94 protein-coding genes and 1 pseudogene (1 of these 95 cut by a window edge) are annotated in these 114,118 nt (G+C 66.9%); 43 read left to right on the top strand and 52 right to left on the bottom strand.

Annotated features, from left to right (window positions below; all coding sequences use genetic code 11):
• Window positions 1–155: 155 nt before the first annotated feature.
• Both ACODTJ_RS07105 and ACODTJ_RS07100 read right to left on the bottom strand, forming a co-directional pair.
• Complete coding sequence (locus ACODTJ_RS07105) at window positions 156–614, bottom strand: GNAT family N-acetyltransferase (protein WP_454657273.1); 459 nt, start codon at window positions 612–614, stop codon at window positions 156–158.
• Window positions 614–1,405 carry a creatininase family protein gene (locus tag ACODTJ_RS07100; protein WP_454657272.1) on the bottom strand — a complete coding sequence of 264 codons (792 nt, stop codon included), beginning with the start codon at window positions 1,403–1,405 and terminating at the stop codon, window positions 614–616. Before ACODTJ_RS07100 ends, ACODTJ_RS07105 begins: the two co-directional genes overlap by 1 nt.
• A gap of 108 nt (window positions 1,406–1,513) precedes the next feature.
• Between ACODTJ_RS07100 and pdxR the strand changes: the two genes are divergently transcribed.
• Window positions 1,514–3,031, top strand: a complete 1,518-nt coding sequence (pdxR, locus tag ACODTJ_RS07095; protein WP_454657271.1) for a MocR-like pyridoxine biosynthesis transcription factor PdxR — start codon at window positions 1,514–1,516, stop codon at window positions 3,029–3,031.
• An 80-nt stretch (window positions 3,032–3,111) separates the two neighbouring features.
• On the opposite strand, the pseudogene ACODTJ_RS07090 reads toward pdxR, so the two are convergent.
• The 9 genes and pseudogenes from ACODTJ_RS07090 to ACODTJ_RS07050 all read right to left on the bottom strand — a co-directional run.
• Window positions 3,112–3,615: pseudogene (locus tag ACODTJ_RS07090) on the bottom strand (IS630 family transposase); the annotation flags it as partial.
• Window positions 3,616–4,062: 447 nt separating this feature from the next.
• Window positions 4,063–4,809 (bottom strand): SDR family NAD(P)-dependent oxidoreductase, encoded by a 747-nt coding sequence (locus tag ACODTJ_RS07085; RefSeq protein ID WP_454657270.1) that lies wholly within the window; start codon window positions 4,807–4,809, stop codon window positions 4,063–4,065.
• A 47-nt stretch (window positions 4,810–4,856) separates the two neighbouring features.
• Window positions 4,857–5,813, bottom strand: coding sequence for a carbohydrate kinase family protein (locus tag ACODTJ_RS07080; protein WP_454657269.1), 957 nt, complete (start codon window positions 5,811–5,813; stop codon window positions 4,857–4,859).
• 63 nt (window positions 5,814–5,876) lie between these two features.
• Window positions 5,877–6,566: an L-fuculose-phosphate aldolase gene (locus ACODTJ_RS07075; RefSeq protein ID WP_454657268.1), complete on the bottom strand. Its 690-nt coding sequence runs from the start codon at window positions 6,564–6,566 to the stop codon at window positions 5,877–5,879.
• Between the two features lie 88 nt (window positions 6,567–6,654).
• A complete protein-coding gene (locus tag ACODTJ_RS07070; protein WP_454657267.1) occupies window positions 6,655–7,650 on the bottom strand; it encodes an MDR family oxidoreductase in 996 nt (331 codons plus the stop codon).
• A 70-nt stretch (window positions 7,651–7,720) separates the two neighbouring features.
• Window positions 7,721–8,476, bottom strand: a complete 756-nt coding sequence (locus ACODTJ_RS07065; RefSeq protein WP_454657266.1) for an IclR family transcriptional regulator — start codon at window positions 8,474–8,476, stop codon at window positions 7,721–7,723.
• A gap of 96 nt (window positions 8,477–8,572) precedes the next feature.
• Window positions 8,573–9,664 carry an extracellular solute-binding protein gene (locus ACODTJ_RS07060; protein ID WP_454657265.1) on the bottom strand — a complete coding sequence of 364 codons (1,092 nt, stop codon included), beginning with the start codon at window positions 9,662–9,664 and terminating at the stop codon, window positions 8,573–8,575.
• Between the two features lie 33 nt (window positions 9,665–9,697).
• Window positions 9,698–11,485, bottom strand: coding sequence for an ABC transporter permease subunit (locus ACODTJ_RS07055; protein WP_454657264.1), 1,788 nt, complete (start codon window positions 11,483–11,485; stop codon window positions 9,698–9,700).
• Complete coding sequence (locus ACODTJ_RS07050) at window positions 11,482–12,576, bottom strand: ABC transporter ATP-binding protein (RefSeq protein WP_454659004.1); 1,095 nt, start codon at window positions 12,574–12,576, stop codon at window positions 11,482–11,484. Before ACODTJ_RS07050 ends, ACODTJ_RS07055 begins: the two co-directional genes overlap by 4 nt.
• Window positions 12,577–12,880: 304 nt before the next feature.
• Between ACODTJ_RS07050 and ACODTJ_RS07045 the strand changes: the two genes are divergently transcribed.
• The 5 genes from ACODTJ_RS07045 to ACODTJ_RS07025 all read left to right on the top strand — a co-directional run bounded on the left by ACODTJ_RS07045 (window position 12,881) and on the right by ACODTJ_RS07025 (window position 18,677).
• The gene (locus ACODTJ_RS07045; protein ID WP_454657263.1) at window positions 12,881–13,696 is read left to right on the top strand and encodes a CoA transferase subunit A; all 816 of its coding nucleotides are present in this window, start codon (window positions 12,881–12,883) and stop codon (window positions 13,694–13,696) included.
• A complete protein-coding gene (locus ACODTJ_RS07040) occupies window positions 13,693–14,442 on the top strand; it encodes a CoA-transferase (RefSeq protein WP_454657262.1) in 750 nt (249 codons plus the stop codon). Before ACODTJ_RS07045 ends, ACODTJ_RS07040 begins: the two co-directional genes overlap by 4 nt.
• A gap of 37 nt (window positions 14,443–14,479) precedes the next feature.
• Entirely contained in the window at window positions 14,480–15,721 is a 1,242-nt protein-coding gene (locus tag ACODTJ_RS07035; protein WP_454657261.1) for a CaiB/BaiF CoA transferase family protein, read from the top strand.
• Window positions 15,718–18,030, top strand: coding sequence for a molybdopterin-dependent oxidoreductase (locus ACODTJ_RS07030; protein ID WP_454657260.1), 2,313 nt, complete (start codon window positions 15,718–15,720; stop codon window positions 18,028–18,030). The genes ACODTJ_RS07035 and ACODTJ_RS07030 overlap by 4 nt, the downstream gene beginning before the upstream one ends.
• 77 nt (window positions 18,031–18,107) lie before the next feature.
• Window positions 18,108–18,677 carry a peroxidase-related enzyme gene (locus tag ACODTJ_RS07025; protein ID WP_454657259.1) on the top strand — a complete coding sequence of 190 codons (570 nt, stop codon included), beginning with the start codon at window positions 18,108–18,110 and terminating at the stop codon, window positions 18,675–18,677.
• 89 nt (window positions 18,678–18,766) lie between these two features.
• Here the strand turns inward: ACODTJ_RS07025 and ACODTJ_RS07020 are convergent, their stop codons facing one another.
• From ACODTJ_RS07020 to ACODTJ_RS06990, 7 genes are all read right to left on the bottom strand, one after another.
• A complete protein-coding gene (locus tag ACODTJ_RS07020; RefSeq protein WP_454657258.1) occupies window positions 18,767–19,597 on the bottom strand; it encodes an inositol monophosphatase family protein in 831 nt (276 codons plus the stop codon).
• A gap of 4 nt (window positions 19,598–19,601) precedes the next feature.
• On the bottom strand, window positions 19,602–20,381 hold the full coding sequence (locus ACODTJ_RS07015) for a phosphodiesterase (protein ID WP_454657257.1): 780 nt from the start codon (window positions 20,379–20,381) through the stop codon (window positions 19,602–19,604).
• Window positions 20,382–20,397: 16 nt separating this feature from the next.
• The gene (locus ACODTJ_RS07010) at window positions 20,398–21,222 is read right to left on the bottom strand and encodes a carbohydrate ABC transporter permease (RefSeq protein ID WP_454657256.1); all 825 of its coding nucleotides are present in this window, start codon (window positions 21,220–21,222) and stop codon (window positions 20,398–20,400) included.
• The gene (locus ACODTJ_RS07005) at window positions 21,219–22,094 is read right to left on the bottom strand and encodes a carbohydrate ABC transporter permease (protein WP_454657255.1); all 876 of its coding nucleotides are present in this window, start codon (window positions 22,092–22,094) and stop codon (window positions 21,219–21,221) included. The genes ACODTJ_RS07010 and ACODTJ_RS07005 overlap by 4 nt, the downstream gene beginning before the upstream one ends.
• 73 nt (window positions 22,095–22,167) lie before the next feature.
• The gene (locus ACODTJ_RS07000; RefSeq protein WP_454657254.1) at window positions 22,168–23,469 is read right to left on the bottom strand and encodes an ABC transporter substrate-binding protein; all 1,302 of its coding nucleotides are present in this window, start codon (window positions 23,467–23,469) and stop codon (window positions 22,168–22,170) included.
• A 68-nt stretch (window positions 23,470–23,537) separates the two neighbouring features.
• Window positions 23,538–24,551: an ABC transporter ATP-binding protein gene (locus tag ACODTJ_RS06995; protein ID WP_454657253.1), complete on the bottom strand. Its 1,014-nt coding sequence runs from the start codon at window positions 24,549–24,551 to the stop codon at window positions 23,538–23,540.
• Window positions 24,552–24,561: 10 nt separating this feature from the next.
• Window positions 24,562–25,344, bottom strand: coding sequence for a DeoR/GlpR family DNA-binding transcription regulator (locus ACODTJ_RS06990; protein ID WP_454657252.1), 783 nt, complete (start codon window positions 25,342–25,344; stop codon window positions 24,562–24,564).
• A 106-nt stretch (window positions 25,345–25,450) separates the two neighbouring features.
• Here ACODTJ_RS06990 and ACODTJ_RS06985 point away from each other — a divergent pair, with 106 nt between their 5' ends.
• Window positions 25,451–25,894 (top strand): SIS domain-containing protein, encoded by a 444-nt coding sequence (locus ACODTJ_RS06985; protein WP_454657251.1) that lies wholly within the window; start codon window positions 25,451–25,453, stop codon window positions 25,892–25,894.
• A gap of 114 nt (window positions 25,895–26,008) precedes the next feature.
• Here the strand turns inward: ACODTJ_RS06985 and ACODTJ_RS06980 are convergent, their stop codons facing one another.
• Entirely contained in the window at window positions 26,009–26,584 is a 576-nt protein-coding gene (locus ACODTJ_RS06980) for a hypothetical protein (protein ID WP_454657250.1), read from the bottom strand.
• A gap of 403 nt (window positions 26,585–26,987) precedes the next feature.
• Here ACODTJ_RS06980 and ACODTJ_RS06975 point away from each other — a divergent pair, with 403 nt between their 5' ends.
• From ACODTJ_RS06975 to ACODTJ_RS06945, 7 genes are all read left to right on the top strand, one after another.
• Window positions 26,988–27,116: a hypothetical protein gene (locus ACODTJ_RS06975; protein ID WP_454657249.1), complete on the top strand. Its 129-nt coding sequence runs from the start codon at window positions 26,988–26,990 to the stop codon at window positions 27,114–27,116.
• 547 nt (window positions 27,117–27,663) lie between these two features.
• Window positions 27,664–28,629: an alpha/beta hydrolase gene (locus ACODTJ_RS06970; protein WP_488847963.1), complete on the top strand. Its 966-nt coding sequence runs from the start codon at window positions 27,664–27,666 to the stop codon at window positions 28,627–28,629.
• 589 nt (window positions 28,630–29,218) lie between these two features.
• Complete coding sequence (locus ACODTJ_RS06965; protein WP_454657247.1) at window positions 29,219–30,697, top strand: CHASE2 domain-containing protein; 1,479 nt, start codon at window positions 29,219–29,221, stop codon at window positions 30,695–30,697.
• A complete protein-coding gene (locus ACODTJ_RS06960) occupies window positions 30,694–31,584 on the top strand; it encodes a hypothetical protein (protein WP_488847961.1) in 891 nt (296 codons plus the stop codon). Before ACODTJ_RS06965 ends, ACODTJ_RS06960 begins: the two co-directional genes overlap by 4 nt.
• Complete coding sequence (locus tag ACODTJ_RS06955; RefSeq protein ID WP_454657245.1) at window positions 31,581–35,414, top strand: CHAT domain-containing protein; 3,834 nt, start codon at window positions 31,581–31,583, stop codon at window positions 35,412–35,414. The genes ACODTJ_RS06960 and ACODTJ_RS06955 overlap by 4 nt, the downstream gene beginning before the upstream one ends.
• A 109-nt stretch (window positions 35,415–35,523) precedes the next feature.
• Window positions 35,524–39,465 (top strand): CHAT domain-containing protein, encoded by a 3,942-nt coding sequence (locus ACODTJ_RS06950; RefSeq protein ID WP_488847957.1) that lies wholly within the window; start codon window positions 35,524–35,526, stop codon window positions 39,463–39,465.
• Between the two features lie 166 nt (window positions 39,466–39,631).
• On the top strand, window positions 39,632–41,182 hold the full coding sequence (locus tag ACODTJ_RS06945) for an ABC transporter substrate-binding protein (RefSeq protein WP_454657243.1): 1,551 nt from the start codon (window positions 39,632–39,634) through the stop codon (window positions 41,180–41,182).
• 138 nt (window positions 41,183–41,320) lie between these two features.
• Here the strand turns inward: ACODTJ_RS06945 and ACODTJ_RS06940 are convergent, their stop codons facing one another.
• Window positions 41,321–42,238 carry a LysR substrate-binding domain-containing protein gene (locus tag ACODTJ_RS06940; RefSeq protein ID WP_454657242.1) on the bottom strand — a complete coding sequence of 306 codons (918 nt, stop codon included), beginning with the start codon at window positions 42,236–42,238 and terminating at the stop codon, window positions 41,321–41,323.
• A 92-nt stretch (window positions 42,239–42,330) separates the two neighbouring features.
• On the opposite strand from ACODTJ_RS06940, the gene ACODTJ_RS06935 reads away from it, so the two are divergent.
• The 8 genes from ACODTJ_RS06935 (at window position 42,331) to mdtI (ending at window position 49,222) form a co-directional block, all read left to right on the top strand.
• Window positions 42,331–43,449, top strand: a complete 1,119-nt coding sequence (locus ACODTJ_RS06935) for an NAD(P)/FAD-dependent oxidoreductase (RefSeq protein WP_454657241.1) — start codon at window positions 42,331–42,333, stop codon at window positions 43,447–43,449.
• The gene (locus ACODTJ_RS06930) at window positions 43,430–43,726 is read left to right on the top strand and encodes a (2Fe-2S)-binding protein (RefSeq protein ID WP_454657240.1); all 297 of its coding nucleotides are present in this window, start codon (window positions 43,430–43,432) and stop codon (window positions 43,724–43,726) included. Before ACODTJ_RS06935 ends, ACODTJ_RS06930 begins: the two co-directional genes overlap by 20 nt.
• Entirely contained in the window at window positions 43,723–45,141 is a 1,419-nt protein-coding gene (locus ACODTJ_RS06925) for an FAD/NAD(P)-dependent oxidoreductase (RefSeq protein ID WP_454657239.1), read from the top strand. Before ACODTJ_RS06930 ends, ACODTJ_RS06925 begins: the two co-directional genes overlap by 4 nt.
• Window positions 45,138–46,268, top strand: a complete 1,131-nt coding sequence (locus ACODTJ_RS06920) for an NAD(P)/FAD-dependent oxidoreductase (RefSeq protein WP_454657238.1) — start codon at window positions 45,138–45,140, stop codon at window positions 46,266–46,268. The genes ACODTJ_RS06925 and ACODTJ_RS06920 overlap by 4 nt, the downstream gene beginning before the upstream one ends.
• On the top strand, window positions 46,265–47,209 hold the full coding sequence (locus ACODTJ_RS06915) for an ABC transporter permease (protein WP_454657237.1): 945 nt from the start codon (window positions 46,265–46,267) through the stop codon (window positions 47,207–47,209). The genes ACODTJ_RS06920 and ACODTJ_RS06915 overlap by 4 nt, the downstream gene beginning before the upstream one ends.
• Entirely contained in the window at window positions 47,206–48,075 is an 870-nt protein-coding gene (locus ACODTJ_RS06910) for an ABC transporter permease (RefSeq protein ID WP_454657236.1), read from the top strand. Before ACODTJ_RS06915 ends, ACODTJ_RS06910 begins: the two co-directional genes overlap by 4 nt.
• 476 nt (window positions 48,076–48,551) lie before the next feature.
• On the top strand, window positions 48,552–48,890 hold the full coding sequence (locus ACODTJ_RS06905; protein ID WP_454657235.1) for a DMT family transporter: 339 nt from the start codon (window positions 48,552–48,554) through the stop codon (window positions 48,888–48,890).
• Window positions 48,891–48,892: 2 nt separating this feature from the next.
• The gene (mdtI, locus tag ACODTJ_RS06900; protein WP_454657234.1) at window positions 48,893–49,222 is read left to right on the top strand and encodes a multidrug/spermidine efflux SMR transporter subunit MdtI; all 330 of its coding nucleotides are present in this window, start codon (window positions 48,893–48,895) and stop codon (window positions 49,220–49,222) included.
• 38 nt (window positions 49,223–49,260) lie between these two features.
• Here the strand turns inward: mdtI and ACODTJ_RS06895 are convergent, their stop codons facing one another.
• Window positions 49,261–50,139 (bottom strand): LysR substrate-binding domain-containing protein, encoded by an 879-nt coding sequence (locus ACODTJ_RS06895; RefSeq protein WP_454657233.1) that lies wholly within the window; start codon window positions 50,137–50,139, stop codon window positions 49,261–49,263.
• A gap of 106 nt (window positions 50,140–50,245) precedes the next feature.
• Between ACODTJ_RS06895 and ACODTJ_RS06890 the strand changes: the two genes are divergently transcribed.
• The 7 genes from ACODTJ_RS06890 to ACODTJ_RS06860 all read left to right on the top strand — a co-directional run bounded on the left by ACODTJ_RS06890 (window position 50,246) and on the right by ACODTJ_RS06860 (window position 58,969).
• Window positions 50,246–51,391: a 2-aminoethylphosphonate--pyruvate transaminase gene (locus ACODTJ_RS06890; RefSeq protein WP_454657232.1), complete on the top strand. Its 1,146-nt coding sequence runs from the start codon at window positions 50,246–50,248 to the stop codon at window positions 51,389–51,391.
• Window positions 51,392–51,408: 17 nt separating this feature from the next.
• Window positions 51,409–52,656, top strand: coding sequence for a phosphonoacetate hydrolase (phnA, locus tag ACODTJ_RS06885; protein WP_454659003.1), 1,248 nt, complete (start codon window positions 51,409–51,411; stop codon window positions 52,654–52,656).
• 1 nt (window position 52,657) lies between these two features.
• On the top strand, window positions 52,658–54,109 hold the full coding sequence (gene phnY, locus ACODTJ_RS06880) for a phosphonoacetaldehyde dehydrogenase (protein WP_454657231.1): 1,452 nt from the start codon (window positions 52,658–52,660) through the stop codon (window positions 54,107–54,109).
• A 108-nt stretch (window positions 54,110–54,217) separates the two neighbouring features.
• Window positions 54,218–55,237, top strand: a complete 1,020-nt coding sequence (locus ACODTJ_RS06875) for a putative 2-aminoethylphosphonate ABC transporter substrate-binding protein (RefSeq protein ID WP_454657230.1) — start codon at window positions 54,218–54,220, stop codon at window positions 55,235–55,237.
• A 123-nt stretch (window positions 55,238–55,360) separates the two neighbouring features.
• A complete protein-coding gene (locus tag ACODTJ_RS06870) occupies window positions 55,361–56,443 on the top strand; it encodes a putative 2-aminoethylphosphonate ABC transporter ATP-binding protein (RefSeq protein WP_454657229.1) in 1,083 nt (360 codons plus the stop codon).
• Window positions 56,440–58,155: a putative 2-aminoethylphosphonate ABC transporter permease subunit gene (locus tag ACODTJ_RS06865; protein WP_488847948.1), complete on the top strand. Its 1,716-nt coding sequence runs from the start codon at window positions 56,440–56,442 to the stop codon at window positions 58,153–58,155. Before ACODTJ_RS06870 ends, ACODTJ_RS06865 begins: the two co-directional genes overlap by 4 nt.
• A gap of 82 nt (window positions 58,156–58,237) precedes the next feature.
• The gene (locus ACODTJ_RS06860) at window positions 58,238–58,969 is read left to right on the top strand and encodes a metallophosphoesterase family protein (protein ID WP_454657227.1); all 732 of its coding nucleotides are present in this window, start codon (window positions 58,238–58,240) and stop codon (window positions 58,967–58,969) included.
• Here the strand turns inward: ACODTJ_RS06860 and ACODTJ_RS06855 are convergent.
• A complete protein-coding gene (locus ACODTJ_RS06855) occupies window positions 58,961–59,848 on the bottom strand; it encodes a LysR substrate-binding domain-containing protein (protein ID WP_488847946.1) in 888 nt (295 codons plus the stop codon). The two genes, ACODTJ_RS06860 and ACODTJ_RS06855, sit on opposite strands and share 9 nt — an antisense overlap.
• A gap of 299 nt (window positions 59,849–60,147) precedes the next feature.
• Here ACODTJ_RS06855 and pbfA point away from each other — a divergent pair, with 299 nt between their 5' ends.
• Together pbfA and ACODTJ_RS06845 are read left to right on the top strand one after the other, a co-directional pair.
• Window positions 60,148–61,509, top strand: coding sequence for a (R)-1-hydroxy-2-aminoethylphosphonate ammonia-lyase (gene pbfA, locus ACODTJ_RS06850; RefSeq protein WP_454657225.1), 1,362 nt, complete (start codon window positions 60,148–60,150; stop codon window positions 61,507–61,509).
• 7 nt (window positions 61,510–61,516) lie between these two features.
• Window positions 61,517–62,530 carry an NAD(P)-dependent oxidoreductase gene (locus tag ACODTJ_RS06845; protein ID WP_454657224.1) on the top strand — a complete coding sequence of 338 codons (1,014 nt, stop codon included), beginning with the start codon at window positions 61,517–61,519 and terminating at the stop codon, window positions 62,528–62,530.
• 2 nt (window positions 62,531–62,532) lie between these two features.
• On the opposite strand, the gene purU is transcribed toward ACODTJ_RS06845, so the two are convergent.
• From purU to ACODTJ_RS06825, 4 genes are all read right to left on the bottom strand, one after another.
• Window positions 62,533–63,438 (bottom strand): formyltetrahydrofolate deformylase, encoded by a 906-nt coding sequence (gene purU, locus ACODTJ_RS06840; RefSeq protein WP_454657223.1) that lies wholly within the window; start codon window positions 63,436–63,438, stop codon window positions 62,533–62,535.
• 115 nt (window positions 63,439–63,553) lie between these two features.
• A complete protein-coding gene (locus ACODTJ_RS06835; RefSeq protein ID WP_454657222.1) occupies window positions 63,554–65,974 on the bottom strand; it encodes a GcvT family protein in 2,421 nt (806 codons plus the stop codon).
• Window positions 65,975–66,048: 74 nt separating this feature from the next.
• On the bottom strand, window positions 66,049–66,819 hold the full coding sequence (locus ACODTJ_RS06830) for a DeoR/GlpR family DNA-binding transcription regulator (protein ID WP_454657221.1): 771 nt from the start codon (window positions 66,817–66,819) through the stop codon (window positions 66,049–66,051).
• 14 nt (window positions 66,820–66,833) lie between these two features.
• A complete protein-coding gene (locus tag ACODTJ_RS06825) occupies window positions 66,834–68,300 on the bottom strand; it encodes an NAD-dependent succinate-semialdehyde dehydrogenase (protein WP_454657220.1) in 1,467 nt (488 codons plus the stop codon).
• A gap of 235 nt (window positions 68,301–68,535) precedes the next feature.
• On the opposite strand from ACODTJ_RS06825, the gene ACODTJ_RS06820 reads away from it, so the two are divergent.
• Window positions 68,536–69,846: an amidase family protein gene (locus ACODTJ_RS06820; protein WP_454657219.1), complete on the top strand. Its 1,311-nt coding sequence runs from the start codon at window positions 68,536–68,538 to the stop codon at window positions 69,844–69,846.
• Between the two features lie 84 nt (window positions 69,847–69,930).
• Here ACODTJ_RS06820 and ACODTJ_RS06815 read toward each other — a convergent pair whose 3' ends face one another.
• Window positions 69,931–70,512: a hypothetical protein gene (locus ACODTJ_RS06815; RefSeq protein WP_454657218.1), complete on the bottom strand. Its 582-nt coding sequence runs from the start codon at window positions 70,510–70,512 to the stop codon at window positions 69,931–69,933.
• Window positions 70,513–70,556: 44 nt separating this feature from the next.
• Between ACODTJ_RS06815 and ACODTJ_RS06810 the strand changes: the two genes are divergently transcribed.
• Entirely contained in the window at window positions 70,557–71,018 is a 462-nt protein-coding gene (locus ACODTJ_RS06810; RefSeq protein ID WP_454657217.1) for a hypothetical protein, read from the top strand.
• A 55-nt stretch (window positions 71,019–71,073) separates the two neighbouring features.
• Here the strand turns inward: ACODTJ_RS06810 and ACODTJ_RS06805 are convergent, their stop codons facing one another.
• Entirely contained in the window at window positions 71,074–71,769 is a 696-nt protein-coding gene (locus tag ACODTJ_RS06805; protein ID WP_454657216.1) for a transposase, read from the bottom strand.
• A gap of 581 nt (window positions 71,770–72,350) precedes the next feature.
• Here ACODTJ_RS06805 and ACODTJ_RS06800 point away from each other — a divergent pair.
• From ACODTJ_RS06800 to ACODTJ_RS06785, 4 genes are all read left to right on the top strand, one after another.
• Complete coding sequence (locus ACODTJ_RS06800; RefSeq protein ID WP_454657215.1) at window positions 72,351–73,139, top strand: hypothetical protein; 789 nt, start codon at window positions 72,351–72,353, stop codon at window positions 73,137–73,139.
• A gap of 131 nt (window positions 73,140–73,270) precedes the next feature.
• Window positions 73,271–75,256, top strand: a complete 1,986-nt coding sequence (locus tag ACODTJ_RS06795; RefSeq protein ID WP_454657214.1) for a hypothetical protein — start codon at window positions 73,271–73,273, stop codon at window positions 75,254–75,256.
• Between the two features lie 28 nt (window positions 75,257–75,284).
• Window positions 75,285–77,363: a type I secretion system permease/ATPase gene (locus tag ACODTJ_RS06790; protein WP_454657213.1), complete on the top strand. Its 2,079-nt coding sequence runs from the start codon at window positions 75,285–75,287 to the stop codon at window positions 77,361–77,363.
• A 22-nt stretch (window positions 77,364–77,385) separates the two neighbouring features.
• On the top strand, window positions 77,386–78,726 hold the full coding sequence (locus tag ACODTJ_RS06785; RefSeq protein WP_454657212.1) for an HlyD family type I secretion periplasmic adaptor subunit: 1,341 nt from the start codon (window positions 77,386–77,388) through the stop codon (window positions 78,724–78,726).
• Window positions 78,727–78,850: 124 nt separating this feature from the next.
• Here the strand turns inward: ACODTJ_RS06785 and ACODTJ_RS06780 are convergent, their stop codons facing one another.
• The 11 genes from ACODTJ_RS06780 to ACODTJ_RS06730 all read right to left on the bottom strand — a co-directional run bounded on the left by ACODTJ_RS06780 (window position 78,851) and on the right by ACODTJ_RS06730 (window position 89,408).
• Window positions 78,851–79,693 (bottom strand): IclR family transcriptional regulator, encoded by an 843-nt coding sequence (locus ACODTJ_RS06780; RefSeq protein WP_454657211.1) that lies wholly within the window; start codon window positions 79,691–79,693, stop codon window positions 78,851–78,853.
• 95 nt (window positions 79,694–79,788) lie between these two features.
• Window positions 79,789–80,994 carry an amidohydrolase/deacetylase family metallohydrolase gene (locus ACODTJ_RS06775; RefSeq protein ID WP_454657210.1) on the bottom strand — a complete coding sequence of 402 codons (1,206 nt, stop codon included), beginning with the start codon at window positions 80,992–80,994 and terminating at the stop codon, window positions 79,789–79,791.
• A 1-nt stretch (window position 80,995) separates the two neighbouring features.
• Entirely contained in the window at window positions 80,996–81,868 is an 873-nt protein-coding gene (locus tag ACODTJ_RS06770) for an ABC transporter permease (protein ID WP_454657209.1), read from the bottom strand.
• Window positions 81,868–82,809, bottom strand: a complete 942-nt coding sequence (locus ACODTJ_RS06765; protein WP_488847940.1) for an ABC transporter permease — start codon at window positions 82,807–82,809, stop codon at window positions 81,868–81,870. The genes ACODTJ_RS06770 and ACODTJ_RS06765 overlap by 1 nt, the downstream gene beginning before the upstream one ends.
• Window positions 82,810–82,871: 62 nt before the next feature.
• Window positions 82,872–84,395, bottom strand: coding sequence for an ABC transporter substrate-binding protein (locus tag ACODTJ_RS06760; protein WP_454657207.1), 1,524 nt, complete (start codon window positions 84,393–84,395; stop codon window positions 82,872–82,874).
• 82 nt (window positions 84,396–84,477) lie between these two features.
• A complete protein-coding gene (locus ACODTJ_RS06755; RefSeq protein ID WP_454657206.1) occupies window positions 84,478–85,677 on the bottom strand; it encodes an aminotransferase class V-fold PLP-dependent enzyme in 1,200 nt (399 codons plus the stop codon).
• A gap of 63 nt (window positions 85,678–85,740) precedes the next feature.
• On the bottom strand, window positions 85,741–86,229 hold the full coding sequence (locus ACODTJ_RS06750) for a RidA family protein (protein WP_454657205.1): 489 nt from the start codon (window positions 86,227–86,229) through the stop codon (window positions 85,741–85,743).
• Window positions 86,230–86,236: 7 nt separating this feature from the next.
• Window positions 86,237–87,049 carry an amino acid ABC transporter ATP-binding protein gene (locus tag ACODTJ_RS06745; RefSeq protein WP_454657204.1) on the bottom strand — a complete coding sequence of 271 codons (813 nt, stop codon included), beginning with the start codon at window positions 87,047–87,049 and terminating at the stop codon, window positions 86,237–86,239.
• A gap of 12 nt (window positions 87,050–87,061) precedes the next feature.
• Entirely contained in the window at window positions 87,062–87,697 is a 636-nt protein-coding gene (locus tag ACODTJ_RS06740) for an amino acid ABC transporter permease (RefSeq protein WP_454657203.1), read from the bottom strand.
• A gap of 4 nt (window positions 87,698–87,701) precedes the next feature.
• A complete protein-coding gene (locus ACODTJ_RS06735) occupies window positions 87,702–88,370 on the bottom strand; it encodes an amino acid ABC transporter permease (protein ID WP_454657202.1) in 669 nt (222 codons plus the stop codon).
• 165 nt (window positions 88,371–88,535) lie between these two features.
• On the bottom strand, window positions 88,536–89,408 hold the full coding sequence (locus ACODTJ_RS06730; protein WP_454657201.1) for a transporter substrate-binding domain-containing protein: 873 nt from the start codon (window positions 89,406–89,408) through the stop codon (window positions 88,536–88,538).
• A gap of 401 nt (window positions 89,409–89,809) precedes the next feature.
• Between ACODTJ_RS06730 and ACODTJ_RS06725 the strand changes: the two genes are divergently transcribed.
• Window positions 89,810–91,336, top strand: a complete 1,527-nt coding sequence (locus tag ACODTJ_RS06725) for an ABC transporter substrate-binding protein (RefSeq protein WP_488847935.1) — start codon at window positions 89,810–89,812, stop codon at window positions 91,334–91,336.
• Between the two features lie 67 nt (window positions 91,337–91,403).
• Here the strand turns inward: ACODTJ_RS06725 and ACODTJ_RS06720 are convergent, their stop codons facing one another.
• Complete coding sequence (locus ACODTJ_RS06720; protein ID WP_488847933.1) at window positions 91,404–92,729, bottom strand: NAD(P)/FAD-dependent oxidoreductase; 1,326 nt, start codon at window positions 92,727–92,729, stop codon at window positions 91,404–91,406.
• Window positions 92,730–92,783: 54 nt separating this feature from the next.
• A complete protein-coding gene (locus ACODTJ_RS06715) occupies window positions 92,784–93,659 on the bottom strand; it encodes a GntR family transcriptional regulator (RefSeq protein ID WP_454657198.1) in 876 nt (291 codons plus the stop codon).
• Between the two features lie 86 nt (window positions 93,660–93,745).
• Between ACODTJ_RS06715 and ACODTJ_RS06710 the strand changes: the two genes are divergently transcribed.
• From ACODTJ_RS06710 to ACODTJ_RS06695, 4 genes are read left to right on the top strand one after another with little or no spacing between them, the layout of a single operon-like run.
• Window positions 93,746–94,759, top strand: a complete 1,014-nt coding sequence (locus tag ACODTJ_RS06710) for an SIS domain-containing protein (protein WP_454657197.1) — start codon at window positions 93,746–93,748, stop codon at window positions 94,757–94,759.
• Window positions 94,760–94,777: 18 nt separating this feature from the next.
• The gene (locus ACODTJ_RS06705; protein ID WP_454657196.1) at window positions 94,778–95,614 is read left to right on the top strand and encodes a PfkB family carbohydrate kinase; all 837 of its coding nucleotides are present in this window, start codon (window positions 94,778–94,780) and stop codon (window positions 95,612–95,614) included.
• A gap of 15 nt (window positions 95,615–95,629) precedes the next feature.
• Window positions 95,630–97,681: a hydantoinase/oxoprolinase family protein gene (locus ACODTJ_RS06700; protein WP_454657195.1), complete on the top strand. Its 2,052-nt coding sequence runs from the start codon at window positions 95,630–95,632 to the stop codon at window positions 97,679–97,681.
• Window positions 97,681–99,285 carry a hydantoinase B/oxoprolinase family protein gene (locus tag ACODTJ_RS06695; protein ID WP_454657194.1) on the top strand — a complete coding sequence of 535 codons (1,605 nt, stop codon included), beginning with the start codon at window positions 97,681–97,683 and terminating at the stop codon, window positions 99,283–99,285. Before ACODTJ_RS06700 ends, ACODTJ_RS06695 begins: the two co-directional genes overlap by 1 nt.
• A gap of 178 nt (window positions 99,286–99,463) precedes the next feature.
• Here the strand turns inward: ACODTJ_RS06695 and ACODTJ_RS06690 are convergent, their stop codons facing one another.
• The 6 genes from ACODTJ_RS06690 to ACODTJ_RS06665 all read right to left on the bottom strand — a co-directional run bounded on the left by ACODTJ_RS06690 (window position 99,464) and on the right by ACODTJ_RS06665 (window position 108,929).
• The gene (locus ACODTJ_RS06690) at window positions 99,464–100,561 is read right to left on the bottom strand and encodes an ABC transporter ATP-binding protein (protein WP_454657193.1); all 1,098 of its coding nucleotides are present in this window, start codon (window positions 100,559–100,561) and stop codon (window positions 99,464–99,466) included.
• Window positions 100,562–100,563: 2 nt separating this feature from the next.
• Window positions 100,564–102,279, bottom strand: coding sequence for an ABC transporter permease (locus ACODTJ_RS06685; protein WP_454657192.1), 1,716 nt, complete (start codon window positions 102,277–102,279; stop codon window positions 100,564–100,566).
• A 175-nt stretch (window positions 102,280–102,454) separates the two neighbouring features.
• A complete protein-coding gene (locus ACODTJ_RS06680; protein ID WP_298921774.1) occupies window positions 102,455–103,792 on the bottom strand; it encodes an ABC transporter substrate-binding protein in 1,338 nt (445 codons plus the stop codon).
• A 468-nt stretch (window positions 103,793–104,260) separates the two neighbouring features.
• On the bottom strand, window positions 104,261–105,616 hold the full coding sequence (locus ACODTJ_RS06675; protein WP_488847928.1) for a sigma-54-dependent transcriptional regulator: 1,356 nt from the start codon (window positions 105,614–105,616) through the stop codon (window positions 104,261–104,263).
• Complete coding sequence (locus tag ACODTJ_RS06670; RefSeq protein WP_454657190.1) at window positions 105,613–107,556, bottom strand: ATP-binding protein; 1,944 nt, start codon at window positions 107,554–107,556, stop codon at window positions 105,613–105,615. Before ACODTJ_RS06670 ends, ACODTJ_RS06675 begins: the two co-directional genes overlap by 4 nt.
• Window positions 107,553–108,929, bottom strand: a complete 1,377-nt coding sequence (locus tag ACODTJ_RS06665) for an ABC transporter substrate-binding protein (RefSeq protein ID WP_454657189.1) — start codon at window positions 108,927–108,929, stop codon at window positions 107,553–107,555. The genes ACODTJ_RS06670 and ACODTJ_RS06665 overlap by 4 nt, the downstream gene beginning before the upstream one ends.
• 141 nt (window positions 108,930–109,070) lie before the next feature.
• Between ACODTJ_RS06665 and ACODTJ_RS06660 the strand changes: the two genes are divergently transcribed.
• On the top strand, window positions 109,071–109,817 hold the full coding sequence (locus ACODTJ_RS06660) for a hypothetical protein (RefSeq protein ID WP_454657188.1): 747 nt from the start codon (window positions 109,071–109,073) through the stop codon (window positions 109,815–109,817).
• Window positions 109,818–109,845: 28 nt separating this feature from the next.
• Here the strand turns inward: ACODTJ_RS06660 and ACODTJ_RS06655 are convergent, their stop codons facing one another.
• The 5 genes in view from ACODTJ_RS06655 to ACODTJ_RS06635 are tightly spaced (at most 17 nt apart) and all read right to left on the bottom strand, a layout consistent with a single transcriptional unit that may run on beyond the window.
• Window positions 109,846–110,751: an RDD family protein gene (locus tag ACODTJ_RS06655; protein WP_454657187.1), complete on the bottom strand. Its 906-nt coding sequence runs from the start codon at window positions 110,749–110,751 to the stop codon at window positions 109,846–109,848.
• Window positions 110,735–111,772 carry a stage II sporulation protein M gene (locus tag ACODTJ_RS06650; protein ID WP_454657186.1) on the bottom strand — a complete coding sequence of 346 codons (1,038 nt, stop codon included), beginning with the start codon at window positions 111,770–111,772 and terminating at the stop codon, window positions 110,735–110,737. Before ACODTJ_RS06650 ends, ACODTJ_RS06655 begins: the two co-directional genes overlap by 17 nt.
• Window positions 111,773–111,789: 17 nt before the next feature.
• Window positions 111,790–113,103: a DUF58 domain-containing protein gene (locus ACODTJ_RS06645; RefSeq protein ID WP_454657185.1), complete on the bottom strand. Its 1,314-nt coding sequence runs from the start codon at window positions 113,101–113,103 to the stop codon at window positions 111,790–111,792.
• Entirely contained in the window at window positions 113,100–114,056 is a 957-nt protein-coding gene (locus ACODTJ_RS06640) for an AAA family ATPase (protein WP_454657184.1), read from the bottom strand. The genes ACODTJ_RS06645 and ACODTJ_RS06640 overlap by 4 nt, the downstream gene beginning before the upstream one ends.
• A protein-coding gene (locus tag ACODTJ_RS06635) for a DUF4350 domain-containing protein (RefSeq protein ID WP_454657183.1) crosses the window boundary here: on the bottom strand, window positions 114,025–114,118 show its final stretch. Its footprint extends 1,142 nt past the window's final position; only the last 94 of its 1,236 coding nucleotides appear in the window; its start codon lies beyond the right edge, outside the window; its stop codon occupies window positions 114,025–114,027. Before ACODTJ_RS06635 ends, ACODTJ_RS06640 begins: the two co-directional genes overlap by 32 nt.

Genomic DNA, 114,118 nt, shown 5'->3' with positions numbered 1-114,118 from the left:
AGCTGCGCGCTTCCCGTTTCGTTTTGGAGCCCCTGACGGCCCCGATTTCGAGCGGGGCGCGCGAACTCTCGCCCATCGAGCGCCGCACGGCGCAGTTTCGAGAGCGCGCGCACCGATCGGATTGCGCTCTCCCAGGCGGGTCGATTGCGCCGGAATCAGGCCAAATCCTTGCGATAGACGATGAAGCCGGACCGCAAGGCGACATCGTCATAGAGCCTGCGCGCGGTCGCGTTGGTTTCATGCGTGTGCCAATAGACGCGCCCGGCCCCGGCATGGCCCGCATGCTCGTAGACGCCAGCGATCAACATCCGGCCGACGCCCTTGCCCCTTGCGACCTCCCGCGTGAACAGGTCCTGCAGATAGCAGGTCGGCCCGATCATCGTGGTGCTGCGATGGAAGATGTAGTGCGTGAGGCCGACGAGCTCGCCGGCACATTCCGCGACCAAACCGTGGACCGGCTCGTAGGCGTCGAAGAAGCGTGCCCAGGTGGTCTGCGTGATGTCGCCCGGCAGCGCAGTCTGGCCGGCTCGACCATAGAAGCGGTTATAGCCGTCCCACAGCGTCCGCCATTGCGCGAAATCGCGGCGCTCGACGGTTCTGATTGCAATATCCATCACGCAGCCCCCACCTGCCTGTTCCACGGTTCGCCGGCGATGAGCTTCGTGGCCAGCAGCTCCGCCGCAATCGCGAGGATGCGTTCGCCCTTTTCCACCGAAGCGCGACGGGCGTCGCCGCGAACGCCGCTGGGGCAGAAATCCTTGAAGGAGCTCCAGAGCAGCAGGGGATCGCTCAGCGGTGACGCATCGCCCTTGCTGTATCCGGGTTGAAAAGCTTCCCCCAACCGATCGACCCGAACCAGATCGGGGCGCGCGGCCATCATCATGGAGGTTTCGGCCTCACAGGCATGCTGCAGGATCAGCTGGTCTTCGAGGATCGCCTCCAGAGCGCTCTGCTGATTCGGCAACAGTGTGTAGGTCGTGCTCGCCACCGCCAGCCCTGTCTCCTGCGTCAAGGCATCCGTCAGCACATGCAGTGCCGAGATATTGCCGCCATGCCCGTTCACGAGCAGGAGCCTGCGGAAGCCGGCGACCCTGATCGACGTGACGATGTCGCGGAGCAAGGCGTGATAGGTCGCCATGGAGACGCTGAAGCTGCCGCCGAATGCGATGTGATGCTGGGCGAGCCCGATCCAGACCGTCGGGGCGATGAGGATCGGCCGATGCGGCGAGACGAGACGGGCCATGCGCTCCACGACAGCCTCGGTCAGGATGGTGTCGCAGCCGGTCGGCAAATGCGGGCCGTGCTGCTCGGTGGAGCTCAACGGCAACACCACGATGGCGTCGCGTCGCGCAAGGTCATTGAGATCTTCGGCCGTTCGCGCGGCCCAATGGAGATCGGATAGCATGGCAGCCTTTCGTCGGGATGACAGGCGCTGCGGTTCCGGTATTGCCGCGCGCCAGGGCTATTTCCATAGGGCCGAACTGACCCGGCGAGCTCAGCCAATTCAGGCAGCATGACCAAGCCACTTTCACCATCGCGATCGACGGCCGAGATCCTGCTCACGCTGCTGGAAACAGCTGCTCCGGCTGCCACCTTGGCGGCACGGTTGCAGCAGGCCGTGCGGCGCCTCGTGCTGGACGGACATGCCTCGGGTGGCGCGCGCCTGCCGTCGAGCCGGGCACTGGCAAGGCAAGCCCGCATTGCCCGCGAAACCGTCGATACCGCCTATCATCAGCTTGAGCTCGAAGGATTTGTCGTGCGGAGGCACGGCAGCGGCACCTTTGTCGCACCACGCGATGCCGTCCTCGCCGGCTCCGATCGCCGAGCGTGCGCATCGAGCCGCGGGATTGCGGGACTGTCCGAGCGCGGACTATCCCTGACCGCCGGCGGAGGTGTCATTGATCGTGGAAGGCCAGTGCCTTTCACCTTGCTTCCGGATGTCGAAGCCTTTCCGCTGCAAATCTGGCAGCGCATTGCGGCGCGCGCCGCCCGTGGGCGCTCGCGCGCGGAGCTGCTCTATGCCGAGGCGCAAGGGTATCTGCCGCTACGCGAGGAGATCGCGCACTACCTGGCGGCCTCCCGCGGGATCGCCGCTAGCCCCGGGCAGATTCTCGTCCTCAGCAGTTCCCAGCAGGCCCTCGGCCTGATCGCCAAACTCGTCGCCTCGGCCGGCGATCAGATCGCCATCGAAGATCCCGGCTACCACGGTGCACAGATGGCGTTCCGGGGCGCCGGCACCACGCTGCTACCCATATCCGTCGATCAGGATGGGCTTGTGGTCGAACGCCTCGTTAAAGCGGAAGGACAGGTCCGCGCCGTCTACGTCACGCCGTCGAACCAGTATCCGCTTGGCGTCACCATGTCGCTCGACAGGCGGTTGGCGCTACTCGATTGGTCGGAGAGGAGCGGTTCCTGGATCATCGAAGACGATTACGACAGCGAATTCCGTTACGATGGCAGGCCTATCGCCGCGCTGCAGAGCCTGAATGCCGGCGGGAACGTCCTCTATGTCGGCACCATGACCAAGGTGCTGTTTCCGGGGCTGCGCATTGCTTACCTCGTCGTGCCCGAGCCTCTGGTCTCAGCCTTCGTCGCCGGGCGCTCGCTGATCGACGGCTCCGCCGCCAAGTTCAATCAGGTGGTGCTGGCCGAATTCATGCGCGAGGGGCATTTTGCCGCCCATACCCGGCGGATGCGGCAGATATACCAGGCGCGCCGCGATCTCTTTATCGCGGCCTTTGAGCGGCATCTGGGCGACTTCGCCACGTGCAACGTGCCGCGGGCGGGCCTCCACGTCACTGCGCGGTTGAAGAGCCCATATGACGAGGCAGAAACGCTTGCCGTCGCGGATCATGCGGGCCTCGCCCTGCGCGGCCTTGACCGGCTGACACTCGGTCCCAGTTCGGCGCGAGGCTGGCTGATGGGCTTCGCCTCGCGACCACCACAAGACATGGAGAATGCATTGCGGCATCTCGCGAGCGCTCTGCGGGAGGGATCCGACGCCCCCGCCGATCTGAACGTCCGGAACTGACGCGATCTTCGCCGTTCGAGATCGCCGGTCGCTGTGAGATTCCTGGTCCGCTTTCCGGCGCCCCTTAGAGCATTTTCCGATCAGGTTGCATCATATCCTGCCGCAGCGAAGTAGTTGCGACATTCTTCTGGCTCGAAGATGCCGATAAGCGTCCCGATGGCGTTCCAGAGGCCATCGACGGTTCGTTCGGCGGCTTTTCGGAGCAGGGCCTTGAGCTTGGAGAAAGCCATCTCGATCGGATTGAAGTCTGGGCTGTAGGGCGGCAGGTGGCGGAGTTCGGCGCCGATGGCCTCGGTCAGCTCGCGCACTTTCGGGCCTTTGTGGCTGGAGAGATTGTCCATCACGACAACGTCGCCGGAGCGCAGCTCGGGCACGAGCACTTTGGCGACATAGGTCTCGAAGGCATCGCGATTGATCGGCCCGTCCAGCACCCAGGGCGCGATGAAGCCGCGAAGGGTCAACGCCCCGACAAAGGTCGTCGTTTTCCAGTGACCATGCGGTGTCGCCATCCGCAGGCGCTCGCCACGCGGAGAACGGCCGTAGCGGTGGGCCATGTTGGTCGAGGTCCAGGTCTCGTCGATGAAACCGCTCACCAGCCTGGCGATGCGTCAGACCCTCCGCGACAGCCGCCAGAACTCGAACCCGAAGATCGACCGACAAAGCTTTCGACATGCATGCCAGCCTCCATCCGGCACACAGTCTGAATCAGCTCAAACCTGATTTGGGAATCCCAATCCGATCCAATCAGATCGAAATCGGCTCTAGTCGACGCTGGCCGGGATCGACGACACCTGCGACGTCCAAGCGTTCATGGGGCCTGGGACATGCCGCGCCAGGTCCCGCGTGATGGGGAGCTGGCTCGCCGCGCGACAGGCGCACGGCGAGCACCGCCAGACCGACGAGTCGGGAAGCGCGCGAAAAGCGGAGACAAGCTGGTCTCCAAGCAGTTCCTCCCCGAGCAAGGTGTCGAAGGCACGGATGCCGTTGCTCTCGCGGTGTTCGATCCACCAGGAGGTCACATCGCGAACGCTCTAGCTGTAGAAGATGCCGCCATCCACATTGAGAGCCTGTCCGGTCACGAAGGCCGCGTCGTCCGAGGCGAAGAAGGCGACCGGCCCGACCACGTCTTCCGGATTGCCGAGCCGGTGCAGGTCGGTGACCTTCTCGAAATAGGCGACGCGCTCGGGATCGCGCAGGTTGTTCATCCCCATCTCGGTCTGGATGATGCCGGGGCAGACGGCATTCACGGTGATGCCGTGCTGGCCGAGCTCCATAGACGAGACGCGGGTGAAACCGACCACCGCTGATTTCGATGCGGCGTAATGGGACTGGCCCGGCCCGCCGGTGCGCGCGGCCAGCGAGGCGATGTTGACGATGCGGCCGTAGCGCCGCTCGCGCATATGCGGGATCAGCGCCTGCGTCATCTGGAACACGCCGCGCGCATTGACGGCGAAGGTGGTGTCCCAGATCTCGGGCGTCAGCTCCTCGATCGAAGCGAGCTTCAGGATGCCGGCATTGTTGACGAGGGCATCGACATGGCCGAGCCCGCGCACGGCCTCGTCGGCCGAGCGGCGGCAATCCTCGGGGTTGCTGACATCGGCCATGATGGTGACGCAGCGCCGGCCCCTCTCGGCAATCTCGCCCGCGACCGCTGCGAGAGCGGCCTGCTGCGGGCCGATATCGGTGAGCGCGAGATCATAGCCGCGCTCGGCAAGTCCAAGGGCGATGGCCCGGCCGATGCCGCGGCTGGCGCCCGTGACGATGGCGTGTCTGGTCATGTCGGTTCTCGCTTCGGATGGGAAAGAGGTCACAGGGTCCAGCGCTCTCAGGCGGCCTTGCGGACCGGCAGGCTGTTCATCGCCCGCACGGTCTCGTCGAAGGAAACGAGGTTGGCGCCGGAACCCAGGCCGGTGGCGACGAGCGCCGCCGTCGCCGTCGCGAGCCTGGCGCATTCGGTCAGTTCCCAGCCGCGGACGAGCCCGGCGATGAAGCCGCCGGAATAGGCATCGCCGCAGCCGGTCGTGTCGCGCACCGGGACTTCGAAGGCCGGCATCGTGAAGTGCCGGCCATCCCGCGTCATCACGAAGGAACCTTCGCCGCCGAGCGAGATCGCGCAGGCGCCCGCGCCCCGCTCGATGAAGAAGCGGGCGCAGGCGGCCGGATCATGCGTCCCGACCATCACGGCCGTCTCGTCGATGCTCGGCATGAAGAAGTCGACCTCGGGCAGGAGCGGCTCCAGCAGCGCCAGGGTCTCCGGGCGGGCCGAGATCAGGTCGAGGGTCGTCGTGCGGCCAGCCTTGCGCGCATCGGCGAGCAGCGCCCGCGAAGGCTCGCCATCCATCGCCAGCAGCGAGCCGACGCCGCCGAGATGGACGATGCGTCCCTCGCAGGCGCGGGCCTGCGCGGCGGCCGAGATGCGCCAGCGGGCGGAGGCGCCGCGGGCGTGAAGCGCCGGGCGCGACCCGTCCGGCCGGATCGGCAGGATCGTGGCCGAGGTCGGGCTGCCGGCCATGCGCTCCATCATCGAGACGTCGATGCCGTCGCGCCGCAACGCATCGAGCACCCAATCGGCCTTCTCGTCCGCGCCGACGGCGCCGACCGCGAGCGCCTTCAGGCCGAGCCGCGCGCAGGGAACGACGGTTCCGCCCGCCGTGCCCGCGACGGTGAGGCGGATTTCGTCGATCAGGTAGCGCGTCCCGCCGGGCGGAATATCGCTCACCGGCACGCCGAGGATATCGAGGATGTAGGAGCCGCAGACGCTGACATCATGGGTGGGCGACATGGCAGGTTTCTCGGACGATGGAAGCGGGAGGAGGGGGGCGCAGACCGGCGCGACGACGTCGCGTCAGCCCGCGGCGGCCGGTGAGGGAGCGTGCGGCTTCCGCTCGCGCAGGCCGTACTGGCCCCAGCGCTTGAGGATGCTGTCGATCTCCTCGTCCGGCAGCAGCGGCGGCGTGCCGATCTGGAGGCAGCCGTGATACTGCCGCGCCAGGGTCTCGACCTCGACCGCGAGCCAAAGCGCCTTGCGCAGGCTGACCCCGGTCGCGATCAGGCCGTGATGGGCGAGCAGGCAGGCGCGCCGGTCGGCCAGCGCCTCCAGCGCGAGCCGCGAAAGCTCGGCCGTGCCGTACTGGGCATAGGGCGCGCAGGGGATGTCGTTTCCGCCGGCGGCGGCGATCATGTAGTGGATCGCGGGGATGCTGCGATGCATGATCGCCAGGGTCGTGCAGTAGGTCGGGTGGGCGTGGACCACCGCGTTTGCCTCCGGCTTCGCCTTGAGGATGTCGAGGTGGAAACGCCACTCCGTGGAGGGGACGTTGCCCTCCCGCGCCGTCCAGCCGCCGTCCCAGTCCATGAAGACGATGTCATCGGGCGTCATCTGGTCATAGGCCAGCCCGGACGGCGTCAGCAGGATCCCGTCATCGACGCGAACGCTGATATTGCCCGACGTGCCCTGGTTGATGCCCGCGGCGGTCATCTCGCGGCAGGCCATGACGATGGATTGCCGCAACTCGCGGTCGTCCCGGCTGGTCATTGCATCGTGTTCCCTATGTCAGAACAGCATTCCATGACTGCGGCGAGACGCGCCTCGTCTGTGCCGAGGCGCGCGCCGGACCTTCCGATCAGCGGCTGACGTCGATGACCACGCGGCCGCGGATCCTGCCGGCGACGATCTCTTCCGCCAGCGCCGGCAGGGCCGACATCGGCTCGACGCGGGCGATGCGGCCGAGCTGCGCCTTGTCGAGATGCGCGGCCAGCGTCTTCCAGGCGCGCTCGCGCTTGCCGGCCGGTGCCATCACGCTGTCGATGCCGAGCAGGCTGACGCTCCGCAGGATATGCGGCGCGACGGTCGCCGGAAGATCCATGCCGCCCGCAAGCCCGCAGGCCGCGACCGCCCCGCCATAGGCCGTCTGCGCCAGCACATTGGCCAGGGTGGTCGAGCCGACGGAATCGACCGCGCCGCCCCAGCGCTCCTTCTGCAGCGCGCCGCCCTTCTCCGCGAGAGCGGCCCGGTCGACGAAGCCGGTGGCGCCGAGCTCCGACAGATAGGCATGGGTTTCCGGCCTGCCGGTCGCCGCGGTGACCGTGTAGCCCTTGCGGGCGAGCAGGCTGATCGCGGTCGAGCCGACCCCGCCGGCAGCGCCCGTCACCAGCACCTCGCGCCCGCCGGGTGCGATCGCGCCCCAGTCCTCGAGCGCATCGACGCAGAGCGCCGCCGTATAGCCGGCGGTCCCGATGCCCATGGCCTCCTCGAAGCTGAAGGCGTCGGGCAGCCGCGTCAGCCATTGCGGCTTCAGCTTCTGGAAGCGCGCATAGCCGCCCCATTCCGTCTCGGACAGGCCCCAGCCATTGACCAGGACCTTGTCGCCCGGCTTCCAGTCGGGCGAGCGGCTTTCGACCACCGTTCCGGCGAGGTCGATCCCCGCCACCATCGGCAGCCGTCGCGCGATCCGGCCCTTGCCGCTGATCGCCAGGCCGTCCTTGTAATTCAGCGTCGAGAAGGAGATTTCCACGAGCACGTCGTGGTCGGGCAGGTCCGCCACTGTGAGATCGCGGAACTCCGCGCGCGGGCGCCCGTCGTGATCGACGATCATCATGGCCCGGAAACTATCGTTCATGGTTCGACCCTGTCGCTGTTGCGATGATTTCGTTTCGCGGATGCGCCGGCTCGCGGCACATCGGCTGTTCTCACTGCCCCGGCAGATGGCCGAGCGCCGCGCTGATCGAGCGCGCTGCCTCTCGGACGTCTTCCGAAAACTGCTTCAATTCCTTGCGCTTCAGCCGCGAGTCCGGGCCCGAGATGCCGATCGCGCCGGCAACCTCGCCGGCCCGGCCGAGGACCGCGCAGGCGCAGGCGGCGATCCCGTCGCGCCACTCTCCTTGCAGGACCATGGCGTAGCCCTGCTGCCGGATCTGCCGGATATCGGCCATGAGCTCCTCGGGTGTCACCCGCGTCGTTGCGGTGAAGCGCTTGAAGAGCGGCCGGAAACGATCGAGCGCCTCATCGGGTTCGTGTGCCAGCATGGCCTTGCCGGTCGCCATCGCGAAGGCCGGCGCGCGCATGCCGACGCTGGTATGGGCCCTGATCTGATGCTTGCTCTCGATCTTGTCGACATAGACCACGTCGGTGTCGTCGAGCACCGAGAGGTGGACCGTCTCCCCGGTGGCCTGGGCCAGGCGTTCCATCGCCGGGCGGGCGATCGAGACCAGGTCCAGGCGCCGGACGACGTTGTTTCCGAGCTCCCATATCTTCAGCGTCAGCTCATAGGTGCTGTTCGGCGGCGTCTGCCGGACGAAGCCCTGGGCCTGCAGGGTCGCCAGCAGGCGGTGCACGTTGCTCTTCGTGAATGCGAGCTCCTTCGCGAGATCGGTGATCCCGCGAGGCTTGTTGCTGCGCGCCAGAACCTCGAGGAGCCGTAGCCCCTTCGTGAACGCCTTGTCCATCGTGTAAACCCGGTCTCCTGAACCTGGTTATCTCTATGCCCGGCCGCGCTCCGCGGGAAGACGGCCGCCTTGGCGGCGGCCGTTTCCGGGGGGCGGCTACTTCGCCAGCAGCGCGTTGAGCTTTTCCTGCCCGTGCTCCTCATTGGTCGAACGGCCGTCCGGCGAGGGCGCGCCCCAGTAGTCCGGGCTCCATTCGATCGCCTGGGCGAGGTTCTTCGGGTTGTTCGCCCAATAGATGCTGACCTTCGGATCGGCCGCGTCGAAGACCACGGAAGAGGGCAGCGCGACCGGGAAGTTGGAGGTGAGCGCGGCCGCTCGCTTGGGGTCGAGCCGCCAGGACAGGACCTTCAGCGCATTCTCGTAGTTCGGCGCGCCCTTCGGGATCGAGAAGAAGTCGTAATAGACGAAGCCCTGGTTCCAGGTGATCGCGACCGGCGCGCCCTCGAGCGCGAATTTGCTCATCGAGCCGGTATAGGCCATGCACATGTCGGCCTCGCCATCGAGCAGGAGCTGCGGCGGCTGTGCGGCGGTGGTCCACCACTTGGTCACATGGGGCTTGATCTCGGCGAGCTTCTTCAACGCCCGGTCCATGTCGATCGGATAGAGCTTGTCCTTCGCCACGCCGTCCGCCATCAGCGCGGCCTCGAAGGTGAAGCGGGACCAGGCCGGCATGCAGCGCCGCCCCGGGAATTTCTTCACGTCCCAGAAATCGGCCCAGCTCTGAGGCTCGCTGCCGGCCTTGTACTTGTCCTTGTTCCAGGCGAGGCCGACGCCGATGACCTGAAGCGCGACGCCCTTGGGCCGCTTGAGATTGTCCGGCATCACCGCGAGCGTCTTCTGCGCGGGCTCGGACAGCTTCTTGTAGTCGATGTCCGCCAGGCAGCAATCGCCGAGGATCTTGGTCTCCTGGTCGAAGATGAAGGCGAGGTCCCAGGCTGCCTTCCCGGCTTCGGCCTGAGCCTTCAGCCGCGGGCCGCTTCGCGCCTCCTGGACGGTCACCACCTTGATGCCCGTCTCCTTCTCGAACGGTCCGTACATGATCTTGCGCAGGGCTTCGCCATAGGCGCCGCCCGGGTCCTGCACGATCACCTCCTTGCTCTGGGCCGATGCGCCCTGAGCCAGGCCGAGCGGCAGCGCCATCGCCGCCAGGGCGGGGAGCATCCGCCAGAACTTCATACGTTGCACCATGTCTTTCCTCCCTCTTCTTTTGTTGAGTGCGTATCAGGCGCCGGCGCGGGTTCGCGCCAGCACCGGGCCCGCGAGCGCGAGCCCGATCACGACCAGCAGGACCTCGAGCGAGGAGACCACCGCCAGGACCGGGTTGAGCTGGTAGTTGATGTCGGCCCAGAGCATCAGCGGCAGCGTCTTGAGCTGTGCGCTCGACAGGAACAGCGACAGCACCAACTCGTCGAACGAGTGCAGAAAGGCGAAGAAGGTCGCGGCCGCCAGACCGGGCGCGATCGCCGGCAGCGTCACCGTGCGGAAGACGGTGAGCGGGGACGCGCCATGCAGGGCGGCCGCCTGTTCGAGGCGCCTGTCGACGCTCTGGAGCGCGGCCGAGACGATGATCACGACGAGCGGAATGCCGCCGATCGCATGCGCTGAGGCCAGGCCCCAGATCGACCCCACCAGATCGAAGCGCAGGAACAGGCTGTAGAGCGAAAGGCCGAGTACCACCGGCGGCACGATCACCGGGCTGACGAGCAGCAGCATGATGATCGACTTGCCACGGATCTCACTGCGTACGATCCCCATCGCGGCGGAGGCGCCGAGCACCACCGAGATCCCGGCCGACGCGGCGGCGATCACTGCGGAATGCCAGAAGGCGTCCATCCAGTTCGGGTCGGAGAAGAATTTCTCGTACCAGCGCAGCGAGAAGCCCGGCGGCGGGAAGGTGAGGAAGGAGGCGCTGCTGAACGAGATCACCATCACCACGAGAATCGGCAGGATCAGCGTGGCGATCACCGCCCCGGCCAGAATGAAGACGGTCCAGCTTCCCCAGGCGGGGCTGAGCCGGCTCAGCAGCCGCAGGATGGGCCAGCCGATCCGGTCGGCGATGCCGCTGAGGAGGCTCCGCCGCGGGGCGCCCTCGCTCGCGCGAGCGGCCGCTGCATGCGCTGCCCCGCCTTCTGCTTTGCTGCCGCCCCAGATGAACTCGAAGCCGAGGAAATGGCCGGCGACGCCGACGAAGAGCAGGGTGATGACCAGGAGCACGACGGCGAGCGCCTGGAGGAAGCCTTCGCTGTTGATGAAGTCGGCCTGCTGCACGATGTGCATGGCGAACATCTGGTCGCCCGGCCCGCCGAGCAGGGTCGGCGTGATGAAGAAGCCGAGCGCGGCCACGAAGACGAGCAGAAAGCCCGCCCCCATTCCCGGCAGGGTGAGCGGCAGGAGGATGCGCCAGAAGGTGGCGATCGGCCCGGCGCCGGAAGCCTGCGCGGCGCGCGGCAGCGCCGCATCGAGGCGCGACACGCTGGAATAGATGCTGAGCACCATGATCGGCAGCAGTACCGCTGTCATGCCGAGCAGGACCGTGCCGCGGTTGAACAGAAGCTGGGCAGGCTCGCTCAGAACGCCCAGCCCGGTCAGCAGCTTGTTCACCGGGCCGTTGCGGCCGAGCAGGACCATCCAGGCATAGGTGCGGATCAGGATCGCGATAAAATAGGGCAGGATCACCGCCGCCGTGATCAGGATCTGGGTGATGCCGGAGGTGCGCCGGATGAGAAGCGCGGTGGGATAGCCGAGCAGCAGGCACAGGGTCGCGACGGTCAGGGATATCTGCATCGTCCGGACGAGCGAATCCCAGTAGAGCGGCACCGAGAACACGCGTTCGAAGAAGACCGACCATGTCGGCCCGCTGACGCTGAGGCGGAAGAGGTCGATGACCGGCAGCAGATAGATGAAGCCGAGGAAGAGCCCCGCCGGCAGCAGGAGCAGCGCCGGGTTGGAGAGTCTGCCGAGGAGGCTCCTGCGCCTGTCTCCGGCGAAGGTGGTTGCGGCGACGCTCACGCGAGCACCCAGCAATCAGCCGCGCCCCAGCTCACATGGAGCCGTTCTCCGGCCGCGGGCAAGCTCCGCCCGGCCGCATCCATGCAGCGGATCAGCAGCGTCTCTCCACTGTCGGCCCGCGCCTCGATCCGCAGGATCTCGCCGAGGAACAGCGCCGAGGTCACTGTGACCGGCATCGCGTGCGGCCCGGGGCCGTCGGCGATGGCGATCCGTTCCGGCCGCACGAGCACCGTCGCGCGCCCGACCTCGATGCCGTGCCCCGCGTCGGCCTCGAAGACGTAGCCGGCACGGTTGCGCAGCGCCATCGTCGCGCCGCGGCGCTGGACGATCTCGGCCTCGATCAGGTTGCTCTCGCCGACGAAGGAGGCGACGAAGCGGTTCTGCGGATGCCGGTAGATGTCGACCGGCGTGCCGATCTGCACGATCCGCCCGGCATCCATCACGGCGATGCGGTCGCTCATCGTCAGTGCCTCGCCCTGATCATGGGTGACGAACAGGATGGTGCTGCCGATCGCGCGATGCAGCTCGCGGATCTCGATCTGGATGGATTCCCTGAGCCGCCGGTCGAGCGCGCTGAGCGGCTCGTCCATGAGGACGATCCGCGGGCGCCGGACGATGGCGCGGGCGATGGCGACACGCTGCTGCTGGCCGCCGGACATCTGCGAGGGCGTCTTCTGCGCATGCTCGGAAAGCCGCATGATCTCGAGCGTCTCGGCGACGCGGCGTTCCGCGGTGGTGCGGTCGACGCCGGCCATGCGCAGCGGGAACGCCACGTTCTGCGCCACCGTCATGGTCGGAAAGAGCGCATAGCTCTGGAAGACCATGCCGAAGCCGCGCTTATGCGTCGGGACATGATCGATCGGCGCGCCGTCGACATGCATCTCCCCGCTGTCGAGCTTCTGGAAGCCGGCGATGAGGTTGAGCAGCGTCGTCTTCCCGCTCCCCGAGGGGCCGAGCAGGGTGATGAACTCACCCGGCTGGATGTCGAGGGAGATGCAGTCGGCTGCGCGGAAATCGCCGTAGGTCTTGACCACGTTGCGCAGGACGATGCCCGCGCCGATCGAGCTCTGCGCCCGGGCCGCCCCCGACATCCCGGCACCCGCCGACGGCTCGGCGAGAGACGCCAGTTCAGTCGCCATCACGTTTCCTCCGGTGTTCTGAAATATAGAACGCTATTCTGTTTTCTTTCAATAATCAGCTTGATCGCGACGCTGTCAAGCTGTCTCATCAAGGTCGGGCGATGCTTGGGGGACGATCGGCGACGGCAGCGTCCAAGGCCGTATTGACAGCGCGGCGAGCAGGCCGTTACGCTATTTTCAGAATATCGTTCTATAATTCAGAACAATGCGGCGCCGCATCCAGATACCGGCTTCGCAGGCGGAACGGAGGAACGCGATGGACCTGCAGGGCATGGCGCGCCGTGTCGAGGCGGGGATGCAGCTGGCTTTGCCGGTCGACTATGCCGGGGTCTCGATGGCGATGACCCGGGCCCTGATCGAGCATGGCGCCGGCGATCTCGATCTCTTCTGCGTCCCCACCGGTGGCTTGCAGGTCGACCAGCTGGTCGGCGCCGGGCTCGTCCGCTCGGTCGAGACCAGCGCGGTCTCGCTCGGCGAGGCGGGTGGCGCACCCCGCTTCAACCAGGCGATTGCGCAAGGCCGGGTCGTGGTCAGGGACGCGACCTGTCCGGCGATCCATGCCGCGCTGATGGCCGCACAGAAGGGCAATCCCTTTCAGCCCCTGCGCGGCATCATCGGTAGCGACATCCTCCGCTTCCGGCCGGATTGGCGGGTGATCGACAATCCCTTCGCCGAAGACGGCGACCCGATCGTCCTGATCCCCGCCGCGCGGCCGGATATCGCGATCTTCCATGCGCCGATGGCGGACCGCCATGGCAATGTCTGGATCGGGCGGCGGCGCGAGCTCGCCGCGATGGCCTATGCTGCGGACCAGACGCTGGTGACGGTCGAGCGCATCGTCGAGGAGAACCTGCTCGGCAACGAGATGAGCGCCGCCGGAACCCTGCCGGCGCTCTATGTGACGGAGATCGCGGTCGCTCCCCGCGGGGCTTGGCCCTATGGCCTCTGGGGCGAGTACGCGACCGACACGGCCGAAATCCTGCGCTACGCCAAGGCCGCGCGCACGCCGGAGGGTTTCGCCGAATACATGGCCGCGGCGCCGGCCGGGCAGATGCAGGACGCCGCCCGATGACGGATATCCACCCCCGTGAGATTTTGATCACCACGATCGCGCGCCTGCTCGACGGCGTCCGCCATGTCGCGGTCGGCGCTTCCTCGCCGATCCCCGCCGCCGGCGCCATGCTGCTGCGCGCCTTGAAAAAGCGCGCCGGCGCGCCGCCGGTCAGGATCTCGATCCTCGGCTCCGTCGAGCATAATTTCTTCACGAACGGCTCGGCCGAACTGTTCGATTGTGCCGGGCAGGGGCGGATCGACGCCTTCTTCCTCGGCGGCGGCCAGATCGACGGGCACGGCAACATCAACCTCGTCGGTATCGGCGATTATCCGGCCTCGGCGCCGCGCTGGCCCGGCTCCTTCGGCTCGGCCTATCTCTATTTCGTCGTCCCCCGCGTCATCCTCTTCCGCGAGGAGCACAGCCCGCGCGTCTTCGTCGAGAAGGTCGATTTCACCAGCGCGCCCGGCGTCAGCGAACCCGGCATCTACCGGACGGGCGGGCCGATGGCGCTGCTGACCGGCAAGGCCCTGTTCAGCTTCGACAAGGCCCGCCCCGGCTTCACCCTGGAGAGCCTCCATCCCGGCCATGAGCTGGCGGAGGTCCGGGAGGCGACGGGCTTCAGGTTCGAACATGCCGACCGGCCGCCGCAGACCGAATTGCCAGACCGCGCGACGCTCGATCTCCTGCGCGGGCAGGTCATGGACGAGCTCGCCGAAACCTACCCCGAATTCGCAAGCCAGATGCGGCGCGAGATCCATGCGTGACGCCCGGATCCGCCCGAGACAGCCAGCAGGACAGGACATGACTTCTCGCACCGGCTCCCTCGCCGACATCAAGGTGATCGACGCCAGCCGCGTTCTCGGCGGGCCCTATGCCGGCCAGATCCTCGGCGACCACGGCGCCGACGTCATCAAGATCGAGCCGCCCGCGGGCGACGAGACGCGCGGCTGGGGGCCCCCCTTCCTCGATGGCGCAGCGAGCTATTTCCTCGGCCTCAACCGCAACAAGCGCGGCATGGCCCTCGACCTGACGCAGGAAGCCGGACGCGAACTGCTGCTGCGCCTGTTGGAGACGGCCGACGTTTTCATCGAAAACTTCAAGACCGGCACGCTTGAGCGCTGGGGCCTTGGCCGCGAGGAGCTGGAGCGTCGCTTCCCGCGCCTCGTCCATTGCCGCATCTCGGGCTTCGGCGCGGATGGGCCGCTCGGCGGGCTGCCCGGCTACGACGCCGCGATCCAGGCCTCGGCCGGCATCATGAGCGTCAATGGCGAGCTCGGCGGGGAGCCGCTGCGGGTGGGGCTGCCCGTGGTCGACATGGTGACGGGCCTCAATGCCGTGATTGGCATCCTGATGGCGCTGCAGGAGCGCGCATCGAGCGGCAAGGGGCAGTTCGTCGAGGCGACGCTCTATGATTGCGGGGTCTCGCTGCTCCATCCGCATCTGCCGAACTATTATCTTTCGGGGAAGGTCGCGGGGCGTTCCGGCAATGCTCACCCCAACATCACCCCCTACGACGTCTTCGCCACGCGCGATGCGCCGCTCTTCCTCGCCGTCGGCAACAACCGGCAATTCGCCACGCTCTGCGAGGTCGTCGGCCGGCCGGAGCTGGCGCAGGATGCGCGCTACGCGACCAACAAGGATCGCAACATCAACCGCGACGCGCTCAAGGCCGATCTGGAGGCTGCGATGGCCGGCTTCGACTGCGGCCCGCTGGCCGAGCGCCTGGTCAAGTCCGGCGTGCCCTGCGGCGCCGTCCGCAATATCGACGAGGTGATGGCCGATCCGCATACGCATCACCGCGGCATGGTGGTCGATATCGGGGCCTATCGCGGCACCGGCAGCCCGATCAAGCTGTCGCGGACCCCGGCCACCTACCGCATGGCGCCGCCACGCTTTGGCGAGCATACCGCCGCGATCCTCGACGAGGCCGGCGTGCAGGGCGAGCTCTTCGCCGATGCCTTGCCGGGCTTCGCCCCGGCGGAGGAGGCGCAAGGCCCCGAAACGGGAGCGGTGGCGACCGGGCGGCAGAAGGTGCACGGATGAGCACGATCCAGCGCTTCCCGCATTGCAGCCACTGGGGCGCCTACACGATCCTCGTAGAGGATGGCCGGATCGCCGGGATCGAGCCCTTCGAGCATGATCCCTCGCCATCGCCGATCAACCAGTCGGTGCGTGACTGGGCGAGCACGGAGCGCCGCGTCCTGACGCCGCTGGTCCGCGCGGGCTGGCTGGAAAATCGCGAGAACAGCGACCGCCGCGGCCGGGGAAGCGACCGTTTCGTACCGGTGAGCTGGGACGAGGCGACCACGCTCGTCGCTGGCGAGATCAGGCGTGTCTCTGAGAGCTTTGGCAACGCCTCGATCTTCGCCGGCTCCTATGGCTGGACGAGCTGCGGGCGGTTCCACCACGCGCCGTCGCAATTGAAGCGCATGCTGAATCTCGTCGGCGGCTATACCGGCCATGTCGACACCTATTCGATCGCCGCCGGCCCGGTGATCCTGCGCCATACGCTGGGTGACGACGGCGCCTGCGGCGGCCAGGCCAATACCCTCGACACCGTCGCCGAGCATACCGAGACGCTCGTCGTCTTCGGCGCGCTCTCGCCGCGGACCGCCCAGAACGAGGCCGGCGGCATCGCGAGCCACACGCTCGAGACGCATCTACGCAAGATCGCCGAGCGAGGCGTGAAGGTCATCCTGGTTTCGCCGCTGCGCGACGATATCCCGGACTGGGTCCAGGCCGAATGGTGGCCGATCCGGCCGAACACCGACACGGCCCTGATGCTCGGGCTCGCAGGCGAGATCCTGAAGCGGGGCCGGCACGACCGCGCCTTCCTCGAACGCTGCACCAGCGGCTCGGAGCGGCTGATCGCGTATCTCGACGGCAGCCGGGACGGAGCGGTCAAGGATGCGGCCTGGGCGGCCGATGTCACCGGGCTCGATGCCGGCTGGATCGCCGATCTGGCGCAGCGGCTGGTCGAGACCCGCTCCATGCTGACCGTGAGCTGGAGCCTGCAGCGGGCCCATCATGGCGAGCAGCCTTTCTGGGCGGCGCTGGCGCTCGCGGCGATGACCGGCCAGATCGGCCTTCCCGGCGGCGGCGTCGGCTATGGCTACGCCTCGCTCGGCGGTGTCGGGGCGCCGATCAACCTGGCCAAGTCGCCGGCGCTCCCACAGTTGCGCAAGCCGCTGGAGAGCTTCATTCCCGTCGCGCGGATCAGCGACATGCTGCTCAATCCCGGTGGCGAATACAGCTACGAGGGCGAAACCCGGACCTATCCGGATGCGCGGCTGGTCTACTGGGCCGGCGGCAACCCCTATCACCACCATCAGGACCTCAATCGCCTCGCCGAGGCCTGGACGCGGCCGGAGACGATCATCGTCCAGGACCCGATGTTCACGGCCACCGCGCAGCGCGCCGACATCGTGCTGCCGGCCAACACCTCGATCGAGCGCAATGACATCGCCGGGAACAGGCGCTCGGATTTCGTCATCGCCATGCACAAGGCGATCGCGTCGGTCGGCGTTTCCCGCTCCGACTTCGATATCTTTCGCGCTATCGCCGAAAAGCTCGGCGTCGGACCGGCCTTCGACGAGGGGCGCGACGAGATGGGCTGGCTGCGCCATCTCTACGAGGCGACCCGGACGGACGCTGCCGCGCGCCTCGGTTTCGCGATGCCCGATTTCGATGCCTTCTGGGCCCAGGGCTACGCCCGCTGCCCGACGGAGGCTGAGCACTCCTATCTGTCGGAGTTCCGCGAGCGGCCCGAGGACCACGCGCTCGAAACCGAGAGCGGGCGCATCGTCCTCGGCAGCCAGACCCTCGACGCGCTCGGCTATGACGATTGCCCGGCCCACCCGGCCTGGATCGAGCCCGTCGAATGGCTCGGCGCTGCCGATGCGATGGATCAATTCCACCTGATCTCGCATCAGCCGGAAGGGCGGCTGCACAGCCAGCTCGAAACGAGCCCGGCCAGCATGGCTGCCAAGCGCGGCGGCCGCGAGCAGGCGCGCCTCCACCCTGAGGACGCCGCAGAGCTTGGCATCGCCGACGGTCAGGCGATCCGGCTCTGGAACGAGCGCGGTGCCTGCCTCGCGACGGCCCGGCTCACCGACGATGTCCGGCGCAGGGTCGTCGTCCTGCCGACGGGGGCCTGGTTCACGCCGACCGGCAACAGCGGCCTCGACATCGCCGGCAACCCGAACGTCCTGACGGTCGACATCGGCACATCCCGCTTCGGCCAGGGCTGCTCGGCCCATACCTGTCTGGTCAGGGTCGAGCCCTATGAGGGCGAGGCCCGCGATGCGATCGAACAGTATCGCGAGCAGATGGAGCGACTGGTGGCCGTCTAGCTCCGCACTTCGCCAGAGGGGAGGAGCCGCGCTCCCTGCTGGCCGCCCAAATCCGCGCAAGATGAGGAATCGATGACATGACGCAGCCCGCCATCAGCCGCTTTCCGGTCCCCGCGCTCGACGCGCTGCCGGACGATATCCGCGAACGCATCCTCGCGGTGCAGGAGAAGTCCGGCTTCGTGCCGAATGTCTTCCTGACCCTGGCGCATCGCCCCGACGAGTTCCGCGCCTTCTTCGCCTATCACGATGCCCTGATGAACAAGGCGGAGGGCCTGACCAAGGCTGAGCGCGAGATGATCGTGGTCGCGACCAGCAATGCCAACCAGTGCCAGTATTGCGTCGTCGCCCATGGCGCGATCCTTCGCGTGCGGGCCAAGAACCCGCTGATCGCCGACCAGGTGGCGGTCAACTACCGCAAGGCCGACATCACGCCCCGGCAGAAGGCGATGCTCGACTTCGCCATGAAGGTCTCGGCGCGTGCCTACGAGGTTGGGGACGACGACGTCGCCGATCTGCAGAAGCACGGCTTCAGTGAGGACGACATCTGGGACATCGCCGCCATCGCGGCCTTCTTCGGGATGTCGAACCGCCTTGCCAACGTGACCAGCATGCGGCCGAACGACGAGTTCTACGCGATGGGCCGGTAGAGCGCGGCCGCCTAACGACTTGGCAGGGCGAAAATCCGGGATTCCGGTTTGCCGGGGGGCCCGATCTTCTTTGTCGAAACGGGTTTTTGCTACGCTCCGCAATTCGGCTGCGTGCCGGCAGAAGGGGGCGTGTGGTGGCGCTGGATGACCGGAGCCATCGCCTGCAGGAACGCCTCCGTGCCGCAGGCAAAGCCGATCTTGTCGGTCAAGGCGATGCGTGACCAGTCGAGCGAGCAGGCATGGCCGAGGCTCTCGAGGATCGGCAGGGCCGCCATCACGTCCCAGCTCGCGATGCCGTCGCAGACATAGCCGTCGAGCTGGCCCGTTGCCATGTCCATCAGCGTGATCGTCGAGGCGCCGCAGGTGCGGAAGTCGAGCCGCATCGCACCGATGATATGGCGGATCGTGGCGAGGCGCTTCTCCACCGAAGTCGCCGGGTGCAGGCTGATGCCGATCAGCGCCCGCGACGGGTCGAGCGGCTGGGCGAAGGGCAGGGCGATGCCGTTGAGCGTCGCCGGCTGGCCGGGGCCGCCGCGAAAAGTCTGGCCACGGACCGGCGCGTGGATCACGCCGAAGCGTGGATGCCCGCCCTCGAACAGGCCGATCGAGACCGCCCATTGATCGTTGCCGCGCACGAAATTGGCGGTGCCATCGATCGGGTCGACGACCCAGAGCCGCCCGCTGCGGCTGTCCTGGCCACTGCCTTCCTCGCCGAGGACACCGTCCTCCGGGAAGAGTTGGCGCAATTCGGAGGCGATGAAGCGTTCGACGGCCTGGTCGGCCTCGGTGACGAGGTCGAGATGCCCTTTCATCGTCACCGGCAGGCTCGCCACCCGCGCGAAATGGTCGAGCGCGATCGCGCCGGCCTCGCGGGCGAGCGTTTCGACGGCATCCTGGGCGGCGGCGGAGGGCAGGCTCATGCGATCAGATCTGGACGTAGCGGGTGTGGATGGCGACATCGCCGCGATCGTCGAAGCGATGGATGAAATAGACATAGGGTTCGCCGACGAGGCCGGGTTCCTCGGCCTGGCCGCTGAGATCGAGCCCGATCTGGAAGGCGGGGCTGCCTCCGATCGCTGCGAAGCGGCCGTTCCAGCTGGCTTGTACCGGGCGGTGGACATGGCCGCAGAGGATGCGGATGTCGGAGGACGCATCGCGGACCATGCGGCCGAGCGCCTCGGCGCCTTCGACCAGCGTCGCGGTGTCTAGGGCGGTGATCCCGGTCGGGAACGGGGGATGATGCATCGCGACGAGGGTCGGGCCGTCATGCGGCTCGGCCAGGCGCGCCGCTGCCCAAGCTTGCCGCTCCGCGCAGAGCCGGCCCTCGCCGCGGCCTTCGACCAATGTGTCGAGCGCGAGGATGCGGAGATGGCCGAGCCTCGCTTCGTAATGGAGGAAGCCCTCGGGTGCGAAGGGCAGGCGGTCGCCGAAGGCGGCGCGCAGGGTGACGCGCTTGTCGTGATTGCCCGGCACGACGAAGACAGGGCAGGCGAGCGGCGCCAGGATGTCCTTGAGCAGGGCGTAGTCGGCGTCCGAGCCGCCATCGGTCAGGTCGCCGGTCAGGACGACGCCATCGAGCCCCGGCCGGAAGGCGGCGAGATCGGCCACGACCTTGCGGGCCGCGGCTTCCGCATCGTCGCGGACCAGACGGGTTTCCTTCCGGTCGGCGAAGACGTGGAAGTCCGAAACATGGGCGATCAGCATGGTCATCCCTCCCGGCTCAGCGGATGCCGGCCCGCATGAAGCTCTGCACGAACTGGCGCTGGAAGATCAGGAAGGCACAGAGCAGCGGCGCGACCGAGAGCAACGTCGCCGCCGTCACCAGGCTCCAGTCGACGCCCTGCTCGACCGTGGCGAAGACCTGCAGACCGACCGTGATCGGCCGCGTCTCGACCGAGTTCGAGACCACCAGCGGCCAGAGGAAGTTGTTCCAGTGATAGCTCACCGTCACCAGGCCGAAGGCGATCAGCGTCGGCCGGGCGACGGGGATGAAGACGCGCCAGAGGATCTGGAACGGATTGGCGCCCTCGAGCCGCGCCGCCTCCTCCAGCTCCTTCGGGACGCCCTTGAAGGTCTGGCGGATCAGGAAGATGCCGAAGGCCGAGGCGAGATAGGGCATGCCCATGCCGACCAGCGTGTTGAGCAGGCCGAGCTCGCCAAGCGTGCGATAGTTCTCGATCAGCAGCGCCTCGGGCATGATCATCAACTGGATCAGCACGAGCAGGAACAGCAGGTTCGAGCCGCGGAAGGGAAAGCAGACGAAGGCATAGGCTGCGAGCGTGCAGATGACGAGCTGGCTGATCAGGATGAACGTCACCAGCAGGAAGGTGTTCAGGAAATAGCGCGCGAAGGGCGCAGCCTGCCAGACGCGCTCGAAATTCTCCAGCGTCCAGGGCGCCGCGAGATCGAAGCGCGCCGCGTAGGCCGGCGGATGGAACGCCGTCCAGAAGGCGTAGAGCAGCGGTGCGACCCAGATCAGGGCGAGCAGCCAGGCGGAGAGATTGGCCAGCGCGAGGCCCGGCCGGATGCGCGAAAAGGCGCTCATCGATAGTGCACCCGCTTGTCGGCATAGCCGAACTGGAACAGAGCGATCGCGGCCAGGAAGGCGAGCAGCACGACCGTGATGGCAGCGGCGTAGTTGGTGTCCCAGAAGCTGAAGCCGACCTGGTAGAGATAGTAGAGCAGCAGCATCGTCGCGTTGTCCGGGCCGCCCTTGGTCATCGCCACGACATGGTCGACGAGACGGAAGGCGCCGATCACGGCGTTGATGGCGATGAACAGAGTCGTCGGCATCAGCAGCGGGATCACCACCCGGCGCAGGCGCTGCCAGTAGCTCGCGCCTTCGAGATCGGCGGCTTCGAGCAGGGTCGGCGAAATCTGCTGCAGGCCGGCGAGGTAGAAGATCATGAAGAACCCTGCCTCCTTCCAGACCGTGATGGCGATCAGCGCCCAGAGCGCGGTGTCGCGATTGCCGAGCCAGTTATTGCCGCCGAGCCCGAACAGGGAGAGGAACTGGTCGATCAGTCCGTAATCCGGCGCGTAGAAGAACAGCCAGATATTGGCGACCGCGACCATCGGCAGCACGGTCGGCGTGAAGAAGGCCATGCGCGTCAGTGTCGTGCCGCGCACGCTGCCCTGCACCAGCAGGGCCATGGCCAGCGCCAGCACGATCGAGAGCGGGATCGTCACGCCCGCATAGAGCAGGTTGTTGGTCAGCGCCTTCCAGAACACCGGATCGGCGACCATCGTCGTGTAGTTGTCGAGGCCGACGAAGCGGGAGGGCCGCCGGCCGCGCGGCGTCGAGTAGAAGCTGTTGACGATGGTGGCCAGGATCGGCTGGTAGGTGAAGACCCAAAGCAACACCGTCGCCGGCAGCAGCAGCAGGCTTCCGTAGAGGGCGTTGCGCGAGAGCTTCATCGGGCCGATCCTGTCGATAGCATCGGACCGAAAAGTGGAATCCACTTTTCGGAAAGATCCGATGCGATACCAATTACTTGCGGTAGGGCTTGAGGATGCGGTCGATCTCGGCCTGTGCATCGGTCAGCGCCGCCTGCGGAGCCTTGGCCCCGGTTAGCGCCGCGCCGAGCGCGTCGTTCAGAACCTTGGTGGTGCGGGCGTTCTCATAGGTCGAGAATTCCGGCACCGACGAGGCGATCTGCTTGCGGGCGACGGTCGCGGCCGGCATCTCCTCGACATATTTCTTCAGCGTCGGGGTCTCCCAGGCGTTGTCGCGCGGCGCGACATAGCCGGTCTGGACGCTCCAGTCGGCGAGCAGCTCGTCCGAGGTCATGAACTTCACGAAACGGAAGGCCGCTTCCTTCTCCGCCGCCGAGGCCTTGGAGAAGATGTAGAAATTGCCGCCGCCGAGCACCGAGGCCGGGCGAACCTTGCCCGGATAGGGCGCGACGCCGAAATCGAAGCCGGCGCTGCGCTTGATGTTGGTGAGGTTGCCGGTCGTGGTCCAGATCATCGCGATCCGGCCTTCCAGGAAGTCGGCCGGGGTGGTGCCCCATTCCTGGATGCCGGGCGGATGGATACCGTGAACCTTGCTGAGGTCGACCCAGAACTGCAGGGCTTCCACGACCTTGGGATCGGACAGGAAGGTCTGGGTGCCGTCCTCCTTGAACAGCGAGGCGCCGTTCTGGGCCGCGAGCGCGCCGAACAGCCATTGCGACGAGCCGACATTGCCGGGAATGCCGACACCCCAGCGCGTGACCTTGCCGGAGGCGTCCTTGCGTAGCACCGCCTTGCCATAGGCGACCATCTCGTCCCAGGTCGTCGGGTATTTCTCAGGGTCGAGCCCGCCCTCGGCGAAGGCTTTCTTGTTCCAGTAGAGCACGGCGGTCGAGCGCTGGAACGGGGCGCTCCAGAGCTTGCCGTCGACCTGTGCGCTCTTCAGGAAGGCCGGCATGAAGCCGGCGACCCATTTGCGATCCTCGTCGGTCTTGATGAAGCTGTCGAACGGCTCGATCACGCCCTCGTCGAGGAAGGTGTAGATGTCGGTGGCGAGCAGCACCGCGACCGTCGGCGGCGTGCCGCTCTTGGCTGCGGTCAACGATTTCGTGGTGGTGTCGTTGTAGTTGCCGGAATAGACGGCCTCGACCTCGATGCCGGGATTGGCCGCCTTGAACTTCGCGACATAGCCGTCGACCACCTTGGTCAGCGGGCCGCCGACCTGGACGGGGTAGTAGAAACTGATCTTGGTGTCGGCGGCGCGCGCGACGGCCGGCATCGCGAGCGAGCCGAGCGCGGCCAGCGCGCCCTTGTTGAACGTCCTGCGTGAGCTCTTCATGGTGTCCTCCCGTTCTCGCGGCGATGGTGCCGCTCTTGTTACGCGTGGTGGGCAGCCGGGACCGGCTGCTAGGCGGCGCTCTCGATCCGCAACCCGGACTGGCCGTCGAAATGGCTTTCGGCCTTGCTGGGCCAGGTGAGGTAGGCTTCCGAGCCCGGTGCCTTCAGCGGCTGGCCGGGCGTGCGCACGAAGAGGGTCTGGTCGTCGATGCGGCAGGCCGTGACGGAATCGGCACCGAAATATTCGGCGCCCTCGACCGTGACCTTCAGGCCGCTTTCGGCGAAGGCGATGTGCTCCGGCCGGATGCCGAGCTTCCGGCCGCTGCCATCGGGCGCGCGCAGGGCCGCGGGCATGTCGATGACGTTCATCGGCGGCGTGCCGATGAAGCCGCCGACGAAGGTCGAGGCCGGCTTTTCGTAGAGGGCCGCGGGCGTGCCGTTCTGCTCGATACCGCCCTTGCGCATCAAGATGACGCGGTCGGCCATGCTCATCGCCTCGGTCTGGTCGTGGGTGACGAAGACCATGGTGATGCCGAGCCGGCGCTGCAGGGCGCGAATCTCGGTGCGCATCTCGTGGCGTAGTTTGGCGTCGAGGTTGGAGAGCGGCTCGTCCATCAGGCAGACCTTGGTCTCGGCGATCAGCGCCCGCCCGAGCGCGACGCGCTGCTGCTGGCCACCCGAGAGCTGCGAGGGCTTGCGCTCGAGCAGTTGGGCGAGGCCGAGCATGTCGACGACCCTGGCCAGGCGATCGCGCTGCTCCGCCTTCGCGACGCCGCGCACCGACAGGCCGAAGACGATGTTGTCGGCGACGTTCAGATGCGGGAACAGCGCATAGGACTGGAAGACCATCGAGAGCGCGCGCCTCGCCGGCGGCAGTTCGGTGACGTCGCGCCCGCCGATGACGATGCTGCCGGATGTCGGCTGGTCGAGGCCGGCGATCAGCCGGAGCGTGGTCGACTTGCCGCAGCCGGAGGGGCCGAGCAGGGCCAGGAACTCGCCTTCCTCGACGCGGAAGGAGATGTCGTCGACGGCATGGCTCGTGCCCCAGGCTTTGGTCAGGCCGCGGACTTCGATTGCCGACATGGTGCCCTCCTCAGGCGCGAACGAGCAGGGAGCCGTGCGCGACGGCCTTCTGGTCGGCTTCCGCGGGTGCGTCGCGATCCGTCACGATGCAGTCGAGCGCGGAAAAGCGCGCCACGACGGAGAGCGAGGCGCGGCCGAATTTCGAGGCGTCGGCGACGACGATGGTGGCCTTCGCAGCCTCGATCATGGCTTGCTGGACGCAGGCGAATTGCGGGCTCGACAGGCCGATCGTGCCGCGGTCGAGATCGACCGAGGAGACGCTGAGGATTGCCTTGTCGGCATTAAAGCGCCGCATCGCCTCGGCCGCGAGCGGTCCGGCAAAGGAGTGGTTCACATCGTGGAATTCACCGCCGATGACGAAGAGCCGGTTGCTGCCGGTGGCGTTGTTCGCAAGCTCGTGGCTGACGTCGAGGCCGTTGGTGATGATGGTCAGCCCGCTGCGGGCGCCGAGCAGCCGCGCCACCTCCAGCGAGGTCGTGCCGGCATCGACGATGACCGTGTCGCCATCCACCACGAGATCGGCCGCTGCCCGGGCGATCCGGCGCTTCGCCTCGACATTGGCGACGGTGCGGTCGCGATTGGCGGGATCGCGGGTGACTTGATCGACGAAGAGGGCGCCGCCATGGGTCCGGCGCAGAAGCCCTTGCGTCTCAAGCTCGGCGAGGTCGCGGCGAATGGTGGCGACGGAAACGCCGAACAGCTCCGTCAGCGCCTGGACGTCGACGAAATGCTGCGCACGCGCCTGGTCGAGGAGGCGCGCCTGCCGCTGGGGGCCGGAGAGTGGAGCGTTCATCCCTGAATCCGTGATCGATTGTGATCATTTTTATGATCTATAACGATCATTGAGATACGGATGTCAATCGAATCTTTGTTGGTGCTGCATCGAATCTTGGGAGTCTATGAGCGAAATCGATCATTTTGGTTGGACGTTTCAATCATCTGCGGTGACGCTGATCGGTGGCGGCTCAGGTTTCCTTGCGGCGGAGGCGCAGCACCGGATGGCGGGGCTCGGCATGGCCAGCGTCGCCTATGCCGACCCGACGCTGCAGATGGTTTCAGCGCCGCATCTGACGTCGCACGACGTGGTTTTCGCGCTCTCCTATTCCGGCCTGACGAGCTATCTGGTCTCGAAGATCGAGATCGCGCGCAAGGCGGGCGCGCGGATCGTCTCGCTATCGCCGGCCGATGCGCTCGTGGCCGAGCTTTCCGACGTCAACATCGCGCTCAATGCCTATCGCAAGTCGAAGAGCGACATCTTCATCCCGACGGGGCGGGTCGCGATGTATGTCCTGCTCGATGCCGTGCTCGTGTTGCTCACCGCGCGCGTGCAGCAAGGCTCTTGAAGGAAGCGGATGAAGCTCGGAATGCGTGTGCAGGGATAGCTTCGCTGGCGTTTCGACAACGCATGCGCCGGCGGTCATGCCGAGGTCCGGATTTCGGGAGAGGTTTCTCAGGATCTACCGCTTGAAGCCGATCAGGACGCCGTCCGCTCCCAGAGAAAGCTGCAGGCCGCGTCTCTGCGTCGCCAGGCGCATCATCACGCCGTTGGCATTGCGCAGCCAGAGCGTGCCCCGCCCTTGCTGACCGATCGCCCAGCCTTCGCGAATTTGACCGTAGGCGCCAGCGAAATTCGCCACGTCCGTCAAGCCGTAGACCTTTCCGGTTGCCGTCAGCTTCGAAGCGCCGATCCCTCCAACGCCGAGGCCGCCGACCGTGATCTCGTAGGTTTTGTTGCGGAAGCGCAGCGTGCCGCCGCCGATCGCACCGGAGCCGATGAACGCGACCTGAAGCTGCTTGATGCGAACCGTGGCGCTCGGTGGGCCGGCAGGGCGGGCCTGCGCGTACGCACTCCCGCTGACGAACATGAGGCCCAAGAGCAGCGCGGCGGCCCGGATAGCCAGACTTCTTCTCAGGATAGGCTTTTGTGCGTCGAACGCGCAGGGGACACCATGTTCCTGTGCGGGGTTGCGAAACGGCGTTCCTCCCAGAGGACGCTCGGCATCGTTGAAATCGTGACGCAGCTTCCGGAACATCTCCATCTCCTTCCGCAGATCTTGCTTCTTGCAACAACGGGGCAGCGCAGCCTGATGTCGGTACGGTGCTCGGCATCCTATCGTGAGGCCGGCTGAGATTATTGCCATTTCGCGCCAAACTCTCGCTCGATCCGGCTGCCGATCGAAAATGTGCCCTGATGGCCAGAAGGCCGACGTTTTCAGTCTTTGAATAGCGTCGCCGTTCGAACGGGGGCCAAAGCTCCTTGTTGCTGCGGCTTGACGATGAAACCCATCGACATGCCCTCCCGGCAGGCCGTGCAAATAGTGATCGCCGCGTCACGGCAACATCATGGCGCATCTCTTCGGGCTGCCGCAAGGGAGCTTCGCGTGAGCACACGCGCTGCAGCGTCATCGCGCCGAAATGGGCGCGAGTTGCAGTGAGATGGTTGCGCGGGCGCGCCTCGACATCGGCACCGACCTAGGCTCGCCGGTATCGCTGGATGACTTCGACGAGGCGCCGTTCGCCTTCAACGGCCAGATCTCCGAGGCGAAGGTCAAATATCTTCAGTAGCCCTTCAGTCATCGGGTTCCCGATTACGTTGCGACCGGGGACCGGATGCGAAGGCGGATAGCGAATTCGTCGACCGCTGTTGCGGCCGCACCATTGTCAGCAGCAGGAGAAGCGCGCATGAAAGCCCTGATCATGGCTTCCGGCATGCTCGGACTGGCGTTGATCACCGTTCCGGTCGAAGCGAACGCGGTCGTCTGCGCGCGCGCCGTCCCGCCCCGCGTGCGGTCGTCGTCAGGCCGGCGCCGGTTCGCTGCGCGATCGTCAATGGTCGCAGAGTCTGCCGCTGACGTTCTCGCGGATATCGAATGGGGGGTGGCTCTTGAGTGTTTCGCAGGTTGCGTCAACGACAGGCAGGTTACGAAAGCCACCCATTCTCGTCAGGTCCTTTCGGCTTGGCATAGCCCTCGCCGCAGCGTTCGTTCTCGCGGCTTGCGGTGCACGGCCCGAGGCGGGCTTCCTTTCACCCGTCACCGAGACGCAGGTCGGTGCCGCGACCCACACGATTCTCGTCGCCACGACGCGAAAGCGCGATGACCGCTCAGGGACGTTGTTCAACGGTGAGCGGGCCGAGCGGCTTGATTTCGCCCGGATCGCCGTTTCCGTTCCGCCCAATCATGAGGTCGGCCAGATCGAGTGGGCGTCGACGGCACCGGGCGATCCCAAGACCAACTTCGTGACGCGTCAGGCGAGTTACCTCGACGGGGACAAGGCCTTCGTGCAAGCGCTGAACGCGCAACTGGCATCCCTGCCCAAGGGGAAGCGGCGCGTCTTCCTCTTCGTTCACGGCTACAACACCATGTTCGCGGAGGGGCTCTATCGCTTCGCTCAGGTCGTCCACGACTCGAAGATGCCGGCCGTTCCTGTCCTCTTCACCTGGGCATCGCGCGGGCAACTCGCGCAATACGTCTATGACAACAACAGTGCGACGGCCGCGCGCGATGACCTCGAGCGGACGATCCGGCTGGTCTTCGCCAGTAATGCCGACGAAGTGAACCTCATGGCCCATTCGATGGGGAACTGGGTGACCGTCGAGGCTCTGCGTCAGATCAAGATGACCGGCGGCCTGCCTCAGACCTCGAAGTTCGGGCAGTTGATCCTTGCAGCGCCGGACATCGATATCGACGTGTTCAAGGCCCAGATGCGCCGCTTCGGCAAGCCGAAGAAGCCCTTCATCATCGTGCTGTCCAAGGACGACAAGGCGCTCGGTCTGTCGAATTTCCTGGCGGGAGGGCAAGCGCGGCTCGGCGCCGACGCCGATGCCGCAGAGCTGACGGAGCTGGGCGCGCTCGTCATCGATATGACGGAGGTGAAGGCGTTGGATTCCAGCAATCACGGGAAATTCGCTCAGCTTGCCGTTATCGCCCCACAACTGCAGCAGGCGCTGGAACGCGGCGTGACCGCCCAGCGATCCTCGGTAGGGGCGGATGAGATCGCCAGGAATTCGCTCGAAGCCATCGTCAAGCTGCCTATCACGGTGATTTCGGCTCCGTTGCGCGCCATCGCCGGTCGTTGATTGGCGCCGAAAGCGGCCGCGGGCAGCCTGCGGTCGGAAGCATGCGGGATCTCGGCCGCCCCAAGGTGCTCGGACGCTGGGGGCAGGCCGATGCCTTTTGGGGGGCTTGCCATTGGAGTTTCGCTCCAGGCGCGAGAACGGCGCGTGCTTGGCCGTTGCGAAGTCGTCGCGCGCAGCTCAATTTCACGCAGTTGCGTATTCCGGGCGCTGACGGGCCACGGCGATGCGCTGCATCTCCCGGTTCCTCGCTTCGGCTTGAGAGAGGGGATTCTTCGCCGCTAACGGTTTGCGATCAGTGAGAAAGGAAGATTATGTATCTGTCGTTTCCTGATTAGTTCTTTTCGGACTGAGTTTCATGGCGAAATGATACAAATCAAGATTGAAGTCATATTGGGTGTCGTAGATCATTCTCGGGGTCAGGTGAGATTGTGATTGATGTCCCCTTTGGATTCGATAGCTTGCAATCCTTGGGGTGGTGATGCGAGCGGTGCTCGCCTGAGGCTGGGGCAGGTTTGAAAGAGTGCGATCGTTTCTGAGAAGGGTCGTATTCAAGGTTTCCGATGCTGCGAAGCTGCCTCTGGCGGCTGTTGTGGCTGTTGTCGCCATCATCGTGGCGCTGTTCGTGGTGATGAAGATAGAAAGTCGCTCGGGCGTTTCGCTTGAAGCGCTTCTGGATCCTGACAATTTCGCGCGCATTCGGGCTTTCGCCGGGCATGAACCGCCTGGCCGGTTCGCTGTGACGGTCATCGATATCGACGATGCGACCTTCAGACATTGGGGGCAGCCCGTCGCCACGCCCAGGGGCGATCTCTTCAAGCTGATCGATGCGGCTTCCAGGCGGCAGGCGGCGCTTGTTCTCGTGGATGTCGATGTGACGTCGGCCGCGACGGCCCAGGACCTGGACAAGGTGACGGAGTATCTTGAGGCCTATGCCGGCCGCGGCGCGGAGGTTGCGCCGCTGCTGCTGATGCGAAGGCTCTGGTACCAAAGGGAGAACAAGGCTCTCCGGCGGCCGGCAAGCGTCGCGGTCCCGACCTATGCCAACGCGGCCAGGGACGGCATGCAGGAAGCCCTCGCCGCGCTGGAGGCCGTGGTCGAGAAGGCGCCGAATCTCATCTGGTCCTCTCCGCTCCACGCCAAGGAAGCAGGTGGTGTGGTGCGCTCCTGGCGGACGGTCGAGGCGGTGTGCAATCCGCAAAATGCCAAGGGGGCGCGTGCTTTCCTCGCCGCTGCCGCGATCGCCGCGGATATCCTCGAGAAGCCGGACGGCAGGGCGGAGCGTCTTGTCGCGCTCAAGGGGTCAGCCAATGCCTATGCGCAGCGCTACTGTGCAGGCGGGCCGCGCTCGGCAGCGGTGTCCGGAGGCGCATCCGCTTTACCCTTCGCCGCGAGTGGCTCGCTGAGCATCCCTTTCACGTTCTGGCGGGATATTCGCGGGGCGCATGCGGCGGGTACGGCGAGCGATGCGTCGGGGCAGGCGGTGCCGGCCGTTCAACTCCGCTCCGCGCTGGAAGTTCTGGACTCGGATGCCGGCTTGCCGGCCGGGGCGTCGGCGGATTTCTGCACAGGCGGGGCAATGACGGCGGCGGACGGGAAGCAGCGGTTATCCTGCGATCTGGCGCGGGGCCGGGCCGTGCTGATCGGCGCGACCCATGTCGATGCGCAGGACAGCCATGTGACTCCGCTCGGCGCGATGGCCGGTGTCGACATCCTCGCGAACACGCTGCTGGGGGTGCGGTGGATGGCACAGAGCGATCCGCCGCGCGGCCTGCCCGCGTCGGCCCTCTGGGGAGCTATCCTCTTCCTCGCCTGTGTTGCGGCCGGGCGGGCGTTTTCGGCCGAGGCCGCGACGGTCCTGATCGCAGTCGGCCTGCTGATCTTCGCGATTGCGTCCGGCTATGCGGGGCTGGATGCGGCGACGGCGATCGCGGCGATCAAAACCTCGCTGCTGATGTACGGTTTCTACCTGCTGGCCAGTGCCATCCTGGCAAAGCTGCTGAAGATGCTTCGGGCGCGCCGGCTGGCACGGGCACGCGCACAATCCACAACCCAGGAGTTGCTTCCGTGACGCCCCGTCGGAAGGCTGCGATTGCATTCGTCGGAGCGCTCTTCTCCCTGCCGATGGAAGAGGCGTGGGCGCAGCAGACCCAGAAGCAGATCGTAGGCGTCGTCGAGCGGATCGAGCCATGGTCTCCGGGAGCCCAGCAGGCGATGCTGCAGCGTTCGGACACACCGGAAAGGCCGCTGGTGCTGGGCGAGTACATCCATGACGGCGACCGGATCCGGGCGCCGCATGCCAATACCACGATCGTCATTGCGCGGGAGCGAGGCCCCCTGACGATCTGTTCGAGAGGCGCCCGAAGCGAGGACTGCGTCGCCGTGATCGAGGGCAAGGGCAGCTATCTGCAGGCCGTGGCCCAGTTCGTCGGCTCGCTCGAAAAGATTGTCAGCTGGTACAGCGCAACGCAGACGGCGAATCTGGTGACGCGCGCGGGAAATCCGCCGCGCATTCGGCTGGGCGCGGGCAAGCCGCAGAAGATCGTCGCCGATGAAGCGCCGCTATGGCTCGGCTGGAGCGGGGGCGACGCGCCGTTCAAGGTTCGCATCGAGCAGGCGGGCGTTTCGGTGGAGACGCGCACCGAGAGCCGCGAAGCCACGCTCGCGCGCCATCGGCTGAAGCCGGGCAGCGCCGAGATCGTGATCGTCGACGAGCGCGGCCGCTCGGTGCGCTGGCCGGTTCAGGTCGTCGCCGCGATCCCGCCGCTTCCCGATCTGGCATCCGCGGCGCCGACGATGGCGCACCGCCAGTATCTCTCGGCCGGGTGGCTCGCCATGCAGGATGACGGCGCCTATCTCCTCGAGGCGGCATCCCGCCTCAACGCGATCGCGGCATCGTTCCCGGCCGCCGGAGCCTTGAAGGCCGGCCTTGCCGCAGGCGAGAAGCCCCGATCATGATCCGGCTGCTCGTAGCCCTGCTTTGCGCCGCGCTGGCCGGTTTCGGCGGGGAGGCGACGGCGCAGGGACAAAAGCAGCGCGACTTGCTGAACGACGCCTATGTCGTTCTCGATCAGGCCCATTCGGACGCCCGGCAACGCGCCGTGGATCCCTGGCGCTTCGTCCCGTGCGGGACCGCGGCGCAGGTCGAAGTGCTGCGCCTGGCGTCGGCGCGCGAGCTCGAACGCATCATCAATGACTACGAATATGGCCGCGGCTTCGGCAAGACCGACTGGCGCATCGGCGTGCTGCTCTCGGATCTGGGGGCGGCCTACGGCACGAAGGCAACCGAACGTCAGCACGCAGCCGTGCTGTCGGCCGCGGTGAGGACGCTCGCGCCTTATGTCGGGCAGGATGCGCGGCTGGACATGGTCTATGCGCAGGCGGTCCATCGCCTGGCCCGGCGGTTCGATCGCGACGGCTCCGATCGCGCGCAGGTCGCGCGGCACCTCGCCGATGGCTTGCAACTGCTGCGCCAGCGGCGTTCGAGCGCGGCGGAGGAGGCGCTGGTCGAGGCCTGGCGCTGGTCCTTCCCGCGCGCAAGCGAGCTGCCGGGGTTCGAGCGCGTCCTGGCGATGGTTGCCGATCAGCGGGCCGGCGCCCGCTGCCCGGAGCTGACCGCCCGGGCCGGCCAGATCGATATCCGCTTCAAGGCAGGGCGCGCCGACGAGGCGCGCAAGGCGGCGGCCGATCTCGTCGATGCGACCGTCGCAAGCGGGAACCGGGGCTGCGACATCACGATGGGATATGATCGCCTCGTGCCCATCCTGGCGTCGGCGGGCCGCAACGCCAAGGTGGCGGAGCTTCTGGAAGCGCAGCTGCGCTCTCAGGCGCGGCAGAATCCGAAGGAATGGTCCCGCGCAGTCTACACCGGCGTGCCCTGGACGATCGCCATCATCGCGGAGCACGGCTCGGTCGAGCAATTGAGGCGTACGATGGAGCTTGCCGTTCCCTTCTCCTTTGGAGGGTTCGAGCCCGGTATGCATCCGGCTGCGATGGCGAGGATGGTGGCGGATTCTCTGGCCGGCAGCGGCAGCTATGCCGAAGCCGAGCTGATGTACGACAAGGCGCGCGAGCTGAGGCCGGCTCCGGCGTCCGGCCAGACTGGCGGCTGGGGCGCGGCCGAGGATGCCATCGCCGCGGCGCTTTTCCATGAGGAGTACGGGCGCCGCAGCCTGGCGACGGATTATGCCCGCATCGCGCTCGGAGGCTTCCCGGCCCATGCGTTGAAGCCGGGCGATGTCGCCAGGGCGCGGCTGATCCTGGCGCGCAATGCCCGCGACGAGGGTGATGTCATGCGCGCGGTCGATCTCGTGGCCCAGGCCGCCCGCGACGTTGCCCCATTGGCGGATGTCGCCCTGCTCCAGGAGGTTTTCAGCTTCGCGCAGAAGCTGCCGCCGGCGGTCGATTCAGTCCTGCGCGATGATTTCATCGCTCATGCCGGGTCGATGCTGACCCGCTACGGGCATGACCGCTCGACCCCGAAAGTGATCCGCGGGGAGCATGTTCCGAGCATGGTCTTCGCGCTGGATGTCGCGGTTCGCTATCATGAGAAGCCGCTTTTCGAGCGCGCCAAGGCGGTCTCGGCATCCACGTTCCAGTATCAGGCCGTGAATCGCTACCCGAAGCTGCGGCTTGCGGGCGACGTGGCGGCGGCCTGGTTTGCCCAATATGACGAGATCGCCCCGGGCGGCGGCGCGAAGAAGCGGGTCAATCTGGCGGAATCGCCGGCTTCGCTCATCCTCGATCGCGATTACGGCGCCATCAATCGGCGCGCGAAGACCGATGCGGATGATCATTCCTGTGCTTTCGGCCGCATCGCCGTCATGAAGCTGGTTGGGCGCGAGCGCGCGGCCGGCCGGGCGCCTTCCGTCTCCGACATCGACAAGGCGGTGGACGACAATCTCTGCGCCGGAAATTTCCCCGGCTCGGTCGAGTCCCAGCTCGTCGAATTCATGAATGAGGGCCTGCTCTGGCTCGCTGCGGGAGAGCCGCAGGTGGCCTTGCGCTATCTCCAGACCGCCGTGCCGCAGCTTGTCGACGGCGACCAAGGGAAGCGTGACGCAGGCCTCATCGCCCGGGATCCGGAAGCCGCGCCGCGGCTGGCATCCTTGGCCAGGGCGCGTTTCGAGGTCGGCGACCTTGCGGGCGCCAGCGCAGCGGCGGATCGTGTGCTGGCCCTGATCACGCAGCGGCTCGGCGCCAGCGGCGCCGGTGCGGATCGCCAGCGGGAGGCGAACAGGTTTCGCGAACCGCTCGACCTGCAGGTCGCGATCGCGGCGGAAACGATGAAGCGCAGCCTCGCCGGCAAGGATGGCGACGAGGCGGCCGGCCGGGCCTTGACGGCGATGCAGCTTTCGCGGGCGACGGCGACGGCCGATGCGACGGCGCGCCTTGGTGCCAGGCTCGCCGCATCCGAGCCGGCGGTTGCCGGGTTGCTGCGCGAGCGTCAGGACCTTGCCGATCTCATCGAGCGCGAGGGCGGGCGCATCGAGAGCGCGGACACCGACGAGGCCAAGCTCGCTGCGTCGCGACGGCTGGCCGAGGCGCGCCGCAAGCTGGAGGAGACGGCGAGGCAACTGACCCGGAAGGCGCCGCGCCTCGTCGAGGCCGAAGCCTTCGCGCCCGTGACCCTGAAGGAGCTGCGTGCCGCGCTCGGCCCGGGCGAGGCATTGCTGAGCAGCCACAGCACGGCAGGCTCGGTCTATCTGCTTCTGGTCACGCCCTCCGCGACCAAGCTGATCAAGACCGATATCGGCCGTGAGGCTCTCGCGGATCTGGTCGCGGATCTCCGGCTCGGGCTCGACATCGCCGACGGCAAGCTGGAGCGCTTTCGCGACGATGCCGCGATCCTTCTGCGTCAGACGCTGATCCTGCCCTTTGCCGCCGAGCTGGCCGGGAAGACCCATCTCACGCTCGTCGTCGACGGCCCGCTGGAGAGCCTGCCCTTCGCCGTCCTGGCCGAGCCGCCGGCTACGGCCGGCACCCGTCCGCGCTATCTCATCGAACAGCTCTCCCTAGCGAACCTGCCGAATATCCGCTCGCTCGTGACGCTCCGTGCGCTGAATCCCGCCTCGCGGGGTGCGGAACCGTTTCTTGGCATCGGCGACCCGGTGCTCGGACCCGCCGATTGGAAGACACGGGGGAACATGACCCTGATCGCAACGCGATCGGCGAGCGAGCGGCTGAGCCAGCTCAGACAACTGGCCTCGCTGCCGGACACCGCCACAGAATTGCGGGCGCTGGCGGGGGTGCTCAAGGGCAGCGCGGATGCGGTCTGGCTCGGACCGCGGGCGACCGAGGCGCGGGTGAAGACCCAGATGCTCTCGCAATACCGCATCGTGACCTTCGCGACCCATGCGCTCGTTGCGGGCGAGCTCGACGGTATCTCCGAGCCCGGTATCGTCCTGACGCCGCCGGCGCAGGCCATGCCGCAGGAGGACGGGCTGCTATCCGCCAGCGAGATCGCCGCGCTCTCGCTGAATGCCGATCTCGTCGTGCTGTCCGCCTGCAACACGGCCTCGCCGAACGGACGGCCGGGCGCGGACGGCCTGTCAGGGCTGGCGCGCGCCTTCATCGCCGCCGGTGCACGAGGACTGGTCGTATCGCATTGGCGGGTCGCCTCGGCGGCGACGGCGAGCCTGATCGAACGGTTCGGCGTCGGCCTGGCGGCCGGCACGCCGCCGGCCCAGGCCTTGCGGACGGCGATGCTTGGGGAACTGGTCAAGGGCGGCGACAGCGCGCATCCGGCGCTCTGGGCACCGTTCTTCGTCGTCGGCGCGGGCGGATGAGCGCGAGCGCGCCGATCCGATGTCCGGCCGGCGCCTGCACGGCCCGGCAGGCGGGGCAGCGGGCTATGAAAGGTCGGTGAAACATCATCGACCGGATCGGGGGGACACAATGCGCAGATTGCTCGTTGCCGGCCTGCTTCTGATCTGGGGCGTTCTGCCCGCCGTGGCGCGCTCGTCGGCCTGCGACGCGATCGGAGCCTTCGAGCCACGCCGGACGCTTTTCGTGAACAGCGATCACCGCGCGGCCATCGCGTTGCTCGCAGGAGAGCGGAAGTCTGACTTCAACGCTCGCCTCCAGGCCAGCGCCAATGCGCTGGACCGGGCGATCGTCCAGCTCGGCGCGCGCGAAGGCGCCGGCAGCTTCAATGTCGGGTTGTTGCGCTTCGATCTCGGCCGAATGCTCCATTCGGGCGCGAAGATCGACGGCAAGGCGTTCCAGAAGGAGCATAGCGCGGGCATCGAGGCGATGACGAGGAGCGCCGGCTCCAGAGAGCAGGTCGAGGCTCTCGCCGAGGCGATGTCCGATCTTGCCGGCGGGCGTTGGGGATCGCCGGAAACGGGGCTGGTGCCGCGTCTCTATTCCAGCGTCGCCGTGATTTTCGAGCGCCATTTCGGCAGCGACCTGCGCCAGGTTCCCCTGATGCGCACGCTGGCATCGGCCGTGCCCGAGGAAAGCCCGTTGCGGGAAGGCGTGATCCGGTCCCAGATCGCGCTGGCCCAGCGGTTGAATTCGGCGCGGTTCCGCATCGAGGCCAGTATGGACCTGATCGTGTTCGCGCTGGCCAGGAAGCGGATCGATGCGGAGCTGCGCCAATCGGTCGAGCGCCTGCTGCCCGACTATCGCACGAGGCTGGAGATCGACGTCGCGCAGGCGCTGGCCTTCGATCCGGGACCGGATGGGGGCGGCTTCGATTGCCTGATGCTGTCGCAGGCCAAACCGTTCTTCGAGGCGATGCGAGCGCTCGGCATGAAAGCCGAGATCGCCTCGATCCTGCCGCTGGTGATTGCGCGCCGGGGCCTCGAGGTCGAGACGGGGACCGATACGCTCGGCTTCTTCGGCAATCTCGACACGCTCATGAACGGTCGCCTGGTCGATCGGGAGGCTTATCGGCGCGGGATGGAGGTGCTCGGCAGATCCGCGGGGCTCTGCAAGGAGGGACAGAGTGCCTATGACGCCTGCGCCGCCATCGTCAGTGCCGATGCTGCGCGATCGCTCAACGTGCCGGAGGTTGCGCGAGAACTCTACGGAGACGCTGCCCGCTTCCTTGGTGCCGACGGCCGCGACAAGGAGAGCCTGTACAGGGCTCTCCTCGGCCAGGGCGCGCTCGAATTGCAGAGTGGAGTGGTCTCGCGGGCGACAGATCTGCTCGAGCGTGCGGCCAAGGCGAACCAGAACATTCGAACGCGCGTGGACAATTCCGCCGAAGCCGAGCGCCACCCGATGAGGTTGTTCGAGCTGCGAGCCCTGGCCGCGAACGCTGAGGGCGACCAGCTCAAGACGATCGGTATCGTCGAGGAGATGGATCGGGCCGCGGAAACGTTCAAGCGGGACATCGACCGGAAGATGGGCAGCTCGGCAGCCTCCGCTCCCGGAGACCAGCAGCCCGAGGTCGAACTCTCCTTCATCGATGAAGCCCTGCTCAAGCTGCAGATATCGCATCTGCGCCGGCGCTTCTGTTCCGATTGCGGAGAGGATTTCACGCGAAAGGCCGAAGAGCGGATTCTTCAGGTTCTGGGCGGTCGAAGCTCTCTCGCGGCCAAGGCCAAGGCCTATATCGCCACGAACCTGTTCCGCGTGAATCGTCTGGCCGATGCGCAGCGGAAGGAGGCCGCCCAGAGGCTGGTCGGGGATTATCTGGAGGAGAAGAAAGTGAAGGGCGCGGCCGTGCAGATGTACGGGCCAGCCTTCCTGGAATATCTGCAGAAAGTCCCCACGCTCAAGGGCAACAGCGCATCCATCGCCACCGTGATCGCGCTCTACGAAGCGGGACCGGGCGGTTCAGCCTACGCGCCGGAGCCGAATCTGTTCTTCCAGGCGCTTACCGAGCGCGATCCGGTCAAGAAGCGGGCGCTGATCAAGGATCATATTTCGACGCCGCTGGATTCATTGCGTGATTTCGGTGCCGATCAGGACGCCTTCGAAGCCATCGACGACTTCGCCCGCCATCTGCACACGGCCGGGTATTCGATCGCGGCCAGAATGGTGCTGGAGGATTTCGTCCGGCTGTCGCGGCCGGAGAACGAGCCGCGTGCCGACGATGTGCAGTTCGTCAGCGACTATCAGCGCGGTCTCGCCGGGTTGCTCGTCCCCGTCCATGCCCGCCTCGCGCAATTCGCCTACGAGAAGCGGGAATGGGTGGAGGTGCGCTTCCACCTCGCGCGCGTCAGGGCGATCGCCATGGCGCGGCTGTCGCGGGAATGGACGGCGGCGAGCGAGCAGGCCTCGGTTCTGTTTCGCGACTTCAAGCCGGCGCTGCGGCTCTCCGCCCAGCTCGCGACGCGGGTTGCGGCCAATCCGGCGGCAGGCAAGGACGCGGTCGGCTTCGCCGACGCCGCATTCGTCGATCTGCAGCGCGCCATGATGAGCGATACGGCGCTGTCGTTCCTGGCCTCGCAGCGGCGCCGGGTCACCGCCGACGTGACCGTCGCGGACGCGATACGCCGTCGCAGTGAAGCGGAGGCCGGGCTGCAGGAAATCAAATCATTCGGAGAGGGCGGGCGGGCGCTCGATGCTGCCAGGATCGACGCCCTGCAGCGCCGGTTCGAGCAGGCGAGGGAGGTTGCCGCCGGCGCGATCACGCGATTGCTCCCGGTGCCGGAGGAGCTGACCTCGATCGAGTCGATCTCGGTGCCGGCCGCGCAAGCCAAGCTTGCGGCCGGGGAGGGGCTTCTGGTGCTCCACGCGGGCAGCGACGGCGTCTACGGGATGCTCGTCCCCAGAAGCGGCGCCCCCAGAGCGTGGTTCTCGTCGGTCGCGGCGAAGGATCTCGAAGCGCGCATCGCCAGCGTCCGCACCGGCCTCGACGTTTCGGACGGCACGCTGCCGCGCTTTCCCTTCGGCGATGCCCATGCCTTGTTCGAACAGCTGCTGGGGCCGGTGCGCAGCGAGGTCGGCTCGCTTTCGCGGCTGATCGTGGTGGCGGATGGGCCCTTGCAGGCGCTTCCGCTGGGCGTTCTTCCGCTCAGCGTGCCGGCAACGGAGCCCACGTCGCCTGCGGATTACCGCTCGGCCAAGGCGGAGTGGCTCGCGCTCGGCCCGTCGATCCTGTACCTGCCCGGCATCCGCTCGCTGGAGACGCGAGGCCGCGGACAATTGGCCAGCAAGGCGCCGCAGCGCTTCTTCGGGATCGGCGATCCGCAGCTTGCCGGCAGCCCGGGCTCGATCCGGTCCGTCGACGTATCTGCGGCGCTGTCGCGGCGCTCGCTCGCCGATCCCGACGCGCTGCGCCGCCTGCCGGCGCTTCCCGAGACGGCACAGGAGATCAAGGCGCTGTCGACCGCTTTCGGCGCACGGCCTCAGGATATCCTGCTCGGAGGGCAAGCCACGGAAGCCGCGCTCCGTCAGCAGCCGCTCGATGCGTATCGGATCATCGCTTTCGCCACGCACGGGCTGGTCACGGGCGATCTCGACGGGCTTGCCGAGCCCGGCCTCGTCCTGACGCCTCCGGCGAAAAGCAGTGCGGAGGATGATGACATCCTGACGATGAGCGAAATCGCGCAGATGCGCCTTGATGCGGAGCTCGTCATCCTGTCCGCCTGCAACACGGCCTCGTCGGATGGCCGCGCGGGAGCGACGGGCCTGTCGGGCCTTGCCCGAGCATTTCTCGCCAGTGGCGCCAGGAGCCTGATCGTCACGCATTGGGCCATTCCCTCCGGGCCGACGGTCGCATTGATGACGAAGTCGGCGCGTGACATGGCGGCCGCCCCGCAGCGCGGCTGGGACTATGCTCTGCGCTCGGCGGTCCGCGAGCTGATCGCGGTGGAGGGGCCGGCCGAATACGCCCACCCGGCGAACTGGGGAGCGTTCGTGGTCTTCGGCATGCAGAGCTAGAAGGAACGGCTGCGCGGCTGCCGTCGCAGCCTGTGAGGATGGACTGGCTGCCCCTGATCGCGGGAAGGGGCATAACCATCCAGAATACACCCTGCCTGATTTCGACTTGGACAGCTTGGGATCGCTCCGCCCACACTGTCTCAAAGAATTGAAATCGAGGGGGTGCATGATGAAGAATTCCGTTATCGGGCTTGCTGGTCTGATGCTCGCCGCCTGCCTGCCAGCCGCGGGGCAGGCCCAGGAGACCGTGCTGCGCGTCGCCGCCGACGGCGACGTCTCGACGCTCGATGCGCATCGTGCCAGCGCCACCAGCGACAAGAGCGTGGTCGGCTGGATCTATAACGGGCTCGTTCGCTTCAAGCCGGGTAGCGCTGATCCCAAGGATATCGAGCCGGATCTGGCCGAGCGCTGGGAGCAGTCGCCGGATGGCAAGCTCTGGACCTTCCACTTGCGCAAGGACGTCAGGTTTCAGGGCGACTGGGGCACGCTTTCGGCCGATGACGTCGTCTATTCGCTCCAGCGCTCGGCCGATCCCAAGCGCTCGACCTTTTCCTCGGATTTCGCGGCGGTCGACAAGGTCGAGAAGCTCGACGACCTGACCGTGCGTGTCACCTTGAAGTACCCGGACGTCAATTTCCTCGGGCGGGTGACGAATTATCACGGCGGCAACATCGTCAGCCGCAAGGCCGCGGAGCAGCTCGGCGACAAGTTCGGCGGCCGCCCCGTCGGCACCGGCCCCTTCGCCTTCGTCGAGCAGGTGACGCAGCAATACGTCAAGCTCGCCGCCAACCCGACCTATTTCCGCGGCAAGCCGAAGATCGACACGATCATGGTGCGCAACATCCCTTCGGACAGCGCCCGCGAGCTCGCCTTCACCTCGGGCGAGGTCGACCTGATGTATGCCAAGCGTGAGCAGCGCTGGGTCGATTCCGCCCGCAAGCGCCCCGGCTTCAATGTCGAGATTTTCCGGCCGGGCGAGTACCGGCTGCTCCACATCAACCAGAGCGTGCCGCCGCTCGACGACATCCGCGTGCGCCGCGCCATCGCCGCCGCGGTCAATACCGACGACCTCGTGCGCTATGTCGGCAAGGATGTCGGGCCGAAGGGCTGCTCGGTGGTGCCGCCCGGCTATCTCGGCGAGGATTGCTCCGTCCGCTATGCCTTCGACCTCGCCAAGGCCAAGGCCCTGCTGGCCGAGGCCGGCCACAAGGACGGTATCACGGTCAAGGCCATCGTCTCCAACATCTCGGCGCAGCAGCCGATCATGGAGATCATCCAGGCGCAGCTCGCCAAGGCGGGGATCAAGCTCGACATGCAGGTCGTCGACCACGCGACCTATCAGAGCCAGACGCGCAAGGACCTGAGCGGCGTGGTGTTCTACGGCGCGGCGCGCTTTCCGATCGCGGACACCTATCTCAGCGAGTTCTTCCACTCGCGCGCCACGGTGAACACGCCAACCGCGGCGACCAATTTCTCGCATTGCAAGGTTGGCGACAAGGAGATCGAGCAGGCGCGCACCGCCTCCGACGCCGAGGCGCAGAAGGCCCTGTGGAAGGAAGCCCAGCGCAAGATCATGGAGGATGTCTGCGCGATCCCGCTGTTCGAGCTGCGGCAGGTCTGGGCGCGCAGCGACCGGCTCGATTTCGGCTACGAGCTGAAAGGTTCGATGAACCTGGCTCCGGCGATTACCGAAGCCACGACGCTGAAGGCGCGCTGAAGCGGGCGCGAGATGTGAAACGGCGGGGACCGCGTGTCGGATTTGGCCATGTCGCGGCCTTCCGCCGGCCCCCCTTGACGGTGCAGCTGCGCGCGGGCGACCACGCGCGGCTGCTGCAGGCTCTAGCGAACGTTCGGCTCAGTCCGGCATAAGGATGGTCCGCGATATCTCCGCGGCCGCGTGCCGGGCGCCTTCGAGGAAGGCGCCGACCAGCCGGGCGTTGCGGCTCTCGCGGATGTGGCACAGCTGGAAGTCGAGCTTGACGGCGGGCTCGAAGCGTCGGATCGCCACCCTGCCGCGCAGGCCCCCGACGGCCGATGGGTGAACCAGCGATATGCCGACGCCGGCAGCGACGAACTCGCACAAGGTCGGCGAAACCCCCACCACCATGACGACATTGGGCGCGACGCCATGAGCGTCGAAAACCTGCCCGATGCGCCGGTTCGTGAAGCTCTCCGGATCGAATGAGACGAAGTCGACCCCGTCGATATCGGCCGGCTTGATCACGCTCTTCTCCGCCAGCGGGTGCGCGAGCGGCATGATGCAGACGAGCGGATGGGCCATCAGCGGCTCGGACGCGATGTAGGGATTGTCGATCGGCGCCACGGTGAAGCCGACATCGAGTTTCCGGGTGAGGAGCCCGTCCGCAATCCATTGCGAGCTGCGCGACTGAACCGAGCAGAAGACCTTCGGCTGACTGGCGAGAAAGCGGCAGGTCGCCTGCTGGATGAAAGCGCCTGAGAGGGCCGGCATCACACCGATCAATAGCCGGCTCTGCTCGTCGCGGCGGATGGCGTCGACGGCGTTCTCGACCTGGCGCACGCCGGCGAAGATCCGGTCGATCTCCTCGTAGAGCCGCATGCCGCGCCGCGTCGCCGCCAGGCGCCCCTTCACCCGGTCGAAGAGCTGCAGGCCCGTATCCGCTTCTAGATGCGCGATCAGCTTGCTCATCGCCGGCTGGGAGATGTTGATCATCTCGGCCGCGCGGCTCACCGTCCCGTATTCGATCACCGCCTTGAAGGCCTCGACCTGTCGCAGGTTGAGCCGTCTGACCATGCCATAACCCTGAAGAATAGGAGGGAGAGAAATACGACTTTGACGAAATACAACATGGCTTCCTAACGTCACGGTCGGCAAGGGAAATTCGCATGCGGCCGGACATCATCGTCATCGGAGGGGGAACGGTCGGGGCGGCTATCGCCTATGGCCTCGCGCGGCGGGCCGAGAAGGTCCTGCTGCTCGATGGCGAGGACGGCGACTTTCGGGCGGCGCGTGCCAATTTCGGGCTGGTCTGGCTGCAGGGCAAGGGCCTCGGCATGCCCGCTTATCAGGCGCTGACGCGCCACAGCATCGCCTTGTGGCGCGCTTTTTCCGACGGGCTCGAGGCTGAGACGGGAACCGACCTCTGCTACGAGCAGAACGGCGGCCTGGTCTTCTGCCTGGGGGAGGACGGCTTCGAGAAGCGGCGTCTCGAGATGATGCGCCTGCACAACCAGCGCGGCGCCGGCGAGCCGGACTGGGAGATGCTCGACCGGCAGGCGCTGGAGCGTCTCCTGCCGAAAGCGGGGTTGGGCCCCGACGTGTCGGGCGCGAGCTTCGGCCGCCATGACGGCCACACCAATCCGCTCCGGCTTCTGGCGGCCCTGCATGGCGGGCTGCTGCGCCTCGGCGGCGGCATCCGCCACCGTTCGCGGGTCGAGCGGATCGAGAGGGCCGGCGCCGATTTCAGGCTCGTCCTGGCTGGTGAGACGCTGAGCGCGCCCCGCATCGTCATCGCCGCCGGGCTCGGCTCGGCGGAACTTGGTCGGCAGGTTGGGCTCGATGTGCCGTTGCATCCGGAACGCGGCCAGGTTCTCGTCACCGAAAGGCTCGCCCCCTTCCTGCCGCTGCCGGTGAGCGGCCTGCGCCAGACGACCGAGGGCACGGTGATGATCGGCGCGACCAAGGACAGGGTCGGCCTCGACGCCTCGACGACGACGGAGGCGGCGGCCGGGCTGAGCCGCAAGACGGTCAGGCTGATCCCCGCCCTCGCGCATGTCGGGCTCGTCCGGCAATGGGCCGGCCTGCGGATCATGACGCCCGACAGCTACCCGATCTATGCCCAGTCCGAGAGCCATCCCGGCGCCTTCGTCGCGCTTTGCCATTCCGGCGTGACGCTCGCGGCCTTCCACGCCGAGATTCTGGCCGGGGCGATCGCCGCCGGCTCGCTGCCCGAGAACTTTTCTCCCTTCCACCAGAGACGCTTCGATGTTCCGCAAGCTGCATGATCCGGGGCCGGCCACCGTGACGGTCCATATCGACGGGCGCCCGGTCAGGGCCGAAGTCGGTGAAAGCATCGCCGCGCTGCTGCTGCGCCAGCCCGAAGGCTGGAGCCGGACGACGCCGGTCTCCGAAAGCCGCCGCGCGCCCTACTGCATGATGGGCGTCTGCTTCGAATGCCTCGTCGAGGTCGATGGTCAGGGCTCCGTGCAGGGATGCCTGACGCCGGTGCAAGACGGCATGTCCGTCACCCGGCAGCAAGGCCGCCGGAGCCTCTCGGCATGAGCAACGAACATTCGGACCTCAGCCATACCGATCTCCTGATCGTCGGCGCCGGACCTGCCGGAATGGCCGCCGCCGTGACGGCGCGCCAACACGGCCTTTCCGTGCGGGTCGTCGACGACCAGCCGGCGCCCGGCGGCCAGATCTGGCGGGCCGTCGAAACCGTCGCCGCGACGCCGCGCCTCGCCCGCCTGGGCGAGGCCTATCGGGCGGGTGTCGACCGGGCCGCCGCCTTCCGCGCCTGCGGCGCGCTCTACGAGCCGCAGGCGCAGCTCTGGCAGATCGAGCCGGGCTTTCGTGCCTTCCTGACCCGCGAGGGCAGGGCGCGCAGCGTCACGGCGGAGGCGATCATCCTCTCCACCGGCGCGCAGGAGCGGCCGGTGCCGTTCCCGGGCTGGACGCTGCCTGGCGTGCTGACGGTCGGTGCTGCGCAAATCCTGCTGAAGACCGCCGATTCCGTGCCGGACAAGCCGGTCTGGATCGCCGGATGCGGACCGCTGCCGCTGCTCTACATGACGCAGCTCCTGGCGGCGGGCGGGCGGATCGCCGGCTTCCTCGACACCACGCCTCGCGGCCGTCTCGGTCCGGCCTTGCGCCATCTGCCGCAGGGGATCGCGCGATTCGGCGACCTTCTGAAGGGTCTGTCCTGGTCGCTCGCGCTGAAGCGGGCCGGTTTCCCGATCATCCGCCACGTCGCGGAGTTGCGGGCCGAGGGCGACGGGCGCCTCGAAAGCCTGCGCTACCGCTCGCAGGACGGCCGGGAGGCGCAGGTCGCGGCCGAGGTGCTGCTCGTCCATGAAGGCGTCGTGCCGAACATCCACGCCGCGCTCGCGCTCGGCTGCGCGATGCAATGGAATGCCGGCCAGCATTGCCAGGTCCCGGTGCTTGACGCCTGGGGCGAGACCACGCAGGCGAAGATCTTCGTCGCCGGCGACGGCGCCGGCATCGGCGGGGCCGAGGCTGCTGAACCGCGTGGACGGCTTGCGGCGCTGCGGGCCGCGAGCAAGCTTGGAAGGCTGGACGAGGGCGCCGCTGAAGCCACGGCACGAACCGAACGGGCGACGCTTGCGCGTGCGCTTGCGATACGCCCCTTCCTCGATGCGCTCTACGCACCGCGCCCTCAGGTCTTCGCGCCGGCCGACGAGACGCTGGTCTGCCGCTGCGAGGAGGTGACCGCCGGGGAGCTGCGCAGCCGCGCGGCACAGGGGCGGCCCGGCCCGAACCAGCTCAAGGCCTTCACCCGCGCCGGCATGGGGCCGTGCCAGGGACGGCAATGCGGTTACACCATGGCCCATATCGTCGCCGCCGTTCAGGACAGGCCGGTCGAGCAGGTTGGCTTCTACCGCATCAGGCCGCCGCTGAAGCCGGTGACGCTGGGCGAGCTTGCCAGCCTCGACGAACGGGAGCCCGCCGCATGAACGCGGAAAGCTTCGACGTCGCGGTCGTCGGTGGCGGTCTCCACGGCCTTTCAGCCGCGCTGCATCTGGCCCGCGCCGGCCGGCGCGTCGTGGTGATCGAGCGGCGCTGGACCGGCCGGCACGCCTCGGGCGCGACGGCGGCTGGTGTGCGCACGCTCAACCGCGACCTCGCGGAGGTACCGATCTCGCTGGAGGCCATGGCGATGTGGCACCGGATCGAGGAGATCGTCGGCGACGATTGCGGGTTCCAGGCGCAGGGCCAGCTCAATGTCGCGGAGCGGGACGAGCACATGCCGACCCTCGTGCAACGCGAGGCGAGGATGCGCGGCCTCGGCTATGCGCATGAGGAGCTGATCGACGCGAGGGAGCTGCGCCGCCTGGTGCCCGCGCTGAGCCCGCATTGCGTCGGTGCGCTGGTGGCGCGGCGCGACGGCGCCGCCGATCCGCACCGGACCATCCTGGCCTTTCGCCGCGCTTGCGAGGCGGAAGGCGTCGTCATCGCCGAGGCCTGCGGCGTCGAGACGGTCGACCGGCAAGGGGAGGACTGGCTGCTCGTTTGCGGCGCCCGTCGCTTTCGCGCGCCCGTCGTCGTCAATGCGGCCGGCGCCTGGGCGGGGCGGCTCGCGGCATTGTTCGGCGACGACATCGCGCTCGGCGTGCGCGCTTCCATGATGATCGTGACGGAGCGCCTCGCGCCGCTGCTCGACCCCGTCGTCAGCGTCGTCGGCCGGGCGCTCTCCTTCAAGCAGGCGAGCCAGGGCACGCTCGTGATCGGCGGCGGCCTGCAGGGCGCGGCCGATCTCGACCGGGAGCGCAGCACGGTCAATTTCCGCGAGCTCGCCAAGGGCGCGCGCGCCGCCAGCGACCTCTTCCCGGCCGTGCGCGGCGTGCGCATCGCCCGCTGCTGGACGGGGATCGAGGCGCAGACGCGCGACCGACTGCCAGTGATCGGCGCTTCGCCCGATGTCGCCGGGCTGGTCCATGCCTTCGGCTTCTCCGGCCACGGCTTCCAGCTCGTGCCGGTCGTCGGGGCGATCCTCGCCGAGCTCGTCGTCGAGGGCCGCACCCGCCGCGAGATCGCGGCCTTCGCGCCGCAACGCCTGATGCAGGAAAGGGTCGCCGCATGACGGGCTTCTTCGTCAGACGTCTTCTGCTCGCCATACCGACGCTGTTCGTGATGCTGACGGCGATCTTCGTGCTGGTCCGGCTCGTGCCGGGCGATGCCGCCACCGTCATTCTCGGCGACCAGGCGAGTGCCGCCTCGCTCGCGGCGCTGCGCGAGAAGCTCGGCCTCGACCAGCCGGTCCATGCCCAGTATCTCGCCTTCATCGGCAAGATCCTCACCGGCGATCTCGGCCAGTCGCTCAGCAGCGGCCGCAACGTCATCCACGAGGTGCTGCTCGTCCTGCCCTCGACCATCGAGTTGACCGTCGCCGCCATCGTGATCGGCCTCGCCTTCGGTCTGCCGCTCGGCGTCGCGGCGGCGCTCGCCCGCAACGGCTGGGTCGATTACGTCGCGCGCATCGTCTCGCTGGTCGGCCTGTCCTTCCCGGCCTTCGTCTCGGGCATCCTGATGCTGATCGTCTTCGCGATCCAGCTCGGCTGGTTCCCCGTGCTCGGCAACACCAGCGGTTCCGGCGATCTGGCGGAGAGGCTGCGGGCGCTGGCGCTGCCGGCGCTCAATCTCGGCATCATCATGACCGCCTATGTGATGCGCGTGACCCGCGCGGCGATGCTCGGCGTGCTGACCGAGGACTATATCCGCACTGCCCGCGCCAAGGGCGTCAGCCCCGGCCAGCTCGTCGTGACGCATGCGCTGCGCAACAGCCTGATCCCGATCATCACGGTGGTCGGGCTCTATTTCGGCACGCTGATCGGCAATTCCGTGCTGACCGAGATCATCTTCAACCGTCCGGGCCTGGGCAAGCTGATCATCGGTGCATTGAACGCCCGCGACTACACGCTGCTGCAGGGGCTGATGATCATCTTCGCCATCTGCGTGATCGTCGTGAACACGCTGACGGACCTGGCCTATGGCCTCGTCGATCCGAGGGTGAAATACACATGAGCGCCGTCGCCACCACGACCGTCGACATCCGGCCGGGCGGCCTCTGGCTCGCCTTCAGCCAGAACAGGCTCTCCTGGATCGGTCTCCTCCTGCTCGCGTTCATCATCTGCGTAGCAGTGCTCGCGCCCTGGATCGCGCCGCATGATCCACTCGAGCAGAACATCGTCGCCCGGCTCGAGCCGCCTTCGGCCGAGTTCTGGCTCGGCACCGACTCCTATGGGCGCGACGTGCTCTCGCGCCTGATCTACGGCGCCCGCATCTCGCTCTTCGTCGGCTTCTTCGCGATCCTGATCGCGATGCTGGTCGGCACGGCGATCGGCGTCGCCGCCGGCTATATCGGCGGCCTCTTCGACCAGATCGTCATGGGCGTGCTCGACGTGATGCTCGCCTTTCCGACACTGCTGCTCGGCCTGATGATCGCCGCGATGCTCGGGGCGAGCCTTGAGAACCTGATCATCGCGATCGCGGTGACCGAGATCGCGCCCTTCGCCCGTGTCGCCCGCGCTCCGACGATCACGCTGCGCCAGCGCGATTTCGTCGAGGCGAGCCGCTCCTATGGCTGTGGCCCGTTCCGGATCATGACGCGGCATATCCTGCCCAACATGCTCTCCGACGTCGTGGTGATGAGCTCGCTCTGGTTGGCCTCGGCCATCCGCACCGAAGCCTCGCTGAGCTTCATCGGGCTCGGCGTGCCGCCGCCGGCCGCGACCTGGGGCGGCATGATCCGCGAGGGCTTCGAGAACATCCTCGACGCCTGGTGGCTCGCCGTTTTCCCGAGCCTGGCGATCCTGCTGACGGTGTTCGCGCTCAACCTGCTCGGCGATGCGCTGCGCGATGCCGCCGATCCGCGATCCCGCGCGCGATGACGGCGCGATAAAACAACGGCCTGGAGTGCATCCGCGCTTGGAAGAATCGCGGATGCACTCCAGCGCTCAATCGTCGTTTGTTCCCTCTGCGTCCAGGATCTGCTGGACCTCATCGGAAAAGCGGTTTTGTACATATCCTTGCGGTCGGAGCCTATGAAGCGCCGTCCGGATCAGCCCAGCGCTCCGCATTCTCGCAGAGCAATTCGCTGAAGCGCGTCTCCACCCATTTTTCCGGTGGGCGCAGTTGGCGCCCCTGGCGCCAGAGCATCCGCACCGAAAGCGGCGGCAAGGCGAGGGATGGGCAGTCGACCGAACAAAGAGGCGTCGAGCCGTTCGCCGCCGTCACGAATTGACGCAAATGATCCAGGGACCACTCCATCCCAGCAATCTATCGAAATTGATGATGCATTCTATCTTTTTCAATCGGAATGATTGGTGCTTCTGGCCGCCATTGTGAAACTCTATGGGGCTCCTCGATGCGCGCGCGTCCGTGGTTGTTCTTGCTTGCTGCGATCGGTGCCGAGCTGATTGGCGTAACGACGATGAAATTGGTGGCAGATAGTGGTGCGCTATACGCCGTTGCCCTTGTGTACATTCCGATGGGGTTGAGCTTCTTCTTTCTTTCGCTCGCGGTGAAGGTGCTGCCCGTCGCCATGGCTTACGCGACCTGGGAAACGGTCGGCCTCATTGCCGTGACGGCTATCAGTTATCAGGTCTTCGGCGAGAGCCTGGGCTGGCTGAAGCTGGGAGGGATCGCCTTGCTGGTCCTGGGTGTGGTGCTCGTCAATGCCGGCGCGCCGAAAGAGGCGGCGTAACCATGCAGAACGCCCAGTTTGTCCACCTTGCCTGGATGGTTGGCGCCATCGGGCTGGAGGTTGCGGCCAACGTCTTCATCAAGCTGTCCGATGGGTTCCGGAAGCTCGCCGCCGGGTTTGCGGGAATCGGATGCATCCTGCTCTCCGTGGCGGCGCTGTCCCAGGCGATCCACGGGATCGATCTGTCGGTCGCCTACGCATTGTGGGGCGGGGCCGGCATCGTCCTGACGGCGTTGGCTGGCTTCGTGCTTTTCAGGCAGAGATTGGCGGGGCGCGGCTGGATCGGCATCGCCTTCGTGGTGGCCGGCATTTCGGTCCTGAGACTGGCCTGAGGGTTGTTCCGGCGGGAAGGGCCATCGCGCCTCCGGTCTCAGCGCGCGTCGATCACGTCCTGGACCGTTTCGAAGAAGCTGCGCACCAGCGGCAGGCGCTGGCGCTCGGCTCGGCAGACAATGTACTCGCCGACGTCGAAATCGGCCCCTGTGATGATGATGCGCTTCAGGCCGGCCTCCGGCCTGAACTCGGCGGCGAAGACGACGCCGATCCCGAAACCGAAGGCCACGGCCTCACGCACGGCCTCGCGCGACTGCACCTCCAGCAGGTTCGCCGGCTTGATGCCGGCCGTGGAGAGCCGGTTCTCGAAGACCTCGCGCGTGATCGAGCCGCGCTCGCGCAGCACGATGTCCTGGCCGGCGAAGGCCTCTATCGGAATCTGGTCGTGCCGCGCCAATTCATGCTGGTCGGAGACGAAGGCGACGAGATCGTCGGAGCGCAGCCGGACGCTGTGGATGCGCGGATCGGAATTGGCACGCGCGGTGATCGCCACATCGGCGGCGAAATCCATGATCTGGTCGACGACCTCGGAGGAGTTGCCGATCGTCAGAGAGAAGGTCAGGCCGGGATAGCGCTCGCGCATGCGGGCGAGCGCCGGCATGACATGGGTGGCGCTGTCGGCGGCGATCCGCAGATGGCCGCGCTGGAGCGTGCGGCTGCCGGCGAGAAGCGATTCCGCCTCGTCCTCCGCAGAGAACAGTTTGGTCGTGATGACGAAGAGGCTCTGCCCGAGCGGGGTCAGCTTCACCTGCCGGCCGGCGCGGTCGAAGAGCCTGACGCCATAGGCATCTTCCAGCCCGCGGACCTGGGCGGAGAGGGTGGGCTGGCTGACATGGCGCGTCTTCGCAGCGCCGGTGAAGCTCTGCGCCTCGGCGACCGCATGGAACGCGGCGAGGCCGGAATAGCTGATGGTCATCTTCTATAGGTCCTATCTATAGGAGATATGGAAACGATGTATTGGACCTATGTCAATCGCGGTCCTAGCGTCCGGGTCATCCGCCGCAACACATCGCGAGACCATCATGGCCCAGGCCCGCCGCCCTGCCTCCTCCGAAACCGGTGACCCGCTCCTCCTGACCCCCGGCCCGCTGACCACCAGCAAGGCCATCAAGGAGGCGATGGTGCATGACTGGGGCTCGCGCGACGCGACCTTCGTCGGCATCAACAAGGCGGTTCTGGAAGAGCTGCCGAAGATTATCCATGGTGGCGAGGACTTCGTCACCGTGCCGATGCAGGGCTCCGGCACCTTCGCCGTCGAGGCGATGCTGACCACCTTCGTGCCGCGCGACGGCAAGATCCTGGTCCTGATCAACGGCGCCTATGGCCAGCGCGCCAAACGCATCCTGGAGATCGCCGGCCGCGCCGTTGCCGTGCACGAGACCGCCGAGGACACCCCGCCGGATCTCGCCGAGGTCGACCGCATGCTGGTCGCCGATGCCGGCATCACCCACATCTTCACTGTCCATTGCGAGACGACGAGCGGCATCCGCAACCCGGTCGAGGCGATCGCCGCGCTGGCCAAGCGCCATGGCCGTCGCCTGCTGGTCGACTCCATGAGCGCTTTCGGCGCCCTGCCGCTCGACAGCCGCGAGGTCTATTTCGACGCCGTCGCCGCCTCCTCGAACAAATGCATCCAGGGCGTTCCCGGCCTCGGCTTCGTCATCGCCCGCAAGAGCGCGCTGGCCGAGACCAAGGACAACGCCACCACGCTGGTGCTCGATCTCTACGACCAGAATGCCGGCTTCGAGCGCACCGGCCAGTACCGCTTCACGCCGCCGATCCACGTCATCGTCGCCTTCCACGCGGCTTTGCAGGAATTCTGGGCCGAGGGCGGCGTCGCTGGGCGCGGCGAGCGCTATGCCGAGAATGCCCGCATCCTGATCGAGGGCATGGAAGGGCTCGGCTTCCGAACGCTGCTGCCGGCGGCCCGGCAGGCGCCGATCATCGTCACCTTCCACATGCCCGAGGACAAGAATTTCGTCTTCCAGCGCTTCTACGACGCGCTGAAGGACGCCGGCTACGTCATCTATCCCGGCAAGCTGACGGTCGCGGACAGCTTCCGCATCGGCTGCATCGGCGCGCTCGGTGCGCAGGACATGCGCGCCTTCGTCGCCACAGTGTCGGATGTCCTTGATGAAATGGGCGTCGGCCTGAAGTCGGCCGCGTGAGGAGCCCTGAGATGACAATGCACACGAAGATCGGCGCGGATGTCGTTGCGAACGGCCGTAATTATGCCCGGCCGCAGCGCCCGACGGTGGTGATCTGCATGGACGGCTCGGAGCCGGCCTATATCGAGGCGGCCAGCGCCAAGGGCCTGACGCCGAACCTCGACCGGATCATGAAGACCGGCGCCAGCACCCATGCCTATTCGGTGATCCCGAGCTTCACCAACCCGAACAACCTTTCGATCATCACCGGCCGCCCGCCGGCCGTGCACGGCATCGCCGGCAACTTCTTCTATGACCGCGAGGCCAAGGAAGAGGTGATGATGAACGATGCCCGCTTCCTGCGGGCGCCGACCATCCTCGCGGAGTTCCAGAAGACCGGCCACAAGGTCGCGATGGTCACCGCCAAGGACAAGCTGCGCACGTTGCTCGGCAAGGGGCTCGACTTTGCGTCCGGCAGCGCGATCGCCTTCTCCTCGGAGAAGGCCAACAAGGCCAACAAGGCGGAAAACGGCATCGAGAACGTGCTCGATTTCGTCGGCATGCCCGTGCCGTCGGTCTACTCGGCCGATCTCTCCGAGTTCGTCTTCGCCGCCGGCGTCAAGCTGCTGGAGACGTTCAAGCCGGACCTGATGTATCTCTCGACCACCGACTATGTGCAGCACAAGGCTGCGCCCGGTTCGGAGATGGCCGATAGCTTCTACGCCATGTTCGACGGTTATGTCGGCAAGCTCGACGCGCTCGGCTGCACGCTGGTCATCACCGCCGACCACGGCATGAACGACAAGCATCTCGCCAATGGCGAGCCGGATGTCGTCTATCTCCAGAGCCTGATGGACGAGTGGTACGGCCGGGGCACGATGCGCGTGATCCTGCCGATCACCGATCCTTACGTCGTCCATCACGGCGCGCTCGGCTCCTTCGCCACGGTCTATCTGCCGGATGGCGCCAGCCAGGAAGAGGTTGCGGCCCGCATCTCCGGCCTCGACGGCATCGCGCTGGCGGTAACCTCCGCCGAGGCCTGCGAGCGCTTCGAACTGCCGGCCGACCGGATCGGCGATGTCGTGGTCGTCTCGACGCGCCAGAAGGTGATCGGCACTTCGCCGGACAGGCACGATCTTTCGGGCCTGACCGAGCCGCTGCGCTCGCATGGCGGCATCACCGAGCAGCGCGTGCCGATGATCGCCAACCGCCCGATCACGGTGCCGGAGGGCCGAACCTTACGCAATTTCGACGTCTTCGACGTCGCCCTGAACCTGGTGAGCTGAGATGAACGCTGCGGTGAAGCCGCCGGTGCGGCGCGAGGCGATGCGCATCGCCGGCAAGCTGGTCACGACCGACGACATGGTCGAGGTCAAGAACCCCTATGACGACAGCCTCGTCGGCCTGATCCCGGCGGCCCGGCCCGAGCATGTCCGCGAGGCCTTCGCCAAGGCCAAGGCCTTCAAGCCGACGCTCTCGCGCTACGAGCGTCAGCAGATCCTGCAGAAGACCGCCGAGTTGCTGCGCGACCGCAAGGAGCTCTTCGCCAAGCTGATCACGGCGGAAGCCGGCCTGTGCTGGAAGGACTCGCTCTATGAGGCGAGCCGCGCCTACGACGTCTGGTCCTTCGCGGCGCAGCTCACCATCAAGGACGATGGCGAGATGTTTTCTTGCGACATCTCGCCGAACGGCAAGGCGCGCAAGATCTTCACCACACGCCAGCCGCTGCTCGGCGTGATCTCGGCGATCACCCCGTTCAACCACCCGCTCAACATGGTCAGCCACAAGCTGGCCCCGGCGATCGCGACCAATAATCGCCTCGTGCTGAAGCCGACCGAACTGACCCCGCTGACCGCGCTGGCGCTCGCCGACGTGCTCTATGAAGCCGGCCTGCCGCCGGAGATGCTCTCGGTCGTCACCGGCAATCCCTCGACCATGGGCGACGCCATGATCACCGATCCTGATGCGGATCTGGTGACCTTCACCGGCTCCGTCCGTGTCGGCAAGCACATCGCCGACAAGGCCGGCTACAAGCGCATCGTGCTGGAGCTCGGCGGCAACGACCCACTGATCGTCATGGAGGATGCCGATCTCGACAAGGCGGCGGAGCTTGCCGTCACCGGCGCGACCAAGAATTCGGGCCAGCGCTGCACGGCGGTGAAGCGCATCCTGGTGGTCGAGAGCGTCGCAGACGCCTTTTCCAAGCTGGTCGTCGAGAAGGCCAAGAAGCTGAAATGCGGTGACCCGATGGATCCGGAAACCGATGTCGGCTGCGTCATCAACGCCCGCTCGGCCGCGCTCTTCCAGGCCCGCGTCGACGATGCCGTGACCAAGGGCGCAGAGGTGCTCCACGGCAAGCGGGCGGAGGGAGCGCTGTTCCATCCGACCGTGGTCGACAAGATCCCCTACACCTGCGAGCTGGTGCATGAGGAGACCTTCGGCCCGGTGATCCCGATCATCCGCGTGCCCGACGACATCGCCGAGGTCATCAGGATCTCCAACTCCACCGCCTATGGTCTCTCTTCCGGCATCTGCACGAACCGCTACGATTACATCCAGCGTTTCGTCGCCGATCTCGAGGTCGGCACGGTCAATCTCTGGGAAGTGCCGGGCTACCGGATCGAGATGTCTCCCTTTGGCGGCATCAAGGATTCCGGCCTCGGCTACAAGGAGGGTGTCGTCGAGGCCATGAAATCCTTCACCAACGTCAAGACGTGGTCGATGCCCTGGACCGCGTGAAACAAGAAAAGCCAACGCAGGCGGAGCGATCCGCCTGCGTTTTCGTCTGTCAGGGGAAGAAAACGTCGCAAGAGCGTTCAAACCAATCGAAAAACAGGGGATGAGAACATGAAGAACTGGCTTGCTTCCTGCGTCATCGGGGCTATCGCGCTCGCGCTTCCCGGCATGGCTCACGCACAGAAGACGAAAGTGACCGTCTACACCGCCCTGGAGAATGACCAGCTCGCGCCCTTCAAGGCCTCGATCGAGAAGGCCGTGCCCGAGGCGGAGGTCGTCTGGGTCCGTGACTCGACCGGCGTGATTACCGCCCGCTTCCTCGCCGAGAAGGACAATCCCCGTGCCGACATGGTGATGGGGCTGGCGGCGTCGAGCCTGCTGATGTTCGAGAAGGCCGGCCTGCTCGAGACCTACAAGCCCGCCGGCGCCGACGCGCTGAAGCCGGTCTTCCGCGACAGCAAGGAGCCCTATACCTGGACCGGCATGGACGCCTATCTCGGCGTTGTCTGCTACAATACCGCCGAGGCCAAGGGCGTGGCCGTTCCCAGCTCCTGGAAGGACCTGCTCAACCCGGCCTTCAAAGGCAAGATCGTGATGCCGCACCCGGCTTCGTCGGGCACCGGCTACCTCATGGTCGCTGGCTGGCTGCAGAGCATGGGCGAGGCCGAAGGCTGGAAGTTCATGGACGGGCTGCATGAGAATATCGGCGCCTACCTTCATTCCGGCTCGGCGCCTTGTGTCCAGGCCGCGCGCGGCGAGCGCACGATCGGGCTGGCGCTCGACATGCGCGGCGCCTCCGAGAAGAGCAAGGGCGCGCCGATCGAGGTTGTGATCCCGAAGGAAGGCGTGGGCTGGGAGATGGAAGCCAGCGCCATCGTCAAGGGCTCCAAGAACCTCGCGCTCGCCAAGAAGATCGCCGACTGGTCGACGACCAAGGACGCCAACGAGCTCTATTCCAAGACCTATGCCATCGTCGCCGCGCCGGGCGTCGGGACCAAGCCGGCGAACTACCCCGCCAACGCCGAGGCGGGCATGATCAAGAACGATCTCGGCTGGATGGCCGATAATCGCGACCGCGTGCTCGCCGAATGGTCGAAGCGCTACGAGTCCAAGGCTGTGCCGAAGAACTGAGCCTCAGCCATGCCGCCGTCCGTGCGGGCGGCGGCATGGTCTGTGCAAGACGTAAGAGAAGCCTCGCCGCCAGTGCGGGGCGGGTCTCTGCCCGTTCATATGAAGGCCGGCACGATGTCCACGATGACGACCCCATTTCTTTCGGTCCGCAACCTCGCCAAGAGTTTCGGCGCGTTCCGGGCGCTGCACGACATCGACCTCGACATCCATCGCGGCGAGTTCGTCTGCTTCCTCGGCCCGTCCGGCTGCGGCAAGACGACCTTGCTGCGGGCGGTCGCCGGCCTCGATCTCCAGGATAGCGGCACCATCCATATGGGCGGCCGCGACGTGTCGCGGGCGAGCCCGTCCGAGCGCGATTTCGGCATCGTCTTCCAATCCTACGCGCTCTTCCCCAATCTCACCGTCGCCGACAATGTCGGCTACGGGCTGGTCAACCGCCGCCGCACCCGCGATGAGATCACCAAGCGCGTCGCCGAGTTGCTGACGCTCGTCGGCCTGCCTGAGCAGGGCAAGAAATATCCGGTCCAGCTCTCGGGCGGCCAGCAGCAGCGCGTGGCGCTGGCGCGCGCTCTCGCCACCTCGCCGGAACTGCTCCTGCTCGACGAGCCGCTCTCGGCGCTCGATGCCAAGGTCCGGGAGCGCCTGCGCGACGAGATGCGCTCGCTGCAGCAGCGGCTGGGGGTGACCACGATCATGGTGACCCATGACCAGGAGGAGGCGCTCGCCATGGCCGACCGCATCGTCGTGATGCGCGACGGCGCCGTCGAGCAGGTCGGCTCGCCCGAGGAGATCTACCGCCGCCCCGCAACGCCCTTCGTCGCCGATTTCGTCGGACACATGACCTTCATGGATGCGATCGTGACCGGACCCGGCAAGGTAAGGGTCGACGAACTCGACCTCGTCGTCGCCAATGCCGCGCCCTTCGCCGCAGGCACGCCGGTGCGTCTGGCGATGCGGCCGGAGGAGGTCCGCACCCGCGGCATCGGCGCGGAGACGCCGAACCGCTTCGAGGCGACGATCGGGGATCTCGCCTTCCTCGGCTCCTTCTGCCGGGCGCATCTCCAGCCTACGGGCTCGCGCGCGACCCGGATCGCCGCCGACTTCTCGTCCAATGCCATGCGCGATCTCGGGATCGTGCCGGGCCAGGTGCGCACCGTCGCCTTTCCGCCCGAGGCCCTGCACGTCTTCGCCGGGGAGGGACGATGAGCGATCTCGCACAGCCCCTGCCGATGACCGATACGCCCGTGAAAGTCTCGGCGCCGCGGATCAGCGAACGCCATGTTGCCGGGGCGCTGATCCTGGCGCTCTGCGCGGTGCTGGTCCTGATCATCGCGCTGCCGCTCTGGGCGCTGCTCTCCAAGAGCCTGGAGAACACGGACGGCAAGTTCGTCGGGCTCGCGAATTTCGTCAGCTACGCGACGACGCCCGCGCTGTTCTATTCGCTGTTGAACAGCCTGCTCGTCGCCGGCGTGACCACGGCGATCGTGGTGCCGCTCGCCTTCCTCTATGCCTATGCTTTGCGCCGCAGCTGCATCCCGGCCAAGGGGGCCTTTTATGCCGCGGCGATGGTGCCGGTCTTCGCGCCCTCGCTGCTGTCGGGCCTCGCGCTGATCTATCTCTTCGGCAACCAGGGCATCCTGAAATCCTGGATGATGGGCGCCTCGCTCTACGGCCCCGTCGGCATCATCGCCGCCGAGGTGCTCTATTGCTTCCCCCACGCGATGCTGATCCTCGTCACGGCTTTGGCGCTCTCCGATGGGCGCTTGCGCGAGGCGGCGGACGCGATGGGCACTTCGCGTTGGCGCATCTTCCACACGATCACCCTGCCGGGCGCGCGCTATGGCGTGATCAGCGCGACCTTCGTCGTCTTCACGCTGGTCATCACCGATTTCGGCATTCCCAAGGTGATCGGCGGGCAGTTCAGCGTGCTGGCGACCGACGCCTACCGGCAGGTCGTCGGCCAGCAGAACTTCCCGATGGGCGCCGTCGTCGGCATCATTCTGCTGGTGCCGGCCGTGCTCGCCTTCTTCGTCGACCGCGTTGTGCAGCGGCGCCAGAGCGCCATGCTCTCGGCCCGCGCCGTGCCTTACGTCCCCAAGCCGGATCGGCACCGCGACCTCGCGCTTCTCGGCTTCGTCAGCCTGATCGCACTCGCCATCGTCGGCCCCTATGCCGTCGCCTTCTGGGGCTCCTTCGTCAAATACTGGCCCTATAATCTCTCGCTGACCCTGGGCAACTACGACTTCTCCACGGTTGAGCCGGATGGCTGGGGGCCGTATCACAACTCGCTGCTGCTGGCTTCGCTGACGGCGTTGATCGGCACGGCGCTGATCTTCACCGGCGCCTACCTGATCGAGAAGGTGAAGCTCTTCCCGCGGCTGCGCGGCTTCGCCCAGTTCCTGGCGATGCTGCCGATGGCGGTGCCCGGTCTCGTGCTCGGCCTCGGCTATGTCTTCTTCTACAATGCCGGCTGGAACCCGCTCGGCTTTCTCTACGGGACGCTGGCGATCCTGGTGATCAACACCGTCGCGCATTTCTACACGGTCGGCCACATCACGGCGCTGACCAGCCTGAAGCAGCTCGACGGCGAGTTCGAGTCGGTCTCGGCCTCGCTCAAGGTGCCGTTCTGGTCGACCTTCCGCCGCGTGACCGCGCCGATCTGTCTGCCCGCGATCCTCGACATCGCCGTCTATGTCTTCGTCAATGCGCTGACCACGGTCTCCGCCGTGATCTTCCTCTACGGGGCCGACACCAAGCTCGCCTCGATCGCGATCGTCCATATGGACGAGGCCGGCGCGATGGCCTCCGCCGCGGGCATGGCGAGCGTCATCATGGTCACCGCCATTGCCGTGAAGCTCGCCCATGTCGGCCTCGACCAATTGGTCTTCGGCCGCCTGCAGCAATGGCGCCAGCGCTAGGTACGGGTTGCGGCAGCGGGCATTGCCCTGCCGCCGCGGCTCGCTAGGCTGCGGAACCGAACCTCTGGGGATAGAGACCAGCGTGCGCCTTGGAGTGATCGCCGATATCCATGGAAACCTGCTGGCGCTCGAAGCGGTGCTGGCCAGGCTCGACGACCTATCCGTCGATCGCCTGATCAATCTCGGCGATTGCGCCTCCGGGCCGCTCTGGCCGGCCGAGGCGGTCGCCTTGCTGCGCTCGCGCGAGATCACCCATGTCCGGGGCAATCACGACCGGGCGTTGGGCGCGGCCTCGGCCCTGGGGCTCGGCGAGTCGGACGGTTACGCCTGGCAGGCGCTCGACCCGGAAGCCCGCGCCTGGCTCGCCGGATTGCCGGTCGAGATCACGGTCGAGGGCGCGCTCTGCTTCCATGCCAGCCCCGGGGATGATGAAACCTACCTGATGGAAGAGGAGCATGACGGCCATCTCATGCCGTCGCCGATCGCCACGATCGAGCAGCGCCTCGCCGGGCGCTCAGCCCCGCTGATGCTCTGCGGGCACAGCCATCTGCCGCGTGCGGCGCGCCTGAGCTCCGGTGCGATCGTGCTCAATCCCGGCAGCGTCGGGAACCCCGCTTATCGCGACACGAATCCGGCCCATGTCTCCGAGAGCGGCATGCCGCATGCCCGCTTCGCCGTGGTGACGCTCGGCGCGGAGATCGCGATCGAGCACCATCTCGCCGTCTACGACTGGGAGCATGCCGCGCGTCGCGCCGAGCAGAACGGTCGCGCCGATTGGGCGCATGCGCTGCGGACGGGCAGGGTGCTACCCTAGCGTCAGAGACTGGCCGCGCAGGGACCGCGCCAGCGCAAAAAAGGCCTGAATCGCCTTGCTGTTGCGGCGTTCGTGCAGGCAGATCAGCTTCTCGTGCATCAGCAGCGCCGGCCCGTCGAGTGGGATGCGGACGAGCCGCGGATCGTCCTCGCCGAACTCGGCAGCCGAGACGAAGCCGATGCCGCCGCCCGCCGCCACGATGGCGCGCACCGCTTCGCGGCCCTCCGCCTCCACGGCATAGGCGAGGGCGACGCCCTGTTCCGCCGCCCGCTGCTCCAGCAACTGCCGCGTGCGCGATCCGCGTTCGCGCATGACCAGTGGCCAGCTCGCAAGCTCTTGAAGGGTAAGGCTTGCGCGCCCCGCCGCCGGGTGGTCCTTCGCGACAAAGGCGATGATCGGTGAGACATTGAGCGGCAGCACTTCGAACGGCCGCTCGTCGGCGAGTTCGCCGAGCACGCCGATCTCGGCATCGTAGCCGATCAACGTCTCGACGATGCTGCCGGTATTGCCCTGCGAGATCGAGACCTGGATGCCGGGATGGCGCCCGCGGAAGGCCGTGAGCACATCAAGCACATGATGCACGGAATCGGCGACGATCCTGAGGGCGCCGGTCCGCAGCGAACGCTCCTCCTGCAGCAGCTCCAGCGCCTCGCCCTCAGCCCCGAACAGGCGATGCGTGACGGCGAGCAGCCTCTGGCCGGCCGGCGTCAGGACGACCTGTCGATGGCGACGGCTGAACAGCGCGACATCGTACTCCTCTTCCAGCTTGCGGACCTGATCCGAAATCGCCGGCTGGGTGAGATTGAGCGCGAGCGCTGCTTTCGAGAAGCCGCCGGACAGCGCGACCTGATGGAAGGCCCGGAGCTGGACATAACGCATGGCGGGCGGAACCTCGGAAAAATCGATCCGGAATGATATCGCTAGAATTTATACTTGGATATGAAATAGCGATTTTTCAGATCGACGAAGCAAGGGCATTCTGAGACGAGAGAGTCCCCCTGGAGCCTGCTGATTTCCGACAGAACCACCGCGTCATCCCGGGCAAGCGGCGAAGCCGCGCAGATCCGGGATCCATTATGGGGCTCCGGAGCCCTCCGATGGATCCCGGGGCAAGCCCGGAATGACGCCGTGGTTCCGAGAGAAATCATCAGGCGGCAGGGACAAAACGGGATCCTGCCATGCGCGCCGAAACCGCCGCCATCGTCCATACCGAGGGCGAATCCAACACCTCCGCGGCGCGCAGCGATTGGTCTGCCGGGATCGGCGATGCCGGAACCCGCGCATTGCTCGCGCGCGACTCCGCCGCCTTCCTGCATCAGAGCCTGTCGAGCCCCTGCCTCACCGCCATCGCCAAGGCGGAGGGCATCTGGATCGAGGATACGATGGGGCGGCGCTACATGGATTTCCATGGCAACAGCGTCCACCATATCGGCTACGGCCATCCGCGCCTGAAGGAGGCGATCAAGGCACAGCTCGACAATCTCTGCTTCGCGCCGCGCCGCTTTACTTGCGAACCCGCCGTCGAACTGGCCGAGACGCTCGGGCGGATGGCGCCGGGCGATCTCGGCAAGGTGCTCTTCACCACCGGCGGCTCGGATGCGATCGAGGTGGCGCTGCGGCTCGCGCGTGCCGCGACCGGCCGGTTCAAGACCCTGTCCTTCTGGGACGCCTTCCATGGCGCCGGCTTCGGCGCCTCCAGCGTCGGCGGCGAGGCGACCTTCCGCTCCGGGATCGCCGGACCGCTCCTCCCCGGCGCCGAGCATGTCGCGCCCTGGGGCACCCGCAACTGTGCCTATGGCCATGACAATCTGGAGGATTCGGCCCGCGCCTGCGCTCGCATGATCTCCTATGTGCTGGCGCGGGAAGGGGATGTCGCGGCCGTCGTCGCCGAGCCGATGCGGGCGACGCCCTATCCGCCGGCGCCGGGCTTCTGGAAGAGCGTGCGCGAGGCCTGCGACCGTCACGGCACGCTCCTGATCTTCGACGAGATCCCGACCGGGCTCGGCAAGACCGGGCGCTTCTTCGCCCATGAACATGACGAAGTGCAGCCCGATATGGTCGTGCTCGGCAAGGCGCTGGGCGGTGGCATCCTGCCGATTGCCGCCGTGGTGGCGCGGCGCGATCTCGATGTCGCCGGCGGCTATGCGATCGGCCACTACACCCATGAGAAGAACCCGGTCACCACCCGCGCGGCGCTGACGACGATCAACATCATCCGCGAGGAGGGGCTGACCGAGCGCGCGGCCGAACTGGGCGCCTATGCGATGGAGCGCCTGCGGAATTTCGGCGCGAGCTGCCCGGCCGTCGGCGACGTGCGCGGGCGCGGCCTGCTCTTCGGGGTCGAACTCGTCTCCGATCGCGATGCCTGGAGGCCGGACAACGCCCTGGCTGAGCGGGTCTATTACCGTTGCCTGGAGGCAGGCCTGAGCTTCAAGATCAGCCAGGGTAATGTGCTGACCCTGTCGCCGCCGATGATAATCGCGCGGGCCGATCTCGAACGCGCGCTCGGCATTGTCGAGCAGGCAATCCTGGCCGGCTGAGAGGGCGATGATGAAGGCTGTTCGCACCGATCAGGAACTGGAATGCCCGGAAATCGACGCAGGGCTTCGCGCCCGCGGCGTCGAGCTCGTCACGCTGCCCGACGGGATTTCGGAGGAGGCGCTGATGCGGGAGGTCGCCGACGCCGATCTGCTGCTGATGTGCTACACGCCCATCACTGCGCGGGTGATCGCGGCGGCGCCCAAACTCAAGGGCATCGTCAAATACGGCGTCGGCATCGACGCGATCGATATTCCCGCCGCGAGCGCGCGCGGCATCCCCGTCGTCAACGTGCCCGAATACGCCGAGGAGACGGTCGCTGAGGGCGCCTTCGCCCTGGTGATCGCGCTCGCGAAGCGCCTGCCGGAGATCGGAGGCGCCATGCAGAGCGAGGGCTGGATCTGGCCGGCTGCTCGCTGGCTAGGCCGCGATATCGCCGGCGCGACGCTGGGGCTGGTCGGCACTGGCAAGATCGGGCGCAGCATGGCGCGGATGGCGGGGCAGGGGTTCCGGGCGCGCGTCCTCGGCTACGATCCGTATGTCGATGCCGCGACCATGGCGGCGGCCGGGATCGAGAAGGTCGACGACCTCCACGCGATGCTCCGGCAATGCGATCTCGTCTCGCTGCACAGCGTCCTGAACGACGCGACACGCCATATCATCGGCCGGGCCGAGTTGGCTTGCCTCAAGTCGGATGCGATCCTCGTCAATGTCTCGCGCGGCGCGCTGATCGACGAGGTGGCGCTGGTCGAGGCGGTGCTGGCGGGGAAGCTCGGCGGCGTCGGGCTCGACGTCTACAGCCAGGAGCCGCTCGCCCGCTCCGGCCACCCGCTCAGCCCGCTGTTCGGCCGCGACGACGTCATCCTGTTCCCGCACCTGACCTTCTTCACGCTCGAGGCGATGCGGCGCCTCTCCGACGACACGCTGGCGCGCTGCTTCGAGATCCTCGACGGCAGGCCGGTCCAGATCCGCTCGCACGACCCGCGCCTGCGGGCGCAGACGCGGAATGTCGCCTTCGCCTGAGCCTAGCGGAAGATCACTGTGCGGCGGCCGGCCAGCATCACCCGGCGCTCGATATGGAGCCTCAGCGCCCGGGCCAGCACGACGGCCTCGATGTCGCGGCCGGCGCTGACCAGATCGTCCGGCGCCAGTGAGTGGTCGGCACGGCCGACGTCCTGGTCGATGATCGGGCCTTCGTCGAGATCGGGCGTTACGTAATGCGCGGTCGCGCCGATCAGCTTCACGCCGCGATCATAGGCCTGATGATAGGGCTTGGCGCCCTTGAAGCTCGGCAGGAAGGAATGGTGGATATTGATCGCCCGCCCATCCAGCGCCCGGCAGAGATCATTCGACAGCACCTGCATATAGCGGGCGAGCACGACCAGCGATGAATTCGTCTCCGCGACGATCTCGAGCAGGCGCGCTTCCTGCTCGGCCTTGGTGGCGGGTGTGACGGGCAGGTAGTGGAAAGGAATGCCGTAGCTCTTGGCCAGCGCCTCGAAATCCCGGTGATTGGAGACGATGGCGGGAATTTCGATATTGAGATTACCTGTCGCCTGCCGGAACAGCAGGTCGTTCAGGCAATGGCCGAAGCGCGAGACCATCAGGAGCACCCGCGCCGGCGCGGCAGCGTCGATCGCGTCCCAATCCATGCGGAAGGTGCCGGCGACGCCGTCGAACTCGCGCCGGAACGCGGCTTCGTCGAAGCGTTCGCCCGTCGCGAAGGCGACGCGCATGAAGAAGCGGCCGTCGCGCGGATCGCTGAACTGCGCGCTTTCGAGGATGTTGCAGCCATGGCGGTAGAGCACGCCGCTGACGGCGTGGACGATGCCCGGCCGGTCCTCGCAGGACAAAGTCAGGATGCGGTCGGGCTTCTGCACCTTGAAGTCCCGCCCGAGGGCAGGGGCGTGCGCGGAATGGGCCTCAGTCATGGTCTCGTTTCTCTAGTGCATCGGACCGAAAAGTGGAATCCATTTTTCGGATAAATCCGATGCAACGCCAATGAGATAGATCATCGTGATCGCGTCCTTCAGGACGCGCGATGATCTAGAGCGCCTTGCGGTCGAGCGGCGCCGCGAGGCTCGCGCTGACCGGAACCGTGGTGCCGGCGAGGTCGATAGACCAGCTCCGTGCATCGAGCCAGGCCTGGTCGATCGGCTGATCGCTTGAAGCCCAGCCCAGCGCCACGATCCCGTCGAGGCTCGCGCCGAAGGCGGCCGAGGTGATCTCGCCGACCGGCTTGCCATCCGCCAGGATCGCTTCGCCGCCCCAGGCCATCTGCCCGTCCGGGCGCGGCCCGACAAGGGCGATCAGGCGTTTGGTGCGCGGCGCGGCCTTGGCAGTGATGAGTGCCTCGCGGCCGAGGAAGTCGCCCTTGCCGAGCTTCACCGCGAAGCCGAGGCCCGCTTCGTACGGATTCACGTCCGGCGTCAGTTCGCGGCCCCAGGCGCGGAAACCCTTCTCGATGCGCAGGGAATCGACGGCGTAATAGCCGGCATCCACCAGTCCGAGATCGGCCCCGGCCTCATGGAGCGCGTCATAGATCGCGGCGGTGAACTCGACGGGGGCGTAGAGCTCGAAGCCGTCGCCGAGATAGGAGCGGCGGCAGGCCCAGGTCGTGGCATAGCCGATCGTGATCTTGCGGATGGCGTTGGCCGGGAAATCGGCGAGGTCGAAGGAGGTCGGCGAGAGGCGGGCCAGAAGCTCGGGCACCTTCGGCCCGGCGAGCGAAAGCACGGCATAGGACGAGGTCACGTCCGTCAGCGTCACGCCTTCAGGCAACTGGCGCCTGATCCAGTGGGCGTCGCGTGTCGCCTGGGCGGTGCCGGTGAGCAGGAGATAGCTGTCGGGCGCGATCCGCGCGGCGGTGAGGTCGCTCTCGAACGTACCTCGGGCATTGAGCAGCGCCGTATAGACCGAAGTTCCGACCGGCACGGCGACATCATTGGCGGCGAGGCGCTGCAAGGCGACCTCGGCCTGCGGCCCCTGCAACAGGAACTTGGCGAAGCTCGACATGTCGACGAGCCCGGCCGCCTCGCGGCAGGCGCGGTGCTCGGCTGCGACCGTCTCGAACCAGTTCTGCGGGCCGAAGGAATAGCCGATCGTGCGCTCCGCTTCGGTGCGGGCGAAATAGTTCGCGCGCTCCCAGCCCATCTTCGATCCGAAGACGGCGCCCTTGGCGGCGAGCCGGCCATAGAGCGGCGAGCGCCGGAAGGGGCGGGCGGTATCGAGTTCGCGGTTCGGCCAGGGCATGGCGTAATGCAGCCCCAGCGTCTCCTTGATGCGGTCCTTCAGCCAGGCCGGGTTGTTGTTAAAATCGGCGAAGCGGCGGATATCGACCGGCCAGAGGTCGCTGGTCGCCTCGCCCTCGACGATCCATTCGGCCAGCGCCCGGCCGGCGCCGCCGGCCGACGCGATACCCATCGAGTTGAAGCCGGCGCCGACATAGACGCCCGCCACCTCCGGCGCCTCGCCGAGCAGGAAGTTGTTGTCTGGTGTGAAGCTCTCGGGGCCGTTGAGGAAGGTCTTGATCTCGGCGGTTTCCAGCGCCGGCACGCGCTCGAGCGCGTTCTCCATCAGGATGCCGAACTGGTCCCAGTCGTCAGGCAGGAGCTGGAACTCGAACGGATGGGGGATGCCATCCATGCCCCAGGGCTTCGCATCCGGTTCGAACCCGCCCATGACGAGGCCGCCGACCTCCTCCTTGAAATAGATATAGCCGTCGGGATCGCGCATCACCGGCAGGTCCGGCGAGACGCCTGCGATCTTGCCGGTGACGATGTACATGTGCTCGGCCGAGTGCAGCGGCACCGAGACGCCGCACATCTGGCCGATAGCGCGCGACCACTGCCCGGCGCAGATGACCAGCACCTCGCATTCGACCCGGCCCTGATCGGTCTGCACCGCCTTGACCCGCCCCTTCTCCGTCTCGATGCCGGTGACGCGGATGCCCTCGCGCACGGTCGCGCCGCCGCTGCGAGCGCCGCGCGCCAGCGCCTGCGTGATGTCGGAGGGGTTGGCCTTGCCGTCGCCGGGCAGCCAGACGCCGCCGACGAGATCGTCGGTGCGCATCACCGGCCATTTATCGCCGGCCTCCTGCGGACTCAGCTCCTCGATCTCGACGCCCTGCGCGCGCGCCGCCGAGATCGTCCGGCGCAGTTGCGTCATGCGTTCCTGCGTGCGCGCGACCGAGACCGAACCGCAGCGCTTCCAGCCGGTAGCCAGCCCGGTCTCGTTCTCCAGCGAGGCGTAGAGCTCGGTCGAATAGCGGATCAGGCGCGTCATGCTGGACTGGCTGCGCAATTGCCCGACGAGGCCGGCCGCATGCCAGGTCGTGCCGGAGGAGAGGCGCCCCTGTTCCAGCAGCAGCACGTCGCGCCAGCCGAGCTTGGTCAGGTGATAGGCAACCGAGCAGCCGATGATGCCGCCGCCGATGATGACGACACGGGATTGGGTGGGAATGGACATGAGCGCCTCCGCGATGGAAGGCAGCTTAACGGCCTGAATTCAGAAAACAACAAAAAACCACAAAAACGGGCAATTCATCCGGCGTGGACTCGAACCCCTTGCTCCGCCAGTTTCGCGGCGAGCGGGGCGGGCAGGGCCTGGTCGACCAGAAGCCCTGCGCAAGGCTTGTCGCCACCGATGCGGCTGGGCAGGACGAGCCCGAACTTGCTGTTGTCGGCCATCAGGAAGCCTTGCTCGGCCGCGTTCAGCAGGGCTGTGCGGGTGGCGGCACCGGCACGGGTATAGTCGGTCGCGTATCCGCCCGGATCGACCCCACCGACGCTGACGAAGGCGAAATCGGCCGAGAGCCGCGCGATCGCCCTGAGCGTCTCCGGGCCGGTCGTCGCATCCTCGTTGCGGTCGAACTCGCCGCCGATCAGGAAGACGCGGGCGCCACCCAGCCGGCTGACGAGCCGAGCATTCTCCAGCGAGGTGGTATGCACGATCAGGCGCTTGCGGTCTGAGCGGGCCAGCGCCCGCGCCAAAGCCTCGGTCGTCGTGCCGGAGTCCAGCAGGATGGTCATGCCGTCGCCGATCAGCGAGACCGCGAGATCGGCGATCGCCTCCTTGCCGGCGCGGTTCACGGTGCGCCGGCTGGCGAAGGACGCTTCCGAGCGTTCGTTGCGGATGGCGCCGCCATGGACGATCGCGAGCAGGCTGCCGGCCGACAGAGCCTTGAGATCACGCCTCACCGTCTCGCGCGACACGTCGAGCACATGCGCAAGCTCCTCCACCGTGACGGAGCCCGTCTCGTCGAGCTTCGCCAGGATGGCGTGGTGTCGTCGTGCTGCGATGTCGCGCGTCATTCAGGCGGGACCGGCTAGGCCGTGGCCCCGGCGCCAAGTCCGCCGATGCAGGTGTATTTCACGTCGAGATAGTCCTGCAGGCCGTATTTCGAGCCTTCGGAGCCCAGCCCGGATTCCTTGACGCCACCGAAGGGGGCGACCTCGGTGGTGATGATGCCTTCGTTTACGCCGACGATGCCGTATTGCAGCGCTTCCGAGACGCGGAAGGTGCGGCCGAGATCGCGGGTGTAGAAGTAGCAGGCGAGCCCGTACTCGGTGTCGTTGGCGAGCCGGATCGCCTCCGCCTCGGTCTCGAAGCGGAAGACCGGAGCGACCGGTCCGAATATCTCCTCGCGGGCGAACTGCATCGCGCTGGTCGCGCCCGCGATCACGGTGGGCTCGTAGAAGCTCAGCCCCAGTTCCGAGCGCTTGCCGCCGGTCGCGACGGTGCCGCCCTTGGCCGTGGCGTCCGCCACCATCTCCTCGACCTTGACGAGTGCCTTGTCGTCGATCAGCGGACCCTGCGTCACGCCGACCTCGAGGCCCGAGCCGAGCTTGAGCTTGCGGGCTGCGGCCGCCAGCTTCTCGACGAAGGCGTCGTAGATGCCGGCCTGCGCATAGAATCGGTTGGTGCAGACGCAGGTCTGCCCGGAGTTGCGGAATTTTGCGGCGATCGCGCCTTCGACCGCGCGGTCGAGATCGGCATCGTCGAAGACGATGAAGGGCGCGTTGCCGCCGAGTTCCATCGAGACCTTCTTGACCGTCTCGGCCGCCTGCTTGAGCAGGACCTTGCCGACCGGGGTCGAGCCGGTGAAGGTGATCTTGCGCACGAGCGGATTGCCGGTGAGCTCGCCACCGACGGTGCGGGCGTCACCTGTCACGACATTGACGACGCTGGCCGGGATGCCGGCCTTCTCGGCGAGGATGCCCCAGGCCAGCGCCGAATAGGGCGTCTGCGAGGCCGGCTTGGCGACGACGGTGCAGCCAGCGGCCAGCGCCGGGCCGATCTTGCGGGCCAGCATCGAGGAGGGGAAGTTCCAGGGCGTGATCGCGCCGACGACGCCGAGCGGCTGCTTGGTCACGATGATGCGGCGGTCGGCCCAGGGGGAGGGGATGACGTCGCCATAGACGCGCCGCGCCTCCTCGGCGAACCACAGCACATAGGCCGCGCTCATGCCGACCTCGCCCTTGGCCTCGGCCAGCGGCTTGCCCTGTTCGCGGGTCAGAAGTTCGGCGAGAGCGTCCTGATGCTTCAGGATTTCGTCGGCGAGCTTGCGCAGCAGCACCGCGCGCTCCTGTGCGGTCTTGGCGGCCCAGGCCGGGAAGGCTGCATGCGCGGCCTCGATCGCGGCGCGCGTCTCCGTCACGCCGGCGGAGGGAACCGTGCCGATGGACTTGCCCGTCGCCGGATCGGTGACGTCGATCGTTCCGCCCGATGCCTTGTCCAGCCAGCGCCCGCCGACGAAGATCGCGTCGCGCTTGAAATCGCTCCACTGGGACATGTTTCAGCCTTTCAGAAATGCGGGGAGGCACGGCCGCGTGCCTTGCAGGCAAGGCACGTCGAGGCGGCGAGGTTCTGCCCGCGGAATCTCGCGAGCCATTTCTAGCCGCCGATCGGCGCAATGTGAACAAGAGCCATTTACGGCGCGGTTGCAGCGGATACGCTCGCACCGATTCTGTCCGGTGCTGATCCCAAGCTTTTGATCGTCGGCGTCGTGGTTCGAGAAAGGTGTTCCGATGACCGAAAGCTCCCGCCCGTCCGCCGCCATGCGCCTCGACCAGGCGCTCGCCCGGATTCGCGACCCCAGGCTCGAGGGCGGGAAGGTCTTCACGGCGCTCTACGAAGCTGCGGCGCGGCGCGAGGCCGAGGCTTCCGACGCCCGGATCGCGGCCGGAAAGCCCTTGGGACTGCTCGACGGCCGGATCGTCTCGATCAAGGACCTTTTCGATGTGGCGGGCGAGACGACGCGGGCGGGAGCAGCCGTCCTGCGCCGCCAGCCGCCGGCCGCCACTGATGCCCCGATCGTCCAGCGTCTGCGCGCCGCCGGCGCCGTTATCGTCGGCAAGACGCAGATGACGGAATTCGCCTTCTCTGCGCTCGGCACAAACTCCCATGATCCGGTTGCGGGCAATCCGCACGATCGCAGCCGCGCGCCGGGCGGGTCATCTTCGGGCGCCGTGGTCTCGGTGGTCGACGACATGGCCGAGATCGCGATCGGCAGCGATACCGGCGGCTCGATCCGCATCCCGTCGGCCCTGACCGGCGCGGTTGGCTTCAAGCCGACTTCGGGCCGCGTTCCGACGACCGGCGCCTTTTCCCTCTCCAGCACGCTCGACACGGTCGGCCCCATCGCCCGCAGTGTCGCCGACTGCGCCATCACCGACGCCGTCCTCGCCGGGGAGGCGCATGCGCCGCTGGCACCGCGGCCGCAGGCCCGCTTCGTGATCGCGCGCGGACGGCTGTTCGATGCGATGGAGAGCGAGGTCGCCGAGGCGTTCGAGGCCGGCCTGGAGCGGCTGCGGCGTGCCGGCCTCAGCGTTGAGGATGGTTCGCTCGACCCGAGCCTCGATGCCCTGGCAGCGCTCGACAAGATCGGCGGCTTCCCCTCGATCGAACTTGGCGCGACCTTGCGCGATCTCGGCGTCGACGGCCTCGACGAGGTCGATCCCAAGACGCGCGCGCGCATTGAACTGGGCGCCGGCATCCTCGGCGTCGACTATGTCCGCATGCAGCGCCGGCGTGCCGCGGCGGTCGCGGCTTTCGAGGCGGCGATGACCGACGAGACCGTCTACCTCCTGCCGACGACCCCGATCCGGGCGCCGCTCCTGGCTTCGGTTGCGGATGATGCCGGCTTCCACCATGCCAACGGCCTCGTGCTGCGTAACCCTCGCGTCGGCAACCTGCTCGATACGCCCTCGCTCTCGCTGCCTTTGCCGGTTCCCGCAGGCTCGCTCCCGGTCGGGATGATGCTGATCGGCCGGCGCGGCGCCGACCGCTCCTTGCTGGCGATGGCGGCGAGCGTCGAGGCGGCGCTCTCTCGCGCTTGAGGGCTGAGGCGGGGAGGCCGGACATTCGGCCACCCCAGCCTGGCCAGGAATGGCAATCCAGCCGGGGCCTGGGTCCGGCCGGGCCTATTTCTCCGGTCCGGCCATAGCCTGCTCCAGCACCGGCATCAGGTCCCAGATCCGGCGGTTGAGCGCTTGGAGACCTTGGATCGTGCGGGAGATTTCCTCCAGCCGGTCGTGGTCGACGGCCTTGCGTAGGCCGAAGCGCAGGTTGCCGCGGCTCTCTTCCACCTTCATGTGCTGGGTATGGGTGATCTCGCCCTCGGCATCGATGACGAAGGTCGCGTGGCTGAGGTCGTTGCGCAGCCGCGTCGCGGCCGAGAAGCGCTCGACGATGTCGTTGATCTCGCCGCGCACCGCCTTGTCGAGCGGAGCGATCTTGGCGAGGCGCTGCACCAGGTCGAGCCGCGCCCGCGTCGTGTTCAGCGTGGCGAAGACGATGGCCGCCGCCCGCTCGTTCGTGCCGAGCAGGAGCATCAATATGTAGATGAACAGGCTCTCGTCGTTCGACCACGCAAGATTCAGGTCGCCTACCAGGTTCATGAAGGCTAGCCTGCGCTCGGACGAACGCCGCGCGGAGACGATCTCCAGTGCGTCGAAATCCGGGCGGGGCGGCAGGACCGATGTTCCCTTCGCGGGCCTGCGCATAGCTCCCCCCTTCAAGGCGAGGTTTCGGGTGGGGCGAGGAGGCCATGTTCGAGCTGCTCAAGATCCGCAGGGCACGGCGGCTGGCTCACGCCACCCTCGACCCCTTTCTGCGCGGAGCAGCGGGCACTGCCGACGGCCTGCAGGCGGGCGACTGGCTGCACCCCCAGATCATCGGCTTCCTCGCGACGCTCGTCACGCTGGTCGCGCAACGTGATTGCGGCCCGATGCGCAGCGATACGCTCGCCGCCGTACAGGCCGATGTTCTGAATGCGGTGACCGGGATTGGCCCCGAGCTGATCGGGGAGGAGATCTGTCTGTGGAGCAGCCGCGCCGATCCGGCCTTCGCCGCCGGTGTCGGTGGCGCGGCTGCGTTCCTGGAGGCGATGTCGGGACGTGGCGGCGATCCGGACGACAACGAAGCGATGGATGCGACGCTGGTGCTGCTCTGGGAGGAGCATGTCGATCATCCGCTCGCGCGGGTGCAGGGCGGGCGCCTGGGTGTTTGACGACGTCACGGCAGGCGGCGTGGCTGAAGACCCGCGCCGCGGCCGCCCTGGCGCACTAGAGCCGGGCATCGTCTTGCCCGCAACAGTCCATCTGCTGTTCCGGCTCGTCGAACAGGCTCAGTTCGAGCTGCTGTTCTCCGGCCGTCACGAAACGTGCGGCGGACGGGCGGGCGGGAGAGGAATAGGCCAGCAATCGGTGAAGCGCGTCGAAGAAGGCGGTGTCGCTGCACGGTGAGGCGAGATTGTCGAGAGCGTTGAGGAAGCGCTCGTAGCGTGCCCGATAGACCGCCTGTCCAGGCTGCGGCGGCGATGCCACTTCCTGCTGCAGGGGCGCCCGGATATCGAGTGGCGGCCAGGTTCCCGCCGGTGGAGCATCGACATTGCCCTCTTTTGCCGCGAGCCCTGCTGCGATCTTGCCTTTCAGATGCCAGGCCGTTCGGACGGAAATGCCGAGAATCTGCCCGAGCTTCTGCGAACTCAGGCGGTGGCCGCTCGACATCAGGAGGTAGAGCCCCTGCAGCCAGACATGCATCGGGACGTGACTGTTCTGGAAGATCGTGCCGTGCCTCACCGTGAAGGGCTTGCGGCAGGCGTAGCATTTCCAGGTGCCGATCGAGCAGCTTGACCCACTCAGCCGGCCGAGGCGGGAGTTTTCCCGGCAATGCGGACAAACCGGCCCGTCGCGCCAGATCAGCGCTTCCAGCGAGAGGAAGGCGGCTCGTTCGTCGTGCAGGCGGACGGCGTAAGGCATAGCCAGCCTCCGGCGCGCAGCAAGGGGACGATCCCTGGGTCGATGAAAGTCAACAATCGGTTAACGCAGGGTATTTATTCGACACGTTGACGCACCCGGTGCGTCATGGCTCTTTATAGCAACGGACTGCCTCCGATGGAACAAAAATCACAAAAGGCATCCGAGTTTAGTTTCTAATCTCACGGGCTTGTTAAATTGAAGCCCGCGCGATCTATGACGGCCGCGAGGAATATTTATTCAGATCTTGTAGGCATCGGTGCGGGTTGACGCTCGCGCATATGATCGATGCTACGTTTTTTCGCTTCATTCCGGTTGAATGCTTCAGAATAAAAATATCACCCGAGGGTTCATTCGGAATGAGAATTCCACAATGAGTGATCGGGAGGGAGGCCAATGATTTAGGACCGCGTCTATCCGGGCTCCATACCCCGGGGAAGGAAGTTTCGCTGTATCGGCGCGACGAAGTTCCAAAAAGCATGACGTTTTCATTCAATCGGCATCGTTTGTGACGGAACGCGCAGCGCAGAAGAGAGGCGCATATCCGGCACGTCGCGATGTTTCCTGAACATCAGGAGCGTGTCATGCCTAAGCCTCAGAAACATGACGACAATCAAGATCAGGCCCAATTGCAGGCTCAGGCCGAACTCCAGGGTCAGGGACAAGGTCAGGGTCAGGGTCAGGGTCAGGGTCAGGGACAAGGCCAGGGGCAGGGCCAGTTCCAGTATGCCGGGCAGGCCGTCGAGACCGAAGTCTGGAACGCTAACGGTAACCTGAACGGCAACGGCAACCTGAACGGTAACGGCAATCTCAATGCCAACGGCAACCTCAACTACAACGAGGTCACCAACGACATCAACAATCACGTCAACACCCGCGTCGACGTGAATGTGAGGGTCGATGTCGATGCTGAAGCGCCTGAGCCGGATGGCCCGATCGATCCCGACGCGATCGACATCGAGACCATCAGCGGCCTCACTAACTCGATCGTCATGCCGGATGTCGTCACCCAGTCGCTCACGACGGGTAACCAGTTCAATCTCGACCAGATCAACAACCTGACCGACAACGACTCGCTGTCCAGCGCGACCGTGAGCTACACGGCCGGTGGCTTGGCCGATGCGGGCTGCTGGGATGATCCGAACTCGGTGGGCGATTTCAGCATGACCGCCACCGCGAGGGGCGGCACGGCTGAGGCCTATATCGGCTCGCTCACCGGCGATGACGGCGACTTCGGCGGTGCTGCCGCGGCGACCGCCGCTGCCAGTGTCAGCCAGGAAGCCTTCACCCAGTCGATCGTCCAGGGTGCGAACATCCAGTTCAACTCTGTCGATGCGACGATGGTTTCCGGGGACGCGTACGATTCCCTCTAAGACCTGACCAGGTCAGCGACCGCGCGGGTTCGGCCCGCGCGGTTTTCGCTCTGTAATCCTTCTCCTCATGCGCGAGATGCGCGTGGAATCTTCCCACCCGGTGCGAGCCGGACGCAGCGGAGGATTATGCCATGCAGGCTGGCGGCATCACCGAGACCATCTGGCACTTCATCGGGTATCTGCATCTCGCCGATTCCGTTGCGCGTACCCCGACCTTCTACGAAGGTGACCAGTGGTCGCCACTGCCGCCGGATTTCCACGATTCCGCACGCGAGCTGCTTCGCGGGCTTGCTTTCGATGAATTGGTCTCGGTTCCGACGACGATCCAGGAGACGCTGGCGTCGCGTCCGCCGGGGAGCCTGGGCCAAGACCTGTCGCCGGCGGGCTTCGGCGCCCTGAGCCGGCCTCTGGCGCCGGTCTCGCCGCCGCTCAAGCCCCTTCCGCTTCAAGCCGATCAACTCGGTTTCGGCATGGGCGCCTCGCCGCGCGTCATCACCGTCGAATACCGGGAAGGCGGTACCGAGAACCTGACCCAGATTCGCCAGGTCAACATTCTGAGCGATCGCGATCTCATCACCTCGGACGACATCCGCTATGCCGATGGCAGCGTCGTGGTTCCGCCGGAACTGCAACTCGGCGATCGTTTCGCCGAACTGGTGACGCAGGCGAACGACGTCGTGCCGGACGGCATTCCCGATATGGCGACAGCCTTCCGGTTCGGCACCGAGAGCGCCGTCGCGCTGATTTCCGGCCGCGACGCTGCTTGGGCCGAGACCGGCAGCCCCTATCCGGAAGGCACCTCCGTGGACGCCGCGCGGGTGGGGCGCATCGTCGATGGCGTCGCCAATGCTCCCGAGCCTTACGCCCCGACATTGCTCGACATCGCGCCCTGGCGGCCGGTCGAGGCGCCGGCCGAGCTCGTCGTCGAGGCGAAACTGGACCTTGCGGGTCCGACCGGAGGCGTCGCGACACTGGCCGAAACCGGCCTGAACACGCAGGTCAATGCGGCCGTGATCGTCGATGCCAACGAGGCCGTCGGCTCGATGACGGTCGGCGGCGATTATTTCTACAGCCGCGGCATCGTCCAGGTGAACATCCTGGTCGACAACGACGATGTCGACATCGCCGTCGCGGGGGATCTCTCACCGATCGTGAAGACGGCGGGCAACGAGGTCCACAACATCGCCGAGTTCATCACGCATGAATCGACGATCAGCGTCCGCGGCGCGGCCGGCACCCCGCATTGGGTCGTCGACGTCATGTCCGGCGACTTCTACGACGTGAAGTCGATCGTTCAGTTCAACGGTCTCGACGACAACGACCGGACGGTGCAGGCGGAAGGCGGCACCTATTTCAATCTCGGCACCGGCGAGAACCTGCAGATCAACCTGACCAAGGTTTTCGGGTTCGACAGCTACGACATCATCATCATCGGCGGGAATTATCATCGCGCGGACTGGATCTACCAGTACAACGTCATGCTCGATCCCGATTCCGCCAAGCTCTACAGCACCGGCGGAGAGGATGGCGAGACGACCGTCACCACGGGCTTCAACAGCCTGGCCAACCGGGCCACCATCGAGAGCTACGACGCGCCGGCCTTCAAGCCGATGCTCGACGCCCATCACGATCTGATGGGTCTGCTCGCGGACGGTGCGACCATCCTCACTCCCGATGCCGACTGGCAGCTCTATGGCAGCGCCTCGGGCACGCTGAAGATTCTCTACGCTTCCGGCGACTACTACGATGTCAACGTCATCACGCAGGTGAACTTCCTGATCGATGGCGACCAGAGCATCCAGGCCAGCGCCAGCGCGGGGACCGAGCAGGGCTTGGCGGCGGGCGGCAACAGCGCGCTCAACGAAGCTGTCATCGTCGATCCCGGCCTCCTCTCGACCTCCAACTATCTCGGCGGCGATGCCTATGAGGAAGCCGTGCTGATCCAGGTCGACATCGTCACCGACAGTGACACCGTGACGATCCACGACACGACCACGCTGGTGCCGGAGCTCGTCGCCTTCGCCGAGCAAGCGGCGCACGAGCCGGAGCCCGATTGTCCGCACGCGCACACTGTCGATCCCCAGCAGGATCATCTGACGTCGAGCATCATGGTCTGAAGCGTAACAACAGGAACGGGGCAGGGGCATGAGCGAGAAGAGCGAGGCACCACCGCCAGCCGCACCGCTTCAGGCCGGTCCCGTGCCGGTCCGGGTGCTTGGCCTGCCGCTTGCGATGGGCGTGGCGAGTGCCGGGCCCGAGCGCACGGCTAACAGCAATAGTCGGGTCGCTCTGGCGCCGGTCGGGCCGGCGTCGTCGCCACAAGGCGACACCGTTCGCGCCGATGCGCGCCGCGATGGCCGGCCGGCTCCCGAGCCCGCCCTGCTGCGTCCGAAGCCGCAGGCCGAGGCGTCCAAGACGGCCCATGACGGCGACCGCGGCGGCAAGGGCGGTGGCAGCGGCGGCGGTGGTGGTCGCGGCGGATCAGGCCGCGGCACGCCGATCGAGCAGCGCCTTGGCGACCGGGACTTCAAGCAGGTCCTTGGTCAGGGTCTCTCCGGCGCACGGCACAATCTGATGATCGTTGCCTTGTTCTCCGTCGTGGTGAACACGCTGGTGCTCGCCGTGCCGATCTATCTCTTCCAGATGTCGGATCGCGTGCTGACCAGTCGCAGCCTCGACACGCTCATCATGCTGTCGCTCATCGTCATGGTCGCGATCGGTGCGCATGTGCTGCTCGACATGGTGCGCCGCTTCATCCTGATGCGCGTGGCGGTCGATGTCGAAAGCCGGCTCGGCGGGCCCGTGCTGGCGGCGGCGGCCAAGGCCGCTCAGACCGGCTCAAACCGCGAGTTCCAGACGCTGGCCGATCTCCAGCAGATCCGCAGCTTCCTGACCGGCCCGGTCATCCTGACGATGCTCGATGCGCCGACGGCGCCGATCTACCTGCTGGCGGTGTTCCTGATCCACCCGCATCTCGGCTACATCGTCACCATCGCGGCGGTCATTCTGTTCGTCATCGCCTATTTCAATCAGCAGTTCACCGCGGTGCCCTTCGCACGCTCCAGCGCCTTCACGACGCGCGCGAACCTCCAGTCGGAGGCGATGTCCCGCAACGCGCAGGTGATCAATGCGATGGGCATGATCCCCGAGGGGGTGCTGATGTGGGGGCGCGAGACGGCCGAATCCCTCAAGGCCCAGGTCAGCGCGCAGGACCGCAACATCCTGATGACCGGGGCCTCCAAGTTCTTCCGGCTGGGCACGCAGGTCGCGATGCTCGGCTGGGGCGCGATGCTCTCGCTCGAAGGTCAGCTGACCGGCGGCATGGTCATCGCGTCATCGGTCGTTGCCGGTCGCGCGCTGGCGCCGATGGAGGGGACGATCGAGGGCTGGCGCAGCTTCATCCATGCGCGCGCCGCCTTCCAGCGCGTCAAGGCGCTGCTGCAGGCCTCGCCGCTCAATCTCGACCGGCTGAGGCTGCCGAACCCGAAGGGCCGCCTCGATGTCGAGCGCATCCTCTACGTGCCGCCGCCGAACAAGAAGGTCATCCTGAACGGCATCAGCTTCAGCCTCGAGCCCGGAGATTCGCTCGCCATCGTCGGCGCCTCCGGCTGCGGGAAATCGACGCTCGCCCGCATGCTCGTCGGCTCGATCTCGCCGACGGCAGGCACGGTGCGGCTTGACCGGATGGAGCAGCGCAACTGGGACCCGCGCCAGTTCGGCGAGAATGTCGGCTATCTCCCGCAGGACGTGCAGCTTTTCCCGGCATCGATCAAGGCCAACATCGCCCGCATGCGGGAAGACGCCTCCGATGCCGATGTCTTCGAGGCTGCCGAGATCGCCGATATCCACGAGATGGTCGCCCAGTTCACCCACGGCTACGAGACGCAGATCGGTATCGACGGCGCCCCGCTTTCGGGCGGGCAGAAGCAGCGTCTCGGCCTGGCGCGGGCGTTCTACGGCAATCCCCGGCTGGTCGTGCTGGACGAGCCGAACTCCAATCTCGACGTGCTCGGCGAGGCCGCTCTCGCCCGCGCCTTCCAGCGGGCGAAGGCGCGCGGCATGACCGTGGTCGCCGTGACGCAGCGGCCGTCCCTGCTGCGCAGCGTCGACAAGATCATGATGATCAAGGACGGCGCGGTGCAGGCCATCGGCACCCGCGACGAGATTTTGCCGATGATCGTCGGCCAGCGCAGCATCGATGGCGGCGCGCCGCGGCCGCAATAGCGCATGGATGGGGAGCGGGCACATGAGCGTCCAACTGATATCGCAGCCCTGGTACAGCGATGTGCCGCGCAGCACGCGATCGGCGACGATCGGCGGCGCCGTCATCGTCGCCGTGACCGTGATGGGCTTCGGCGTCTGGGGCAACACCGCGCCGATCGCGGGCGCCGTCATCGCCACCGGTGTCTTCGTCACCACCGGCCAGAACAAGACGATCCAGCATCTGGAAGGCGGCGTGATCCGCGAGATCCTCGTTCGCGAGGGCGATGTCGTCTTGCCCGGCCAGCGTTTGGTGAAACTGGACGACACCTCGGCCCGCGCCGAACTGCGCCGCCATGAACTGAAGCTCTATCGCCTGGAGATGATCGCGGGGCGGCTCAGGGCCGAGATCGCCGGCCTCGATGACTTCACTGGGCCGCCGCATCTGCTCGACAAGCGGGCTGATCCCGATATCGCGGCCTTGCTGGCGAACCAGCGCAGCGTCTTCCGCGCCCGACAGAACAACATGGCGAGCGAGATCGCGGCCCATCAGAAGAGCATCGACGCGCTGGAGGAGAAGGTTGCCGGCAGCAAGGTGCAACTCGCCGGCGTCGAAAAGCAGTCGCAATTGCTGAAGGAGGAGCTGGAGGGCAAGCAGGCCCTGCTGCAGCGCGGCTACATCCGCAAGCCGGAAGTGCTCTCGCTCCAGCGGCTTGCCGCCAATCTGGGCGGCGAGGCCGGCCGCATTACCGGCGATATCGGCGATGCCCGCGAACGGATCGCGCGTTCGGTCGAGCAGATCGACGGCGTGCGCAAGAACGCGCAGAAGATCGCCTCGGATCAGCTCCAGGAGATCAGCGCCGATCTCAACGACGTGCGTGAGCGCATCCACACCGTGAAGGGCGTGCTCGACCGCTCGAACATCACCGCGCCGGTGAGGGGCACCGTGGTCAAGCTGCGTTATCACACCTCCGGCGGCGTCATCGAGGCCGGCAAGAACATCATGGAGATCGTCTCGCTACAGGACGAGCTCATCATCGAGGCGCGCGTACGCCCGCAGGACATCGACAAGATCAAGCACAGTCAGATTGCGACAGTGCGCCTGACGGCTCTCAACCAGCGCGTCACGCCCATGGTCACTGGCCGGGTGATCTATATCTCGGCCGATGCGCTGCCCGACGAGAAGCAGCGCGCCTATCCCGGTGTTTCCGATCTCTACGTCGTGCGCGCCCGTCTCGATCCGAACAGCGTCGCCGGCATCCGCGACTTCCAGCCGACACCGGGAATGCCCGCCGACGTCTATATCCAGACGCACGAGCGCACCTTCTTCGAGTATTTGATGCAGCCGCTGAAGGACAGCATGGCCCGCGCCTTCCGCGAGAGCTGACATCCAGGGCGTCGACCGGCAGGATCGCCCTCAGGCCGGTCGGGACGGCGGTTTCCCTGGTGCTCACCGCACCAGGGAAACTGTGTGCTGTCCGATGGGCGCCGTCTTATGTCCGCGGAAGAGGCTAGCCGTACTTGCGGCCGGCGCTGAAAGGGCCGACGCGCCAGCCGAGCTTGTCCTCGATGCGCCGGGCCGCGTCCTTCACCGCCTCGACGAAACTCGCGTGCTCCTCGTTCACCCGGAACTCGGGCAGCACGATCGAGACGGTGATCGGGCAGGCACCGCTCTCGTCCAGCACGGGCGCGGCGATGCAGGCGACGGCGTAATCCGACTCGCCGGCCTGGATCGACACACCCGCTGCGAGCGCGTCGCGCGACTGGGCGAGCAGGGTGGCGGAATCCGTGACGGCGCGGCCGGTCGGCGAGGCCTTGGCGCTCTTGCGAAACAGGGCGGCGCGCTCCGTCTCATCCAGTCCGGCGACGAGCAGCCGGCCGGAGGCTGTCCAGTTCAATGGGACGCGCGTGCCGACGCGCGAGGTGATGACGAAATGGCCGGGCCCCTCGGCCATCGCTTCGACCACCATCATGCCGTCGTCGCGGCCGCAGATCTGCACGGTTTCGCCGACTTCGCGCGCCAGCACATGCATCTCATGCGTCGCGACATTGATGACTTGGAGATCGCGGGCATAGGCGAGGCCATAGTGGTAAAGCCGCGGACCCAGCCAGACGCCGCCCTCGCCGGTGCGCGCCAGCAGGCTCTTGTCGAGCAGGTCCTCGACGATGGCGTAAACCGTCGAGAGCGGCGCGCTGATCGCGCGGGCGACCTCATAGGCGGTCTGGGCCCGGCCTTCCTGCTGGAGATGGTCGAGGATCTGTACGGCGCGGTCGATGCCGCTGACGCGCGAGCGCCGCGGCCCGGCGGGCTCCGGCGTGTCTCCGCTGGCTGGCATCGTCGTGGCTTTGCTCATGTCCGGGCTTTCATGCCTGCCGCATACCGCTTCGAACGGCGCTGCCCCGCTGGGTTTCCATCGGGGCTAACCTCTCTGCCTTGCCGGCCGTTTCGTCAACGCCAGGACAGCCCGTGGCTGTGCCGGACAAGACGGCGCGGACGCGGCACATAGCGGCTGGCGGCGATCGCCTCGGCGCCGATCACCGCATGGCGCGGCTCGAACAGCCGGGTCAGCTTCGAGACGTCGCCATTGGAATCGGTCGCCTCCAGATCGCTGTCGATCAGGTCGAAGATCGTGAAATCGGCGCGCTCGCCGACGGTCAGCCGGTCCGTCATGTCGAGCTTGATCACCGAGGCCGGCGCATGGGTCACGGCGTGGATGATGGCGTCGAAGGGCATGCCGACGCAGAGCAGTTTCGACATCGTCGTGGCGAGGTCCCAGACCGGGAAGTTCATGCAGCGGTTGTGCAGGTCGGTCGAGATCGAGAACGGCATCAGCCCGCGCTGGATCGCGGCCTCCGCCACCTTGAAGGAGAAGGAGGCGCCGCCATGGCCGATATCGAGCCTCACGCCCTCGGCCGCGCAGCGCTCGGCCAGCTTGAACAGGTCCTCGTCTTCCAGGATGCTCGATCCGGCCTTGCCGTTGAAGCAATGGGTGACGACGTCGCCCGGCCCGAGGATCTCCAGAACCTCGTCGTAGAGGGCCGGTGGCTCGCCGACATGGACCATCATCGGCAGCTTGAGGATCTTGGCGATCTTCTTGCCGAGTTTGACCGGCGTCACGCCCCAGGAGCCGGTGATGACATGGCTCGCGCGCACCTTGAGACCGACGATATGCTCGCTGTTCTCGGCATAGCATTCGATGATGCGGTCGAGGTCGATATCCCTGATGTCGCGCAGCTCCGGCACGCGGTTGCAGGCGACGAGCCCGATCGAGCCGAGATTGAGGAAGGCCTTGATCCGCTCGCGGGCCGGCTCGATGACATATTCGCGGAAGCCGTGGAAATTGGCTTCGCCGGCCGAGCCTGCGTCGACCATCGTGGTGACGCCGCGTTCGGCCCCGCAATCGCTCGGCCTGAGCGAGATGTCGGTGCCGCCATGCCAGACATGGACATGGAGATCGACCCAGCCCGGCGAGACGAAGGCGCCCTTGCCGTCGATCCGCTCCGCATCGGCAGGTGCCGCCAGCGCGGGACCGATCGCGGCGATCTTGCCGTCGCCGCCGACCAGGATGTCGGTTGCCGTCGCGGGGATCGCCGGCCCGAAGGCGACCGGCTTCACATTGGCGATCAGGAGGGGCTGCCGCGTGGCAGGTGTCATGTCAAAGGTCCTTCCGCAGGCGCGGATCGAGCAGGTCGCGCAGGCCGTCGCCCACCATCTGCAGGGAGAGAACGGCGAGAACGATCGCCAGCCCCGGGAAATAGGTCATCCAGTCGGCCTGGCCGATATATTGCCGGCCGGACGAGATCATCGTGCCCCAGGTCGGGATATCCGGGCTGACGCCGAGCCCGAGGAAGGAGAGGCCGGCCTCCGCCAGCATGGCGCTGGCGAAGATGAAGGTGGCCTGCACCGTGATCGGCGAGACGATGTTGGGCAGGACATGCCGGAACATGATCCGGGAGGTAGAGTTGCCGAAGGCCCGCGCCGCCTCGACATAGGGCAATTCGCGGATCACCAGCGTTGCGGCCCGCACGATGCGCGCGAGCCGCGGCGCATAGACGATCGACAGCGCGATGATCACCGTCATCAGCGAGGGGCCGAGCGCCGCGACCAGCGCGATCGCGAGCAGGATGTCGGGGAAGGCCATCATCGCGTCGATCAAACGCGCGATCGGTGTGTCCAGCCGCTTGAAGAACCCGGCAAGCAGCCCGAGCGTCACGCCGATCAGCGAGGACAGCAGGACAACGGCAGCGCCGACCGAAAGCGACAGCCGGCCCGCATAGAGCATGCGCGAGAAGATATCGCGGCCGAACTCGTCCGTGCCGAACCAGTAGATCGCGGAAGGCGGCTTCAGCCGGTTGACGATCGAGAGCTTGCCCGGCGCATAGGGGGCGAGCAGCGGCGCCAGCGCGGCCAGCAGCACGAAGACGATGAGGATCGCGAGGCCGATCGCCACCATGCGGCGCTTCAGCAGATCGCGGAGGAAGATCCGGGCGCGGTTCGGCGCCGGTGCGTCGGGAGCGAGATCGGTCATCAGTAGCGCACCCTGGGATCGACCAGCAGATAGAGCATGTCGATCGCGAAATTGATCAGGACATACAGGCCGGCGATGACCAGCAGCGCGCCCTGGATCACCGGATAATCGCGCCTGAGCACGGCCGAGACCACGAGATTGCCGACACCCGGCAGGCCGAACACCGTCTCGGTTACCACCGCGCCGGAGACCAGCACGGCGGCGGTCAGGCCGAGCACGGTCAGGATCGGGATCAGCGCGTTCTTCAGCGCATGTCGAAGGATGACGGCCTGCTCGCCCAGCCCTTTTGCGCGGGCTGTGCGGACATAGTCGTCGCCGAGCACGTCGAGCATCGAGGCGCGGGTGAAGCGCATGATCAGCGCCGAGGAAACGAGTCCGAGCGCCACTGCCGGCAGGATCAGGTGGCGGATGCGCTCCAGCAGGCTGGTATCGGGGCCGCCATAGCCGGAGACGGGCAGGATGCCGAGACGCACCGCGAAGACCTGCATCAGGATGAGGCCGAGCCAGAAGCCGGGGATGCTGGCGCCGAGCATGGCGAGCGTCGTCGCCGCCTGGTCGAGGAAGGAGCCGCGCCGATAGGCGGCATAGATGCCGACCGGCAGGGCGATGGTGCTGGCGATCGCGAGCGACAACAGCGTCAGGAAGAAGGTCGGCTCCGCCCGCTCCATCAGCGCCGAGGTCACCGGCATGTTGAGGAAGATCGACTGGCCGAGATCGCCGCGCAGCAGCTGCCCGACATAGATCACGTATTGCGAGATGATCGAACGGTCGAGACCGAGCCTTGTGCGCAGGTCGGCGACGTCCTGGGCCGTCGCCTCGGGGCCGAGCATGACCGCGGCCGGATCGCCGGGCGTCACGCGTACGATCACGAAGACGATCGTGACGACGAGCAGCATGACCGCGATCATGCCGGAGAGGCGCTGAAGGATGTAGCCGACCATGACCTGACCGTCTCGTTGCTCTCCACCCGGCCGCGATCACGCGGCCGGGTGGCGAGGGGGGATCATTTCTTGAGGGTGACGTTCCAGAAATACGGCCAGGGCGCCGGCACGACGCCGTCGAGCTTGGCGGATTTCGCCGAGAGGGCGTTGAAGTCGCCGATCTTGATGAAGGGCACCTCGTCATAGATCGTCTTCTGGACATTGGCCCAGAGCGCCGCGCGCTTCGCCGGATCGGCCTCCGAGGTGAAGGCGTCGACGGCGGTCTTGCGGGCCGGCGTATCCCACCAGCCGGGCGAGCTGGTCGAGAGAGAGCCGATCAGCGCCGGCTCCGGCAGGAACGGGCTGTGGGTGATGTAGATTTCCCAGAGGGCCTTGTCGGTGCGGCGCTGGGTCAGCGTCGCCCAGTCGACGACCTGCAGGTCGACGGTGAAGCCGGCGAGCTTGAGATACTCGGCCGCGACCTGCGCCATCTTGTAGTGGAACTCGTACTGGCGGCTGGTCAGGATGCGGACCGGCTCGCCCTTGTAGCCGGCAGCCTTTGCCGCGGCCTTCGCCTTGTCGGCATCGCCGACATTGTAGTTTCCGGCGACGCCGGCATCCGTGTTCCAGACATAGCCCGGCGGGTAGATGTTGCCGTCGAGCGCGTAGAACTCCTTGCTGCCGAACGCGGCCGCCAGCATGTCTTCCATGTTGAGCGCCGTGCGGATCGCCTTGCGGACGCCAAGATTCTTGGCCGAACCCTCGGCGGTGTTGAACACGAAGACGGGATAGCCGAAGGGCTTCAGCACGACGGGCTGCGAGGCCGCGCCCTTTAGCCGGTCGAAGGATTCCACCGGAATCGAATCGACATAGGAATACTGGCCGGAGACGGCCGATTCGACGCGGGTATTGGCGTCCGGCACCGGCACGAAGCGGACTTCGTCGAGCAGCGGCCGCCGCGCCCCGCCATAGCCGTCGCCGGCACCCTCGCGTGGCTTGTAGCCGGCGAAGCGGACGAGCTGGATATACTGGTCGGCCTTGCGCTCCTTCAGCATGTACGGGCCGGTTCCGATGAATTCTTTCATCGGCTCGTCCTGCTTCTTCGCCGAAATGATGATCGCGGCGGAGTTGTTGAAGGCGAGCAGCGACATCAGCGGCGCATAGGGCTGCTTCAGCGTGATCTTGAGCGAGCTCGGGCCAGCGGCTTCGATGCTCTCGATGAAGCCGGCCGCCTGCTTGCCGCGCGAGGCGAGCTTCATCCAGCGCTTCAGCGAAGCGACGGCGTCCTCGGCGGTAAGATCCGAACCATCATGGAACTTCACGCCGGCCCTGAGCGCGATCGTATACTGCTTGCCGTCCGCGCTGATCGTGGGCAGCGCGTCCGCGAGCAGCGGCGTCACCTTCCAGCTCTTGTCGAAGGTGTAGAGCGTCTCGAAGACATGCTGGGTGATCGTCCCGACCAGGTCGGCGGTCGAGACCATCGGGTCGAGCGTCGGCGGCTCGCCGATGGTCGCGACCGTGGCGATGCCGCCCGCCTCCTGTGCGAAGGCGAGGGACGGCGTGGTGAGCAGGCTGCAGGCGAGCAGGCATCCAAGTAGGCGTTTCATGATCCCTCACATTCTTTTATTATGTAATAGAGTGCTTAATAAGAGAATATTGCTCTGCAGCAAATGTCAAGACCGCTGGCGCTTAGTCAGGCCATTTCGCCAGCGCGGCGGCGCGCCGGTTGCGGCGTTCGATCAGCGGGCTCGCGATGATCGTGTTGCTGCGCCGTGCCGTCTCCAGTTCGGCAACGATGCGCTCGGCGACGATGTCTTCCTGGCCCGGATGCAGGTTGCAGGGGTCAAGGTAGAAATAGCCGTGCTCGACCTCGTGGTCCCTGACGATCACCGGCTGCGGGCCGCGCGCCAGCGCGTCGGCCAGATCCCAGGCGGTGATATGCGCCTGCTCGGGATCGACCGAGAGCCTCATCCGATCGAGCGGGTTATGCGTCGGGTCGGGTTCGATGACGGCGGTCACGCCGGGGCGGTCGGCGAAGCGGGCGAGCCAGAGGTCGAGCGCGCGCTGCTCGCGCGCCCGGATGCCGGCATGGTCGCGCTTCTCCCAGGCTTCCAGCGCGGCCATCGTGCCGAGCACGCTCTCCTTGCCGACCTTCATGCCGCGGCCGATGCCGCCATTCTGGATGAAGGCGGCGCGGACGAGGTCCTTGTTGCCGGCGACGATGCCGCCCGTCGGCCCGCCCAGGAACTTGTGCGAGGAATAGAGCACGATGTCGGCCCCGGCTTCGAGGAAACCGCGCAGGTCGTATTCGGAGGCCGCGTCGACGATCACAGGCACGCCGTGCTCGTGGCAGACCGCCGCGAACTCGTCGAGCGGCATGAGCCCGTACTGCACCGTATGGTGCGAGACGACATAGAGGGCGGCCGCCGTCCGCTCCGAGATCGCGCCGGCGAGCTGGTAGGCGCGGGCGCTGGTGGCCTGCCCGACGACGATCGGCGTCGCGCCGGCGAGGCGGATCGCCTGGTCGACGGGCGCGCCATAGCCGACCATGTGGCCCATCATCACCACGACCTCGTCCTGGAGGCCGCTGGCATCCGGCAGTTGCTCGACGGCATAGAGATCGTCGCCCGTCATGGCGCCGGCGATCGCCAGCGTGATCCCGGCCGAGCAGGAGGCGGTGACGAAGCCGGCCTCGCTGCCGCAGAGCCGCGCGATCACGGCGCTGGCCTTGCGCTGGAGGTCGTCGATCTCGACGAATTGCGGCAGGATCGCCGTCATCGCGGCGATCGCCTCGGGCACGACGATCGAGGCGCCGAGCCCGGTCATCGTCCCGGAGACGTTGATGACGGGGCGCAGCCCGAGGGACGGGCGGATATCGGAAGCGGACATTGTGTTCTCCTGGAAGACGGACAGTGGGGCGAAGGGCCCCGGTCAGAGCATCGTGCCGATGCTCTAGGACACGGCGACGATCGCTTCGATCTCGACGGTGATCTGGCGGGGCAGCGAGCCGAAACCGACTGCCGAACGGGCATGCTTGCCGGCCTCGCCGAACACGGCGACGAAGAGGTCGGAGCAGCCATTGATGACGGCGGGATGGTCGCTGAATTCCGGGGTGGCATTGACCATGCCGAGCAGCTTGACGACGCGCCTGACACGGCCGAGATCGCCGAGCGCTTCATGCAGCACGGCGAGCAGGTTCAGGCCGGTCAGCCGGGCATGCTCATAGGCCTCGGCGACGCTGACGTCGCGGCCGACCTTGCCGGTGTGGAGCCGGCCGTCCTCATGCGTCGGCCCCTGGCCGGAGAGGTAGATCAGGCCGCCTTCCTGGACATGGGTGGCGAAATTGCCGATCGGCCGCGGCAGCTCGGGCAGCGTGAGGCCGAGCTCCGCCAGCCGCCGGTAGGGCGTGGTGTCGGGGAGGGTGGACAGGACTGCGTTCATGGGTTCCTCAGGCCGGATTGGGACGGAACCCGGCGAAACGTGACAGGAAGGAGCGCAGCCGCTCATGCGGCTGCTCTCCGAAGACTTTTGCGGGCGGTGCGTCGATGACGATCCGGCCCTGGTCGGTGAAGACGACGCGGTCCGCCACGTCCCGCGCGAAGGCCATCTCATGGGTGACGAGGATCATGGTGCGGCCCTCGGTGGCGAGTTCCTGCACCACGGCGAGCACCTCGCCGACGAGTTCGGGATCGAGCGCGGAGGTGATCTCGTCGAGCAGCAGCACCTTCGGCTCCATCGCCACGGCCCGCGCGATGCCGACGCGCTGCTGCTGGCCGCCCGACATCTGCGAGGGCATGGCATCGACCTTCGCCGAAAGCCCGACGCGGGCCAGCCATTTCTCGGCGATGGCGCGCGCCTCGGCCTTCGAGCGCCCGCGCGATTTCATCAGCCCGAGCATGATGTTCTGCGCGGCGGTGAGATGCGGGAACAGGTTGAACTGCTGGAACACCATCGCCGCGTCGACGCGGATCGCGGCCAACTCCCGGTCGCTGCGGCGTTTGCGGGCGCCCGCGCCGTCGCGATAGCCGACCTCGGTGCCGTCGATCCGGATCGAGCCGCCGTCATACTCCTCGAGGAAGTTGATGCAGCGCAGCAGCGTGGTCTTGCCGCTGCCGGAGGGGCCGATGATCGCGACGACCTCGCCCTTGCCGACGGAAAGGTCGACGCCCTTCAGCACCTGGTTGGCACCGAAGGACTTGGTCAGACCCTCGATCGCGATCACCGGTGTCCCGGCGGAAGCACGGGCATCCGTCTCGGCCATGGATGCTTCCTTTCAGACGAAGCGCTTCTCGAGCCGGCGGCTGAGCGCCGAGAGCGGGAAGTTGATGGCGAAATACATCAGCGCGCCGATGAGATAGAGCGGCAGCGCCACATGGGTGCGCCCGATCACCTGCTGCAGCGACAGCATCAGGTCGACGATTCCGAGCAGCGAGACCAGCGAGGACCCCTTCACGGTGTCGACGACGCTGTTGACGAAGGGCGGCAGGAAACGGCGCACGGCCTGCGGCGCCAGCACATGCACGAAGCGGTCGAACAGGGTGAGCCCGATCGCTTTCGCAGCCTCGGTCTGGCCGGTGGGGATCGACTGGAACGAACCGCGCGTGATCTCGATGATCTGCGCCGATTTGAACGCCGTCAGCGCCACGATCGCGGCGAGCAGGCTCGGCAGATTCACCTTGATCGCCGGCAGGCCGTAATAGACGAAATAAAGCAGGACGAGGATCGGCACGCCGCGCACGAAATCGGCATAGAGCCGGATCGGCACGCGCGCCCAGAGCGGCCCGAAGGCGAGCACGCAGCCCAGCGGCAGCCCGACGATGAGCGACAGGACGATCACGCAGGCCGAGACCAGCAGGGTCATCAGCAGGCCGTCGACGAGGAAGGGCAGGGTCTGGATCAGTGTCGCCATGCCGTCACCGCGCGATCGCGTAGCGCCGCTCGGCGAGCCGGAGCAGCAGCAGGATGGCGTAGCTGGTGATCAGGTAGATCGGTGTCGCCAGGAGATAGACCTCGACGGTGCGGAAGGTCTGGGTCTCGATCCAGCGCATGCCGTAGGCGAGTTCGGGCACCGCGATGGCCGAGGCGATCGAAGTGTCCTTGAACAGCGAGACATAGGTGTTGGAGAGCGAGGGCAGGGCGATGCGCATCGCGGTCGGCAGGCGCACATGCCAGAGCACCTTCATGGGTGTGAGCCCGATCGACTTGCCGGCCTCGATCAGCCCGCGCGGCACGGCCTCGAGCCCCGCGCGCATCACCTCGACCAGATAGGCGCCGGAATAGATCGCGAGCGTCGCGACGAAGGAGGTGACCGCATCATATTGCAGGTCGATGGCGCTGGGGATGCCGTAGAAGACGAGATAGACCAGCAACAGCAGCGGCACGTTGCGGACGAATTCGACATAGGCCGCGATCAGCGGGCGCGCCCATTTCGGGCCGTCCAGGCTGATCAGCGCGAGCACGAGCCCGATCGCCATGCCGATGGCGATGCTCGCGGCAGCGAGTTCGAGGCTGAGCAGAAGCCCCTCGAACAGCTTGCCGGCATAGCGCCAGACGATCGCGAAGTTGAAATGGTAATTCGCCATGGCCCCGAGGACTTGAGCATCGGCCCGAGAAGTGGAATGCGGTTTCCGGCAAAGCCGGTGCAGGATCAAAGGGTTGGAGTATCGGGCGGAAGCCCGGTGCTCCAACCCGGCATCGGGGAGGGAAGGGCGTAAGGCACGCCCTTCCCTGTGCGAAGCGTGGGACGGTCAGAAGCGCGGCAGGCCGGGCTGGCGTGCCGGCGGCTCGGCGCCGAAATAATCCTTCGCCGCCGCGTCGTAGAGCTCGTTCTGGTGGCCGAACATCGCGATGTCGAAGGTGGTGTTGACGAAGCGCACCCAGTCCGGGTCGCCCTGCTTCATGCCGGCGCCGTAAAGCATCGTGTTCCACGACTTGCCGGCATCGGCGTACTTGTCGGGGTGGCGCTTGGCGAGCCACCCGACGGTGGAGAGATCGACCGCAGCGGCGTCGACGCGCTTGGAGTCGAGCGCCAGGATGACGTTGGCCTGGCTGTCGATCTGCATCACGGTCGCCTGCGGCAGAACCTTCTTGACCGAGGCCTCCGCATCGACATTCTGCAGGATCGAGACGCGGGCGGAGGAGCCGGCCTTGAGCAGCGCGTCGAAGCTCTTCTTGTCGCTGTCCGGCCGGGTCAGCAGGGCGATGCCTTCGACATAATAGGGGCGCGAGAAGGCGATGAGCTGCGCGCGCGCCGGGGACATGGTCATGAACTGGATGACGATGTCGACCTTGCCGGTATTGATGTTGGGGATGCGCTGGGCCGCGTCCTGCCGGACGAACTCGACCTTGCTGGCATCGTCGAACAGCCCCTTGGCCAGGATCCGGCCCATGGTGATGTCCATCCCGACGAGCTGGCCCTTCTCGTCCTCGAAATGCCAGGGCGCATTGGTGGAGCCCGTGCCGACGATCAGCTTGCCGCGATCCAGCACCGTGCGCAGCAGGCTGTTGGGCGCGGATTGCGCCGCGGCCTCCCGGGCTGTGCTTGCGGCTGCGGCCAGCGCGAGCCCGCCGACCAGTCCACCCTTCAGCAGAAGCCTTTTGCCTTCATCCGTCCCGCTCATTGGCGATACCCCTCTTTGCAAGATTAATCCATAATTGTAGAATATATCTTGTAGTAAGGGATGCTAGAGACGCTTTCGCCTCGAAGTCAAGCGTTGGGACGGCCGGCGTCGACGGCAAGGCTGGTGTACTCCAATAGCGCGGCACCGGCCAGCCGGGCCGGTGCGGCAACGCTGCAGGTTGCTGAGGCTGAGGCGCGGACAACGCGATCGGCCGATGTGGCGCTGCGCAATCTTCCGCACTGCAGCAGGAAAGCCCTCGTGCGGCGGGAAACTATCCTGCGGGCTGCCGTATCCGAGCTGCTGCCGTCAGGCGAGCGCGGGAAGCATTGACAAACTGGTATACACCAATTCATTCTGCCCTCTCGGCCGTGTAGGCCGCCATAAACAGGGAGGGGTATTCGATGGTGCCGGTCTCTAGCCGTATTGTGCTCGCCGCCGGTGCAGCCCTGCCTCTCCTGGGCTTGCGAGCCCAGGCTCAAGCCGGGGGGAAGATCCTCCGCTTCGGCCTGTCGAGTTTTCCGCCCAGCCTGCAGCCCTGGCTTCATACCGGCACGGCCGCACTCACGGTCAAGCTCCTGATCTTCCGCGGCCTGACCGGCTTCGACGAAAAGGGCGAGGTCAGGCCCGAACTCGCCGAATCCTGGGAGCGCGAGGGCGATACGACCTGGGTCTTCAAGCTGCGCCAGGCGACGTTCCAGAACGGCAAGCCGGTCACGGCCGAGGACGTGAAATGGACGCTGGAGCAGGTCGCCGCGCCCAATTCGACAGCCTTCATGAAGGCCGAGTTCGGCGGCGTCGAGCGCATCGAGACGCCTGACGCACGCACCGTCCGCATCGTCATGAAGCAGCCGACCGTGACGCTGCCGATCTGGCTCGCCAGCCCGCATATGCCGATCATCGCCAAGGACTCGATCGAGGGCCGGGCCGGGCTCGGCGTCGGCGCGGGACCGTTCGTGCTCAAGGGGCAGGAGCGTGGCGCCTCGATCGAGGTCGTGAAATTCGACAGATACTACAAGCCCGGCCTGCCGAAGCTCGATGGCATCAAGCTCGTCGCCTATGCCGACGAGAACCTGCGCGTCGCCGCCCTCCAGGCCGGCGATGTCGACCTGATCGAATATGTGCCCTGGCAGTCCATGGGCACGATCGAGAAGGATTCCCGCCTGCGCCTCGTCGCGGTCGATGGCCCCTTCATGGGGCTGAACTTCAACGGCGGCGCCGGGCCGTTCAAGGATATGCGCCTGCGCCAGGCTGTGGCTCATGCCGTCCGCCGCGAGGATATCGTGCAGGCCGCCTTCTTCGGCCGTGGCAGCAAGCTCGAAGGCATCCCGATCCCGTCGAGCAGCCCCTATTTCGACAAGGGACGCTCCGGGTTCTGGAACTACGACCCAGCCAAGGCCAAGAAGCTGATGGCCGAAGCCGGCGTGCCGAGCGGGTTCAGCTGCACCCTGCTCTCGACCGCGCAATACGGCATGCACAAGTCGACGGCCGAGGTGGTGCAGGCCAATCTCGCCGAGATCGGCATCCAGGTGACGTTGAACCTGCCGGACTGGGCGGCGCGCGTCGATCTCGCCGGCAAGGGCCGCTACGATTTCATGATCCAGGGCACGACGGCCGACAATAACGACCCCGACGGCCTCGCGCCGTTGCTCGACGGCGATCTGCCGCCGAACATGTCCCGCAGCTGGCAGATCCCGACGCCCGAAATCCACGCGCTCTTCGCCAAGGGTCGCGCCGAGTTCGACGCAGCCAAGCGCAAGGCGATCTATGCCGAGCTGGAGAAGTACGCCCTGGAGCAGGCGCCGATGGTTGGGTTGGCCTGGCGCTCGCAGGGCTACGCGATGGTCACCGGCCTCAGCGGCTTCAAGTGCTATCCGGGCGGGACGAACTTCTTCTCGGCCTATTCGCTGGACGAGGCGGCGCTGGCATAAGTGCTGTAAGGCTTGAATCCGGCCGGCCCGCTTCTCGTAGGAGAGGTGGGCCATTTCTCGTTTGAGTTCAACGCGTTCGCGTCGTCCGCTCCAGTCGCGAAAACCGCTCCAGCCGGAACGGCTTCGGATCGATCACAGGCGTGCGGCCGCTGACGAGGTCGGCGATCAGGCGCCCGGCACCGGGGCCGATGCCGAAGCCGTGGCCCGAGAACCCGGTGGCGAGGAAGAGACCGGGCAGGCGCGGCACTTCGCCGATAACAGGCACGGCGTCGGGCGTGGCGTCGATCAGCCCGCCCCAGCTTTCCTTGATCCTGAGGCCGGCGAAGGCCGGGAAGGCCGCGATGAGGTTGCGCTGCGCTTCCTGCAGGATTGCCTCGGATGGCTTGGGATCGAGGATGCGGGTTCGTTCGAACGGCGTTTCCTGATCAAGCGGCCAGCTTTTCGGCGTGCGGGCTTCCTCAAGGAAGCGCCCGCCGAGCCGCAACCGCAATTCATGGCGCTGCTTGGCCAGCGACGGCAGGAAATCGAAGAGCAGGCGAAAACTGTCCGGCACGATCTCGGCCACGCTCGCCCCGCGATGGGCGATGGTGTAGCCGCCGTCCTGCCGCTTGCGGAAGGCGAAGTCGGAAGCGCCCACGGCATGGGTCGGCGGCCCGTCGAGTGGTTCGGTCCGGAACACTGAGCCGAGCACCTTCAGCGCCGGCAGGTCGATGCCGAGATTGCCGAGGAACAGGCGCGACCAGGCGCCGCCCGCCAGCACGACACGCTGACAGGCAATGCGGCCGCGCTCTGTGACGACGGCGCTGACGCGCCCGCCGGCGGTCTCGATGCCGCGTACGGCGCAACGCGTCAGAACGGTGCCGCCATGGCGGCGCAGCGCCCGCGCCATGGCCGGCACGGCCTTCTGCGGCTCGGCGCGGGCATCGCTCGGCGTGAACATGGCCCCGGCGTAGGCGCGTTTTCCCCCTGGCAGGACGGCGTCGATCTCGCGGCTACTCAGGAGGCGCGAGTCGAGCTGGTAGGTCCTGGCATGCTCGAGCCAGGCCTCCTGCTCGGCGAATTTGGCAGGCGTATCGGCGACATAGACGATGCCGGAGCGGGTGAAGCCGGTGTCGCCGCCGACGAGCCGGTCCATGTCCTCCCAGAGGCGCATGCTTTCGAGCCCGAGCGGGATCTCGCCGGGGTCGCGCCCCATGACGCGCACCCAGCCCCAGTTGCGCCCGGACTGCTCGTGCCCGACCTCGCCCTTCTCGCAGACGGTGACCGAGATGCCCTCGCGCGCCAGGAAGAGCGCGGTCGTGATGCCGATGATGCCGCCGCCGATGACCACGACGTCGCTGGAAGCGGGCAGGGACGGGTCCGGCTCGATGGTCTCGATGGTGATGCCCATCACGATGGCTCCGGCGGCAGGATTGCGAGGCGGGAAGGCGAGCGGTCGGCGCTCCGCTCAGGCGCGGGCAGGGGGCGCGGAACTGCGGAAGACGACGTGATGGGGGTGGTTGACCGACCGCATATACTCGACCGGCCGTCCCTCACCGTCGCGCGCCACGATCCGCAGCACCAGGGTCGGCGAGCCCGGCGCCAGCGCCAGCAGTTGTGCCTCCCGCTCCGTCGCCGTGCCGACGCTGATCTCGCGGTCGCGGATGCTGATCTCGATGCCGTAGCGCTGCCGCAGTAACTCATAGAGCGACTGGCCGGAGACCAGGTCCTCGGCCGACAGGCCGGGTACGCTGCTGGCCGGCAGATAGCTGGTCTCGATGCAGAAGGCTTCGTCGTTCACGCTGCGCAGTCGCCGTGCCATGAGCAGCGCGCTGCCGGGCGAGACTTCGAGTCGCTGCGCGATGCTCTCGCTCGCGGCTTCCTCGCCGAAATGCAGGAGCTTGCTGCCGGGCTCGCCGCCGGCATTGCGGATGATGCGGGTGATGCCCAGCGAAGCCGACGCATCGATCGGCCGCGATACCTGGACCAGCGGGATGCGCGTGCCGCTGGTGCCGTTGCGCTCCAGAACGTTGCGCTCGACCAGCCGGTCGATCGCTTTGCGCACCGTCATCCGGTTGATGCCGAGCGCGTCAGCCAGCGTCCGTTCCGAGGGGATGCGATCGCCGGGCCCGTAATCCGGTTCGCCGATCAGGTCGAGCAGGTAATCCTGCACCTCGACATAGATCGGCTTGGCCCCCTTCAGCGGGTTGGCCGTGCTCGGTGCCTCGATTCCCGTGCCTTTCGGCGCGCGCGCCGGTCGGAATCCGAGGCGCGGCGCCTTCTTCGTTTTGAGGGCGAAACGGTCGCGTAGCGCTGTAGGGCGGGAGGGGCGTTTGGTCGGCATCTCAACAGGCTTGACAGTGATTGGTATATGGAATTGGTGTATACCAATTCCGCTGCCCAGTTTAAAGCCCGCTCGGGAGCCCGTCCATGTCCATCGCCTTCGACCGTGACGCGGTCCTGTCCGGGCTGGAGCAGACCCGTGCCGCATTGCCGAAGGCTTACGCGCTGGGGCAGGGGCTGGCTCCCAAGATCGACCGCGTCTACCTGATCGCCTGCGGCTCCGCGAACCGGGCCATGCTCGGCATCCAGTACTGGCTGGAGCGCTATTCGCCGGGCATCGAGGTCAGGCGCTATTTCCCGGCCGAGTTCATGGCGATCGACCCGCCGCGCCTGAACGAGCGGACGCTGGTCCTGCTGGCCTCGAAATCCGGCACGACGCCGGAGACGGTGGCCGCTGCGCATTTTCTCAGGGACAAGCCCTGCCAAATCGTCGCCTTCAGCCAGTATGGCGAGAAGCCGCTGGCGCAGGCGGTGCCGCGGCATTTCCTCGTCGGCGATACCAGCGAATCCTTCGCGGCCATGTTCATGCTGATGCAGGCGCTGATCGGCGGCCTGATGGCGGCTAGGGAAGGCTGGCCGCTCGGCGCCAAGCTCCTCGCCTCGCTCGACGCATTGCCGGCGGCGATGTGCGATGCGGCCGAGCAGAACGAGGCTCGCGCGGCGGCGGACGCCGTGACCTATGCCGGCGATGACAGCATCTACCATGTCGCCTCGGGGCCGGGCTTCACCACGGCCTATGTCTTCGGCGTCTGCATCCTCATGGAGATGCTCTGGCTGCACAGCTACCCGATCGAGGCGGCCGAGTTCTTCCACGGCCCCTTCGAGATCGTCGACAAGCAGACGCCGCTGATCCTGATCACCGGCGAGGATCCGAGCCGGCCCTTGATGGAGCGCGTCACCACGTTCTGCGACACCTATGCCGGGCGCGTGATGAACTACGATTCCCGTGCTTTCGCGATGGAGGGCATCGACCCCGAGATCCGCCCGATCGTCGCGCCTTATATCCTGCAGGCAGCGCTCAAGCGCTTCTCCGCGCATCTCTCCGTGCTGCGCAATCAGCCGCTGACCACCCGCCGCTACATGTGGAAGGTGGCGTACTGATCCGGAGGAGTTGCCGCGATGGCGCAGAGGCTGCTTGGGCTGGGTGACAACACGGTCGACACCTATGTCGATCGCGGCCTCCAGTTTCCGGGCGGCAACGCGGTCAATGTCGCGGTGCAGGCGAGGCGCCTCGGTGCCGAGACAGGCTATCTCGGTTGTCTCGGTTCGGATGAGGCGGGAACGCTCATAGTTCAGGTATTGGCACAGGAAGGCGTCGATACCGCGCGCTGCCGCATCAGGCCCGGCCCCAATGCCCGCGCCTTCATCGGCCATGATGGGCAGGACCGGCGCTTCCTGCGCTCCGAGCGCGGCGTGCGCGGCGAATGGGGGGCCTTCGACGCCGCGGACCGCGCCTATATCGCCGGCTTCGATCTCGTTCATTCCAGCATCTACAGCGAGCTCGGCGACGCCCTGCCGGTCGTCCGCAGTGCAGCCCGGCGCCTCTCCTATGATTTCTCCGAGCGCTGGACCGACGAGAACCTCGCCGCGACGCTGCCGAGCGTCGATATCGCCTTCCTGTCGCATCCTTCAGCCTCGGATGAAGAGTGCCGCGCCCTGCTGGAGCGCTGCATCGGCTGGGGCGCAGGCATGGTTGTGGCGACACGGGGCGCAAAGGGCGCGCTCGCGCTTGCCTCTGGGTGCTTCCACGAGCAGCCAGCCAGCCCTGCATCCGTGGTGGACACGCTCGGCGCAGGTGACGGTTTCATCGCCGCTTGCCTCCTGGCCATACTCGATGGAGCCGGCATCGCCGCCGCCCTGGAGGCGGGAGTCGAACAGGCGGCGCAGGTCTGCGGTTATCAGGGCGGCTTCGGCCATGGCGGCGCGTGGGCGTCTGCCGAGGCGCCGGTGATCTGAGGGAGGACGACAGAGATGGCGTGGCGGATCGGGATCGATTCCGGGGGCACATTCACCGATGTCTGCCTCTTCGAGGACGCGACCGGCATGGTCGCGGTCTGGAAGGTGCCGTCTACGCCTGACGACCCCTCCCGCGCCATCGCACGCGGCACGCAGGAAGGCGTCGAGCGGGTCGGTGCCAGCACCGCCGACATCGCCTATTTCGGCCATGGCACGACGGTCGGCACCAATGCCCTGATCCAGCATCGCGGTGTGAAGACCGGGCTGATCACCACCGAGGGGTTTCGAGACCTGATCGAGATCGGCCGGCAGAAGCGACCGGACCTCTATGATCTCCAGGCCGACAAGGCCCCGCCGCTCGTCACCCGCGACCTGCGCTTCGGCGTCGCCGAACGCGTCCGCCATGACGGATCGGTCGAGACGCCGCTCGATGAGGAGGCAGTCCGGCAGGCGGCACGAGCGCTGAAGGCGGAGGGCGTCAAGGCCGTCGCCATCGGCTTCCTCTACGGCTTCGTCCGACCGGAGCACGAGGAGACGGCCAAGCGCATCGTCACCGAGGAATTCCCCGAGGCCTTCATCTGCGCTTCGCATGAGGTCGCACCCGAGTTCCGCGAATACGAGCGTATCTCGACCGCGGTGGTGAACGCCTATCTCGGCCCGGTGATGCAGGGCTATATCCGCCGCCTCGCCGATCGCCTGAAGGACCTCGGCCTCAAGGCGGTGCCGCATCTGACGCAGTCCAATGGCGGCGTCATCGGCTTCGACATGGCGGCGCGCCTGCCGGTGCGGACGGTGCTCTCCGGCCCCTCGACCGGCGTCGTCGCGGCGCAGGCGATCGGCGCGATGATCGGCATCCCCAGCCTCATCACCTTCGACATGGGTGGCACCTCCTCGGACGTCGCCCTGCTCGACGACGGCGAGGCCAAGCTCGCCTCGGAGGCCAATGTCCACGGCTACCCGATCAAGGCGCCGATGCTCGACATCCACACGGTCGGCGCCGGCGGCGGCTCGCTCGCTGCGATCGATTCCGGCGGCCTGCTCAAGGTCGGGCCGCGCTCGGCCGGCGCCGATCCGGGCCCCGTCTGCTACGGCCGCGGCGCGACCGAGCCCGCCGTCACCGACGCCAACGTCGTGCTCCAGACCCTGAACCCGACGCACCTGCTCGGCGGGCGCATGCCGATCGACCAGAACCTGTCGAAACAGGCGATCGGCCGGCTGGCAGACGAGCTCGGCCTCGACCTGATGGCGACGGCCCAGGGCATCATCTCGGTCGTGACCGCGAACATGGCCAAGGCGATCCGCGTCATCAGCGTCCAGCGCGGGCATGATCCGCGCGACTACGCGCTGGTCGCCTTTGGCGGGGCAGGGCCGTTGCATGCCGCACGGCTCGCGCGCGAACTCGACATGAAGCGCATCGTCGTGCCCCGCAATCCCGGCATCGGCTGCGCGCTCGGCCTGCTGCTCACTGACCTGCGCGCCAATTTCGCCACGACGCGGCTCGCCATGCTGTCCCAAGCGCTGGTTCCCGACATGGCGGAAATCTTCGTCGCCCTGCAGGAACAGGCGGATCACTGGTTCGCGGAGGAGGGCGTCGCCGCGGCCGATCGCCGGCTGAAGCGCACCGCCGACCTGCGCTATCACGGCCAGAACTACGAGCTCGCCATCGACGTGCCGGACGGGCCGATCACGCCCGCGACCGTCACGGCGCTGGCCGAGGGATTCGCCGCCGCCCACAAGCGCCTCTACGGCTTCGTCGCGGAAGGCGAGGCGGTCCAGCTCGTGACCTATCGCGTCGAGGCGGTCGGCCTCGTGCCGAAGGCTGCCTTCCGGCCGGAGCCCGATGCCGGGCCCGACGCCTCCCACGCCGTCATCGGCAGCCGCGAGGTCTGGTTCCCCGAGGTCGGCGGCTTCGTCGCCTGCCCGATCTACGACCGCGACAAGCTCAAATCCGGCAATCGTTTCGCCGGGCCGGCCATCGTCGAGCAGATGGATTCGACCACCGTGCTGCTGCCGGGCATGACCGCGACGGTCGAGCCCTATCTCAACCTGATCCTGGAGATGCCGTGATGACCGCGACCGCATCCGTCAGCGTCGACCCGATCACTGTCGAGGTCATCGGCTCCTCCTTCGCCTCGATCGCCGAGGAGATGGGCGAGGCCCTGGTCAAGGCGAGCTACTCGACCAATATCAAGGAGCGCCGCGACTGCTCGACAGCGCTCTTCGACGTCGAAGGCCAGACGCTCTGCCAGGCCGAGCATATCCCGATGCATCTCGGGTCCTTCATCGGCATCATCCCGCATATCCTGAAGCGCCACTCGGTCGCCGACATGAAGCCGGGCGACGTCTTCATCGGCAACGACGCCTATGAAGGCGGCGGCACCCATCTGCCGGATATCGTGCTGGCCGAGCCGGTCTTCCACGAGGGCGTGATGATCGCCTGGGCGGTCAACACCGCCCACCATTCCGATTTCGCCGATCGCGGCCACGCCCATATCTATCAGGAGGGCCTGCGCATCCCGCCGATCCGCCTCTACGATGGCGGCGTGCTGATGAAGGACGTGCAGGAGCTGATCCTGCTCAACTGCCAGGTCCCGCGCGAGCGCCTGTCCGACCTGCGCGCCCAGATGGCGGCGAACCGCCTCGGCGTCGAGCGGCTGCGCGCGCTCTGCGACAAATACGGCCGCGACACCGTGCTCGCCGCCGGCAAGGCCTTGCAGGACTATGCCGAGCGCAAGATGCGCGCCGGCATCGCCTCGATCCCCGACGGCACCTATCGCTTCTCGGATTCCTTCGACAATCCCGAGATCGACGAGCCGCTGACCTTCTCGGTCGCGATCACCGTCGCGGGCGAGGAGATGCGGCTTGCCTTCGACTCGCCGCCGCAGATGCGGGCCGGCTTCAACATGGTCTACACCGCGCTGCTTTCGACCGTATATTACGCGGTCAAGACCGTGGCCGACCCGACCATCCCGCCCAATGCGGGGCTCGCGCGGCCGCTGACCGTTACCGCGACGGAGGGCACGGTGCTGAACTGCGTGCATCCCGCCGCCGTCAACGGCCGCATTGCCGCCTGCCAGCGTGTGGTCGACCTGATCCATGGCGCGCTGGCGCAGGCGGTGCCGGATCGCGTCATCGCAGCCTGCTCGGGCGCGGTGGCTTCCGCGACCTTCGCCGGCGAGCAGCCCGGCAGCGGCGAACTCTGGGTCTATCTGGAGACGATCGGCGGTGGTTCCGGTGCCCGCGCCAACAAGGACGGTCTCCACGGCGTCCATGTCCATATGACCAACACCTCGAACCTGCCGGTCGAGGCGCTGGAGCTCGAATATCCGCTCACCTTGCTGCGCTACGAGCTGGTCGATGGTTCGGGCGGCGATGGCCGGCAGCGCGGCGGCATGGGCCTGCGCCGGGTCTACCGGGCCGAGGCGCCGTGTCGGCTCAACGTCGATAATTCGCGCCTGACCTCGCGGCCTTGGGGGCTGGCCGGCGGCGGCGAGGGGAAGGGCGGCTCCTTCGTCTTCAGCGAGGGCGTCGTTCCCTTCTTCAAGGGCGACGGCGCGCTGGAAAAGGGCCAGATCGTCGAGATCATCACCCCCGGAGCCGGCGGTTACGGCCCGGCCGCGGAGCGCAGCGCCGAGGCGAGGGCGCGCGACAAGGCCGAACAGCGGGGGTGAAGAAGCACTGAGGCCTGCTGAGTCGCACACGCTTGTCATTCCGGGGCTTCGCGTGAGCGAAGAACCCGGAACCCACGACCGGGCGAACGGCCCATTACGCGGCGTAGGATATCTCACCCCGTCGTGGGTTCCGGGTTCGCGCCTGCGGCGCGCCCCGGAATGACAAGGGTAGTGCCCTCTAACCCGCCAACCACAACAACGCATGCGGCGACAGCCTGAGCGTTGCCCTGCTCTCGACCTCGAACAGTCCGCTGCCGGACTGGAACGGCACGTCGACCGCCACTTCCGTGGTTCCGATGCGGACGCCGTAGCGCACGCTGGCGCCGAGGAACTCGCGGTTGGCGACGACGCAGGGCAGGGCCAGCATCCCATCGCCGGCCGGGCCCGCATCACCGAGACTGGCATGCTGCGGCCGGAAGACCAGCTTGGCCCCCGCCGGTACCTGCGCATCGGCGGGAACCGGCACGCGCGTCCCGCCCTCGATCTCAAAGATCCGATCCGCGCCGCTGCCGATGAGCTTACCGTCGAGGATATTGGCGGTGCCGAGGAAGCCGGCGACGAACAGGTTGGCCGGCCGCTCATAGAGATCCATCGGCGTCCCGACCTGCTGGACGATGCCGTCATTCATCACGGCGATCCGGTCGCAGATCGTGTTTGCCTCCTCCTGATCGTGGGTGACGAAGATCGTGGTCAGGCCCAGCCGTTGCTGCAGGTCGCGCAATTCGCGCCGCACCTGAACGCGCATCTTGGCATCGAGATTGGAGAGCGGCTCGTCAAGCAGCAGCACCTTGGGTTCGACCGCCACGGTACGCGCCACTGCGACACGCTGCTGCTGGCCGCCCGAGAGCTGCGAGGGCCGCCGCTCGGCGAGATGGGTGAGACCGACCAGGCCCAGCGCCGCCTCGACGCGCCGTTCGACCTCGGCGCGCTTCACGCCGCGCTCCTCCAGTCCGAAGGCGACATTGCGGTGCACCGTCATATGCGGCCAGAGCGCATAGGACTGGAAGACCATGCCGACATCGCGCTTCCAGGGCGGCAGGTTGGTGATCGGCTTGCCGCCGATCCGGACCTCCCCGGTATCGGCATGGTTGAAGCCGGCGATCAGGCGCAGCAGCGTGGTCTTGCCGCAGCCGGACGGGCCGAGGAAGGCGAAGAACTCGCCCGGCCTGATCGCCAGATTGACGTTCTTGAGCACATGATTGGTGCCGTAGGACAGGTTGACGCCTTCGATGTCGACGGCGACGGCGGGCGTGGTGAGAGAGACGGTTGCGTTCATGATCAGTGGCCCATTCCCTTGGCCTTCTGGCTGCGTTCGATGATGAGATGGGAGAGGAAGGTGCAGGCCGCGACGAGGATCACCGCGACGACGCCGAGCGCGGCACCGGGGCCGCGCCCCGCCGCCGACTGCATGAAGACATAGAGTCCATAGGCCAGCGGTGCGTCCGAGTTGGACTGCACCAGCATCAGCGTCGCCGAGAGCTCGACGGCGGCCGTCGAGAACGAGGTGACGAAGCCGGCAAGGATGCCGCCGGCCATCAACGGCACGACGATGCGTCGGACCGTGCGCGCCTTGGTGGCTCCAAGGTTCTCGGCCGCTTCCTCAAGCGAGACCGAGATCTGCTGGAGCGCCGCATAGCAGGCGCGCAGGGCATAGGGCAGGCGCCGGATCGCCAGCGCCATGACGACGGTGACCCAGAGTGCGGCGAGCGGAGTCCCGTCCGGCAGGGTGATGCCGTAGAACGTCCTGAGATAGCCGATGCCGAGCACCACGCCGGGGATGGCAAGTGCGGCGGTCGCCATCCAGTCGAGCCATTCGCGACCGATGAGCTTGGTCCGCAGCACCAGATAGGCGATCGCCACCCCGAGCACGACGTCGATGCCGCCGGCGATGCTGGCATAGATCAGCGTGTTCTTGATGTAGACCGAACTCTCGCCGAAGACGCGGCCGTAATGCGCGATCGTGTAGGCATCGGGCAGTGGCGAGTACGACCAGATCGTCGCGAAGGAGAGCAGCAGCAGGCCCAGATGCGGCGCCAGCACCAGCGCCAGGATCAGGATGACGATGCCGTAGCCGAACACGGCCTCCATCGGCGTCATCACCCGCTTGGCGAGGCCGCCGCCGCCGCGCTGTGTCGTGGCGTAGTCGCGCCCCTTCAGCGCCCGCGCCGAGAGCCACATCGCCAGCACGGAGGCGATGATCAGCACGACCGAGATGACATAGCCCATCGGGTCGGCGATGCCGATCGAGGTCACCCGCAGATAGGCCTGCGGCGCCAGCATGTCCTTGACGTTGAGCAGCAGCGGCGTCGCGAGATCGTCGAAGACCTTGACGAAGACGAGAGAGGCGCCGGCGAGATAGCCCGGCATGGCCAGCGGGAAGACGATCCGCCGGAACAGCCGGAAGCCCGACGAGCCGAGATTCTGCGCGGCCTCTTCCATGGCGCGGTCGACATTGCGCAGGGCCGCCGAGAGGTTGATCAGGATGAACGGGAAATAATGGACGGACTGGACGAAGATGACGCCGTTCAGCCCTTCCATGAAGTCGATCTTGAAGCCGAACCAGTCGTCCAGCAGCAGGTTGACCGAGCCGTTGCGGCCGAAGAAGAGCTGCATCGCAACCGCCCCGACGAAGGGCGGCATGATCAGCGGCAGGAAGCCCAGCGTCTGGACGATCGCCGCGCCGCGGAAGACGAAGCGGGTCGTGAGATAGGCCAGCGGCAGGGCGAAGACGGACGCCCAGACCACAGACATCGCAGAGACATAGAACGAGTTCCACAACGAGCGCATGAACAGCTCGGTGCGGACGAAGTCGTAGAAGTTGACGAGCGTGAAGGTCGAGGTGCCCTTCTCGGTGAAGGCGACATAGATCACCGTCGCCACTGGTAGCACCAGGAACATCAGGAGGAAGGCGGCGATTGCCAGCGCCAGCGCGATCTGGCCGGGCGTGCCGGTGATGCGACGGGGGCGGGGAGCCGAGGTCGGAATGGCTGTCATGGGTGGGTGCCAGGTGTCATTCCGTGCGCGCAGCGGCATGCAAATGCCGCTGCGCAGACACGGGGCCGTTGTCAGGAAAAGGCGTCTACTGGTCGCGCGGTCCCGTGTCTGCGCCGCAGCGTTTCACGCTGCAGCGCGCTCGGGAAGACACGCGGGACGACGAAGACAGGCGAGCTTACTTGGCCGCCTTGAGCGCTTCTTCAGCCTTGGCCTTGGCCTTGGCGTAGTTGTCGCGGGCGGAGCTCGCCCATTGCGCCTCGAGCTCGGCCTGGCGGGCGCCCTTTTCCTTGCTGCCTGTGAAGGCGCCGCGCAGCTCCGCGCTCGCGGCCTGCGCTTCGCTGACCGGCATGGCGGCGAGCAGCACGCGCGCTTCCTCGGCCAGCGCCTTGGCCTTGTCGTTCGGCTTCTTGGCCAGCGCCGCATCGACCTCGTGCAGCACCTTGTTGACGCCCTTCAACGCGTCGAGCTGGAAGGAGATGAGCTGGTCGAACAGCGTGTCGACGACCGCCGTGCGACCTTCAGACTTGTCGACGTCGAAGCCGATCATCTTCTGGAAACGCGGATCGGTGAAGGGGTTCGGATAATCGGCACCGGCCTTGGCGTAGACGGCCGGGTTGACCGGCAGACGGCGGATGCCGGGCTCGAGCAGCACTTCCTGGCCGGCGGGCGAGAGCAGGAACTCGACGAAGGCCTCGGCTGCGACCCTGTTCGGCGGGTTGGTGACGATGCCGACATTGGCCGGGACCACGGTCGTCACGCTCGGGTAGACGAACTTGACCGGGAAGCCCGAAGCCTGCGCCGAGAAGGCGAAGAAGTCGATGACGACGCCGACGCCGACCTGGCCGGAATTGACCTGCTCCGGCACGCCGAAGGAGCGCTCGTTGATCGAGCGGAAATTGCCGGCCATTGCCTTGATGGTGCGCCAGCCCTTGTCCCAGCCTTCGCCCTGTAGGATCGTCTCGATCGTCAGGTGCGTCGTGCCGGAGCGGGACGGCGCCGCGATCGCGACATGATCGTAGAAGACCGGCTTGGCGAGGTCCTGCCATTCCTTCGGTTCGGGCAGCTTGTTGGCCTTGGCATAGCGGTCGTTCCACATGATGCCGTAGCCGGAGGCCGCGAAGCCGAAATAGAAGCCCTGCGGATCGTTGATCGGATAGGAGCCGATCTTGTCGGGGATGCCGGTCGCCTTGGGCTTGTAGGCGGTGAGCAGCTTCTTGCCTTTCAGCACCTCGAAGGCGTCGGGCGCCGAGGCCCAGAACAGGTCGACCTGGTTGTTCGCCTTGGTCTCCTCGACGTATTTCACGCCGGCATTGGTGTTGCGGTTCTGGACTTCGAGCGTGACGCCCGGAACCGCCTTCTCGAACGCCTTCTTGATGGGGTCGGTGACGTCCTTGGAGAAGGAGGTCACCACCGTGACCTTGCCGGCAGGCGCCTGCGCCAGCGCGATGGTCATAAACGAGGCGCTCAACGACAGGCCAAGAGTGGTCGCGAGCGCGGTTCTACGATTCAACATGGCTTCCTCCCGAAGCGTGTTATCTGGTCGACGTCGAGGTCGATGCCATCTTCTCAGCAATGGTGATGCCAAGTGCCGGTGGCATTGATTTCGTTGCGGAATTCGGGAGGAGGGGTCTTCAGATACCCGGTTTCGGGGGCATGGCGGTAACTTGCCGGAGCCCCTGATGGGTCATTGCGGTAACGTCGCCGCCGTCATTGCGAGGAGCGAAGCGACGAAGCAATCCAGAGGGACTGGGTTGAACCTCTCGAACCTCGCACCCGATCCCCTGGATTGCTTCGCTGCGCTCGCAATGACGATCAGTGGGGCGGAGTACCCGGCACTTCACAAAGCGCGCGTCATCCCGGACGCAGCGGAGCGAAGATCCGGGATCCATCATAGAGCGCAGCGCTTTACGATGGATCCCGGGTCAAGCCCGGGATGACGGTGTGGGTCCGAAGAAAAACCTGACTCGTGGACCTCGATCGCTCAGTCCGCGAGCGCCGCCGCGCCGCTCAAGCCATACCGGCGCATCTTGAGGTAGAGCGTCTTGCGGGTGATGCCGAGCGCCGCGGCGGTGATGCCGATGCGCCCGCCATGGCGCTTCAGGGCGGCGCCGATCGCCTCTGCCTCGGCGATGGCGACCAGCTCCTCCAGCGTGCGCTCCGCGCCGTCGGATGCTGCCGCGCCGGTATCGGCATCTTCGAAATCCTCGTCCATGCCGAGCAGGCTGCGTTCGGCGGCGTTCCGGAGTTCGCGCACATTGCCCGGCCAATCCTGCCGCGTCAGCCGTTGCAGCAGGTCGCGCCCCAGCGGCGGTGCCGAGCGGCCGACGCGGGCGGCGGCAAGCGCGAGGAAGTGCTGGAACAGCAGCGGGATATCCTCGCGCCGGTCGCGCAGAGGCGGCAGGCGCAGGGTCACGACGTTCAGCCGGTAGACAAGGTCCTCGCGGAAGCCGCCGGATTTGGCGAGCGCGGCGAGGTCGGTCTTTGTCGCCGCGACGATGCGGATATCGACCGCGATCTCCTTGTTGGAGCCGAGGCGCTCGATTCGCCGTTCCTGCGAGGCGCGCAGCAGGCGCACCTGCGCGGCCATCGGCATCGACTCGATTTCGTCGAGGAAGAGCGTGCCGCCGCTGGCATGCTCGATCTTGCCGATCCGCCGCTCGCGCGCCCCGGTGAAGGCGCCGGCCTCGTGCCCGAACAACTCGCTCTCGATCATGGTCTCGGGGATCGCCCCGCAATTCACCGCGACGAAGCGCCCGGTGCGGCGATTGCCGAGATCGTGCAGCGCCCGAGCCGCGACCTCCTTGCCGGTGCCGGTCTCGCCGAAAAGCAGCACGTCGGTATCGGCATCGGCGAGCAAGGCAAGCCGGCTGCGCAACCGCACGACCGCCGGGGAATGGCCGACGACACGCGCCGCCCATGGGTCTTCGGGATGGGCGCCGGCCCTGAGCGAGCGGTTTTCGATGATCAGCCGGCGGTATTCGCTGGCACGCCGGATCGTCTCGATCAGGCGGACGGGATCGGCCGGCTTTTCGACGAAATCCCAGGCCCCTTCGCGGATCGCCTTCACCGCCATGGGAACATCGGCATGGCCGGTGATCAGCACGACGGGGATCTCCGCGTCGATCGCGGTCACGGCCGCGAGCAGGCCGAAGCCGTCGCGACCGGGCATGCGGACATCGCTGACCAGTACGACCGATGCATCGCGCCCGAGTTCGGCCAGCGCGGCATCGGCGGAGCGCTTGGCAGTCACCGAAAAACCTTCCAGCTCCAGCGTCAGCCGCCAGGCTTCCAGCACCTCGGCATCGTCATCAACGAGGACGACTTTTTGAGTGCTCATGCGTCGATTTCCAGCGGGGCCATGATGTGGGCTGTCGTCCCTTCGAGGGTGATCAGGAAACGGGTGCCGGCGGGGCCGGTCTCGGAGACCGCGAGCGTGCCGCCTAGATCCTTGATGATGTTGTAGGACAGCGAGAGGCCAAGGCCGAGCCCCGAGCCGACCGGCTTGGTCGTGAAGAACGGGTCGAAGATGCGTTCCAAGTGCGCCCGGTCGATGCCGGGCCCGCTATCCGCGACCCAGATCTCGATCTTGTGGCCAGCGCGGCGCGCACCGATCGCGATCGTCGCGCCCTCCATGCCTGCGACGGCGTCGAGTGCATTGGCGATCAGATTGACCAGCACCTGCTCCAGCCGGATTTCCTCGGCATGGACATGCAGCCGCCCGGCCGGCAGGTCGCGGGTCAGCGTCACGCGCTCGGCATCGAAGCGCGGCCCGAACAACGACAGCGCGGTTTCGACGACATCGCCGACAGAGACAGGGTTTAGAACCACGCCGGGTTTGCGGGCAAAGCGCCGGAGATGCGCGATCAGATCGGCTGCGCGCGTCGTCAGCGCCTGGATGCGGCCGATGGCCTTGCGCGCTTCGTCGGGCCGCCCGCGTTCCAGCAGCAGCGCACCGTTATGGGCATGGGAGCGGATCGCGGCGAGCGGCTGGTTGAGCTCGTGGCTGAGGCCCGCCGCCATCTGCCCGAGCGCAGCCAGCTTGGCCGCCTGGATCAGGTCGTCGCGCGTCTGGCGGAACACGGCGAGCGCGCGGGTGAGGTCGCCGAGCTCGTCATTGCCCGCCTTGGGTAGCAGCGCCGAGGACTGGCCGCTGGCGATGCTGGTCGCGGCCTCGGTCAGGACCCGCAGGCGCGCCACGAGATGGCGCCGGACATAGAACCAGCCGATCAGGAGCGCGCCCAGCAGCGACGCCGCAGCGATGGCGAGCAGCAGGTTGCGGCCGAGCCGTATCGCTTCGGCCGAGCGGTCGGCGGCTTCCTTCGCCACGGCCTCGGTCCGCTGCACCTCCTGCGAGACCAGTGAGCCCAGTTCCGTGACGAGGCGACGGCTTTCAGAGATCAGGCGCTGCGCATCGGCGAGCGCGGCGAGTTCCGAGCGCTTGAGGCCGGGCAGGCCGGTCGTGGTGTCGGCGAGCCCGACCAGGCGCTGCGTGATCTGCCGCACCGTGATTGTATCGGGCCAGCCTGCGAGCGCCTTGGCCTCGACCTCGAGTTGGTCGACCGCCTCGCCGATGACATGGCCGGTCTGCTCCATGTCCTCGCGGGTCTGGACCGTGCCGAGCCGCCCGAACAACCCGACGATCAGGTTGGCCTGGGCGTTGAGCGTCATCAGCGCTTCGCTCTTGCGGGTTTCTTCGCGGATCGTGTTTGGCTTGCCGGCGGATGAAGCCTCGCTGCCGATCTGGCCGAGCGCGGTATCGATGTTGAAGCGGGCATCGTCGGTCAGCGGCTCGATCTCGTCGATGAGGTCGGCCTGGAGCCAGCGCAGTTCTTCGCTGACGCCGCGGATGCGCTCGGCCAGCGTGAAACGGCGCCCCGACACGTCATCGATGGCGCCGAGATTGCGGCGGATCTCGGCCGCCACGGCTGTCAGCTGCGGCGCGTCGAAACCGCTGCCCGTCCGCTCGGCCAGAACCTTGTCGAGCTCGCTCAAGCGCTCTCCCACCACGCGACGGCCACGCTCATAGCCGTCACGCCGCTCCGCATTGGCGAGTTCCGGCATGCCGGCGATGACGCGGGCGCTGGCCTCAGCCAGCCGTGCGGCGGAGGCGAGACCGGGCAGATGTTCGCGGGCGATTGCCGCCAGCTCCTTGCTGAGCCGCTCATAGGAGATGACGCCGACGATGCCGGCGCCGACCGCAAAAAGGCCGACGCCGAGGAAGGCGACGATCAGGCGGCCGCCGATGCCGAAGCGCCGCTTGGGCAAGGCGGGCGTCATGGCCGCGCCCCGGTCAGGTTCTCGTCGCGCCAGCCCAGAGCCGCCAGCCGTTCGGCTGCACGTTGCAGGTTGTCGCTGGCCTCCGTTGCGCGAGCTGCAATCGCATTCCGGATATCGGTCTCGATCCGTGCCTGCTCTTCGGGCACAGGAAGCCCCCGCGGCACGCGGACGATGTTCTGGAAGCGCCCCGGCTCTCCGAGTTCGGCCGTGGAGATCGGCGGCCGAGTCAGAGCGGCCCGGGCCTGCGTCAAGAGCCTGGCGGCCTGCTCGTCAGGGCGTGTGAGCAGCGCCGCCTCCATCGTCTGGAGGCCGCGCCAGAGCCTGGCGTGCTCGGTGCGGCGGAAGGTGATCCACTCGTCGAAGATCAGGTTGACCAGTTCGTAGCGCCCCGCCGACAGGCCGGCGTCGAAGCCGGTGCGGTTGAAGATGCCTTCCGTTTCCGACAGATGCGGCGGTGTCTCGTCCGGAGCATAGGCCGAGGGCGAGATGGCGAGGCGCCCGATCCGCGGCTCGCGCAGCATCTTTTGCCCCTCCGGCGAGAGCACGAAATCGATGAAGAGCTCGGCCTCCTTCGGATTGGGCGAGGTCGCGAGCCTTGCGATGCTGGCGGGAGCGAACAGCGTCTCGCCGGGCAGCACGAAACGGTTGGTCTCACCGTCGCCCGTCCTGGCCTCCGTCAGGAAATCGATGGAGATGCCGATCCCGAAGCGGCCGCGGGCGACGCCGGCGGTGACGCCGAAGCTGCGCGCCGTGATCGTCGCGAGATTGCCGCCGATGACCGACCACAGGGCCCAGCCGCGCTCCCAGCCGAGAGATTGCAGGAGAGCCTCGACCATCAGATGCGTGGTGCCCGAGCGGGCGGGCGAAGTCAGACCGATATGGCCTGCATAAACGGGAGCCGCGAGATCGGCCCAGGTGCGCGGCACCGGCAGGCCGCGCGCCGCCAGATAGGCGGGATTGTAGACCAGCCCATAGCCCGAGACGGCGAAGCCGAGATAGCGATGATCGGGATCGTTGACCGGATAGCCGGCGATGGTCTCCGGCGCACCGGTCTTGCGCGGCTGTACCGGCGCCAGCAGGTTCGCGCGCTTCAGCAGTTCGAAGGCATCGGGTGCGGAGGCCCAGAACAGGTCGGCCTCCGGCCGCTTCTGCGCGCGGATGTCGATGACCGCGGCCGTCGTCTTCCGTTGCACCACCTCGACGGCGATGTCGGGATGATTCTTGCGGAAGGCGCTGCGGAAGGGCTCGAAGAAGGATGGCGGGAACGAGGTGATGATCTGGACGCGCCGCCCCTCGGCCATGCCGATGGCGGGCCAGCCGAAAGCCAGCAAGGCGAGAAAGGCGAACCTGATCGTGGCGGCGTAACGACCCATGAAACCGTCATATAGCCGGCTTTGCGGCCCGGCTAGGCCGGCCACGCCTTCATGGCAAACGGCGCGCCTCCCGCGCTGCCGCCGATTGTATGCCTGCGCAGGCCGTGCCACAGTTCGGCCTCATTCGCGGCGGGGTTCCTCATGAGCAGCACATCGACCGGCGGATTTTCCGCCGCACCGGGACAGTTTCGCGTCGGCTCGGTGATGAATAAGACCTTCGCCATACTGGGGCGCCAGTTCGGCAAATTCGTCCTGCTGGCCCTTGTGCCGATGATTCCGATCTTCCTGCTGACGCTGGGGGCGCTGTCGTCGAGCGCGCCTTCGCCATCCGGCATCGCCGTTGGCGCGATGCTGACCGGGCTGCTGACCTTCGTGCTCCAGACCGTGGCACAGGCGACGAGCCTCTACGGCGCTTTCCAGGAGATGCGCCAGCAGCCCTTCACCATCGGCGATTCCCTGCGGATCGGGCTCGCCCGTACCGTCCCCGTCATCGGCGTCGGCATCCTGGTCGGCCTTGCGACAGGCCTCGGTATGCTGCTTCTCGTCGTGCCCGGCGTCATTCTCGGCTGCATGCTCTATGTCGCCATTCCCGCCTGCGTCATCGAGAAGCTGGGCGTGACCGCCAGTATGAGCCGCAGCGTCGCGCTGACCAAGGGCTATCGCTGGCAGATCTTCGGGCTCTTCCTGCTCGTTGTGGTGATCTCGCTGGTCGGCATGCTCGTGCTCGCGCGGATCGGCGGCGCCGGCTTCATCGGGCAGACCTTGAGCTTCGCCTGGCAGGTCGTCTCGACCGCCTTCGGCGCCGTGCTCGCGGCCGTGATCTATCACGATCTGCGCATGGCCAAGGAAGGCATCGACCTCGACACGCTGACGAGCGTCTTCGACTGATCGAAACCGGCCGCGCCGCTGCCGGTCCTCACGGGTTGGTCGCGGCGGGCTCGTTCTTGTCGGCGCGGTAGCGGCCGAATTGCTGCTCGCGTTCGAGATGCGCACGCTCGGCCGTGTAGAAGGCCTTGAGGAAGTCGAGCGCTTCGGCCGGCGGAACCTCTTCCGTCCAGCCGATCTTGCGGCGGATCTTGTCGCAGACTTGGCTCTGCATGCTGTGCGTGTCGGGTGAGGGCGGCCGGCGCAGCAATTCTTCCAGCACCTGCAATTCGAAGGCGCCATAGGCGTCGAGCTGCTTACGGCTGAAGACGAAGCGGCTCTGCGCCTCCGCCAGCTCGGCCAGGAGCGCCCGGCGCGGCACCGAGATCACCATGGTCCCGGCGATGAGATCGCCGGCTCGCAGGTGGTCGCGGTTGAAGAAGGGCAGGGCCGAGAGCGCGACCGCCCAGCCGAAATAGCTTGCCGCCGTCCAGAATTCTGCCCCCGCTCCGATCTTCGGCACGGCGAAGAACAGCCCGAGCGGCAGGAAGATCTCGACCTCGCGCGTCAGGTTGCGGGCGACGATCGCGCCGGGCAGCAGCGGTCCGCCGCTCCTGTCGATCACCTTGAGGTTGACGATGCGCTTGCCCGGCGTGGCGCCCTGGCTCTGCAGCTCGAAGTGGATGAAGTAGAGGTTCCGGAGCAGGAAGGACAGGAACAGCACGACTGTGACCGTCACCGAGCCGGTAGCGCCGTGCAGGAACGTCAGGCCGAGCACGAGGAAGAGCAGGACGGTCGCCAGCATCCAGAACAGGAAGTCGATCAGGAAGGCGACGAGCCGCTCGCCATGGTTGGCGATATCGACCTCCAACGCCACCCCCTCCGGCGTAATGATCTCGCGCCGGTTGCGGGTGATGCCGTCGAGCAGACGGTTGATGCGGTCAAGTCGCTGGGCCATGGCGTCCGCGTCTGCCGATCGAGAGGAAATAGGCGGTCCACAGCACGCCGGTCGCGATGCCGATCGCAAGCCGCCAGGGCGTCGAGGCGATGAGCTGGCGCAAGCCGCCCTCGATGATCCCGGCGACGAAGAGCATCAGCACGGCCCCGCCCGCGAGCCCGGCCGCCGCCTTGCCGGCCATGGCGAGGCTGTCGAGGCGGTTGTAGCGGCCCGGGAACAGGATTTTCTCGGCGATGACGAGCCCGCCGGCACCGCACAGGATCAGTGCGCCGATCTCGGTCACGCCATGGATCGAGACCCAGCCGATGAAATCGACGAGCAGGCCGCGATTGTAGTGCAGCGCCAGGAAGGCGCCCAGGATGAGGCCCTGATAGCCGAGCAGGAGAAGCGTCGGCACGCCGCCGAAGACGCCGAGCCCGAAGGTCATGATCCCGATCGTGGCGTTGTGCCGGAACAGGAAGTTGGCGAAGACCACGAAGGAATCGACGAAGCCGGGCCAGGGCGCGAAGATTTCGGTTCGGCGCAACTGCTCGGCCGTGCTCGCCGGCCCGCGCCCGCCGGCCAGCCCTTCGGGAACGAGCAGGCTGAACCAGGCTTCGTCGGGCAACACCATCAGGTAGCCGATGCCGATCCCGGCGGTGATGGCGAGCGCCGCCAGCAGGATATGCCAGCCCGCCCCGCGAACGGCGGCCGGGAAGCCACGCTTCAGGAAGCCACCGAGGGCTTCGAGAATGCCGATGCGCGGGCCGTAGACGACGAAGAAGGCGCGCAGCACCAGCCCTTCGAGATAGAGGATCAGATTGCGGTCGAGCGCGATCGAGCGGGCGACGGAGAGCGAGGAGGCGGCGGTCCGGTAGAGCAGGGGCAGTTCCTGCAATTCGCCGGCGGAGAGGCGCGACAGGCCCTTCTTCTCGACGCGCGAGACGAGTTCGTCGAGCATCCGCCAGGCCGTCTCGCGGTTGCGGCGGAACTCGGCGCTGCGCAGCGTGACGGTTGCGACCGGAGCGGCTGGCGCGGCCATCGGGGAGCCGTTCGGTTCTATAGCAGCCCCCTCTGCTTGATGGTGAGGTAGCGGTTGACCAGGCCGACGGCGAGGCCGCGCGGTGGGATTTCCAGGCAATGCACGCCCATCCGCGCCAGCCGCTCCAGCACGACGGCGCGCTCGCGCTGCAGGTCGCGCGCGACGACCGCCTCGGCGACCGGCCGGAAGCTTGCGGGCTCGGCCTCGACGATATCGGCCAGCAGCGGGTCGCGCAGGGTGACGAAGATCACGGCATGGCGATTGGCCATGCGCTGCAGGCTTTCCAGCAGCAGACCCGCCGTCGTGGTGTCGATGAATTCGGTGAACAGCACGACCAGCGCCCGGCGTTTCAGGCGGGCATTGAGCTCGGCGAGCCCCAGCGTAAAATTCGTTTCCTCGGCCCGGTAGCCGAGCTGGCCCGACGCGTTCTGAAGCCGGGCAAAGGCGCTCCGGCCGGGCGAGGGCTGGAGATATTGCCGGATGCGGGAATCGAAGCCGAACGAGCCGACATGGTCGCCGCTGCGCAGCGCCACCCAGCCCAGCAGCAGGCCGGCATGGATCGCATGGTCGAGCCGCGGCAGGCCGTCGATCGGCTCGGCCATCAGGTAGCCGGTATCGAAGGCGAGCACGATCTGGTGGTTGCGCTCGATCCGGAATTCCTTCGACAGCAGCTTGAGATGCTTGGCCGAGTGCTTCCAGTCGATGAAGCGGTTGTCGAGCCCCTGGACATGGTCGCGCAGCGCCTCGAACTCGGTGCCCTCGCCCCTCTGGCGCTGGACCTTGATGCCGTCCACCGCATCGCGGCTGAAGAACTGCACGGCGGCCGAGGCGATGCCCCGGATATCGGGCACGACGTCGATCGCAAGCGCCAGAGGCCGCCGCTGGCTCCGGCTGGCGAGGCCGAGCGGGCCACGCCAGCGCAGCCAAAGCGCCTCGATGGTGATCCGCCCGCGCCTGAGTGGCCGGATCGGCAATGTGACCGCGCCAACGGTTCCCGGCAGGACATCGAGCCGGGCGGGCTCGGGAGGCGCGACATCGCCGCTTTGCTCTGGCAGGAGCTGGATCGACACTGCCCGCGCGGCGCCCTCGATGGCGGCGCTGACGCTCAATTGCCCCTCGCTGCCGATGTATAGGCGCGGGGGCGCATCGACCGTCAGCGAAAGCCGCGACGGCCGGGCGCAGAGCAGGGCGTCGAGTCCGATCAGGGCCAGCACGAACAGGCCGAGATCGAGCGCGATCGGCCAGAGCGTCTGGTCATGGATCATGAGCCCGATGGCGACCGGCACGGTCGCCCCGAAGAGCAGGACGGCGCGCGGTGTCGGCCTGATCATCGCGGCACGGCGACCTGGTCGATCAGTTCGAGGATCACGTTGTCGGCGACCAACCCGTCGATCTCGGCATTGGGCGCGAGCACGATCCGGTGGCGCAGCAGGGGCAGCGCGATGCCCTTGACGTCGTCGGGGATGACGAAATCGCGCCCCTGCGTCGCGGCCCGCGCCCGGCTGGCCGAGGCCAGCATCGTCGCGGCACGCGGCGAGGCGCCGGTCTCGATCGCCGGATGGCTGCGGGTCGCGCGGATCAGGTCGACGATATAGCCGACCAGCGGCTCGCCGAGGGCGATCCCCCCGACCAGTGCGCGGGCCGCCAGCAGATGCTGTTCCGAGACGACGGAGGCGAGACCAAATTCGGCGAGCTTGGGCATGGCGGCGCGGTGCCCGTGGCGCGCCACGATGGCGAACTCCTCCTCGCGGCTCGGATAGGCGAGGTTGATCTTGAACAGGAAGCGGTCGAGCTGCGCTTCGGGCAGCGGATAGGTGCCTTGCTGCTCGATCGGGTTCTGCGTCGCCACCACCATGAAGGCCTCGCCGAGCGGATGGGTCGTGCCGTCGATGGTGACGTTGCGCTCGTTCATCGCCTGCAGCAGCGCGGCCTGCGTCTTGGGCGGGGTGCGGTTGATCTCGTCGGCGAGCAGGATGTCGGTGAAGATCGGCCCGCGCGTCAGGCTGAAGCTGCTGGTGCGGAAATCGAAGAGATTGGTGCCGAGCAGGTCGCCCGGCATCATGTCCGGCGTGAACTGGATGCGCCCAAAGCGCAGCGAGAGCCCGGTGGCGAAGCTTTGCGCCAGCAGCGTCTTGGCCGTGCCTGGAACGCCTTCGAGCAGGACATGCCCGCCGCAGAGCAGGCTGACGAGCATGAGCTCGACGACCTCGTCCTGGCCGACGACGGCTTTGCGGATTTCGCCGCGAAGCCCTTCAGTGATCGTCGAGACGTCGCGGAGTTCCATGCGGCAGATCCTTGCGCCAGTGATGGAGGGCCTGCGCCGCGGCGAGCAGCGAGGCGAGATTG

Source organism: Allobosea sp. FG18 (genome assembly GCF_057809495.1).
This window is presented reverse-complemented; position numbering and strand designations above follow the sequence as displayed.

Bases quoted from the DNA above. Each gene is read 5' to 3' on its own strand.
- ACODTJ_RS07105 (WP_454657273.1), bottom strand. From the start codon at position 614: ATGGATATTGCAATCAGAACCGTCGAGCGCCGCGATTTCGCGCAATGG.
- ACODTJ_RS07100 (WP_454657272.1), bottom strand. From the start codon at position 1,405: ATGCTATCCGATCTCCATTGGGCCGCGCGAACGGCCGAAGATCTCAAT.
- pdxR (WP_454657271.1), top strand. From the start codon at position 1,514: ATGACCAAGCCACTTTCACCATCGCGATCGACGGCCGAGATCCTGCTC.
- ACODTJ_RS07085 (WP_454657270.1), bottom strand. From the start codon at position 4,809: ATGACCAGACACGCCATCGTCACGGGCGCCAGCCGCGGCATCGGCCGG.
- ACODTJ_RS07080 (WP_454657269.1), bottom strand. From the start codon at position 5,813: ATGTCGCCCACCCATGATGTCAGCGTCTGCGGCTCCTACATCCTCGAT.
- ACODTJ_RS07075 (WP_454657268.1), bottom strand. From the start codon at position 6,566: ATGACCAGCCGGGACGACCGCGAGTTGCGGCAATCCATCGTCATGGCC.
- ACODTJ_RS07070 (WP_454657267.1), bottom strand. From the start codon at position 7,650: ATGAACGATAGTTTCCGGGCCATGATGATCGTCGATCACGACGGGCGC.
- ACODTJ_RS07065 (WP_454657266.1), bottom strand. From the start codon at position 8,476: ATGGACAAGGCGTTCACGAAGGGGCTACGGCTCCTCGAGGTTCTGGCG.
- ACODTJ_RS07060 (WP_454657265.1), bottom strand. From the start codon at position 9,664: ATGGTGCAACGTATGAAGTTCTGGCGGATGCTCCCCGCCCTGGCGGCG.
- ACODTJ_RS07050 (WP_454659004.1), bottom strand. From the start codon at position 12,576: ATGTCGGGGGCGGCCCGGGCGCAGAGCTCGATCGGCGCGGGCATCGTC.
- ACODTJ_RS07045 (WP_454657263.1), top strand. From the start codon at position 12,881: ATGGACCTGCAGGGCATGGCGCGCCGTGTCGAGGCGGGGATGCAGCTG.
- ACODTJ_RS07040 (WP_454657262.1), top strand. From the start codon at position 13,693: ATGACGGATATCCACCCCCGTGAGATTTTGATCACCACGATCGCGCGC.
- ACODTJ_RS07035 (WP_454657261.1), top strand. From the start codon at position 14,480: ATGACTTCTCGCACCGGCTCCCTCGCCGACATCAAGGTGATCGACGCC.
- ACODTJ_RS07030 (WP_454657260.1), top strand. From the start codon at position 15,718: ATGAGCACGATCCAGCGCTTCCCGCATTGCAGCCACTGGGGCGCCTAC.
- ACODTJ_RS07025 (WP_454657259.1), top strand. From the start codon at position 18,108: ATGACGCAGCCCGCCATCAGCCGCTTTCCGGTCCCCGCGCTCGACGCG.
- ACODTJ_RS07020 (WP_454657258.1), bottom strand. From the start codon at position 19,597: ATGAGCCTGCCCTCCGCCGCCGCCCAGGATGCCGTCGAAACGCTCGCC.
- ACODTJ_RS07015 (WP_454657257.1), bottom strand. From the start codon at position 20,381: ATGCTGATCGCCCATGTTTCGGACTTCCACGTCTTCGCCGACCGGAAG.
- ACODTJ_RS07010 (WP_454657256.1), bottom strand. From the start codon at position 21,222: ATGAGCGCCTTTTCGCGCATCCGGCCGGGCCTCGCGCTGGCCAATCTC.
- ACODTJ_RS07005 (WP_454657255.1), bottom strand. From the start codon at position 22,094: ATGAAGCTCTCGCGCAACGCCCTCTACGGAAGCCTGCTGCTGCTGCCG.
- ACODTJ_RS07000 (WP_454657254.1), bottom strand. From the start codon at position 23,469: ATGAAGAGCTCACGCAGGACGTTCAACAAGGGCGCGCTGGCCGCGCTC.
- ACODTJ_RS06995 (WP_454657253.1), bottom strand. From the start codon at position 24,551: ATGTCGGCAATCGAAGTCCGCGGCCTGACCAAAGCCTGGGGCACGAGC.
- ACODTJ_RS06990 (WP_454657252.1), bottom strand. From the start codon at position 25,344: ATGAACGCTCCACTCTCCGGCCCCCAGCGGCAGGCGCGCCTCCTCGAC.
- ACODTJ_RS06985 (WP_454657251.1), top strand. From the start codon at position 25,451: ATGAGCGAAATCGATCATTTTGGTTGGACGTTTCAATCATCTGCGGTG.
- ACODTJ_RS06980 (WP_454657250.1), bottom strand. From the start codon at position 26,584: ATGTTCCGGAAGCTGCGTCACGATTTCAACGATGCCGAGCGTCCTCTG.
- ACODTJ_RS06975 (WP_454657249.1), top strand. From the start codon at position 26,988: ATGGTTGCGCGGGCGCGCCTCGACATCGGCACCGACCTAGGCTCGCCG.
- ACODTJ_RS06955 (WP_454657245.1), top strand. From the start codon at position 31,581: ATGATCCGGCTGCTCGTAGCCCTGCTTTGCGCCGCGCTGGCCGGTTTC.
- ACODTJ_RS06950 (WP_488847957.1), top strand. From the start codon at position 35,524: ATGCGCAGATTGCTCGTTGCCGGCCTGCTTCTGATCTGGGGCGTTCTG.
- ACODTJ_RS06945 (WP_454657243.1), top strand. From the start codon at position 39,632: ATGATGAAGAATTCCGTTATCGGGCTTGCTGGTCTGATGCTCGCCGCC.
- ACODTJ_RS06940 (WP_454657242.1), bottom strand. From the start codon at position 42,238: ATGGTCAGACGGCTCAACCTGCGACAGGTCGAGGCCTTCAAGGCGGTG.
- ACODTJ_RS06935 (WP_454657241.1), top strand. From the start codon at position 42,331: ATGCGGCCGGACATCATCGTCATCGGAGGGGGAACGGTCGGGGCGGCT.
- ACODTJ_RS06930 (WP_454657240.1), top strand. From the start codon at position 43,430: ATGTTCCGCAAGCTGCATGATCCGGGGCCGGCCACCGTGACGGTCCAT.
- ACODTJ_RS06925 (WP_454657239.1), top strand. From the start codon at position 43,723: ATGAGCAACGAACATTCGGACCTCAGCCATACCGATCTCCTGATCGTC.
- ACODTJ_RS06920 (WP_454657238.1), top strand. From the start codon at position 45,138: ATGAACGCGGAAAGCTTCGACGTCGCGGTCGTCGGTGGCGGTCTCCAC.
- ACODTJ_RS06915 (WP_454657237.1), top strand. From the start codon at position 46,265: ATGACGGGCTTCTTCGTCAGACGTCTTCTGCTCGCCATACCGACGCTG.
- ACODTJ_RS06910 (WP_454657236.1), top strand. From the start codon at position 47,206: ATGAGCGCCGTCGCCACCACGACCGTCGACATCCGGCCGGGCGGCCTC.
- ACODTJ_RS06905 (WP_454657235.1), top strand. From the start codon at position 48,552: ATGCGCGCGCGTCCGTGGTTGTTCTTGCTTGCTGCGATCGGTGCCGAG.
- mdtI (WP_454657234.1), top strand. From the start codon at position 48,893: ATGCAGAACGCCCAGTTTGTCCACCTTGCCTGGATGGTTGGCGCCATC.
- ACODTJ_RS06895 (WP_454657233.1), bottom strand. From the start codon at position 50,139: ATGACCATCAGCTATTCCGGCCTCGCCGCGTTCCATGCGGTCGCCGAG.
- ACODTJ_RS06890 (WP_454657232.1), top strand. From the start codon at position 50,246: ATGGCCCAGGCCCGCCGCCCTGCCTCCTCCGAAACCGGTGACCCGCTC.
- phnA (WP_454659003.1), top strand. From the start codon at position 51,409: ATGCACACGAAGATCGGCGCGGATGTCGTTGCGAACGGCCGTAATTAT.
- phnY (WP_454657231.1), top strand. From the start codon at position 52,658: ATGAACGCTGCGGTGAAGCCGCCGGTGCGGCGCGAGGCGATGCGCATC.
- ACODTJ_RS06875 (WP_454657230.1), top strand. From the start codon at position 54,218: ATGAAGAACTGGCTTGCTTCCTGCGTCATCGGGGCTATCGCGCTCGCG.
- ACODTJ_RS06870 (WP_454657229.1), top strand. From the start codon at position 55,361: ATGACGACCCCATTTCTTTCGGTCCGCAACCTCGCCAAGAGTTTCGGC.
- ACODTJ_RS06865 (WP_488847948.1), top strand. From the start codon at position 56,440: ATGAGCGATCTCGCACAGCCCCTGCCGATGACCGATACGCCCGTGAAA.
- ACODTJ_RS06855 (WP_488847946.1), bottom strand. From the start codon at position 59,848: ATGCGTTATGTCCAGCTCCGGGCCTTCCATCAGGTCGCGCTGTCCGGC.
- pbfA (WP_454657225.1), top strand. From the start codon at position 60,148: ATGCGCGCCGAAACCGCCGCCATCGTCCATACCGAGGGCGAATCCAAC.
- ACODTJ_RS06845 (WP_454657224.1), top strand. From the start codon at position 61,517: ATGATGAAGGCTGTTCGCACCGATCAGGAACTGGAATGCCCGGAAATC.
- purU (WP_454657223.1), bottom strand. From the start codon at position 63,438: ATGACTGAGGCCCATTCCGCGCACGCCCCTGCCCTCGGGCGGGACTTC.
- ACODTJ_RS06835 (WP_454657222.1), bottom strand. From the start codon at position 65,974: ATGTCCATTCCCACCCAATCCCGTGTCGTCATCATCGGCGGCGGCATC.
- ACODTJ_RS06830 (WP_454657221.1), bottom strand. From the start codon at position 66,819: ATGACGCGCGACATCGCAGCACGACGACACCACGCCATCCTGGCGAAG.
- ACODTJ_RS06825 (WP_454657220.1), bottom strand. From the start codon at position 68,300: ATGTCCCAGTGGAGCGATTTCAAGCGCGACGCGATCTTCGTCGGCGGG.
- ACODTJ_RS06820 (WP_454657219.1), top strand. From the start codon at position 68,536: ATGACCGAAAGCTCCCGCCCGTCCGCCGCCATGCGCCTCGACCAGGCG.
- ACODTJ_RS06815 (WP_454657218.1), bottom strand. From the start codon at position 70,512: ATGCGCAGGCCCGCGAAGGGAACATCGGTCCTGCCGCCCCGCCCGGAT.
- ACODTJ_RS06810 (WP_454657217.1), top strand. From the start codon at position 70,557: ATGTTCGAGCTGCTCAAGATCCGCAGGGCACGGCGGCTGGCTCACGCC.
- ACODTJ_RS06805 (WP_454657216.1), bottom strand. From the start codon at position 71,769: ATGCCTTACGCCGTCCGCCTGCACGACGAACGAGCCGCCTTCCTCTCG.
- ACODTJ_RS06800 (WP_454657215.1), top strand. From the start codon at position 72,351: ATGCCTAAGCCTCAGAAACATGACGACAATCAAGATCAGGCCCAATTG.
- ACODTJ_RS06795 (WP_454657214.1), top strand. From the start codon at position 73,271: ATGCAGGCTGGCGGCATCACCGAGACCATCTGGCACTTCATCGGGTAT.
- ACODTJ_RS06790 (WP_454657213.1), top strand. From the start codon at position 75,285: ATGAGCGAGAAGAGCGAGGCACCACCGCCAGCCGCACCGCTTCAGGCC.
- ACODTJ_RS06785 (WP_454657212.1), top strand. From the start codon at position 77,386: ATGAGCGTCCAACTGATATCGCAGCCCTGGTACAGCGATGTGCCGCGC.
- ACODTJ_RS06780 (WP_454657211.1), bottom strand. From the start codon at position 79,693: ATGAGCAAAGCCACGACGATGCCAGCCAGCGGAGACACGCCGGAGCCC.
- ACODTJ_RS06775 (WP_454657210.1), bottom strand. From the start codon at position 80,994: ATGACACCTGCCACGCGGCAGCCCCTCCTGATCGCCAATGTGAAGCCG.
- ACODTJ_RS06770 (WP_454657209.1), bottom strand. From the start codon at position 81,868: ATGACCGATCTCGCTCCCGACGCACCGGCGCCGAACCGCGCCCGGATC.
- ACODTJ_RS06765 (WP_488847940.1), bottom strand. From the start codon at position 82,809: ATGGTCGGCTACATCCTTCAGCGCCTCTCCGGCATGATCGCGGTCATG.
- ACODTJ_RS06760 (WP_454657207.1), bottom strand. From the start codon at position 84,395: ATGAAACGCCTACTTGGATGCCTGCTCGCCTGCAGCCTGCTCACCACG.
- ACODTJ_RS06755 (WP_454657206.1), bottom strand. From the start codon at position 85,677: ATGTCCGCTTCCGATATCCGCCCGTCCCTCGGGCTGCGCCCCGTCATC.
- ACODTJ_RS06750 (WP_454657205.1), bottom strand. From the start codon at position 86,229: ATGAACGCAGTCCTGTCCACCCTCCCCGACACCACGCCCTACCGGCGG.
- ACODTJ_RS06745 (WP_454657204.1), bottom strand. From the start codon at position 87,049: ATGGCCGAGACGGATGCCCGTGCTTCCGCCGGGACACCGGTGATCGCG.
- ACODTJ_RS06740 (WP_454657203.1), bottom strand. From the start codon at position 87,697: ATGGCGACACTGATCCAGACCCTGCCCTTCCTCGTCGACGGCCTGCTG.
- ACODTJ_RS06735 (WP_454657202.1), bottom strand. From the start codon at position 88,370: ATGGCGAATTACCATTTCAACTTCGCGATCGTCTGGCGCTATGCCGGC.
- ACODTJ_RS06730 (WP_454657201.1), bottom strand. From the start codon at position 89,408: ATGAGCGGGACGGATGAAGGCAAAAGGCTTCTGCTGAAGGGTGGACTG.
- ACODTJ_RS06725 (WP_488847935.1), top strand. From the start codon at position 89,810: ATGGTGCCGGTCTCTAGCCGTATTGTGCTCGCCGCCGGTGCAGCCCTG.
- ACODTJ_RS06715 (WP_454657198.1), bottom strand. From the start codon at position 93,659: ATGCCGACCAAACGCCCCTCCCGCCCTACAGCGCTACGCGACCGTTTC.
- ACODTJ_RS06710 (WP_454657197.1), top strand. From the start codon at position 93,746: ATGTCCATCGCCTTCGACCGTGACGCGGTCCTGTCCGGGCTGGAGCAG.
- ACODTJ_RS06705 (WP_454657196.1), top strand. From the start codon at position 94,778: ATGGCGCAGAGGCTGCTTGGGCTGGGTGACAACACGGTCGACACCTAT.
- ACODTJ_RS06700 (WP_454657195.1), top strand. From the start codon at position 95,630: ATGGCGTGGCGGATCGGGATCGATTCCGGGGGCACATTCACCGATGTC.
- ACODTJ_RS06695 (WP_454657194.1), top strand. From the start codon at position 97,681: ATGACCGCGACCGCATCCGTCAGCGTCGACCCGATCACTGTCGAGGTC.
- ACODTJ_RS06690 (WP_454657193.1), bottom strand. From the start codon at position 100,561: ATGAACGCAACCGTCTCTCTCACCACGCCCGCCGTCGCCGTCGACATC.
- ACODTJ_RS06685 (WP_454657192.1), bottom strand. From the start codon at position 102,279: ATGACAGCCATTCCGACCTCGGCTCCCCGCCCCCGTCGCATCACCGGC.
- ACODTJ_RS06680 (WP_298921774.1), bottom strand. From the start codon at position 103,792: ATGTTGAATCGTAGAACCGCGCTCGCGACCACTCTTGGCCTGTCGTTG.
- ACODTJ_RS06675 (WP_488847928.1), bottom strand. From the start codon at position 105,616: ATGAGCACTCAAAAAGTCGTCCTCGTTGATGACGATGCCGAGGTGCTG.
- ACODTJ_RS06670 (WP_454657190.1), bottom strand. From the start codon at position 107,556: ATGACGCCCGCCTTGCCCAAGCGGCGCTTCGGCATCGGCGGCCGCCTG.
- ACODTJ_RS06665 (WP_454657189.1), bottom strand. From the start codon at position 108,929: ATGGGTCGTTACGCCGCCACGATCAGGTTCGCCTTTCTCGCCTTGCTG.
- ACODTJ_RS06660 (WP_454657188.1), top strand. From the start codon at position 109,071: ATGAGCAGCACATCGACCGGCGGATTTTCCGCCGCACCGGGACAGTTT.
- ACODTJ_RS06655 (WP_454657187.1), bottom strand. From the start codon at position 110,751: ATGGCCCAGCGACTTGACCGCATCAACCGTCTGCTCGACGGCATCACC.
- ACODTJ_RS06650 (WP_454657186.1), bottom strand. From the start codon at position 111,772: ATGGCCGCGCCAGCCGCTCCGGTCGCAACCGTCACGCTGCGCAGCGCC.
- ACODTJ_RS06645 (WP_454657185.1), bottom strand. From the start codon at position 113,103: ATGATCAGGCCGACACCGCGCGCCGTCCTGCTCTTCGGGGCGACCGTG.
- ACODTJ_RS06640 (WP_454657184.1), bottom strand. From the start codon at position 114,056: ATGGAACTCCGCGACGTCTCGACGATCACTGAAGGGCTTCGCGGCGAA.